This window comes from Burkholderia sp. BCC0405, from assembly GCF_902833075.1.
Lineage (GTDB): Bacteria > Pseudomonadota > Gammaproteobacteria > Burkholderiales > Burkholderiaceae > Burkholderia.
Genome location: NZ_CADFEO010000027.1, coordinates 1 through 109,800, shown reverse-complemented (window position 1 = coordinate 109,800; position 109,800 = coordinate 1). Strand labels below are relative to the sequence as shown.

Here is a 109,800-nt window from a genome sequence, read left to right as displayed (position 1 = left end):
CCGTCAAGACGGCTCGCTGATCAAGTTCGACGGCAACGCCGCTGTGCTTTTGAATAACAAGCTCGAGCCGATCGGCACCCGTATCTTCGGGCCGGTCACGCGTGAGCTGCGTAGCGAACGATTCATGAAGATCGTTTCGCTGGCGCCGGAAGTGCTGTAAGGAGTCGCGATGAACAAGATTCGCAAAGGTGACGAGGTCATCGTCGTCACTGGCAAGGACAAGGGCAAGCGCGGCGTCGTGCTGGCTGTCGGTGCAGAGCATGTGACGGTTGAAGGTATCAACCTCGTCAAGAAGCATGTGAAGCCGAACCCGATGAAGGGTACGACGGGTGGCGTGGAAGCGAAGACGATGCCCCTGCATATTTCGAACGTCGCACTGGTCGACGCGAATGGCAAGGCGTCGCGTGTTGGCATCAAGGTCGAGGAAGGCAAGAAGGTTCGCTTCCTGAAGACGACCGGTGCCGTACTGAGCGCCTGACGCAGCGGAGTAAAAAATGGCTCGTTTTCAAGAGTTTTACAAAGAAAAGGTTGTGCCCGGCCTGATCGAGAAGTTCGGTTACAAGTCGGTCATGGAAGTGCCGCGCATCACCAAGATCACGCTGAACATGGGTCTTGGCGAAGCGATCGCTGACAAGAAGATCATCGAGAACGCCGTTGGCGACCTCACGAAGATCGCTGGTCAGAAGCCGGTCGTGACGAAGGCGCGCAAGGCAATCGCAGGCTTCAAGATCCGCCAGGGTTACCCGATCGGCGCGATGGTGACGCTGCGTGGCCGTGCAATGTACGAATTCCTCGACCGTTTCGTGACGGTTGCCCTGCCCCGCGTGCGTGACTTCCGCGGCGTGTCGGGTCGTGCTTTCGATGGCCGTGGCAACTACAACATCGGTGTGAAAGAGCAGATCATTTTCCCCGAAATCGACTACGACAAGATCGACGCACTGCGTGGGCTGAACATCAGCATCACGACGACTGCGAAGACCGACGACGAAGCAAAGGCTCTGCTCGCCAGCTTCAAGTTCCCGTTCAGAAACTGAGGTTACCGTGGCTAAACTGGCACTGATCGAACGTGAAAAGAAGCGCGCCCGCCTGGTCGCGAAGTTCGCAGCAAAGCGCGATGCGCTGAAGGCGATCGTCGAAGACCAAAGCAAGTCGGAAGAAGAGCGCTACGAAGCACGCCTTGAGCTGCAGCAACTGCCCCGCAACGCAAACCCGACCCGCCAGCGTAACCGCTGCGCGATCACGGGCCGTCCGCGTGGCACGTTCCGTAAATTCGGCCTCGCGCGTAACAAGATTCGTGAAATCGCATTCCGTGGCGAGATTCCTGGCCTGACCAAGGCGAGCTGGTAATAGGAGAAACGTAAATGAGCATGAGTGATCCTATCGCCGATATGCTGACTCGCATCCGCAACGCGCAGATGGTCGAGAAGGTATCGGTTGCGATGCCCTCGTCGAAGGTCAAGGTTGCAATCGCGCAAGTCCTGAAGGACGAAGGCTACATCGACGATTTCGCTGTCAAGGCGGAAGGTGCGAAGTCCGAACTGAATATCGCGCTGAAGTACTACGCGGGCCGCCCGGTCATCGAACGCCTCGAGCGCGTGTCGAAGCCTGGTCTGCGCGTGTACCGTGGCCGTAACGACATTCCGCAGGTCATGAACGGCCTCGGTGTGGCAATCGTGTCGACGCCGAAGGGCGTGATGACCGACCGCAAGGCGCGCGCTACCGGCGTCGGCGGCGAAGTCATCTGCTACGTCGCTTAAAGCCGAGGAGAGAGAAACATGTCTCGAGTAGGTAAGAGCCCGATCGCGCTGCAAGGCGCGGAAGTCAAGCTGGCCGACGGTGCAATCACCGTCAAGGGCCCGCTGGGCACCATCACGCAAGCGATCAATCCGCTCGTGAACGTGGCGAACAACGACGGCACGCTGAATCTGTCGCCGGTCGACGAAAGCCGCGAAGCAAATGCACTGTCGGGCACGATGCGCGCGATCATCGCGAATGCCGTGCACGGCGTGACCAAGGGTTTCGAGCGCAAGCTGACGCTGGTTGGCGTCGGTTACCGTGCGCAAGCGCAAGGCGACAAGCTGAACCTGTCGCTGGGTTTCTCGCACCCGGTGGTGCACCAGATGCCGGAAGGCGTCAAGGCCGAAACCCCGACGCAAACCGAAATCGTGATCAAGGGGATCAACAAGCAACAAGTCGGTCAAGTAGCTGCGGAAGTGCGCGGTTACCGTCCGCCGGAGCCCTACAAGGGCAAGGGCGTGCGTTATTCCGACGAGGTTGTGATCCTCAAAGAAACGAAGAAGAAGTAAGGGTGCGCAATCATGGATAAGACTCAATCTCGCCTGCGCCGCGCTCGCCAGACGCGTATCAAGATCGCTGAGCTGCAGGTCGCGCGTCTCGCCGTGCATCGCACGAACACGCACATCTACGCTCAAGTGTTCTCGCCGTGCGGCACCAAGGTGCTCGCCAGCGCGTCGACGCTCGAGGCAGAAGTGCGTGCCGAGCTCGCCGACAAGTCGGGCAAGGGTGGCAACGTTAACGCCGCGACGCTGATCGGCAAGCGTATTGCCGAGAAGGCCAAGGCCGCCGGCATCGAATCCGTCGCCTTCGACCGCTCGGGCTTCCGCTACCACGGCCGCGTGAAAGCGCTGGCTGAGGCAGCTCGCGAAGCTGGGCTCAAGTTCTAAGGAAGGAATTCGTCATGGCAAAGATGCAAGCGAAAGTTCAGGCTGACGAGCGCGACGACGGCCTTCGTGAAAAGATGATTTCGGTCAACCGCGTGACCAAGGTCGTGAAGGGTGGCCGTATTCTCGGCTTCGCCGCACTGACCGTGGTTGGCGACGGCGATGGCCGCATCGGTATGGGCAAGGGCAAGGCGAAGGAAGTGCCGGTCGCTGTCCAGAAGGCAATGGAACAAGCTCGCCGCAACATGTTCAAGGTGCCGCTCAAGAACGGCACGCTGCAGCACGAAGTGCACGGCAAGCACGGCGCGTCCGCCGTCCTCCTCGCTCCGGCGAAGGCAGGTACGGGCGTGATCGCCGGCGGCCCGATGCGCGCAGTGTTCGACGTGATGGGCGTTCAGAACGTTGTGGCGAAGAGCCACGGTTCGACGAACCCGTACAACCTCGTTCGCGCCACGCTGGACGGCCTGCGCAAGCAGTCCACCCCGGCAGACATCGCGGCGAAGCGCGGCAAGTCCGTCGAAGAAATTTTGGGCTAAGCCCGGGTGGTCACCATGTCTGAAAAAACTGTCAAGGTTCAGCTCGTTAAGAGCCTGATCGGGACCCGCGAATCGCACCGCGCGACCGTGCGTGGCCTGGGCCTGCGCCGACTCAACTCGGTCAGCGAGCTTCAGGACACGCCGGCGGTCCGCGGCATGATCAACAAGGTCTCGTACCTCGTTAAGGTCATCGCGTAAGCGGCCCTACGGATCAAGGAGTTGATATGGAATTGAATAACCTGAAGCCGGCAGCTGGCGCCAAGCACGCCAAGCGTCGCGTCGGCCGTGGCATCGGTTCGGGCCTCGGCAAGACGGCTGGCCGTGGTCACAAGGGTCAGAAATCGCGTTCGGGCGGCTTCCACAAAGTCGGTTTCGAAGGCGGTCAGATGCCGCTGCAACGTCGTCTGCCGAAGCGCGGCTTCACGTCGCTGACGAAGGAATTCGTCGGTGAAGTGCGCCTGGGCGACCTCGAGAAGCTGCCGGTCGACGAGATCGATCTGCTCGCACTGAAGCAAGCCGGCCTGGTCGGCGAGCTGACGAAGAGCGCAAAGATCATCGCGACGGGCGAACTGAAGCGCAAGATCGTCGTGAAGGGTCTCGGTGCCACCAAGGGTGCGCGCGCTGCGATCGAAGCGGCTGGCGGTTCGTTCGCCGAGTGACACGCGTAGCGCGTCGTCACTTGCATTCATCGGAGAAGGTACTTGGCTAACAGCCCGAGTCTTGCAAAACCCGGTCGAAGCACGGCGAAATTCGGCGATCTGCGCCGGCGAGCAATGTTCTTGCTCCTGGCGCTGATCGTCTATCGCATCGGCGCGCACATCCCCGTGCCGGGCATCGATCCGGATCAACTGGCTAAGCTGTTCCAGAGCCAGGCGGGCGGCATCCTGGGCATGTTCAACATGTTCTCGGGTGGCGCGCTTTCCCGCTTCACGATCTTTGCGCTGGGGATCATGCCGTACATCTCGGCGTCGATCATCATGCAGTTGCTGGCGATCGTATCGCCGCAGCTCGAGGCGCTGAAGAAGGAAGGGCAGGCAGGGCAACGGAAGATCACGCAGTACACGCGGTATTTCACCGTGGTGCTCGCGACCTTCCAGGCGTTCGGTATCGCGGCTGCGCTGGAAAACCAGCCGGGCCTCGTCACCGATCCCGGCATGCTGTTCCGTCTGACGACGGTCGTGACGCTGGTTACCGGCACGATGTTCCTGATGTGGCTCGGCGAGCAGATTACCGAGCGTGGTCTGGGCAACGGCATCTCGATCATCATCTTCGGCGGGATCGCAGCAGGGTTCCCGAATGCCGTCGGTGGGTTGTTCGAGCTGGTGCGTACGGGTTCGATGAGCATCATTTCGGCGATCATCATCGTCGTCCTGATTGCCGCGGTGACTTACCTGGTCGTGTTCATCGAACGCGGTCAGCGCAAGATCCTCGTGAACTACGCGAAGCGCCAGGTCGGCAACAAGATCTACGGTGGGCAGTCGTCGCATCTGCCGCTGAAGCTGAACATGTCGGGTGTGATTCCGCCGATCTTCGCATCGTCGATCATTCTGTTCCCGGCAACGATTCTCGGCTGGTTCAGTACCGGTCAGCCGACGGGAAGCTGGATTTCCAATACGTTGCATAACGTTGCGGAAGCGCTGAAGCCGGGCCAGCCGGTCTATGTGCTGCTGTACACGCTGGCGATCGTGTTTTTCTGCTTCTTCTACACCGCACTGGTGTTCAACAGCAGGGAGACCGCAGATAACCTGAAGAAGAGCGGCGCGTTCGTTCCGGGTATCCGTCCGGGCGATCAGACCGCGCGATATATCGACCGCATCCTCACGCGTCTGACGCTGGCCGGTGCGATCTACATCGTCTTCGTGTGTCTGCTGCCGGAGTTTCTGGTGCTGCGCTGGAACGTGCCGTTTTATTTTGGTGGAACGTCGCTGCTGATCATTGTCGTCGTCACGATGGACTTTATGGCGCAGGTGCAGTCGTACGTTATGTCGCAACAGTATGAGTCGCTGCTCAAGAAGGCCAACTTCAAGGGCGGCAACATCCCAACGCGTTAATAAGGACTATGGCCAAAGACGATGTAATCCAGATGCAAGGTGAGGTGATCGAAAACCTCCCGAATGCGACCTTCCGTGTGAAGCTGGAAAACGGCCATGTCGTGTTGGGGCATATCTCCGGAAAGATGCGGATGCACTACATCCGCATTCTCCCGGGCGACAAGGTGACGGTTGAATTGACGCCTTACGATCTGTCTCGTGCGCGGATCGTGTTCCGGGCGAAGTGATTTGAAAAAAGGGTATTATCATGAAAGTGATGGCATCGGTTAAGCGCATTTGCCGCAATTGCAAGATCATCAAGCGCAAAGGCGTCGTTCGCGTGATCTGCAGCTCGGATCCGCGCCACAAGCAGCGCCAAGGCTGACCGCGCGTTTGTTTGCGCTTTTTGTTTGAGGAAAAACAATGGCTCGTATCGCAGGGGTTAACATCCCGAATCACCAGCATACCGAGATTGGCCTGACGGCTATCTTCGGTATCGGCCGCACCCGTTCGCGCAGCATCTGCGTGGCAGCTGGCGTCGATTTTTCGAAGAAGGTCAAGGACTTGACCGACGCAGACTTGGAAAAGCTGCGTGAAGAAGTGGGCAAGTTTGTCGTCGAAGGCGATCTGCGCCGTGAAGTGACGATGAACATCAAGCGCCTGATGGACCTCGGTTGCTACCGTGGTGTTCGTCATCGCAAGGGCCTGCCGATGCGCGGTCAGCGTACGCGTACGAACGCACGTACTCGCAAGGGTCCGCGTCGTGCAGCGCAAGCGCTGAAGAAGTAAGCGGAACTGACAGTTACAGGAAAACGTAATGGCTAAGGCTTCGAACACCGCGGCGCAACGCGTTCGCAAGAAGGTTAAGAAGAACGTCGCTGAAGGCGTGGTTCACGTTCACGCGTCGTTCAACAATACGATCATCACGATCACCGATCGCCAAGGCAACGCTCTGGCATGGGCGACGTCGGGCGGTCAGGGCTTCAAGGGCTCGCGCAAATCGACGCCGTTCGCTGCCCAGGTCGCAGCCGAGTCGGCTGGCCGCGTCGCGATGGAATACGGCGTGAAGAATCTGGAAGTGCGGATCAAGGGCCCGGGCCCGGGTCGTGAGTCGGCAGTGCGCGCACTGCACGGCCTCGGCATCAAGATCACCGCGATTTCGGACGTCACCCCGATTCCGCACAACGGCTGCCGTCCGCCGAAGCGCCGTCGTATCTAAAGATGTGCTGGCACGTTCGTGCTAGCACATTGCCTGTCGCCGCTCAGCGTCGACGGGCGTTGCTTTTTTGATTGACTAAGCCCACCGTTCGCCCCAAAGGGAGCGGACTAGCGCGGATTTCGATCCGCGTGACTGATTGATAAAGGAATGCAAAGTGGCACGTTATATCGGCCCCAAAGCCAAGCTGTCCCGCCGTGAAGGCACCGACCTGTTCCTGAAGAGCGCACGCCGCTCGCTCGCCGACAAGTGCAAGCTCGACAGCAAGCCGGGTCAGCACGGCCGTACCTCGGGCGCACGTACGTCCGACTACGGTACGCAGCTGCGCGAAAAGCAGAAGGTCAAGCGTATCTACGGCGTGCTGGAGCGTCAGTTCCGCCGCTACTTCGCTGAAGCCGATCGCCGCAAGGGCAACACGGGTGAAAACCTGCTGCAACTGCTCGAGTCGCGCCTCGACAACGTCGTGTATCGCATGGGCTTCGGCTCGACCCGCGCTGAAGCGCGTCAGCTGGTGAGCCACAAGTCGATCACCGTGAACGGCGTCGTCGCGAACGTCCCGTCGCAGCAAGTGAAGGCAGGTGACGTCGTCGCGATCCGCGAAAAGGCGAAGAAGCAGGCGCGTATCGTCGAAGCGCTGTCGCTGGCCGAGCAAGGCGGCATGCCGAGCTGGGTTGCAGTCGATGCGAAGAAGTTTGAAGGCACGTTCAAGCAAATGCCGGAACGCGCTGAAATCGCAGGCGACATCAACGAAAGCCTGATCGTCGAATTGTATTCGCGTTAATCCGATTGACGGCCGAGGTACCCCGATTGCGTTGCGCAAGGAGGGGCCTCGGCTGTTTATTTTCTGGTTGTTACCGGTCAGCCTTATCGGTGTAACGAGCCGAGGGTATTGAAGAGGAAAGCCCATGCAAACCAGTTTGCTGAAACCCAAGATCATCGCCGTGGAATCGCTTGGCGAGAACCACGCGAGGGTGGTCATGGAACCGTTCGAACGCGGTTACGGCCACACCTTGGGCAATGCGCTTCGCCGCGTGCTGCTGTCGTCGATGGTTGGCTATGCGCCGACCGAAGTGACGATCGCGGGCGTGGTGCACGAGTACTCGACGCTGGATGGCGTGCAGGAAGATGTCGTCAACCTGCTGCTGAACCTGAAGGGCGTGGTGTTCAAGCTGCATAACCGTGACGAAGTGACGGTTACGCTGCGCAAGGAAGGTGAAGGCGTTGTCACGGCCGGCGATATCGAGCTGGCTCACGACTGCGAAGTCATCAACCCGAATCACGTGATTGCGCACCTGTCGAAGGGCGGCAAGCTCGACGTTCAGATCAAGATCGAAAAGGGTCGCGGCTACGTGCCCGGCAACGTCCGTCGCTACGGCGAAGACACGGCCAAGATCATCGGCCGCATCGTCCTCGACGCATCGTTCTCGCCGGTTCGCCGCGTGAGCTACGCTGTCGAAAGCGCACGTGTCGAGCAGCGTACCGACCTCGACAAGCTCGTGATGAACATCGAGACGAGCGGTGTGATCACGCCGGAAGAAGCGATCCGTCAATCGGCTCGCATCCTGGTCGACCAGCTGTCCGTGTTCGCGGCGCTGGAAGGCACGGAAACGGCAGCCGAAGCGCCGTCGCGTGCACCGCAGATCGATCCGATCCTGCTGCGTCCGGTGGACGATCTCGAGCTGACGGTTCGTTCGGCGAACTGCCTGAAGGCCGAGAACATCTACTACATCGGCGATCTGATCCAGCGCACGGAAAACGAGCTGCTGAAGACGCCGAACCTCGGTCGCAAGTCGCTCAACGAGATCAAGGAAGTGCTCGCTTCGCGCGGTCTCACGCTGGGCATGAAGCTCGAGAACTGGCCGCCGGCTGGTCTCGACAAGTAAGCCCGGTTGTTGCTGTAGTTGGCAAAGATGCGGATTTTCCTTTAAAATCCGCATCTTGCTTTTTTCGTTACCGGCCCGTGCACCCTTCGAGGTGCGATAGAAGAGCTGGATCAAAACTTTGAATCAAGGAAACTGAAATGCGCCATCGTCATGGTTTGCGGAAACTGAACCGCACGAGCAGCCACCGTCTGGCTATGCTCCGTAACATGTCCAACTCGCTGATCGAGCACGAAGTCATCAAGACGACGCTGCCGAAGGCGAAGGAACTCCGTAAAGTCGTCGAGCCGCTGATCACGCTCGGCAAGAAGCCGTCGCTGGCAAACCGTCGCCTGGCGTTCAACCGCCTGCGCGATCGTGACTCGGTGGCGAAGCTGTTCGACGTACTCGGTCCGCGTTTCGCGAACCGTCCGGGCGGCTACCTGCGCGTGCTGAAGTTCGGCTTCCGCGTGGGCGACAACGCACCGATGGCACTGGTCGAACTGCTCGATCGTCCGGAAGTCGACGAAACGGAAAACGTGCAAGAAGCTGAGTAAGCTTCCGGTATGCAGCAGTATCTGAAAGGGGCCGAGCAATTGCTTGGCCCTTTTTGTTTTTTCGGCGCCGGCTGCGATCGATTGCCGCAGGGCGGTGCCGGCAGCGTTGCGCGGGCTGCGCTACGATACGGGCAGCCGGCGCGCTCCCCAGGTGGGCAATCCGCGTCGGCAGGAGCCGATAGACCAGCCAGGAGGGCGCGGATGATAGTGGTGCTGATGCTGACGACGGTGCCCGATGCCGAGACCGCCAAGGTGCTCTCAGACGGTGCGCTCGATGCGCGGCTTGCCGCGTGCGTGTCGGAGCTCGGTGCGATCAAGTCGCGCTATCACTGGCAGGGCAAGGTCGAAACGGCCGACGAGATCCAGTTGCTGTTCAAGACGAGCCCCGTGCGGGCACTCGAACTGGAGCGATTTATTCTCGCGCATCATCCTTACGAAACGCCCGAAATCGTCTCGTGGCAGACGACGGCATCGGCCGCGTACGGTCAGTGGGTGACGAGCGAAACTCAACGTCTATTTCATGTTTAACGGTATGGCGCTTCCCGTGCGCGTGCGCGCGCTGCGGTTCCTTGCAGTCCTGTTGTCGTTCATGCTTGTGCTGGGCGGTATGTCGTTCGCGCGCGCGGCCGACGATTTCCTCGATCCGTCGGTTGCGTTCAAGTTCAGTGCGAGCGAATCGCCGGGGCAGGTGGACGTCCGCTTCAAGGTCGCCAACGGCTATTACCTGTACCGCGAGCGGTTTGCGTTCGCGGTGAAGAACGGCCAGGCGACGCTCGGCGATCCGCAATTCCCGGCCGGCCACGTGAAGTTCGACCAGACGTTCCAGAAAAACGTCGAGACCTACCGTGACGAAGTCGTCGTGCACGTGCCCGTCAAGCAGGCGTCGGGCCCGTTCGAGCTCGCGGTGACGTCGCAGGGGTGCGCGGACGAAGGCATCTGCTATCCGCCGGCCGAGCACGTCGTGAAGGTCGATGGTGCCGCGCTGGGCGCCGCTTCGTCGTCCGGCGATACGGCTGCCGCGGGCAGCTGGTTCGACAAGGTCACGAGCGCCGATTTCGCACAGTCGCTGCTTGAAGGGCATGGTTTCTTCACGATCGTCGCACTGTACTTCGTCGCGGGCGTCGTGCTGAGCCTCCTGCCGTGTTCGTACCCGATGATCCCGATCGTGTCGGCGATCATCATCGGCCAAGGGACGCGCGCGACGCATGCCCGCGGCTTCGCACTGTCGCTGACCTATGTGGTCGGCATGGCGCTGGTCTACACGGTGCTCGGCATCGCCGCGGCGCTGGTCGGCCAGAGCCTTGGTGCTTGGCTACAGAACCCGTGGGTGCTCGGCGCGTTCGGCGTGCTGCTGACAGCGTTCGCCGTCTCGCTGATTTCAGGCAAGGACATCGCGCTGCCCGCGCGCTGGCAGAACGGTGCGGCCGAAGCATCGAGCGCGCGCCAGGGCGGCCATTTCGTTGCGGTCGCGGCAATGGGCGCGCTGTCCGCGCTGGTCGTCGGCGCATGCATGACGGCGCCGCTGTTCGCGGTGCTCGCCTTCATCGCGCACACGGGCAATGCGCTGCTCGGCGGTGCCGCGCTGTTTGCGATGGGGTTGGGGCTGGGCGTGCCACTGCTGGTCGTCGGCGTCGGTGCCGGGACGGTGCTGCCGCGCGCCGGTGCGTGGATGGATGGCGTGAAGGTGTTCTTCGGCATCGTGCTGCTCGCGGCCGCGCTGTGGATCGTGTGGCCGGTGCTTGCCGGTGGCCTGAAGATGGTGCTCGCCGCGTTGTGGCTGCTGATCGCGGCTGCTGCGCTCGGGCTGTTCACGCCGAATGCCGGCGCCACGTCCATCTGGCGTCGCCTCGGCCGTGGCGTGGGCGCCGCGCTCGCGATCTGGGCGGCCACGCTGCTCGTCGGCCTGGCTGCGGGGTCGACCGATCCGGTGAAGCCGCTGGCGGTGCTGGCGGCACGCACGGTTGCGTCGGGCGGCGCTGCGACGGCAGGCGCGGCCGCAGCCGGGCCTGCATTCGCATCGGTGCGCTCGAGTGGCGAACTCGACGCGCTGCTGAAGACGTCGGGCCAGCCCGTGATGCTCGACTTCTATGCCGACTGGTGCGTGAGCTGCAAGGAGATGGAGCATCTGACGTTTACCGACGCGCGCGTGCAGGCGCGGCTCGCGCAGCTTCACCTCGTGCGCGCGGACGTCACCGCGAACAACCCGGACGACCAGGCGCTGCTGAAGCGTTTCAACCTGTTCGGGCCGCCGGGCATCATCTTCTTCGATCGCAACGGCAACGAGATCGGGCGCGTGGTCGGCTATCAGGCCGCTGAGACGTTCCTGCGCAGCCTCGACCGGGCTGCGGTCCCGACGGTATGACCTGCCTCTGTAGGGTGTGGGCCGGTGGCGAACCGGTGGTAAGCGACTCGGCCCGACCGTTTCCCGATGCTGATTTTGCTGGCGCATGATAGTCGCGTTTAGATTGACGGAGACGGTCAGCTATGCCGAATGCAGCGCGCCCGGCCCATCGCACGTATGCGCGGGAATTCAAACAGCAAGTGATCAGGGAAACGTTGGAACCAGGCATGTCGGTGTCGATCGTCGCGCGGCGGCACGACATCAACGCCAACGTCGTGTTCGGGTGGCGCAAGCAATATCGGGAAGGCAAGCTGGAACTGCCGGGACTCGAAGCTGCGCCGTCGGCCATGACAGGCACGGAGTTGCTGAGCGTTGACGTGATCGATTCGGTGTTGATGCTGCCAGCGCCGCAGCCTACGGGAAACGCGACGTCGAAGGTGACAAGCGGCGTACCGATGCCGACGCCCGTGTGCGAGATCGAGGTGGAGATCGGCAAGCGGCGCGTGAAGATTCGCGGCCTGTCTGCTGAGCGGGCCGAAGCGTTCCTGCAGGAATGCCTGAAGTGATCACATTGCCGGCCGGCACCCGCATCTGGCTTGCTGCGGGCGTCACGGACATGCGCTGCGGCTTCCAGGGGCTTGCCACGAAGGTACAGGCGACGCTCGAGGAGAATCCGTTGTGCGGCCATGTGTTCATCTTCCGCGGACGTCGAGGCGATCTCGTGAAGCTGCTTTGGGCCACCGACGACGGGCTCTGGCTGCTGTCGAAGCGATTGGAACGCGGCCGCTTCATCTGGCCGCAAGCCGATGGCGGCAAGATCTCGCTCACGGTCGCGCAGTTGTCGATGCTTCTCGAAGGCATCGATTGGCGGCAGCCCCGCCGTACGGCACCTCTGTCGATGCTGTAGGTGTTGTAAACCGCTCGGGAGGCTCGTAAACTCCGGCACATGCCGAATCTCGACGATCTGCCCGACGATGTCGCTGCACTGAAGGCCATGCTGGCTGAGGCTCGCGCGTCGGCCATCGAACGGGAACTCGAGATCGAACAGCTGCGCCGCGACATCGCCGCAAGCGATCTCGAGATCACACGGTTGAAGCTCCTGATCGACAAGCTCAAGCGAATGCACTTCGGCCGCAAGTCGGAACAACTTGCCCGAGAGATCGAGAAGCTTGAGCTCCGGCTTGAGGATCTGGCCGCAGGCAGCGGTGTCGCCGACGTTCAGCACACAAAGGTCCGACGAGAAAGGTCCACGACTAGCAGCGATCCGGCCGTACGTGAGCCGCTGCCACCGCACCTTACGCGAGAAGATCGCGTGCTCAAACCGGATTCGATCTGCCCCAAGTGTGAAGGTGCTATGCAGTGCCTCGGCGAGGACGTCTCGGAACAGCTCGCCCGTGTTGCGGCGATGTTCAAGGTGATCCGCACGATCCGGCACAAGACGGTCTGTCCGGCCTGCGGCCACATCGCGCAGCCACCGATGCCGGGACTGCCGATCGAGCGCAGTATCGCGCATCCGAGCTTGCTTGCCGACATTCTGGTGTCGAAGTACGCAGATCATGCGCCGCTGTACCGACAATCGGAAATTGCGGCGCGCGACGGGGTGACGCTTGACCGCGCCAGCATGGGGCGCTGGGTAGGTCAGTGTGAAGCGCTCTGCCGCCCGCTGACCGACGCGCTGTGCCGGTACACGATGGCGGGCACGAAGCTGCACGCGGACGACACGCCGATCCCCGTGCTCGCGCCAGGCAACAAGAAGACGAAGACCGGGCGACTCTGGGTGTACGTGCGCGACGACAGCCGTTCGGGTTCGACGGAGCCGGCTGCGGTGTGGTTCGCGTACTCGTGCGATCGCAAAGGCATCCATCCTCAGACGCATCTCGCCGGATTCGAAGGCATCCTGCAAGCCGATGCCTACGGCGGCTTCGACGAGTTGTACGTAAGTGGCAAGATCCGCGAGGCTGCTTGTTGGGACCACGCGCGGAGAAAGTACTACGAGATCCACGCGAGCACACCGACGGACGAGACCCAGAAACTGCTCGAGATGATCGGCGAGTTCTACGGCATTGAAACCGACATCCGCGGCAAGCCGCCCGATGAACGGCAGCGCGTGCGGCGTGAGAAAAGCAAGCCGCTGCTGGACGCCTTCGAAACGAGAATCCGGGCCAAGCTCGCGACGCTGTCGCGCAAGTCGGAGCTGGCCGGCGCGATCCAGTACTCGCTGAATCACTGGACTGCGTTGACGCTGTTCTGCGAGGATGGGCAAGCCGAGATCAGCAACGCGTTGGCAGAAAACGCCCTGCGTTGCGTGAGCCTCGGGAGAAAGAACTTCCTGTTCGCTGGTTCCGACAGCGGGGGTGAGCGGGCCGCCGCGATGTACAGCTTGATTGGGACGTGCAAACTCAATGGCATCAACCCGCGCGCCTATCTGGAATACGTCTTGACCCACATCGCTGATCACGTCATCACCCGCGTCGACGAACTGCTGCCTTGGAATGTGGTCGACAAGCTGACGTCGGTCAGCTCGCATGGCACTGCCTGACTGCTTCATAGATCCAGATAGATCGTGCCCATGATCCACGATCGTGGGCACGATCTCACGTGATCCTCACGGAACTCCCCAAGCTCTCACATCACGCCCCATGCGCGCGCGAATATGGAACTGGTCGCGCCGAGCCGCTTACAACCGGTGTGCTTGCGTGGCATGAGCTGACGGTCGACAAGGGCAGGCGGCCCCGACCGACGGCAAAAAAAACGGCGGGACACCGAAGTGTCCCGCCGTTTTTCTTTCCGCCTGCCGGCGGGCAATCAGCGTTGCGCTTTCAGCAGACGCGCAGCGTCGAGCGCGAAGTACGTGAGCACGCCGTCGGCGCCCGCCCGCTTGAACGCGAGCAGCGATTCCAGCACGACCTTGTCGTGGTCGAGCCAGCCATTCATCGCGGCGGCCTTCAGCATCGCGTATTCGCCGCTCACCTGGTACACGTAGGTCGGGAAGCGGAACTCGTCCTTCACGCGGCGCACGATGTCGAGGTAGGGCATGCCGGGCTTGACCATCACCATGTCGGCGCCTTCGTCTATGTCCAGGCGCACTTCTCGCAGCGCTTCGTCGCTGTTCGCCGGATCCATCTGGTAGGTCATCTTGTTGCCCTTGCCCAGGTTGGATGCCGAGCCGACCGCGTCACGGAACGGGCCGTAGAACGCCGACGCGAACTTGGCCGAATAGGCCATGATTCGCGTGTGGATATGGCCGTCGCTCTCCAGCATTTCGCGGATCGCGCCGATGCGGCCGTCCATCATGTCCGACGGCGCGACGATGTCGACGCCGGCTTCCGCCTGCGCGCGCGCCTGGTCGATCAGGATCTCGATCGTGTCGTCGTTGATCACGTAGCCTTGCTCGTCGAGCACGCCGTCCTGGCCGTGGCTCGTGTACGGATCGAGTGCGACGTCGGTCAGCACGCCGAGTTCGGGGAAGCGCTTCTTCAGCTCGCGCACCGCGCGCGGGATCAAGCCTTCCGGATTGGCCGCCTCGCGGCCGTCGGGTGTTTTCACCGACGGCTCGATGGCCGGGAACAGCGACAGCACGGGCACACCCAGTTCGACGCACTGCTCGGCGACCTGCATCAGCAGATCCACGGACACGCGTTCGACGCCGGGCATCGACGGCACCGGCTGCCGTTCGTTGGTGCCTTCGACGACGAACACCGGATAGATCAGGTCGTCGGTGGTCAGGCGGTTTTCGCGCATCAGGCGGCGGGAGAAGTCGTCGCGGCGCATCCGGCGCGGACGATGAAGCGGATGGAAGCTCATGGCGATTGGGTAGAAATCAGGGCAGTAAGACCTTACGGAACCCTTAGGTCATTTTCGGGAGCGTTGGTATATGATAGCGATCGAGCGGCACGCGTCGCGTGCAGCTCCCCGCTTCTCCTCCCTGAGCGGGTGCCTGTCGTTTTTCGATTAGGCTGTTTGACCCGCCGTTCAACGGCGGGTTTTTTTATGAGCCGGCCGAAACCGCAGGCGCCGTCAGGTGCGCGCCGCCGATCTTGGCCGCGCGTTGCCCGATCATTGTGCTACAGGCTCGCTTTTTTCGTCGGCGGCGGACGGCCGCACCCAGCTCTCGATCAGCTCGTGCGCCTCGTCGAGCCCCGTGCGCTTCATTGCCGAGAACAGCTGAACCGTCAGCTTGCCCTGGACACCCTGGTCGCGATACGCATCGAGCCCCTTTTGCGTGGCCCGCAGTGCGTTGATGCTTTCCTGGCGCGTCAATTTGTCGCACTTCGTCAGCAGCGTGTGGATCGGCTTGCCGGTCGGCACGAACCACTCGATCATGCGGCGATCGAGGTCGGTCAACGGACGGCGCGAATCCATCATCAGGATCAGGCCGCAAAGCTGCGAGCGGGTCGCAAGGTAGGACGACAGCAGCATTTCCCAGTGCGCCTTGGCGGCACCGGGCACCTCCGCATAGCCGTAGCCGGGCAGGTCGACGAGATTCGCGACGGGCTCGGCGGCCGGGCCGACGGAGAAGTAGTTGATATGCTGCGTGCGGCCGGGCGTCTTCGACGCGAAGGCGAGCCGCTTCTGGTTGCACAGCACGTTGATCGCCGTCGACTTGCCGGCATTCGAGCGGCCCGCGAACGCGATTTCCGGCTGGACCGTCGGCGGCAGGTCGCGCAGATGGTTGACGGTCGTGTAGAAGCGGGCTTGATGGAGCAGAAAGGCCATGGGAACCGGAAGGACGGGCGGCGCGAGCCGCTTGGTGGAGGCGGGGTAGCCCCGATAGGCGCGGGAGCTTTCAACACGATATTGTACAATACGGCGGTTTTACCGAAGGCTACCGGGCGCCTGCCTCGCGCTTTTATGTAGCTTCTGCGGTAGACTGAACGCCGTCGTTTTTTGCAGAACCTCAAATTCCCACAAGACGAAACAGGGTGTGCGAATGAATCGACTGTGCAAGTCTCTGATGGTGCTTCAGGTTGCAGCAGGGTTCGTAGGTTTCGTAGCGGAGGCAAACGCGGCGGATGCGGCAAAGCCGGATCTCGACCGTGGCAAGGCAATTGCCGGGCAGGTTTGTGCGTCGTGTCACGGCGCCGACGGCAATAGCGCGTCGGGCAGTTTCCCGAAGCTTGCCGGCCAGCATCCCGAATATCTGGTCAAGCAGTTGAACGACTTCAAGACGCAGCCGGGCGCGAAGGGGCCGATGCGGTCCAACGCGGTCATGGTCGGATTCGCGAGCGCGCTGAGCGCGGACGACATGCGTAATGTCGCCGCGTACTACGGGTCACAGACGACGAAGCTCGGCACCGCACGCGATGCGGCAACCGTGCCGATCGGCCAGAAGATCTATCGCGGCGGCATCGCGGAGAAGGGCGTACCCGCCTGCGCGAGCTGCCACGGGCCGACAGGGCAGGGGATTCCGGTCCAGTACCCGCGCCTGTCGGGGCAATGGGCCGATTACACGGTCGCGCAGTTGACCGCGTTCCAGCAGGGTGCCGGCGCGCGCAACAACAACGAGGCGATGCATCAGATCGCATCGCGGCTGTCGGACAACGAGATCAAGGCCGTCGCGGACTACATCGCGGGCCTGCGTTGAGCGGTCAGCCGCGAATGGAATGACCGGGCGCCCGAAGGGCGGCCGGAGTCAGAACAAGAAAAGGGTGGGGCGCCGCACTGTTGCGGTCGCCTTACCCTTTTTTGTTGTCAGCACTCGCCGGGCCGAACCAAGCCGAGCCAGGATGAAGCGGCATGCTGGAAATGGGGGGGCTGCGCCCCCCAAAGCGAACATAGAGAGCGTCGGGGGCTGTTTCCCCTTAGTCGGAGTTTGAATGAGCGTTACCACGTCGGGGTTGCAGTCGAAGTCGGGTCAGGGTGTGTCGAAGCGTGCGGTCGAGCTGCTGAGCTCGATGCGCTTCGCGATTGCACTGCTGGTGGTGCTGTCGATTGCGAGCGTCATCGGCACGGTCCTGACCCAGGACGATCCGTATCCAAACTACGTGAACCAGTTCGGGCCGTTCTGGGCGGACATCTTCCGCTCGCTCGGCCTGTACAGCGTGTACAGCGCGTGGTGGTTCATGCTGATCCTGATCTTCCTCGTCGTGTCGATCTCGCTGTGCGTGATCCGCAACGCGCCGAAGATGCTCGCCGATGCGAAGAGCTGGAAGGACAAGGTTCGGGAAGGCAGCCTGCGCGCGTTTCACCACAAGGCCGAATACACGACTTCCGGCACCCGCGCGAGCGTCGCGGCGACGCTCGCCACGTTCGTCACCAAGGCCGGCTACAAGCACATCGTGCGCGAGAACGACGGCGCGACGCTGATCTCCGCGAAGCGCGGTGCGATGACCAAGTGGGGCTACATCTCCGCGCACCTGGCGATCGTCGTGATCTGTCTCGGCGGCCTGCTCGACAGCAACCTGCCGATCAAATTCCAGATGTGGATGTTCGGCAAGAGCCCGGTCAACACGAGCGCGACGATCAGCGAGATCTCGCCCGACCATCGCCTGTCCGCGTCGAACCCGACGTTCCGCGGCTACGCGTGGGTGCCCGAGGGCCAGTTCGTGTCGACCGCGATCCTGAACCAGCCGAGCGGCTCGCTGATCCAGGACCTGCCGTTCTCGATCCAGCTCAACAAGTTCATCGTCGACTACTACACGACGGGCATGCCGAAGCTGTTCGCGAGCGACATCGTCGTGATCGATCGCGAGACCGGCCGGAAGATCCCGGCGCGCGTCGAGGTCAACAAGCCGTTCACGTACAAGGGCGTGTCGATCTACCAGTCGAGCTTCCAGGACGGCGGCTCGCAGATGCAGATGACGGCCTATCCGATGACGGGCAGCAACGCGAAGACCTTCCCCGTGAAGGGGACGATTGGGAGTTCGGCGCCGCTGCAGATGCCGGGCAACGACGGCGACACGATCGAGTTCTCCGATTTCCGGGCGATCAACGTCGAGAACATGGCTGACGCGAACGGCAAGCCGGACGTGCGCGGTGTCGCGACGACGAGCTCGCTGAAGGAAGTGTTCGACGAACGCCTCGGCTCCGGCGCGAAGACGTCGAAGCCGACGCAGCTCCACAACATCGGTCCGTCCGTGCAATACAAGATCCGCGGCAAGGACGGCCAGGCGCGCGAATTCAACAACTACATGCTGCCCGTCGACATGAACGGCGAGCGCGTGTTCCTCGCCGGCGTGCGTGCGAGCCCGAACGACCCGTTCCGCTACATGCGGATTCCGGCCGACAGCCAGGATTCGATCGGCGAATGGATGCACCTGCGCGCCGCGCTCGAGGATCCGTCCGTGCGCGCCGAAGCCGCCGCGCGCTTCGCGCAGCGTTCGCTGCCGGGCACGGACGCATCACTGCGCAGCCGCCTGCAGGACAGCGCATTGAAGGTGCTGACCCTTTTTGCTGCGAGCGACGACAGCGTCGGCCGTGGCGCCGACGGCCAGCCGATCGGCGGCTTCCAGGCCGTGGCGACGTTCATCGACCGCTCGGTGCCCAAGGCAGAGCAGGAGAAGGCAGCGAGCCTGCTGCTGCGCATGCTCGAAGGCTCGATGTGGGAGGTCTGGCAGATCGCGCGCGAGCGTACGGGCGAGCCGGCCGCGCAGCAGGGCGCCGACACGATCCGCTTCGTGCAGAACGCGATCAATGCGCTATCCGACAGCTTTTTGTATGGATCGCCGGTCTATTTGCAGCTTGACTCATTCAAGCAGGTGCAAGCTTCGGTATTTCAGTTGACGCGCGCACCCGGCAAGAATCTGGTGTATCTTGGCAGCCTGCTGCTGGTCGCCGGCATCTTCTCGATGTTCTACGTGCGCGAGCGGCGCCTCTGGTTCTGGCTGAAGGACGCCGGCTCGGGCGTCGATGTGGTGATGGCAATGTCCACGGCCCGCAAGACCTTCGATTTCGAGAAAGAATTCGTGCAGACGCGCGACGCGGCCGGTGCCGCCTTGCACGCCGCACCTCGCGACGCCGCGCCGGCCGGTGCGGCATCGACGGCCCGCCCGCCTGCCGGCGGCGGTTCCGGTTCCGATTCCGAGAATTCCACCCGGTAACATCATGGATCTCACGCAAGTTTCCTCTTCCCATCGGGCGTCGGCCCAGGCGCCGGTGACGGCGCCGCTGTTCGACGACCGTCCGTTCCTCGCGCGCCTGTCGTTGCTCGACTGGCTGTTCGCACTGGCGCTCGTGGTGGGCGCGGGCTATGCGCTCGTGCACTACAACGCGCACATGGATTACTACGACAAGGCGGTGATGATCGGCACCGTTCCGGCGCTCATCGCGCTCGGCTGGCGCTGGAAGCCCGCGCGGCTGATGATGGCGTCGATCACCGTGCTGGCGTTGCTGTCGATCCAGATCTACCAGGGCGATCTCGCGCGCGCCGATTCGGCGTTCTTCCTCAAGTACTTCCTGTCGAGCCAGTCCGCGATCCTGTGGATGAGCGCGCTGTTCGTGCTCGCGACGATCTTCTACTGGATCGGCTTGCTCGCGCGCTCGGAGTCCGGCGCCGCGATCGGCCAGAAGCTCACGTGGGTCGCCGTGCTGATGGGCTTCACCGGCCTGATGGTGCGCTGGTACGAGTCCTACCTGATCGGGGCGGACGTCGGGCACATTCCGGTGTCGAACCTGTATGAAGTGTTCGTGCTGTTCAGCCTGATCACTGCGCTGCTCTATCTCTATTACGAAGGCCACTACGGCACGCGCGCGCTCGGCGCGTTCGTGCTGCTGGTGATCAGTGCGGCCGTCGGCTTCCTGATGTGGTACTCGGTCGCGCGCGATGCGCAGCAGATCCAGCCGCTCGTGCCGGCGCTGCAGAGCTGGTGGATGAAGATCCACGTGCCGGCGAACTTCATCGGCTACGGCAGCTTCGCGCTGTCGGCGATGGTGTCGGTCGCGTACCTGATGAAGGAACGCGGCGTGCTCGCCGATCGCCTGCCGACGCTCGAAGTGCTCGACGACGTGATGTACAAGTCGATCGCGGTCGGTTTCGCGTTCTTCACGATCGCGACGATCCTCGGCGCGCTGTGGGCCGCCGAAGCATGGGGCGGCTACTGGAGCTGGGACCCGAAGGAAACGTGGGCGCTGATCGTGTGGCTCAATTACGCGGCGTGGCTGCACATGCGCCTGATGAAGGGCCTGCGCGGCACGGTGGCCGCATGGTGGGCGCTCACGGGCCTGCTCGTGACGACCTTCGCGTTCCTCGGCGTCAACATGTTCCTTTCCGGGCTGCACAGCTACGGCAAGCTGTAAGATTTCCGCTGTTCGTCCGACCATGAGACCGCCGGCGCACTGCGTGCCCGGCGGTTTTCTTTTGTAACGGGCGGGCGGTCCGGGCGTCGAACGGCGCAAGGCGGGTCGGGTCGAACGCTCATGAAGCTGCGCGCGGCGCATGCAGGAGGAGCAGCACGATGTGGATCAAACGCCCTTTGCGGAACGTACTGACCGGCGGCGATATTGCGCCCGGCGAAATCACGCCGCGTGCGGTGTTCGAGAACCGGCGGCGCGTATTGCAGGCGGCCGGCCTCGCGGCGGCCGGCGGGCTGCTCGGCGGCAGCGGCGCGGCGCTTGCCGCCTATGCGTCGCCCGACGCGCGGGCCGCGAAGCTCGCGGCGAAGACGAATCCGAAGTTCGTCGCGACCGACACGGTGACCCCGTTCAAGGACATTACCTCCTACAACAACTTCTACGAATTCGGCACCGACAAGCGTGACCCCGCGCAGAACGCCGGCACGCTGAGGCCGCGCCCGTGGCGCGTGAGCGTCGAGGGCGAGGTACTGCATCCGAAGGTGTTCGATCTCGACGAACTGCTGAAGCTCGCGCCGCTCGAGGAGCGCGTGTACCGGCTGCGCTGCGTCGAAGGATGGTCGATGGTGATCCCGTGGATCGGCGTGCCGCTGTCAGAGCTGATCAAGCGCGTGCAGCCGACCGGTAACGCGAAGTACGTGCAGTTCATCACGCTGGCCGATCCGTCGCAGATGCCCGGCCTCTCGACGCCGGTGCTCGACTGGCCGTACTCGGAAGGGCTGCGGATGGACGAGGCGATGAATCCGCTGACGCTGCTGACGATGGGCGTCTACGGGCAGGTGCTGCCGAACCAGAACGGCGCGCCGGTGCGGATCGTCGTGCCGTGGAAGTACGGCTTCAAGAGCGCGAAGTCGCTCGTGAAGATCCGCTTCGTCGACAAGCAGCCGAAGACGAGCTGGAACACGTATGCGTCGAACGAATACGGCTTTTATTCGAACGTGAACCCGAACGTCGATCATCCGCGCTGGAGCCAGGCAACCGAGCGGCGCATCGGCGAGGACGGCTTTTTCACGCCGAAGCGCAAGACGCTGATGTTCAATGGCTACGGCGACCTGGTCGCGTCGATGTATCAGGGCATGGACCTGAAGAAGAATTTTTGAGGGCGGCGGTGAGAAACGACATGCCCCCTTCGACGCTGACTTCGGCGCCCACCGCCGGCGCGGGCCCGGCAGCACGTGCCGCACGGCGCGGCGCGGTCCGTCCCGCCGCGCAGCGCTGGCTCGCACCGGCCAAGGTGCTGGTTTTCGCGGCCGGCCTTTATCCGCTCGCGCGTCTCGTGCTGTTCGGGCTGACCGACCGGCTCGGCGCGAATCCGATCGAGTTCATCACGCGCTCGACGGGCCTCTGGACGCTCGTGATGCTCTGCGTCACGCTCGCCGTCACGCCGCTTCGGCACATGACGGGGTTCACCGCGCTGCTGCGCTTTCGCCGGATGATCGGACTGTTCGCGTTCTTTTACGCGACGCTGCATTTCACGACCTACCTGTGGTTCGACAAGTGGTTCGACGTGGTCGCGATCCTGAAGGATGTCGGCAAGCGCCCGTTCATCACGGTCGGGTTCGCCGCATTCGTGCTGCTGATTCCGCTCGCGGCAACCTCGCCGCGTGCCATGGCGCGCCGGCTCGGCCGCCACTGGGCGACGTTGCACAGCGCGATCTATGCGATCGTGCTGTTCGGCCTGCTGCACTTCTGGTGGATGAGAGCCGGCAAGCACAATCTCGCGCAGCCGAGGCTTTATGCGGCAATCGTGGCCGCGCTGCTCGGCTGGCGGCTCATTGCATGGGGATGGCGGCGCGTGCGCGCATGATGGCGCAGCCTGAAAGAACAAAAGGCGATGACCGGGAAGTCATCGCCTTGTTTCGTGGTCCGTGCAGGCGGCGCGTCGTTACTTCGCGACGGCCGGGCTCGACGCCGGTGCGGGCAGGGTCGATGCCCCGCTCGACAATTCGGGTGACAGCGTGAGCGGCGTGCCGGACGAATCGGGCACACTGTCGGACGACGCGTTTTCATCGGTCGGCTTCACGTCCGACGGCGGCGTGTCCTGCTGCTGGAGTGGCTTGGGCATCGGAGGCACGGTGGGCAGATAGAGCGCGCCGCTTTGACCGCAGCCGGCAAGAATCGCCAAAGCCGCTACAATCGCGCTCATCCGGAAAACGACTCGCATGATCGTCCCTGAACAATTGAACCGATAGAGTTTAGCATGTCCGATACCGAATACCTGACCCGTGCCGAGGCCGTGCTGGCGGCCGTCGAGCGTACCGTCGACGACGCCAACGACGGCGATCACGACATCGATCTGGAGCGCAACGGCAGCGTCCTGACGCTGACGTTCGAGAACGGCTCGAAGATCATCGTCAACCTGCAGCCGCCGATGAAGGAAGTGTGGATTGCCGCGAAGGCGGGCGGTTTCCATTACCGTTTCATCGACGGCGAATGGCGCGATACACGCACGGGCACCGAGTTTTTCTCGGCCCTCACTGAATACGCGACGCAGCAGGCCGGCCTGCCGATCACGTTCAGCGCGCCGTAACAGCCCAGCCCGAAGCCGGGGCCGTGCCCCGATGCGTCTTGCCAAAGAAAAAGCGCCCCGCAGGGCGCTTTTTTCATGTCCGGGCCGGCGGTCAGTGCGCGAACAGGTTCATGATGTCCTGCTTTTCCTGCTCGTCGACGTGCGGCACGGTGGCGTCGACGTTCTGCGCGGCCGGGGCCTGCGGCACGCCGACCGTCGACACGAAGCCGTGACCGGGCGTGAACTCGGTGAAGTACAACTCGCCGCCAAGCGACTCGACGCCGTCAGGCACCGCCGGCTTGAACTCGGGCACGCCCTTCAGCGCGGCGCCCATGTAGTCGATCCAGACCGGCAGCGACAGGCCGCCACCCGTTTCGCGATCGCCGAGGCTGCGCGGATTGTCGTAGCCGATCCACGCGATCGCGGCGAGCGTGTGCTGGTAGCCGGCGAACCACGCGTCGTGCGAGTCGTTCGTCGTGCCGGTCTTGCCCGCGAGGTCGGTGCGCTTCAGCACGTTGGTCCGAGCGCCCGTGCCGCGCTGCGCGACGCTTTGCAGCAGGCTGTTCATCACATATGCGTTGCGCGCGTCGATCGCGCGCGGCGCATTCTGCTCGGCGACGAGCGGCTGCGCGCGCACGACGATCGCGCCGTTCGGATCGGTGACTTCGGCGATCAGGTATGGATTGACGCGGTAGCCGCCGTTCGCGAAGACCGAGTACGCCCCCGCCATCTGCAGCGGCGTGACCTGGCCCGCGCCGAGTGCCATCGGCAGGTAGGCCGGATGGCGTTCGGCGTCGAAGCCGAAGCGCGTGATGTACTGCTGCGCGTACTTCGTGCCGATGTGGTTCAGGATCCGGATCGACACGAGGTTGCGCGAGCGCTGCAGCGCGGTGCGCATCGACATCGGGCCTTCGAAGCCGCCACCGTAGTTCTTCGGTTCCCACGGCTGGCCGCCCGTTTCGGCCGCGCTGAAATACAGCGGGCCGTCGTTGATCACGGTTGCCGGCCCGAGGCCCTTGTCGAGCGACGCCGAATAGATGAACGGCTTGAACGACGAACCCGGCTGCCGCCATGCCTGCGTGACGTGGTTGAACTTGTTCTTGTTGTAGTCGAAGCCGCCGACGAGCGAGCGGATCGCGCCGTCCTGCGGGACGATCGACAGGAACGCTCCCTCGACCTGCGGCAACTGCGTGATCGACCATGTGCCGGTGTCGTTCTTCACGACGCGGACGATCGCACCCGGGCGGATGCGGCGATTCGGCTGCGCGTTGGCCGACAGCGCGCCCGACGCGAAGCGCAGGTTGTCGCCTTCGATGGTCGCATTGCTGCCGTCGATGAACGCAACCGTGATCTGGCGCGGACTGGCGGCCGTGACAACCGCGGCAATCAGCTCACCGTTGTCGGGGTGTTCCAGCAGCGCGTCGTCGATCGCCTGTTCGCGGTCGTCGGCACCGGCCGGCAGATCGATGAAGCCTTCCGGCCCCCGATAGCCGTGCCGGCGTTCGTAATCCATGATGCCCTTGCGCAGCGCGGTGTACGCGACCTGCTGGTCCGCGGAGTCGATCGTCGTGACGACGTTGAAGCCGCGTGTGTAGGTTTCCTCACGGTACTGCGCGTACATCATTTGTCGGACCATTTCCGCGACGTACTCTGCGTGCACGCTGAAATCGCGGCCCGGACCCTTGACGACGAGCGGCTGTGCGACGGCCTCGTCGTACTGCTCGCGCGAGATGAAGTTCAGCTCGAGCATCCGTTGCAGGATGTATTCCTGGCGCACCTTCGCGCGCTTCGGGTTCACGACCGGGTTGTACGCGGACGGCGCCTTCGGCAGCCCCGCGAGCATCGCCGCTTCGGCGAGCGTGATGTCCTTCAGGTCCTTGCCGAAGTAGACCCGCGCGGCGCTCGCGAAGCCGTACGCGCGCTGGCCGAGATAGATCTGATTCATGTAGACCTCGAGAATCTGATCCTTCGTCAGCGCACGCTCGATCCGGTACGCGAGCAGCATCTCGTAGATCTTGCGCGTGTAGGTCTTCTCGCTCGACAGGAAGAAGTTGCGCGCGACCTGCATCGTGATCGTGCTCGCCCCCTGCGATGCATGGCCGTTCGTCAGCGCGACGAAGCCGGCGCGGACGATGCCGGTGAGGTCCACGCCGCCGTGATCGTAGAAGCGCGCGTCTTCGATCGCCAGGATCGCTTTCTTCAGCGAGTCGGGCACGTCCTTGAAATGGACGACGTCGCGGCGTTCCTCACCGAATTCGCCGATCAGGACGTGATCGGACGTATAGATGCGCAGCGGCACCTTCGGCCGATAGTCGGTCAGCGCGTCGAGCGACGGCATGTTCGGCCACGCAACGACGAGCGCGTAGCCGAGCACGAGGCCGCCGGCCACGACGAGCGCCACGCACATCGTGGCGAATCCGAGCAGGACTTTTTGCCACCAGGGACGCTTCTTCGGCTCCGGGGCGGGAGGCGGGGACGTAGGAGTCGTGGATTGCATAGGCATACCGGAAAACAGTCCCGCGATTATAGCCGCCCGGTAAGACCGGTCCTGACGCGGGGGCCGCCCACCGCGAAGACGCGGCTTGGCGCACTTCCAGCATAGCCCGCGCGAGGCCGTCGCGAGCGGATGCTGGCCGTTAGGCCGACTGTCGGCCGCCCGCGCCGCTTTGCAGAATCAGGTCTCGGAAACGCGGCATGGGCCGCGACGATTTCGGGAGGCTGGGATGGCGGGACGATGGGGTGCGCGGTTTGCGCGGGGCGGGCACCGGTCGACGGGAGTCGACGTCGGTGCGGACGAGGTGAGGGTGGTCGTGCTGAGCCGGCGCGGCCGGGGCGCTCAGGTGTACGTCGAGGGGCTCGAACGGGAGCCGGTCGGGTTGGCGGGCGGGCCTGAGGATGCGCGCTGGGCTGCGGTCGCGCGTGCGCTGGCCGCAGCCGTGTCGAGACTGTCGGCGGCCGGCGTGCGGTGCGACGCGCGTGGCGTGATGGCGTTGCACGATGACGAGATGCGCACCGCGACGCTTGATCTGGCCGGGCGGGACGACATCGAGGACGCCGCGCGGCAGGCGGCCGAACGCATCTCGGGGCTGGCGCCGGACAGTCTCGCGTTCGACTGGCGGCAGGATGGCGGAGCGGGGTCGCGCGAGATCGAGATTGCCGTGGCCCCGCTGGCGCTGCTCGAACGGCGGATCGACGTAGCCGCGCAGGCCGGTATCGACCTGACGGTGGTCGACGGCGAGTCGGCCGCGGCGCTGCGTGCGTTGCGCTATGCCGCGCAATTCGAACCCGACGCGCAGGCGGGGCCGTGCGCGGCACTCTGGTTTCATGACTCGGGCGTGCACGGCTGGCGCATCGACGGCCCGTTGGCCGTGCCGGTGCTGACGCAGTCCGGCGCCGTGCCGGGGGCGATTTCCGATGCATTGCGCGGGCGGGCGCTCGGGGCCTTGTGCGGCGTACTCGTGGCCGGAGACGAGCGGTGTATCGCCCGTTTCGATACGTCCATCGCCGAGATCGGCGACCTACTCGGCGCGGCTGCGGTGCCGTTCGACTGTTCGGGCTGGAACGGGCAACCGTGCCCGCCCGCCGGCATGCCGGGCGGCCCGGCATGGGCGGTCGCATTCGGGCTGGCATTGCGCGGGGTGTGGGAATGACGGTCTGTCATGCAGGGCCGCGGGGCTTCAACCTGCTGCCATACCGCGAGCGGCTGGCGCAGGTGTTGCGACGTCGTCGCGCCATGCAGTGCGGTGCGGCGATCCTGTTCGGCGTGCTCGGCGCCTGCCTGTGGACGGGCGCCGCCGCCGGGGCGCGGTGGCGTGTGGATACCGAGCGCGCAAGCGTGGAGGCGCGGCTGCGGCAGTTGCAGCCGCAGGTGGGCGCCGCGACGCGCTCAGCCAAGGCAGCGGCCGTCGCCGCGCAGCGCGACGCGCAGGCGGCCGCGCTCGCCGCGCCTTACCGGCACGTCGCAGGGCTGCTGGCCACGCTGGCGCGGATGCGTGACGGCACCGTCCGGCTCGACGCGCTGCGCACGACGTCGGCCGGTGCCGTGCTGGATGTACGCGCCGCGAGCTACCGGGCGGCCGCGCGATGGCTCGCGGGGATGGCGCGCGAGCAGCGTGGCTGGCGGATCGACATCGATGCGTTGAAGCCTGCCTCGGATGCGCCTGTCGCGACGGGCGGGATGCCCTTCCGGTTCTCGGTTCAACTGCGCTGGCACGACGCGATGTCGCCTCGGAAAGCCCCGGGAGGTGGCGCATGACGGCGGCGCTCGTGCATCGGCCCGCACGGCGTGGCGATGAATGGCTGGGGGGCATGCGGCGCGTGTCGCCGGCGGCTGTACACATCGCGGGCTGCATGCTCGCGTTCGCGGCCGTGCTGGCGGGCGGCATTCATCTGGCGAATGCCGCCGACTGGAGCGGGCTTGCGCACAGCCGCGCGTTGCTGGCGGCGGCGCAGATGCGTGAGGCCGACGCGCAGCGTGTTCTGACGGCCGCCGCCCGGCAACGCGACGGGCATCCGGCGGCGGCACGCGGCGATCGCTCGTCGCGTGCGCCGGAATGGGCCGCGTTGATGCTGGAACTGGCGGATCGCGCCGCGTCGAGCGGGCTGCTCGACGTATCGATCGAGCCGTTGCGCGCCGACGGTGCGGGTCCGGACGGCCGGCGCACGGTGCGCATCGTCGCGGATGGCGGCTTTCGCGCATTGCTGCAGATGGTCGGCGGGTTGGCGCGTTTCCCGGTGCTGGCGGTGCCGACCGCGCTGCGTGTGGAACGGGGAAAGGAGGCCGCGCGCGTGGAAATGTCTGTCGACGTGTTTCCGGAGTTGCCGGCGGTAATGTCCACGGGCGGGGAGACGCCGGTTCTGGCCGATGCGTCCGGTGCCGATCCGTTCGGCGAGGCTGATTCGTCTGAAGCGGCGGGGGCGGCTGTTCGCCTGGCCGGCACGATTCGCGATGGGCGCGCCGGTCTCGCGTTGTTCGACGACGGTGACGGCGCATTCACCGCCGTGGTGCCCGGCGAAACCCTCGGGGCAGCGCGAGTGGTACGAGTCGATCCCGTCGCCGTGACGCTCGCGACGGCGGACGGCGCATACCGCGTCACCCTGAACGAAGGGAGGCGGCCATGATCAAGCACGGATGTCGGGCACTTGCCGTCTGGGCCGGATTGAGCGCGGCCGGTGCAAGCGCCGCGTTGCCGCCGCTGCCGGCCGTCTGGCCAGCGGCATCGACGGATATGCCGGTGCCGGGCCTGCCGCTGCCGCAAGGTGCGGTGGACGGTGCGGGCAACACCGTATCGACGGAGGCCGGCCAGCCGCCGTTCGACCAGGCGGCTCGCGCGGCGCTTCAGGCGGAGGCCGCTACCCCGGCACCCGGGCTGGAGGGGCCGCCGATCCCGTTGGCGCCGCCGGCCCGGATGGCCGACGCTGCTGCCCGACACCCGGGCGATGCGGACGACGCACGGCGGATCTCGCTGAATCTGCAGGGTGCGGGGCTCGCGGCCGCATTCGACGCGTTCGCCCGGTTCACCGGACTCAATATCGTCGTCGGCGAGCAGGTGCGTGGCACCGTCACGTTGCGTCTGAACAAGGTGCCTTGGCGCGATGCCTTTGACACGCTGCTCGATACGCACGGGCTCGCGATGTCCCGGCGGGGCAACGTGATATGGGTCACGCCGGCGGCCGAGCTGGCCGCGCGCGAACGCGAGCGCTTCGAAATGCACGCGCGGGCCGCCGATCTGGAGCCACTTGCGAGCCGTACGTTCGCGCTGCACTACCCGCGCGCGCAGGACGTGCAACGGCTGCTGGCCGGCGCGACCGGCCAGCGCCTGCTGTCGAAGCGCGGCGCCGCGGCGGCCGATCCGCGTACGAACCTGCTGTTCGTCACCGATCTTGCACCGCGTCTCGGCCAGATCGCGAGCCTGATCGATGCGATCGACCGGCCGTCGCGGCAGGTCCGGATCGAGGCCCGCATCGTCGAGGGCGAGCAGGGCTTTTCGCGCAATTTAGGCGCACGCGTCGCGCTGCGGGCGCAGGAGCGGCCGCCGTCGGGCGAGAGCGGCACGTTCACGACCGGCGCGCGCAACGCGCTCGACCTTGCCGCGCGGCCGCTCGGCGGCTTCGAAGCGGCAACCGCCGGCTTCACGCTGTTCGCCGCGCCGCTCAGCCGCGTGCTCGATGTCGAACTGAGCGCGCTCGAGGCGCAGGGGCGGGGCCAGATCGTTTCGAGCCCGCGCGTGGTGACCGCCGATCGCGTCAAGGCCATCGTGGAACAGGGTTCGGAGCTGCCGTACCAGGCGAAGGTCGGCAACGGCGTGAGCGGCGTGCAGTTCCGCCGGGCGACGCTCAAGCTCGAGGTCGAGCCGCAGATCACGCCGGACGGGCGCGTGGTGCTCGACCTGGACGTGACGAAGGACAGCATCGGCGAGCCGACGGCGGCCGGCCCGGCAATTCATACAAAGCACGTCCAGACGCGCGTCGAGGTCGAGAACGGCGGGACGGTCGCGATCGGCGGGATCTATGAGCAGCTGAACCGGAACGATGTGACGCGCGTGCCGCTCTTGGGCAAAATACCGTTTTTGGGCGCGCTTTTCCGGCACCGCGCGCAGCGCGACCAGCGCAGCGAACTGGTCGTCTTCATCACGCCGACCGTCGTCGATGCGCGCTGCAGTGCGCGCGGCGCGGGCGGCGCGGATGTCGAAAAAACGGGGCCGGAAGCCGCCGGCGCAGGCTCGACAAGGCAGCCGCTTTGCCAGTAAGCTGCGCCACACACCAGCAAGATTGAAGCAGAGGAAGCCGTTGCAAGCGCGGGACCCACATGCAAACGTATTTTTCGTCGGCCTTATGGGAGCGGGTAAGACCACCGTGGGCCGTGCGGTCGCGCGTCGTCTCGACAGGACGTTCTTCGACTCCGACCACGAAATCGAGGCCCGCACGGGCGCACGCATTCCGGTGATCTTCGAGCTGGAGGGCGAGGCCGGGTTTCGCGATCGCGAAACGCAGGTGATCGCCGATCTCACGCAGCGCGAGAACATCGTGCTCGCGACGGGCGGCGGCGCGGTGCTGCGCCCGGAAAACCGCGACTGCCTGAAAAGCCACGGCATTGTCGTCTACCTGCGCGCCAATCCGCACGATCTGTGGCTGCGCACGCGCAAGGACAAGAACCGCCCGTTGCTGCAGACCGAAGATCCGAAAGGGCGTCTCGAAGCGCTCTATGAAGTGCGCGACCCGCTGTACCGCGAATGCGCGGATTTCGTCATCGAGACCGGCCGTCCGTCGGTCAACGGTCTCGTCAACATGGTGTTGATGCAACTCGAACTGGCGGGCGTCATCGCCAAGCCGCTACAAGCATGATTACTGTCAACGTCGATCTGGGCGACCGCGCCTATCCGATTCGCATTGGCGCCGGCCTGATCGGCCGCGCCGAACTGTTCGCGCCTCATATCAAGGGCTCGTCCGTCACGATCGTCACGAACACGACGGTCGATCCGCTCTACGGCGACGCGCTGCGCGCGGCGCTCGCGCCGCTCGGCAAGCGTGTGTCGACGGTCGTGCTGCCGGACGGCGAGGCGTACAAGAACTGGGAAACGCTGAACCTGATCTTCGACGGCCTGCTGACCGACCGCGCCGACCGCAAGACGACCCTCGTCGCGCTTGGCGGCGGCGTGATCGGCGACATGACGGGCTTTGCGGCCGCGTGCTACATGCGCGGCGTGCCGTTCATCCAGGTGCCGACGACGCTGCTGTCGCAGGTCGACTCGTCGGTCGGCGGCAAGACGGGCATCAACCACCCGCTCGGCAAGAACATGATCGGCGCGTTCTACCAGCCGCAGGCCGTGATCGCGGACATTGGCGCGCTGACGACCCTGCCCGATCGCGAACTGGCGGCCGGCGTCGCCGAGATCATCAAGACCGGCGCGATCGCCGATGCTGAATTCTTCGACTGGATCGAGGCGAACGTCGACGCGCTCAACCGTCGCGACCCGGCTGCGCTCGCACACGCGGTGAAGCGCTCGTGCGAGATCAAGGCGAGCGTGGTGGCGGCCGACGAACGCGAAGGCGGCCTGCGCGCGATCCTGAACTTCGGCCACACGTTCGGCCATGCGATCGAGGCCGGGCTCGGCTACGGCGAATGGCTGCACGGCGAGGCGGTCGGCTGTGGGATGGTGATGGCGGGTGACCTGTCGGTGCGGCTCGGCCTGCTCGACGAAGCGTCGCGGCAGCGCCTCGATGCGGTGATCGCGGCCGCGCACCTGCCGACCCGCGGGCCCGCGCTCGGCGACGCGCGCTACATGGACCTGATGCGCGTCGACAAGAAGGCCGAGGCCGGTGCGATCAAGTTCATCCTGCTGAAGCGATTCGGCGATACGGTGATCACGCAGGCGCCGGACGAAGCGGTGTCCGCTACACTGGCACAGACGACCCGCTAACGGCCGCCCGGATGCCCCGGCGCCCCTGACCTGGAGGAGACGTGAGCGAGACATCCAGCAGCACACTGCCCGAAGCCGGCCGCGCATCCGCTGCGCCGGTGGCCGAGCCGCCGACGCTGGCGGCGCTGGAAGCCCATCTCGCTCCGTATGCCGCGCACGCATCGCAGTCGCGCGGCCGCCGCCATCCGGAAACACCGCCGGCGGCACGCACCGAATTCCAGCGCGACCGCGACCGCATCGTTCATTCGACCGCGTTTCGCCGTCTCGAATACAAGACGCAGGTCTTCGTCAATCACGAAGGCGACCTGTTCCGCACCCGCCTCACACACAGTCTCGAAGTCGCGCAGATCGCGCGCTCGGTCGCGCGCAACCTGCGCCTGAACGAGGATCTCGTCGAGGCGATCTCGCTCGCGCACGATCTCGGCCATACGCCGTTCGGCCATGCCGGGCAGGACGCACTGAATGCCTGCATGCGCGAGCATGGCGGCTTCGAGCACAACCTGCAGAGCCTGGCAGTCGTCGACGAGCTCGAGGAGCACTACGGCGCGTTCAACGGGCTGAACCTGTGCTTCGAAACGCGCGAAGGCATCCTGAAGCACTGTTCGCGCGAGAATGCGCGCAAGCTCGGCGCGCTCGGCGAGCGCTTCCTGCAGGGCCGCCAGCCGTCGCTCGAAGCGCAGCTCGCCAACATCGCTGACGAGATCGCGTACAACAACCACGATGTCGACGACGGCCTGCGTTCCGGCCTGATCACGATCGAGCAACTCGCGGAAGTCGAACTGTGGCAGCGCCACTACGAGGCGGCGCTCGCCGAATTCCCGCACCTCGAAGGCCGCCGTCTCGTGCACGAGACGGTGCGCCGCATCATCAACACGCTGATCGTCGACCTGATCGACGAGACCACGCGCAATCTCGTGCGCGTCGCGCCCGCGTCGCTCGATGACGTGCGCGCCGCGCCGCCGCTCGTGTCGCACAGCGAGACGGTTGCTGCGCAGGCGGCCGCCCTCAAGCGTTTCCTCTTCAAGAACCTCTATCGCCACTACAAGGTCATGCGCATGGCGAGCAAGGCGCAGCGCGTCGTCACCGGGCTGTTCGATGCATTCATCGACGATCCGCGCCTGCTGCCGCCGCCCTACCAGTCCGACGACACCGGGCAGCAGCCGCGCCTCGTCGCGCACTACATCGCCGGCATGACCGACCGCTTCGCGCTGAAGGAGTATCAGCGCCTGTTCGTCATCAACGACAACTGACTGTCACAAACGATCACTAGACTTCGCCGGTTCAATGGCGGCGGGAATGTTGCACACGCTGTTGGTAACGTTTTCATAGGAGAGAGGTCGATGAAGAAGAAGCCTGCGGGGACACTGGTTCGTTCTATCGCGCTCGGCGGCGCGCTGATGTTCGGGGTGCAGCACGTGGCGCTCGCCGCGACGGAAATCCAGTTCTGGCACGCGATGGAAGCCGTGCTCGGCGAGCGGGTCAACGCGATTGCCGACCAGTTCAATGCGTCGCAGAGCGACTACAAGATCGTGCCGGTCTTCAAGGGCACCTACGACCAGGCGCTCGCGGCCGGCATCGCCGCCTATCGGAGCGGCAACGCGCCGGCGATCCTCCAGGTCTATGAAGTCGGCACGGCCACGATGATGCAGGCGAAGAAGGCCGTCGTCCCTGTCTACGACGTGTTCAAGCAGGCCGGCGTGCCGCTCGACGAAAAGGGGTTCGTGCCGACCATCGCGAGCTACTACAGCGACGCGAAGACGGGCCACCTCGTATCGATGCCGTTCAACAGCTCGACGCCGGTGCTGTACTACAACAAGGACGCGTTCAGGAAGGCTGGGCTCGACCCGAACCAGCCGCCGAAGACGTGGGCCGACGTGAAGGCCGATGCCGAGAAGCTGCGCAAGTCGGGGATGGCATGCGGCTTCACGACCGGCTGGCAGGGCTGGATCCAGCTCGAAAACTACAGTGCCTGGCACGGGCTGCCGTTCGCGAGCCGCAACAACGGCTTCGACGGCACCGACGCGGTGCTCGAATTCAACAAGCCGCAGCAGATCGCGCACATCTCGTTCCTGCAGCAGATGGCGAAGGACGGCACGTTCACTTACGCGGGCCGCAAGGATGAAGCGTCGGCGAAGTTCTACAGCGGCGACTGCGGGATCATGACGACGTCGTCGGGCGCGCTCGCGAACGTGCAGAAGTTCGCGAAGTTCAGCTACGGCACGGGCATGATGCCGTACGACGCGAACGTCAAGGGCGCGCCGCAGAATGCGATCATCGGCGGCGCGAGCCTGTGGGTGCTGGCCGGCAAGGATCCGGCGACCTACAAGGGCGTCGCGAAATTCCTCGCGTACCTGGCCTCGCCGGCGGTCGCCGCGAAGTGGCACCAGGACACGGGCTACCTGCCCGTGACGACCGCGGCGTACGACCTCACGCGCCAGCAGGGCTTCTACGCGAAGAACCCGAGCGCCGAAACCGCGATCAGGCAGATGCTGAACAAGCCGCCGCTGCCGTACACGAAGGGGCTGCGCCTGGGCAACATGCCGCAGATCCGCACGGTGGTCGACGAGGAGTTCGAACAGGTCTGGGCGCAGAAGAAGTCGCCGAAGGACGCGCTCGATTCGGCCGCGTCGCGCGGCGACGAACTGCTGCGCCGCTTCGAGAAGTCGGGCGGCTGAGCCCGCATCGCACCGTGCCGCCGGCCGCGTCGCATCCTGTACGGATGCGCGCGCCGGCCGGCGGCACAGCCCCTTTCCGTTGCGCCTGACCGGATATCCGCGATGCAATCCCGTTCCCGTTTCGGTACGAGCCTGTTGCCGTACCTGCTGATCGCGCCGCAGCTCGCGATCACCGCCGTGTTCTTCCTGTGGCCGGCTGGCGTCGCGCTGTGGCAGTCGACGCAGATGCAGGATGCGTTCGGCACGTCGAGCGAATTCGTCGGCCTCGCGAACTTCACGCACCTGTTCGCCGATCCGCTGTATCTCGATTCGTTCCGCACGACGCTCGTGTTCAGTTCGCTCGTCACGGTGAGCGGGCTCGTCGTGTCGCTGATCCTCGCCGCGTGCGCCGATCGCGTGATCCGCGGCGCGCGCGTGTATCGCACGCTGCTGATCTGGCCGTACGCGGTCGCCCCGACGATCGCCGCCGTGCTGTGGGCGTTCCTGTTCAACCCGAGCATCGGCCTGATCACCTATGCCCTCGCGAAGAGCGGCATCGTGTGGAACCACGCGCTGAACGGCGGCCAGGCGATGTTCCTGGTCGTGCTCGCGTCGGTGTGGAAACAGGTGAGCTACAACTTCCTGTTCTTCTACGCGGGCCTGCAGGCGATCCCGCGCTCGCTGATCGAGGCGGCGTCGATCGACGGCGCCGGGCCGGTGCGGCGCTTCTTCAACATCGTGCTGCCGCTGCTGTCGCCCACCAGCTTCTTCCTGCTGGTCGTGAACCTCGTCTACGCGTTCTTCGACACCTTCCCGGTGATCGACGCCGCCACCGGCGGCGGCCCGGCGCAGAGCACGAAGACGCTGATCTACAAGATCTTCGCGGAAGGCTTCCAGGGGCTCGATATCGGCAGCTCGGGCGCGCAGTCGGTCGTGCTGATGATCATCGTCGTCGGGCTTACGGTGATCCAGTTCCGCTTCGTCGAACGCAGGGTGCAATACGCATGATCGAAAATCGCAAGGGCTTCGACCTGTTCTGCCACGCGGTGCTGATCGCGGGCGTCGTGCTGATCGTGTTTCCCGTGTACGTCGCATTCTGCGCGGCGACGATGAACGCGCAGGAAGTGTTCACGGTGCCGCTGTCGCTCGTGCCGAGCACGCACCTGTTCGAGAACGTCGCGTACATCTGGGGGCACGGCAGCGGCGGCACGACGGCGCCGTTCGGCCGCCTGCTCGTGAACAGCTTCGCGATGGCACTCGGCATCGCGGTGGGCAAGATCGCGGTGTCGATCCTGTCCGCGTACGCGATCGTCTATTTCCGCTTCCCGTTCCGCAACACGGCGTTCTGGCTGATCTTCATCACGCTGATGCTGCCGGTGGAAGTGCGGATCTTCCCGACCGTGCAGGTCGTGTCGACGCTGCACCTGACGAACACCTACGCAGGGCTCACGCTGCCGCTGATCGCATCGGCGACCGCGACGTTTCTGTTCCGCCAGTTCTTCATGACGCTGCCCGACGAGCTGATGGACGCCGCGCGCATCGACGGCGCGGGGCCGCTGCGGTTCTTCTGGGACGTCGTGCTGCCGCTGTCGAAGACGAGCATCGCGGCACTGTTCGTGATCACGTTCATCTACGGCTGGAACCAGTATCTGTGGCCGATCCTGATCACGACGGAGGCCTCGCTGTCGACGGCGGTGGTGGGCATCAAGACGATGATCGCGAGCGGCGACGCCGCGACCGAATGGCAATACGTGATGGCGGCGACGCTGCTCGGGATGATCCCGCCGCTCGTCGTCGTGCTGGCGATGCAGCGCTGGTTCGTGCGCGGCCTCGTCGATTCCGAGAAATAAATGACGGACGGCAACCGGGAGAAAGACCAAGAATGGCTGCGCTGAGCTTGAAGGGCGTCAGGAAATCCTACGACGGCAAGCAGCACGTGCTGCATGGCATCGACGTGGAGATCGCCGACGGTGAATTCATCGTGCTGGTCGGCCCGTCGGGCTGCGGCAAGTCGACGTTGCTGCGGATGATCGCGGGGCTCGAGAGCGTGACGGACGGCGAGATCGCGATCGGCGAGCGCGTCGTCAACGCGCTGGAGCCGAAGGATCGCGACATCGCGATGGTGTTCCAGAACTATGCGCTGTACCCGCACATGACGGTCGCGCAGAACATGGGCTACGGGCTGAAGATCCGCGGGATCGAGCGAGCGACGATCGATTCGCGGGTGGCGGCGGCCGCGAAGATCCTCGAACTCGAGCCGCTGCTCGCGCGGCGGCCGCGCGAGTTGTCGGGCGGCCAGCGGCAGCGCGTCGCGATGGGTCGCGCGATCGTGCGCGAGCCGTCGGTGTTCCTGTTCGACGAGCCGTTGTCGAACCTCGACGCGAAGTTGCGCGTACAAATGCGGCTCGAGATCCAGCGGTTGCATGCGCGGCTCGCGACGACGAGCGTCTACGTGACGCACGACCAGATCGAGGCGATGACGCTCGCGCAGCGCGTGATCGTGATGAATCGCGGCTACGCGGAACAGATCGGTGCGCCGGTCGACGTGTACGAGAAGCCGGCGACGGTGTTCGTCGCCGGCTTCATCGGCTCGCCCGCGATGAACCTGATGCACGGCCGGCTGTCGGACGACGGCGCGACGTTTGCGGTCGCGGGGGGCGGCCCCGCGCTGCCGGTCGCCGGCGCCCCCGGCATCGGCACGACGATCGCCACCGGGCGCGACTGGGTGCTCGGCGTGCGTCCCGAACACATGACGCCGCAGCCGGGCGTCGCGCAGGCGACGCTGCCGGTCGACTCGTGCGAGCTGCTCGGCGCGGACAATCTCGCGCACGGCCGCTGGGGCAATCACGACGTCGCCGTGCGCCTGCCGCACGCGGACCGTCCCGCGCGCGGCTCGGCGCTGGCGGCGGCGCTGCCCGCGCACCGGCTGCATTTCTTCGATCCCGAGACCGGCAAGCGTGCCGGATGAACCTGCTGACCTTGCCAAGAGACCGACGATGACGACCCGTACCGACTGGTGGCCCTATCCGCGCGTCGTCGCCCATCGTGGCGGCGGCACGCTCGCACCGGAGAACACGCTCGCCGCGCTCGACGAGGGCGCGCGCCGCGGCCATCGGATGGTCGAGTTCGACGCGAAGCTGTCGGCCGACGACGTGACGTTCCTGCTGCACGACGACACGGTCGACCGCACGTCGAACGGTCACGGCGCGGCGGCGGGCATGCGTTATGCGGCGCTGGCCGCGCTCGACGCGGGTGCGTGGCGCGACGCGCGCTTCGCCGGCGAGCGGATGCCGACGCTCGAGGCGGCGGCGGCGCGCTGCATCGCCCACGGGCTCGCCGCGAATGTTGAGATCAAGCCGTGCCCGGGGCGCGAGCGCGAGACCGGGCAGCGCGTGGCGGCCGACGCGGCCGCGTACTGGCGGGATGCCGCGGTCCCGCCGCTCCTGTCGTCGTTCTCGTTCGAGGCGCTGCAACAGGCGCGCGCGACGGCGCCTGCGCTGCCGCGCGGGATGCTCTACGAGGCGGTGCCGGACGACTGGCATGCGCAAGTCGTCGGCGCGCTCGGCTGCGTTTCGTTGCATGCAGACCACAAACAGCTCGACGAAGCGCTCGTGCGCGCGATCAAGGCGGCCGGGCTGCGCATCCTGGTTTACACGGTGAACGACCTCGAACGGGCGCGCGAACTCGCGCGCTGGGGCGTCGATGCGGTCTGCACGGACCGGATCGACCTGATCGGGCCCGCCGCGCTGGACGACATCGACATCGTCTGACGATTGCGACGGCGGCCGGCGAAGCCGGCGTCCGAACGTGCCTGATGCGAAAAAGCAACGCCCCGACGGGATTTCCGCCGGGGCGTTGTGCATCGTGGAGACGTTACGTCACGAAAAATCCGCTACAAATTGCAGCAGGATTAACCATTCCCCAAATATTCGACTACGCTTAGAAGCGGTAGCCGACGTTCAGGTACGTCACGATCGGGTTCAGCGAGATGTGCGCCTTCGACGTTTCCGTCAGCGTACCGACCTGCGTGCGGCGGGCCGTCGTGAAGGTTGCGGTCACGCTGACCGGGATGTACGACATCGACAGGCCCGCGAACCAGTGTTTCGTGAAGTTGTACGTGAAGCCGGCGTTGAAGACGGGCGCCCACTGGTTGCTGGTCGTTGCGCTGGTCGGGCCGCCGAGCACGCCGTTCTCGAATGCGCCGTTGGTGATCTTCGCGCCGGTGAACCAGATATACGTCGCGCCGACGCCGACATACGGACGGAACTTCGCGTTGGCGTCGTTGAAGTGGTAGCGAAGCAGTACGGCGGGGCTCCACTGATACGCACGGCCGAGTACGCCGAACTGTTCGAACTGACCCTTGCCGGTAATGTCGAACTTCGGCGGTATCCCCATGACGAGCTCGGTGGAGATGTGGTCGGTAATGAAGTATCCGGTCGCGAGGCCGAGGGTGTCAGCATCGCTGATTCCCGCGCCGGTATTGGGAATCGACTGATTGATGGGCGTGCCGCCGACGCTGTACACGTAAAGCGGGTCGCTGCTGTCCTGCGGGGCCAGGTGGAACCAGCCGGTGCTGACGTAGAAATCACCTGCGGATTGTGCATGTGCCGTACCGCCCGCGAAAGCGAATGCGAGCGCTGCGGCCCCCGTAATGGCCAGTTTTCGTTTCATTGTGTCTCCTCCGATCAAAGGCGTGCTCATTATGACGACTGCGTTTAAAACCAAACAAGCTCGTAAGTTAGAGTTTTCTCCCTAGGTTTCGTACGACCGTACGCTTTCGCGCCCGGCGGGGAGCGGCATTCAGCGCAGGTGCGCAATTTCGGACCCCCGGGTATTTCCTAACGCGTTCAAACGGACATTCAGCATGGCACGGTTAGCACGACTCTACGTTCCCGACCAGCCGCAGCACGTGATACTGCGCGGCCTGGATCAGCAACCCGCGTTCGTCGACGACCAGGACTACGAACTCTTCATCGATTGCCTGAAGGCCGCCGCACGCGATCATCACCTGTCGGTGCACGCCTACGTGCTGCTGCCGCGCCAGGTGCAACTGCTCGTGACGCCGAGCGACGAAGCGAGCCTGCCAAAGGCGATGCAGGCCGTCGGTCGCCGCTACGTCGCGCATTTCAACCGGCGCTATTCGCGGCGCGGCACCCTGTGGGAAGGCCGCTATCGCGCGACCGTGATCGAAGGCGAGCGCTATTTCCTGCTCGCGAGCCGCGTGGTCGAGATGAGCCCGGTGCGCGCGCAGCTCGTCGCGACGCCCGAGGCCTATCGCTGGTCGAGCTACCGGCACCACGTCGGGCTCACCGTCGACAGCCTGATCACCGACCATCCGCTCTACTGGGCGCTCGGCAATACGCCGTTCGACCGTCAGCGCGCGTACAAGGAGCTGTGCGAGCAGCCGCTCGACGAGCGGCAGGCCGACCAGCTGCAGCAGGCGACGTTGAAGGGCTGGGTGCTCGGCGGAGAGAATTATCGCGAGTGGGCGGCGCGTACGGCGAACCGGCGCGTGTCGCCGCTGCCGCGCGGACGCCCCAGAAAGGTGCGTGAAAACACGCCGCCGATCCAGCAGTAACGCAGGAACGGCGGTTCAGGAGGCGGCGCTGCGGGCGCCGCTTCTTTTTGCACCAAAATGATACGACCCCAATAAAACGGCACCAGATCGAAGCATCTATTTAATTGGGGTTCGATCAAGCGGTTTTTGTTGCTATTCCTTTGATTCGTCGCGTATATTCCGAATTCCGGTGGCCCGGGCGAAGCATGCCCATCCACTGTCGGCCGCGCCGTCTCCTGTCGGGAGCGGGATCGACGGCAACAAGAAAATGGTTCAACGGCCTCCAGGCCCCCTTTACGACGGTGTCCCCATGAACGACCACCAGCAGCCGCTCGCCGCGGTGCCCGCCGCACAAGGTCTGTATGACCCGCAAAACGAACACGACGCCTGTGGCGTCGGCTTCGTCGCTCACATCAAGGGCAAGAAGAGCCACGAGATCATTCAGCAGGGTCTGAAGATCCTCGAGAACCTCGATCACCGTGGCGCGGTCGGCGCCGATCCGCTGATGGGCGACGGCGCGGGCATCCTGATCCAGATTCCGGACGCGTTCTATCGCGAGGAAATGGCGAAGCAGGGCGTGATGCTGCCGCCGGCCGGCGAATATGGGGTCGGCATGATCTTCCTGCCGAAGGAAAACGCGTCGCGTCTCGCGTGCGAGCAGGAGCTCGAGCGCACGGTGAAGGCCGAAGGCCAGGTCGTGCTCGGCTGGCGCGACGTGCCGGTCGACCATGCGATGCCGATTTCGCCGACCGTGAAGGCGAGCGAGCCGCTGATCCGCCAGATCTTCATCGGCCGCGGCAGGGACATCATGGTGACGGACGCGCTCGAGCGGAAGCTGTACGTGATCCGCAAGACGGCGAGCCACCGCATCCAGGCGCTGAAGCTCAAGCACGGCAAGGAATACTTCGTGCCGTCGATGTCGGCGCGCACGATCGTCTACAAGGGGCTGCTGCTCGCGGGCCAGGTCGGCGTGTATTACCGCGACCTGCAGGACACGCGTGTCGTGTCGGCGCTCGCGCTCGTGCACCAGCGCTTCTCGACCAATACGTTCCCGGCGTGGGAACTGGCTCACCCGTACCGGATGATCGCGCACAACGGCGAGATCAACACCGTGAAGGGCAACGTGAACTGGCTGAACGCGCGTACCGGCGCGATCGCGTCGCACGTGCTCGCCGACGATCTGCCGAAGTTGTGGCCGCTGATCTACCCGGGCCAGTCGGACACCGCGTCGTTCGACAACTGTCTCGAGCTGCTGGTGATGGCCGGCTATCCGCTCGTGCACGCGGTGATGATGATGATTCCGGAAGCGTGGGAACAGCACACGCTGATGGACGAGAACCGCCGCGCGTTCTACGAATACCACGCTGCGATGATGGAGCCGTGGGACGGTCCGGCCGCGATCGCGTTCACCGACGGCCGCCAGATCGGCGCGACGCTCGACCGTAACGGCCTGCGCCCGGCGCGCTACATCGTCACCGATGACGACCTCGTCATCATGGCGTCGGAAGCCGGCACGCTGCCGATCCCCGAATCGAAGATCGTCAAGAAGTGGCGCCTGCAGCCGGGCAAGATGTTCCTGATCGACATGGAACACGGCCGCATCATCGACGACAAGGAACTGAAGGACAACCTCGCGAACGCGAAGCCGTACAAGAGCTGGATCGACGCCGTGCGCATCAAGCTCGACGAGATCGAGCCGAAGGCCGAGGACGTCGCGGCCGGCCGCACGCAGGGCGCCGCGCTGCTCGATCGCCAGCAGGCGTTCGGCTATACGCAGGAAGACCTGAAGTTCCTGATGGCGCCGATGGCGCAGCAGGGTGAAGAGGCCGTCGGTTCGATGGGCAACGACTCGCCGCTCGCGGTGATGTCGAACAAGAACAAGACGCTCTATCACTACTTCAAGCAGCTGTTCGCGCAGGTCACGAACCCGCCGATCGACCCGATCCGCGAGAACATGGTCATGTCGCTCGTGTCGTTCATCGGCCCGAAGCCGAACCTGCTCGACACGAACAACATCAACCCGCCGATGCGTCTCGAAGTGTCGCAGCCGGTGCTCGACTTCAAGGACATCGCGAAGATCCGCGCGATCGACCAGTACACGGGCGGCAAGTTCAGCGCCTACGAGCTGAACATCTGTTATCCGGTGGCCTGGGGCAAGGAAGGCATCGAGGCGCGTCTCGCGTCGCTGTGCGCGGAAGCCGTCGACGCGGTGAAGTCGGGCTACAACATGCTGATCGTGTCGGACCGCAAGACGGACGCCGAGCATGTCGCGATTCCGGCGCTGCTCGCCACGTCGGCGATCCACACGCACCTCGTCCAGCAAGGGCTGCGCACGAGCACGGGCCTCGTCGTCGAGACGGGCTCCGCGCGTGAAACGCACCACTTCGCGCTGCTCGCGGGCTACGGCGCGGAAGCCGTGCACCCGTATCTCGCGATGGAAACGCTCGCGAAGATGGCCGAAGGCCTGCCGGGCGACCTGTCGCCTGAGAAGGCCGTCTACAACTTCACGAAGGCGGTCGGCAAGGGCCTGCAGAAGGTGATGTCGAAGATGGGCATCTCGACGTACATGTCGTACACGGGCGCGCAGATCTTCGAAGCGCTCGGCCTGTCGAGCGACCTCGTCGAGAAGTACTTCAAGGGCACCGCGTCGAAGGTCGGCGGCATCGGCCTGTTCGAAGTGGCGGAAGAGGCGATCCGCCTGCACCGCGACGCGTTCGGCGACAGCCCGGTCCTGCGCGACATGCTCGACGCGGGCGGCGAGTACGCGTACCGCGTGCGCGGCGAAGACCACATGTGGACGCCGGATTCGATCGCGAAGCTGCAGCACGCGACGCGCAGCAATTCGTACCAGACGTACAAGGAATACGCGCACCTGATCAACGACCAGACCAAGCGTCACATGACGTTCCGCGGCCTGTTCGAGTTCAAGGTCGAGCCGACCAAGGCGATCCCGATCGACGACGTCGAGCCGGCGAAGGACATCGTCAAGCGTTTCGCGACGGGCGCGATGTCGCTCGGTTCGATCAGCACCGAAGCGCACGCGACGCTTGCGATCGCGATGAACCGGATCGGCGGCAAGTCGAACACCGGCGAGGGCGGCGAGGACGAGAAGCGCTACCGCAACGAACTGCGCGGCATTCCGATCAAGTCGGGCGAGACGCTGAAGTCGGTGATCGGCGACGAGATCGTCAGCGACATTGCGCTGAAGGACGGCGATTCGCTGCGCTCGAAGATCAAGCAGGTCGCATCGGGCCGCTTCGGCGTCACCGCCGAGTACCTCGCGTCGGCCGACCAGATCCAGATCAAGATGGCGCAGGGCGCGAAGCCGGGCGAAGGCGGCCAGCTGCCGGGCCACAAGGTGTCCGAATACATCGGCAAGCTGCGTTACTCGGTGCCGGGCGTCGGCCTGATCTCGCCGCCGCCGCACCACGACATCTACTCGATCGAGGATCTGGCGCAACTGATCCACGACCTGAAGAACGTGAACCCGAGCGCGAGCATCTCCGTGAAGCTCGTGTCGGAAGTGGGCGTCGGCACGGTCGCGGCCGGTGTCGCGAAGGCGAAGGCCGATCACGTGGTGATCGCCGGCCATGACGGCGGCACGGGTGCGTCGCCGCTGTCGTCGGTCAAGCACGCGGGCACGCCGTGGGAACTCGGCCTCGCCGAAACGCAGCAGACGCTGGTGCTGAACCGCCTGCGCGGCCGCATCCGCGTGCAGGCCGACGGCCAGATGAAGACGGGCCGCGACGTCGTGATCGGCGCGCTGCTCGGCGCGGACGAATTCGGCTTCGCGACGGCGCCGCTCGTCGTCGAAGGCTGCATCATGATGCGCAAATGCCACCTGAACACGTGCCCGGTCGGCGTCGCGACGCAGGATCCGGTGCTGCGTGCGAAGTTCAAGGGCCAGCCCGAGCACGTCGTGAACTACTTCTTCTTCGTCGCCGAGGAAGTGCGCGAGATCATGGCGCAGCTCGGCATCGCGAAGTTCGACGACCTGATCGGCCGCGCCGATCTGCTCGATACGCGCAAGGGCATCGAGCACTGGAAGGCGAAGGGCCTCGACTTCTCGCGCGTGTTCTACCAGCCGGAAGAGTGCGAGGACGTCGCGCCGCGTCACGTCGACGTGCAGGATCACGGCCTCGAGCGCGCGCTCGACCACGTGCTGATCGAGAAGGCGAAGGCCGCGATCGAGAACGGCGAGCATGTGTCGTTCATCCAGCCGGTGCGCAACGTGAACCGGACGGTCGGCGCGATGCTGTCGGGCGTGATCGCGAAGAAGCACGGCCATGAAGGCCTGGCGGACGACGCGGTGCACATCCAGCTGAAGGGCACGGCTGGCCAGAGCTTCGGCGCGTTCCTCGCGAAGGGCGTGACGCTCGACCTCGTCGGCGACGGCAACGACTACGTCGGCAAGGGCCTGTCGGGCGGCCGGATCATCATCCGACCGACCAACGACTTCCGCGGCAAGTCCGAGGAAAACATCATCTGCGGCAACACGGTGATGTACGGCGCGATCGAAGGTGAAGCCTTCTTCCGCGGCGTCGCGGGCGAGCGCTTCTGCGTGCGCAACTCGGGCGCGACGGCGGTCGTCGAAGGCACGGGCGACCACGGCTGCGAATACATGACGGGCGGCACGGTCGTCGTGCTCGGCGAGACCGGGCGCAACTTCGCGGCCGGCATGTCGGGCGGTCTCGCGTATATCTACGATCCGGAAGGCACGTTCGCGGCGAAGTGCAACAAGTCGATGGTCGCGCTCGAGCCGGTGCTGCAGCAGGCCGAGCAGGAGCGCACGGTCGACCGCGCACTCTGGCATGCGGGCACGACGGACGAAGCGCTGCTCAAGGGGCTCGTCGAGCGTCATTTCCAGTTCACGGGTTCGCCGCGCGCGAAGTCGCTGCTGGAAAACTGGGACGCGGCGCGCCGCCAGTTCGTGAAGGTGTTCCCGCACGAATACAAGCGCGCGCTCGGCGAGATCGGCGCGAAGAAGGCGGCGAAGGAAGAACTGGCCGCCTGAGCGACGAACGACATAGCGACTGCCGCGCGCGCATGACTGCCGCGCGCGGCTCCCCCACTCGATATACCGAACAGAAGAGCACCTTATGGGCAAGGCAACCGGTTTTCTGGAGTTCGAACGCCGCCACGAGGCGTACGAAGCACCGCTCACGCGCGTGAAGCACTACAAGGAATTCGTCGCGGCACTGACCGACGCGGACGCGAAGGTCCAGGGCGCGCGCTGCATGGATTGCGGCATCCCGTTCTGCAACAACGGCTGCCCGGTCAACAACATCATTCCGGATTTCAACGATCTCGTTTACCGCCAGGACTGGCAGCAGGCGATCGAAGTCCTGCACTCGACCAACAACTTCCCGGAATTCACGGGCCGCATCTGCCCGGCGCCGTGCGAAGCGGCGTGCACGCTCGGGATCAACGACGACCCGGTCGGCATCAAGTCGATCGAGCACGCGATCATCGACAAGGCCTGGGCGGAAGGCTGGGTGAAGCCTGAGCCGGCCGCACACAAGACGGGCAAGAAGGTTGCCGTCGTCGGCTCCGGCCCCGCGGGCCTCGCCGCCGCGCAGCAGCTCGCGCGTGCGGGCCACGACGTGACGGTGTTCGAGAAGAACGATCGTGTCGGCGGCCTGCTGCGCTACGGCATTCCCGACTTCAAGCTCGAGAAGTGGCTGATCGACCGCCGCATGCGCCAGATGGAAGCGGAAGGCGTGACGTTCCGCACCAGCGTGTTCATCGGCAAGGATCCGCTGCCCGAGTCGATCGGCAGTCTCGCGAAGGAAACCATCTCGCCGGACACGCTGAAGGAAGAATTCGACGCGGTCGTGATCGCCGGCGGTTCGGAAACGCCGCGCGACCTGCCGGTGCCGGGCCGCGAGCTCGCGGGCGTCCATTTCGCGATGGATTTCCTGCCGCAGCAGAACCGCGTGAACGCGGGCGACAAGCTCGTCGACCAGTTGCTCGCGAAGGGCAAGCACGTGATCGTGATCGGCGGTGGCGACACGGGTTCGGACTGCGTCGGCACGTCGAACCGTCACGGCGCGAAGCAGGTCACGCAGTTCGAGCTGTTGCCGCAGCCGCCGGAAGAGGAAAACAAGCCGCTCGTGTGGCCGTACTGGCCGATCAAGCTGCGCACGTCGTCATCGCACGAGGAAGGTTGCGAGCGCGACTGGGCAGTCGCGACGAAGCGTCTCGAAGGCAAGAACGGCAAGGTCGAGAAGCTGATCGCGGTGCGCGTCGAGTGGAAGGACGGCAAGATGCAGGAAGTGCCGGGCTCCGAATTCGAAATGAAGGCCGACCTCGTCCTGCTCGCGATGGGCTTCACGCAGCCGGCCGCACCCGTGCTCGAGGCATTCGGTGTCGCGAAGGATGCGCGCGGCAACGCGCGTGCGGCGACCGAAGGCGATCGTTCGTACTACACGTCGGTCGACAAGGTGTTCGCGGCGGGCGACATGCGCCGCGGCCAGTCGCTCGTGGTGTGGGCGATCCGCGAAGGCCGCCAGTGCGCGCGCTCGGTCGATGCGTACCTGATGGGGCATTCGGAACTGCCGCGCTGAGCTGAATAGCGCGAGCGGGTTTCGATGAAAGCCGGGCGTCCGAAAGGGCGCCCGGTTTTTTTGAAGTTATCGGCGATCGTGAGCTTGTCCGGTTTTGTCGACTGGCTGATCTTTGACTTGCCAATAGCTTGAAAGCTGTTCGTTGCAGTCGATCATCGCGATGTATCTAGTTTCGTCAATGAGCAGCGGGAATTCCCACATGCCCAGTTTCCATGCGTGATACTGCGGCGCACCGTCGAACCGGATGCTGTCCAGCGGTACTCCTTGTTCCTCGAGACGTAGCAGGACCTTGTTTCGTAGCGTATCGAGAGACATGTCAGGGCAAGTGCCTTCGGTCCGCTCATATCGGGAAGTCGCAACGACGACGAACAGTAGCGCATAGGTGCCAATCGCTGCGATAACTAGCCAGAGAACTAGCCGGAGGATTCCGCGTATGACTCTGGAAATCATGAGGCGCTCACTGTGGGTATGAACAAAATACGGGGTTGACCCGGGCAGTCGAATTTTCGGAGCCGCCCGGGGGCCTGCTAGCGAGTCGGTCGCATCAGTCCGCCGAACGACGGCCTATGGACTGCCTGCGGGGGGCGTGCGCCTGCATTCTTGACAGGTCGTTGGCCGGAGAACGTGAGACTTTTTTCACCGAAAAAGTTGATTTGATAGTCCTTATGTCCCAAGGTGGCGCCGAGCTTGGACAGGAACGTCGTCGCAGCCTCCTGCAGAAACGGTCGGTTTGAAGGATCTGCATCGAACTTGTCGGGATTGAGTGAGTAGTAACCGACGAATCGATATGTATCGTCCTCCAGCATTTCAAGCGTGCCACGTACCCTGCCGGATACTCGCCCAAAGACTGCGGCGCTCCAGAGATCCTTTCTCCCGTGATTGAAGATGTTGGTGCTGAAACCGGTGTCGAACGAGTAGATGCCGGGGCCATACCCGGGATTTTCAATGGCTCTCGATATTTCCGAGAAATCGAGGACGCTCATCTTCAAATTGAGTGATTCGATATGAACGGTTCGTTGAGTTCCGTCTCCGTGTATCCAATGATTGAGTGCTTCGACGAACATCAGCGGATTGCCATATGACGCGAATGTGCTCGTTGGCGGGATGCCGCTTGATTGTCCGATATAGATGCCAAATAGCGCAGTGATGTTGGCATATGTTCCTGGTTCAAAATTGAATCCGTATTGATTGGCGCCGGGCAAATGTTTGTAGCCACCGATGGCCAACCAAGGAGTGAAACCACCCACCAGCATTAATTGATTACGCCAGAATTTTGTGTCGTTGCCTCCGAAGACTTGGAGATGTTTGAGAAACATCTCGGTGGCGCGGATCATGTTGCCCGTGTTTGCGAAAAGCAACATGAAATTTGATGTGCAATACTGATTGAAGCAAATTGAAGGTGCCGGCATTCCGGCGCCGGGGTTGGCACCCGGGATTTCGTTTGCCTTGATGCCGAAATCACCAAAATTAAAGTCGGGCGGCCTCGGTGCCGTGATCTCGATGGGCGGGAGGACGTTGTTCTGAGCCATGGCCGTCGCGTGCTTCAGCAGCGTGCCAAACGGAAGCATGGTTGACGCGACCAGAAGACGTCGTCGCATCAAAGGCTGTTGTTTTTCTTCAGAGGCGTGGCTCGTATTTTTCAAAAGGTTATGCTTCGTCATTTCATATCCCGTGCAGTGGTGATTTCGATGATTGATTCGCATGCCTGAGAATGAGACGGTTATGTTTTTTTATGCTATCTGCAAGGAGTTCGTTCGGCACGTATTCACGGGGGAATCATCCGGAACGCTTCAACGAAGCGAAGTCAAAACAGATTCCCGAGAGCATGCGATCGCGCCCCCTTGTCTCGAAATTAGCCGCGCGCCGGCGGGGGACGCGGGGATGCGGAGGACACGTGGTCGGTCGACCGATCGGCTACCGCTGTATATCGTTCGGTAAGCGCCGAGAAAAGTCGAAATACGGAAACACTTTTCTCTGCGTGTCCTGTTGACTCAGCAATGTGTCAAACAGTCACGGGGGATTGTCCAAGGTGACGGGGGCGTGTCGACGCATCTGATCAGGAGAGATCGGCCCCTTGATTTGTCACGGCACCGAATTCTTTCATTTTGTAATGATCCTTGAGAACTGTCATATCATGTCGCCTTTCAGGCCGCGTCCGCGGCGGCCGCACATGACTGACCCCATTTACAAGGACTCTGGATGGAAGCATTCGTGCAAGGGCTGATCGACGCCGTCAACGGCGTGCTGTGGAACTACGTGCTGATCGCGCTGCTGCTCGGCGTGGGCGCGTGGTTCACGCTGCGGTTCCGGATGATCCAGCTGAAGGCGCTGTTGCTCAGCATCAAGCTGGTCGGCAGCAAGGGCGAGCCGGGCAGCATCTCGTCGTTCCAGGCGTTCGCGACCGGGCTCGCAAGCCGCGTCGGTACCGGCAACATCGCCGGCGTCGCGGTCGCGCTGACCGTCGGCGGGCCAGGCGCGATCTTCTGGATGTGGATGACGGCGCTCGTCGGGATGTCGTCCGCGTTTGTCGAGGCGACGCTCGCGCAGATCTTCAAGGTGTCGCATCCAGACGGCAGCTATCGCGGCGGCCCCGCGTACTACATCCAGACGGGCCTGCGCTCGCGCGGCTTCGGCGTGCTGTTCTCGCTGTCGCTGATCCTCGCGTTCGGCTTCGTGTTCAATGCGGTGCAGGCCAACGCGATCGCCGATGCGTTCGACACGTCGTTCGGCTGGAGCCGCGCGACGGTAGGTCTCGGGCTCGTGCTGCTGACCGCGCCGATCATCTTCGGCGGGATTCGCCGGATCGCGGCAGTTGCGCAGGTGATCGTGCCGCTGATGGCGATCGGCTATCTCGCGCTCGCGGTCTACGCGGTCGCGACGCATATCGCGCTGGTGCCGGGCGTGATCGCGCTGATCGTGAAGAGCGCGTTTGGTCTCGAGCAGGCGGCGGGGGGCCTGACGGGCTATGCGGTCAGCCAGGCAGTCGCGATGGGCGTGAAGCGCGGGCTGTTCTCGAACGAGGCCGGCATGGGCAGCGCGCCGAATGCGGCGGCAACCGCCAGCACGCGGCATCCGGTCGTGCAGGGGCTGATCCAGATGCTCGGCGTGTTCGTCGACACGATCGTGATCTGCAGCGCCACCGCCTTCGTGATCCTGCTGTCGGGCCAGTACGAACTGGGCGCCGGCATGGAAGGCGCGGCGCTCACCCAGCGCTCGATCGCGAGCCACGTCGGCGACTGGGGCGGCATCTACATGGCCTTCGCGATCTTCTTCTTCGCGTACTCGTCGGTGATCGGCAACTACGCGTATGCGGAAGGCAACGTCGAGTTCATCACGAGGCGGCGCGGCGTGCTGCCGCTGTTCCGCGTCGCGGTGCTCGCGATGGTGATGTTCGGCAGCGTCGGGCAACTGCCGCTCGTGTGGGCGATGGCCGATACGAGCATGGGGCTGATGGCGATCATCAACCTGATCGCGATCCTCGCGCTTGGCAAGTACGCACACGCGGCATGGCGCGACTATCGCCGTCAGCGCGCGGCAGGGGTTGCCGATCCGGTGTTCACGCGCAACACGATTCCGGCACTCGCGAACGTGCTGCCGGCCGACGTGTGGGGCGAGCATGGCCCGCTGCCGCAGCGTCCGGCCGCGCCCGATGCCGCGAGCGTGCCTCGCGCGGTGGTGCGCGAGTCATGAACGGCGACCGGCTGCGCGTGTTCGTCGCGCTGATGCCCGATGCGGCATCGCGCGACGCGCTACACGCGTTGCCGGTTGCCCGTGGCGCACGGCGTTCGCTGCCCGCGCAACTGCATGTGACGCTCGCGTTCGTTGGCGCGATCGAGCGGGTGTGCTGCGATGAGCTGGCCGCATGCCTGCCGGCGCTCGCGGCCGCGCATGCACTGCCGTTGATGCCGGTCGAACGGATCGCGTGGTGGCCGAGCCTGCCGCGCGCGCGGCTGATCGTCGCGGAACTGGCCGCCGAGCCGGCGTGTGCGGCGTTGAATGTCGCGCTGTCGGCGAAGCTGCGCGAGCTCGGCGTGCCGGCTGACCGGCGGCCGTTCCGCCCGCACGTGACACTCGCGCGGCTGCCGCACGATGCGGTCGGGCAGCCGGCGCACGGCGGTGCGGTGAAGCGGCCGGTCGCGCTGCGGTTCGATGCGCTTACGCTGTTTGAAAGCCGGTTGTCGCACGAAGGCGTGTCGCATCGGCCGATCGTGTCGGCGCCGATTGCGCGGGCGGGCGGCGAAGCGGCGGATTGAGCCGTTCCGGGGAGGCCTGGCAAAGGCCGGCCGCCGTCGTTGCCATGCCGCGTGCGGGCTGCCGCTGCATCGCTGCGGCGATATCGCGCAACCTCCAGCCTGCTATCCGTAGCGCGCGAGCGTCAATCCCGACAGATCGATTTCCGGTTCTCGCCCTGTAACGAGATCCGCCACCACCTTCCCCGATCCCATCGACATCGCCCAGCCGGTCGAGCCGTGGCCGACGTTGAGCCAGAGCCCGTCGATCCCGCTCGCGCCGAGCAGCGGCGGCCCGTCAGGCGTCATCGGCCGGCGGCCGACCCAGAAGCGCGCCGACGTGCGATCGGCCGCGTGCGGGAACCAGTCGTCGAGCACCTTCATCAGCGTATCGAGCGCCTGCTGTCGCAGCGCTGCGTGCCGGTTGCCGAGTTCCGCGGTACCCGCGACACGCAACGTCGGGCCGAAACGCGTGATCGCCGTCTTCAGCGATTCGTCCATCAGCGCGGCACGCGGTGCTTTCTCGTCGTCGACGACGGTGAGCGTCGCCGAGTAGCCCTTCACCGGATACAGCGGCACATCGATGCCGTGCGGCCGCAGCAGGCCGGCGCTGTCGACGCCGAGCGCGACGACGATTGCATCGGCGGCGAGCCGCGCGCCGCGGTGCTTGGCGCCGGGGTTCGATGCGCGCGGACTCGGCCCGTCATCCCCGTCGCCGTGACCAACGATCCGCACGCCGCGCACCCGGCCGGCTTCAACGTCGAGCGCCTGCACCTGCGTGCGAAAGCTGAACGCCACGCCGTTTGCTTCGCACAGCGCCCGCAATTCGCGCGTGAAGCGTGCGCAATCGCCGGCTTCGTCGTCGGGCAGGTAGATGCCGCCGACGGGCGCCTGCCGCGCCCAGCGCAGGCCCGGTTCGATTGCCGTGCAGCCGGCCGCGTCGAGTTCGCGAAACGCGATGCCCGCGTCGCGCAGCACCTTCAGCGCGGGCTGCACCATCTCGACGTCGAATGCGCCGCGCAGCAGTTGCAGGTAGCCGCGGCTCGCGCCGTAGTCGAACGGATGGCGGTCGCGAAACGCGTGCAGGCATGCGCGGCTGTAGTACGCGATGCGCTGCATCCGCTGCTTGTTCACGCGGAACCGCTCGAATTCGCATTCGCGCAGCCAGCGCGCGATCCAGCGCCACTGCGCGGTGTCGAGCGTGGGCCTGAAGATCAGCGGCGACGCGGGCTTGAACAGGTACTTGAGGATCTTGCCGGGCATGCCGGGCGCGGCCCAGGGTGTCACGTAGCCGGGGGCGATCACGCCCGCGTTGCCGAGGCTCGTCGCCCGGGCGACATCGTCCTCGCGCTCGATCACGGTGACGTTGCAGCCTGCTTCGCGCAGGTGCCAGGCGGTGGTGACGCCGATCACGCCGGCGCCGAGAACGATCACGTGCATGCGGTTTTCCGGGCGAAGGGGGTTCAGGACGCGACGGCCGGATCGTCGGCGAGCGACCTGCCGCGCGTTTCCGGGAGCACGAGCGCGGCGACGATCACGAGCAAGTAGCCGCCGCCCGCGACGAGGCCGATCGCCTTCACGAGCGACATCGACTGCGACAGCGAGCCGACGAGGATCGGGAAGAACGAGCCGAGTCCGCGCCCGAGGTTGTAGCAGAAGCCCTGGCCGGAACCGCGGATCGCACCGGGATACAGCTCCGACAGGTACGCGCCGATGCCCGCGAAGATCCCCTGCACGACGATGCCGAGCGGGAAGCCGAGCAGCAGCATCGCGGTGTCGGTGATCGGCAGCATCGTGTACGCCATGCCGAGCGAGAACGAGCCGATCGCGAACAGGATGAACGACGCGCGGCGGCCGAGCCGGTCGGACAGGATCGCGCCGACCACGTAACCGACGAACGAGCCGACGATCAGCACGACGAGATAGCTGCTCGTGTTGAACACCGACAGGTGGCGGACGGTTTTCAGGTAGGTGGGCAGCCACGTCGTGATCGCGTAGTAGCCGCCGAGCATCCCGGTGCACAGCGCGCTGCCGAACAGCGTCGCGCGCAGGTGCGCTGGCGAGAAGATCTCGAGGAAGTGGCCCGACACGCGGCCTTCGTCGCGCGCACGGCGGGTGGCCGCGTAGATGTCGGGATCGCTGACGTTGCGGCGGATGTACAGGATCCACAGCGCGGGCGCGATGCCGATCCAGAAGCACGCGCGCCACGCGACCTGCTCGGGCAGCAGCGCGAAGAACGCCCAGTAGAGGATCGCGGCCGCGCCCCAGCCGAACGACCAGCTGCTCTGCACGGTGCCGACCGCTTTCCCGCGATGCTCGGGCGAGCGGATCGTCTCGGCCATCATGATCGTCACGACCGACCATTCGCCGCCGAAGCCGAAGCCCTGCAGCGTGCGCGTCGCGAGCAGTTGCCAGAACGAGTGGGTAAAGCCGGACAGGCACGTGAACAGCGCGAACGTCGCGATCGTCCACTGCAGCACGCGCACGCGGCCGTAGCGATCGGCAAGGATGCCGGCGGCCCAGCCGCCGAGCGCCGACGAGATCAGCGAACTCGTCGCGATCATCCCGGCCTCGCTCTTCGTCATGCCCCAGGTGGCGATCAGCGTCGGAATCAGGAACGAATAGATCATGAAGTCGAACGCGTCGACCGCGTAGCCGCCGAAGCCGGCGTATAGCGTCCTGCGCTCGCGCGTCGACAGTTCGTTGAACCACTGGAATGCCTGCATGCTTGCCGCCTCCTCGTTTGTCTCGTCTCGCGCTGCCGTACGGCGGCTATTTTACGGGCGGGATGCGGGGTGCCAAAAAGGTGAGTGCAGGTGCGTGGCGGTGCGGCGAACGGTGAGGGCGGCGTTCGTTCGGGGAAGGCGTGACGGCCGATCGCGCTCGGGCGCCATGCCGGCACTTGCTTCAGAGCGTCAGGCCACCGTCGACATGAATGACCTGACCGGTAATTTGCCGCGCGGCGTCCGACAACAGGAACGCGATCAGTGCGGCCACATCGCCGGGTTCGGCGATCCGGCCGAGCGGTGTCGCCTGTTCGGCGTGCGCCCACGCAGCCGCATTGCCGGCGCTCGGCCCGTGGTCCTTGCGCGTGAAGCCCGGCGCGACGACATTGACGGTGATGCCGCGCGCGGCGAATTCGGCGGCGGCGGTGCGCACGAGCGATTCGAGCGCGGCCTTGGCGGCGGCGGTGGCCGCGAACGGTGCGTCGGCGCGGTAGCGGTGCGCGACGAACGAGCTGACCGCGACGATCCGTGGCGCGGCCGACGCTTCGAGCAGCGGCCGCGCGCGGCCCGCGAGCGAGGAGAACGCGCCGGGCATCGCCGCGAAGGCGGACGCGAGCGCGTCCGCGGAAAGATCGGAGAAGGATTGCCGTGCGGCGAAGCCCGCGTTGGCGACGAGCTGATCGAGCCCGCCGAAGCGCGTGGCGGCTGCATCGACGAGCGAAGCGGCGACGCCCGGCTCACCGAGATCGCCGGTGAGCGTGATGCACGCCGCGCCGGCCCCCGTGCACGCATGCGCGACTTCGGCGAGCCGGGCCCGCGCGGCGTCGTCGGCGCCGCGCGCGTGCAGCGCCAGCGCGATGCCGGGCGCCGCGAGCCGCCGCGCGAGCGCCGCGCCGATCCCCGAGCCTGCCCCGGTGATCAGCGTGATCCGGACGATGTGCGCGGCCCGTTCGTTCACGCCGCGACCTTGTCGCTCTCGTTTACGCGCTCGACGTTGATCGTGCCGACGTGGAACGCGGCCAGCGACTCGCGGTGCGCGATGCTGACGATCGCGGCCTTCGGCAGCCGCTCGGCGAACAGGTGGTACAGGCGTGCTTCGTTGTCGGCGTCGAGCGCGCTGGTCGCTTCGTCGAGGAACAGGAAGTCGGGCTTGTGCAGCAGCACGCGCGCGCCGGCCAGGCGCTGCTGTTCGCCCGGCGACAGCACACGGGTCCAGTGCGCGTTCTCGTCGAGGCGGTCGACGTAATCCTCGAGGCGGCATGCGCGCAGCGCGTCGCGGCAGGCTTCGTCGCTGAACGCGTCGGGTGTCGCCGGATAGGTGAGTGCTGCCTTCAGCGTGCCGATCGGCAAGTAGCTCGTCTGCGGCACGAACATCATCCGCGCGCCGACCGGCGCATCGATCGCGCCGTCGCCGAACGGCCACAGGCCCGCGAGCGCGCGCATGAACGTGCTCTTGCCGGAACCCGACTTGCCGATCACGAGCCAGCGCGAGCCGGGCTCGATCGTGACGCTGCCGATGTTCGCGAGCGCGTTGCCGTTCGGCAGCGCGAGCTTGAGCGACGACGTCGACAGTTTCGCGCCGTCGACGTAGTGCAGGTTGATGCCGCCGTGCTCGGTCGCGGGCGACAGGCTTTCCTTCAGGTGGGACGTGCCCATCACGCGCTTGAATTCGCGCAGACGGTTGACGGTGGCGCGCCATTCGACGAGGGTCGAGTAGCTGTTGATGAACCACGAGAACGAATCGCTGACGGTGCCGAACGCGGACGAGATCTGCATCAGCACGCCGAACGAGAACGCGCCCGCGAAATAGCGCGGCGCGGCGACGACCAGCGGGAAGATGATCGCGATCTGCCCGTAGAAGCTCAGCACGAACGTGAGCCGCTTCGTGTACTTCATCACGCGCCACCAGTTGTCGCGGATGCGCATGAAGAGGGTCTGCGCGTTGCCGGTCTCGGTCTTCTCGCCGTCGTAGAACGCGATCTGCTCGGCATTCTCGCGCACGCGGATCAGCCCGAAGCGGAAGTCGGCCTCGACACGCTGCTGCTGGTAGTTGATCGACACGAGCGGATGGCCGACCTTCTGGATGATCAGCGAGCCGACCACCGCGTACAGCGCGGCCGCCCACACCATGTAGCCGGGGATCGCGATCGGCGTCGCGCCGAGCGAAATCGTCAGCGCGCCGGCGAGCGACCACAGGATCGTGATGAACGACACGAGCGTGACGACCGTCGACAGCAGGTCGAGCGACAGCGCGAGCGTGGTCGTCGCGAACGACTGGAGATCGTCGGTGATCCGCTGGTCGGGGTTGTCGGCGAGGCGGTCACGCTCGATCCGGTAGAACGCGCGATCGCCGAGCCACTGGCCGAGAAAGCGGTCGGTGAGCCACTGGCGCCAGCGGAAACCGAGCATCTGCCGCAGGTAGCGGCCGTACACGGCGAGGATGATGAACGCGAACGCGAGCGCGGAGAACTGCATCAGCAGGTTCGGGAAGTCGTGGACGTCTTTCGACTGCAGCGCGTTGTAGAACTCCGCGTTCCACTTGTTCAGCCGGACGTTGATCCAGACCACGCAGAGGTTGATCGCGATGATCGCGACCAGCAGGCCCCACGCGATTTTCCATTCGGACGATACCCAGTAGGGCTTGATGAGGCGCCATGCGGATACCGGGCGCTCGTCCTGCGGCGCGTCGGAGGCGGCGGAGCGGACGGGATCGATCGATTGGGTCATGTGCTTCCTGATGAGTAGCCGGCGCGCGGGCCGGGCGAAGCCGGGCGCGCGCCGCGATACGGCATGCCGGGACGCGGCGCCGACTGACGGCGGGCGTCCGGATGGTCGCCCGCGTGTCTTAAACGGCGCTTAAGGCCGGCGGTGACGCGGCAACCGGCCGCTCACGCGGCCGGCCTGCGGGCATTGTGCCAGAGCGGCGCGGCACGACGGCGAATTTGCCGCAAGGGGGACAGTTTGCGGCGCTTTCCGCTTTTATGGTCTAATGGCCGACGACGAAACAGGGGTGCTTCGTGGCGCGGCCGGCAGATGTTCCGGGCAGCGCGATGAGGCTGAGAAAGACCCTTCGCACCCGATCCGGGTAATACCGGCGAGGGAAGTTTCCGATCCCGCCGGGTCGCGCTGGCTGCCATCCCACATGGTCAGCGCCCTTGTCCCGCCCGGCCGGCCTTTGCTGCCGGTTTCGTCCTTTTGGGTACGCGCTTTGCGCGTTACGGAAGGAATGATGACCGCACAATCTTCAGTTTTTTGCATGGTTCCCGGCCCGATGTCGCGTGCGTTCGCACGGGGCGGCGCGTGCACGTCGACGCTCGTCGTGCGCGCTTGCGCGGCTCGCGAGGAGCGTGTGCGATGAACGTCCAGGATTCCCGACCCGATTTCGCGGTGCTCGGCGGCGGCCTCGTCGGCCGCCTGATCGCATGGCGGCTCGCGGGCGACGGGCATCGCGTCGCACTCTACGAGCGCGGCGGCCCGGACGGCGAGCAGTCGGCCGCGTGGGTCGCGGCTGCGATGCTCGCGCCGCTCGCGGAAGCGGCGAGCGCGGAACTGCTGATCACCGAGCTCGGCGCAGCTTCCCTCGCGCGTTGGCCGCAGTGGCTCGCGGAACTGCCCGAACCCGTGTTCTTCCAGCATCACGGCACGCTCGTCGTCTGGCATCACGCGGATCGCGCGGAGGCGCCGCTGTTCGAGCGGCGCGTGCGCGCGAACGCGCCGGCCGACCTGTTCGACAACGGTTTCGTGACGCTCGCCGGCGCGCAGGTCGATGCGGCCGAGCCGGTGCTCGCGGGCCGCTTCGCGCGCGGCCTGCTGTTGCCGAACGAAGGCCAGCTCGACAATCGCCAGGCGCTGCGCGCGCTCGCGGCGGGCCTCGTCGAGCGCGGCGTCGACCTGCACTGGCACGTCACGATCGACGATGCGAACCTGCCCGCCGCGCATGTCACGATCGATTGCCGCGGGCTCGGCGCGAAACCCGCGCTGCCCGTGTTGCGCGGCATCCGCGGCGAAGTCGCGCGCGTGCGCGCGCCCGGCATCGGGCTTACCCGGCCCGTGCGGCTGCTGCATCCGCGCTACCCGCTGTACATCGCGCCGAAGCAGGACGATCTCTACGTGATCGGCGCGACCGAGGTGGAGGGCGAGGACATGTCGCCCGTCAGCGTACGCTCCGCGCTCGAATTGCTGAGCGCGGCGTTCTCCGTGCATCCGGCGTTCGGCGAGGCGCGCATCCTCGAACTCAACGCGCAGTGCCGGCCGACGCTGCCCGATCATCGCCCGGCGGTGATCTGGGACGGCGCATCGACGCTCGCCGTCAACGGCCTGTACCGGCACGGCTTCATGATCGCGCCGGAAGTCGCGCACGCGGCGGTTGCGGTCGCCGAAGCCGCGCTCGGCGGCGCGTTCGGCGATGCCGATGCGTTCGCCGCGTGGCGCGACGCCGAGCGCTGGCCGACGCTCCTTCATCACCGCAACGACGCGCGCCAGCCGGCCTGACGCGCGCTGCCGACCGAATTCGACGAAGTCTCATGGATATCCAGATCAACCAACAGAACCTGACGTTGCCCGACGGCGCAACGGTGGCCGACGCGCTCGCCGCGTACGGCGCGCGTCCGCCGTATGCGGTCGCGCTGAACGGCAACTTCGTCGCGCGCACGCAGCACGCGGCGCGCGCACTCGCGGCGGGCGACAAGCTCGACGTCGTGCACCCGGTCGCGGGCGGCTGAGCGCCGCCGGTTCGTCCCCGCTCTTCCAGGAAAACGACATGACGTCCCCCACCTCCGCCGACGCGCTGACGCTGTACGGCGAAACCTTTGCAAGCCGCGTGCTGCTCGGCACGTCGCGCTACCCGTCGCTGCAGTCGCTGTCCGATTCGATCGCCGCGTCGCGCCCCGGGATGGTGACGGTCGCGCTGCGCCGCCAGATGACGGGCGGCACGGCCGAAGCCGGCTTCTTCGAGCTGCTCAAGCGCCACGCGGTGCCGCTGCTGCCGAACACGGCCGGCTGCCAGACCGTCGCCGAAGCCGTGACGACCGCTCATATGGCGCGCGAGGTCTTCGGCACCGACTGGATCAAGCTCGAACTGATCGGCGACGACTACACGCTGCAGCCCGATCCGGTCGGGCTGATCGAGGCCGCCGCGCAACTGGTGAAGGACGGTTTCAAGGTGCTGCCGTACTGCACCGAGGATCTGGTGATCGGCCGGCGCCTGCTCGATGTCGGCTGCGAGGCACTGATGCCGTGGGGCGCGCCGATCGGCACGGGCAAGGGCGTCGTGAACCCGTACGGCTTGCGCGTGCTGCGCGAGCGGCTGCCCGACGTGCCGCTGATCGTCGACGCGGGGCTCGGCGTGCCGTCGCACGCGTGCCAGGTGATGGAGTGGGGTTTCGACGGTGTGTTGCTGAACACCGCCGTGTCGCAGGCCACGCACCCGGAGATCATGGCGCGCGCGTTTGCGCAGGGCGTCGAGGCCGGCCGCGCCGCGTATCTCGCCGGGCCGATGGATGCGCGCGAGACCGCGCATGCGAGCACCCCGGTCGTCGGGATGCCGTTCTGGCACCAGGACGGAGGCGGCGCATGAGCGCGCGCTTCGCCGATGCGTTCTGGCCGCCGGCCGACGAACTGGCCGAAGCGGCCGAACGGATTCGCGCGCGGCTCGGCGACTGGCCGGGCGGTGCGGCGCCGTGGCGGCTCTGCGTTGCGGTGCCCGATGTGCCGGCCGACGGCGACGTGCTGATCGTCTCGGCTGGCGACCGCGCCGCGCAGGCGCGCGCGTCGGCTGCGTCGTGGCCCGCGGCGCCGGGCGCGGTCGCGATCGAATTCGACGAGCAGGGCGCGGTACTGCACGCGGCGGGTGCACGCTACGCGCTCGACGCCGCGCATCCGCTCGGGGACGACTGGATCGCCGCGCTCGCCGCGTTCCTCGATTGCGGCTTTGCGCCGGTCGACGCGCTGGTGCTGGCGCTGGCCTGGCGCGACGGCGACGAGACGCGCGCGGCAGACGCGTGGCCGGTCGACGCCGCACGGTTCCCGCGCGTCGCCGGGCTGCCGGCCGCGCCCGAGCCCGCGTTCGCGCCATGCCCCGCGCAACTCGGCCTCTATCCGGTCGTGCCGGATGCCGAATGGGTCGAGCGCGTGCTCGATTGCGGCGTGCGGACCGTGCAATTGCGCGTGAAAGGCTCGACGCCGGACGCGTTGCGCCGGGAAATCGCTCGTGCGGTCGCGGCGGGGCGTCGCTATCCCGATGCGCGCGTGTTCATCAACGATCACTGGAAGATCGCAGCAGATGAAGGCGCGTACGGGGTTCATCTAGGTCAGGAAGACCTCGAAACGGCCGATCTGGCGGCAATCGCGCGCGCGGGCCTGCGGCTCGGACTTTCGAGCCACGGTTATTACGAAATGTTGCGGGCGCTGCACGAGCGCCCGAGCTACCTCGCGCTCGGTCCCGTGTACGCGACCGCGACCAAGGCCGTTGCGGCACCGCCGCAGGGTCTTGCGCGGATCGCCCGCTATGCGCGCTTCGCGGGCACGCAGGCGCCGCTCGTCGCGATCGGCGGGGTGGGCCTCGACACGCTGCCGGCCGTGCTGGCAACCGGCGTCGGCAGTGTCGCGGTGGTCAGTGCGGTGACGGGCGCGGCCGACTATCGGGCTGCCATTGTTGCGCTGCGGCAATGTTTTCCCGGACAATTTGACAATCATTGACCGCAGGACACGGAACGGCGTCACGACATCATTCCAAGGCAGGCCCTATAATTCGGCGTTCTGCGTAAAAGGACTGTCCGCTCCGTGAGCCCCACTCCTACCGAGACCCTGCTGGAACTTCGCGACGTCGACTTTGGCTACGGCGACCGCCTCGTCCTGTCCAACCTGAACCTGCGCTTCGGGCGCGGGCAGGTCGTCGCGGTCATGGGCGGCTCGGGTTGCGGCAAGACGACCGTGCTGCGCCTGATCGGCGGCCTCGTGCGTGCGCGCCGCGGCCAGGTGCTGTTCGACGGCGCCGATGTCGGCGCGCAAACGCGCGACGGCCTGTACGCGCTGCGCCGCAAGATGGGCATGCTGTTCCAGTTCGGCGCGCTGTTCACCGACATGTCGGTGTTCGAGAACGTCGCGTTCGCGCTGCGCGAGCACACCGACTTGCCCGACGACCTGATCCGCGACCTCGTGCTGATGAAACTCAACGCCGTCGGGCTGCGCGGTGCGCGCGACCTGATGCCGTCCGAGGTGTCGGGCGGGATGGCGCGCCGCATCGCGCTGGCACGCGCGATCGCGCTCGATCCGCAGCTCATCATGTACGACGAGCCGTTCGCGGGCCTCGATCCGATCTCGCTCGGCATCACCGCGAACCTGATCCGCACGCTGAACCAGGCGCTGGGCGCCACGTCGATCCTCGTCACGCACGACGTGCCGGAATCGTTCGCGATCGCCGACTACGTGTATTTTCTGGCCAACGGCGGCGTGCTTGCGCAGGGTACGCCCGACGAACTGCGCGCGTCGACCGATCCGAGCGTGCGGCAGTTCATCGACGGCGCGCCGGACGGCCCGTTCAAATTTCATTACACGAGCCCGCCGCTTGCCGCGGATTTCGGGCTCGGCGGAGGGCGCGCATGATCAGCGCGATCGGACGTTACGTCATCGGCGGCCTCGAGCGCGCGGGCTACGGCACGCGCCTGTTCGTGCGCCTCGTGCTGGAATTCTTCCCGCTGCTGCGCCGGCCGCGGCTGGTCACGAAGCAGATCCACTTCCTCGGCAACTATTCGTTCGTGATCATTGCCGTGTCGGGCCTGTTCGTCGGCTTCGTGCTCGGCCTGCAGGGGTATTACACGCTGAACCGCTACGGTTCCGAGCAGGCGCTCGGCCTGCTGGTCGCGCTGTCGCTCGTGCGTGAGCTCGGGCCGGTCGTCACCGCGCTGCTGTTCGCGGGCCGCGCGGGCACGTCGCTCACGGCCGAGATCGGTCTGATGAAAGCCGGCGAACAGCTCACCGCGCTCGAGATGATGGCGGTGGACCCGATCAAGAACGTGATCGCGCCGCGCATGTGGGCGGGCATCATCGCGATGCCGCTCCTCGCCGCGATCTTCAACGCGGTCGGCGTGCTCGGCGGCTACTTCGTCGGCGTCGTGCTGATCGGCGTCGATCCGGGCGCGTTCTGGTCGCAGATGCAGGGCGGCGTGCAGGTCTGGGCCGACGTCGGCAACGGCGTGCTGAAGAGCATCGTGTTCGGGTTCGCCGTGACCTTCATTGCGCTGTATCAAGGGTATGAAGCGAAGCCCACGCCCGAAGGCGTGTCGCGCGCGACGACCAAGACGGTCGTGTTCGCGTCGCTCGCCGTACTCGGCCTCGATTTCCTGCTGACCGCGCTGATGTTCAGCTAAGCCTCAGCCAAGCCAAATTTTGGGATGACGATGAAAAAGACTGCTCTCGACTTCTGGGTCGGCCTGTTCGTGGTGGTGGGCTTCCTTGCGGTGCTGTTCCTGGCGCTGAAGGTCGGCAACATGAGCTCGCTGTCATTTCAGCCGACCTATTCGGTGAAGATGAAATTCGACAATATCGGCGGGCTGAAGCCGCGCGCGGCCGTGAAGAGCGCGGGCGTCGTGGTCGGCCGCGTGAAGACGATCGGCTTCGACACGAACACGTACCAGGCGCTTGTCACGATCGATATCGATGGCCAGTACCCGTTCCCGAAGGATTCGTCGGCGAAGATCCTGACGTCGGGCCTGCTCGGCGAGCAATATATCGGCCTCGATCCGGGCGGCGACACCGAAATGCTGAAGTCGGGCGATACGATCACGATGACGCAATCGGCGATCGTGCTCGAGAACCTGATCGGCCAGTTCCTGTACAGCAAGGCTGCCGATGCGGGCGGGGCGAAGCCTGCAGCCGGTGCGCCGGCCGCGCCTGCACCGGTGGCGGTGCCGGCGTCGGCGGTGTCCGCCGCGTCCGGTTCGGCGGCCCAATAACCACACGAGAGAAAACAAGAGGGTAATGACCATGCAGACGATCCGCATTAGGCAGGCCGCGCTGGCGGTGGCGGCAGTCGCCGCGTTGAGCGGCTGCGCGACCGTGCAGACGCCGACCAAGGGCGATCCGCTCGAAGGCTTCAACCGGACGATGTACAAGTTCAACGACACGGTCGACACGTATGCGCTGAAGCCGGTCGCGCAGGGCTACCAGTACGTGGTGCCGCAGCCGGTGCGTGACAGCGTGACGAACTTCTTCTCGAACATCGGCGACGTCTACATCGCGGCGAACAACATCGTGCAGCTGCGGATCGCGGACGGCGTCGGCGACATCATGCGGGTCGTGATCAACACGGTGTTCGGCGTCGGCGGCCTGTTCGACGTCGCGACGATCGCGAAGCTGCCGAAGCACACGGCCGACTTCGGGATCACGATGGGCCGCTACGGCATGCCGTCGGGCCCGTATCTCGTGCTGCCGCTGCTCGGCCCGAGCACGCTGCGCGACACGGCCGGCCTGGGCGTCGACTACGTCGGCAACCCGCTCACCTACGTGAAGCCGGATAGCGTGAGCTGGGGCCTGTTCGGCGTCAACCTCGTCAACACGCGTTCGAACCTGCTCGGCGCAGGCGACGTGCTGGATGCCGCGGCCCTCGACAAGTATTCGTTCGTGCGTAACGCGTACCTGCAGCGCCGCCAGATGCTGATCAGCAACGCCCGCGGCGAGGCGGCCGCGACGTCGGGCAGCGACGCGCTGCCGAAGTACGACCTGCCGGAAGACGGCGCGGCGCCGGCGGCAGCCGGTACGGCGGGCGCGGCGGTGGCCGCACCGGCTTCGGGCACGGCCGAATCGCCGAACCCGGCCAGCGAAACGAACGTGCCGGCGATGCAGGTGGCGCCGCCGTCGCCGGGCGGGCTGCGCTTCCCGAGCATCCGGCTGCACTGACGCATTTACATTCGTTACAGCCCGAAACGATTCAGTCGGTAGCGTGCGCGAACTTGCGCGTAAGCTACCGGCTCCAACCTCCGCATCGACTCATTCATGCAGGTCACTATGATGAAAAAACTGTTCCTGATCCCCGTTTTCGCGGCGCTGTTCTCGTTCGGCAGCGCAGCCCACGCGCAAGTCGACCAGTCGAACCCGCAAGCGCTGATCAAGACGGCGACGCAGCAGGTGCTCGACGAAGTCAAGCAGCAGACGATCAAGCAGGGCGACACCAACCGCATCATTACGATCGTCAACAAGGACATCCTGCCGTACACCGATTTCCGCCGCACCACGCAGCTCGCGATGGGGCGCAACTGGCGCACGGCCACGGCCGAGCAGCAGCAGCAGGTCCAGGAGCAGTTCAAGCTGCTGCTGATCCGCACGTATTCGGGTGCGCTGGCGCAGCTGAAGCCGGACCAGCAGATCCAGTACCCGCCGTTCCGTGCCGATCCGGCCGATACCGATGTCGTGGTCAAGACGGTCGCGATGAACAACGGCCAGCCGGTCCAGATCGATTACCGCCTGTACAAGACGACGAACGGCTGGAAGGTGTATGACCTGAACGTGCTCGGCGCGTGGCTGATCCAGACGTACCAGCAGCAGTTCAACGAGAAGATCCAGCAGAGCGGCGTGGACGGCCTGATCCAGTTCCTCACGCAACGCAACCAGCAACTTGCCGCCGGCAAGCAAGCGTCGTGAGCGGCTTCGAGGCCGGCTCCTCGCTGACCGTCGCGAGCGCGAAGTCCGCGCTCGCGGACGGTCTTGCGCGCATCGGCGCGGGCGCGACCGCCGTCGATTGCGCGGCGCTGGCGCAGTTCGACTCGTCCGCGCTCGCCGTGCTGCTCGCATGGCAACGTGCCGCCAAAGCGCGCGGCGCGACCCTCGACATCCTCAATCTCCCCCCGAAGCTCGCCAGCCTCGCGCGCGCCTACGGCGTCGACGCGCTCATCGAGGGCACCGGGCGACATTGACCCTGTCCGACCGGAGCCTGCCGCGCCGCCCGGCGCGCGCACGCTCCAGGCCGCGTGCCTCCGGCACCGGCTCCACCAGCCGGTTTGCCCTATAATCAAGCGTTTTGCGGGGCAGCCAATCGGCGTCCGGCCCCCATTTTCTTTCGCAGCAAGCACAGAATAGGCGTCGCGGCCATTGCGTCGCGCACAGTCATGTCAGCCATAGAAATCCGTCACGTCAAGAAGCGCTACAAGTCGCTTCAGGCGCTCAAGGGCGTCAGCCTGTCGGTCGAGGAAGGCGAGTTTTTCGGTCTGCTCGGCCCCAACGGCGCAGGCAAGACCACGCTCATCAGTATCCTCGCCGGGCTGGCCCGGGCCGACGAAGGCAGCATCTCGGTGCGCGGCCACGACGTCGTCAAGGACTTCCGCGGCGCGCGCCGTGCACTCGGCGTCGTACCGCAGGAGCTCGTTTTCGATCCGTTCTTCACCGTCCGCGAGACGCTGCGGATCCAGTCCGGTTATTTCGGGCTGCGCCGCAACGACGACTGGATCGACGAAGTGATGGCCAATCTCGACCTCACCGAGAAAGCCGACGCGAACATGCGCGCGCTGTCGGGCGGGATGAAGCGCCGCGTGCTGGTCGCGCAGGCGCTCGTGCACCGGCCGCCCGTGATCGTGCTCGACGAACCGACCGCCGGCGTCGACGTCGAATTGCGCCAGACGCTGTGGAAATTCATCTCGCGCCTGAACCGCGAAGGCCACACGATCGTGCTGACCACGCACTACCTCGAGGAAGCCGAGTCGCTGTGCGACCGCATCGCGATGCTGCGTCGCGGCGAAGTGGTCGCGCTCGACCGCACCGACGCGCTGCTGCGCCGCTTCGCCGGGCTGCAGCTCTACCTGCGCCTCGCGGCCGGCGCCCTGCCGTCCGAGTTGCGCGGGCTGGAGTCCGACCCGGCCGCCCGCGCGCCGGGCGAGCACCTGCTGCGCCTCACGAGCTATGACGATGTCGAGCGGATCCTCGCGCAATGCCGCGCGGCGGGCTGTACGTTCGACGAGATCGAGGTCCGCAAGGCCGACCTCGAGGATGTGTTCGTCCAGGTGATGAACGGGGCCGAGGTGATCGAGGGTCTGGCATGAGCGGGTTTCAAACGCTGTTCTACAAGGAATTGCTGCGCTTCTGGAAGGTGTCGTTCCAGACGGTGCTCGCGCCCATCGTGACGGCGCTGCTGTACCTGACGATCTTCGGCCACGCGCTGTCGGGCCGCGTCGAGGTCTATCCGGGTGTCGAGTACGTGAGCTTTCTCGTACCGGGCCTCGTGATGATGAGCGTGCTGCAGAACGCGTTCGCGAACAGCTCGTCGTCGCTGATCCAGTCGAAGATCACCGGCAACCTCGTGTTCGTGCTGCTGCCGCCGCTGTCGTACCGCGACATGTTCGGCGCGTACGTGCTCGCGTCCGTGGTGCGCGGCCTCGCGGTCGGCACCGGCGTGTTCGTCGTGACGATCTGGTTTGTCCCGATGCATTTCGCGGCGCCGCTGTTCATCATGGCGTTCGCGCTGCTCGGCTCGGCGATCCTCGGCACGCTCGGCCTGATCGCCGGGATCTGGGCCGAGAAGTTCGACCAGCTCGCCGCGTTCCAGAACTTCCTGATCATGCCGCTGACGTTCCTGTCCGGCGTGTTCTATTCGACGCACTCGCTGCCGCCCGTGTGGCGCGAGATCTCGCGTCTCAACCCGTTTTTCTACATGATCGACGGCTTCCGATTCGGGTTCTTCGGCGCGTCCGACATCAACCCGTTCGCGAGCCTCGCGATCGTCACCGGTTTCTTCGTGCTGCTCGCGCTGATCGCGATGCGGCTGCTCGCGACCGGCTACAAACTGCGTCATTGATATCGACAGGCAGCGGCCGCCATCCGGGCGGCGCGCGCCGACAGGAGCCTTACACCATGTTGCCGACTCCCGAACAGGTCAAGCAATACATCGCCGGCGGTCTCGCCTGCACGCATCTGGAAGTCGAAGGCGACGGCCAGCATTTCTTCGCGACGATCGTGTCGGCGGCCTTCGAAGGCAAGCGGCCGATCCAGCGGCACCAGCTCGTCTACGCGGCGCTCGGCGATCGCATGAAGCAGGAAATTCACGCGCTCAGCATGAAGACGCTGACGCCCGCCGAATGGCAGAACGCATAAACGGAAATCACTGAGTGCAAGTCACCGTCAACGAGCGCGACGCCGTCCAGAGCGTCGCCACGGCACACCCGGCCGCCAACGGGGAATCGCATGGCCATGGGATGGACAAGCTCGTGATCGAAGGCGGCCACCGCCTGTCGGGCGAGATCGTCGTGTCGGGCGCGAAGAATGCCGCGCTGCCGATCCTGTGCGCGGGGCTGCTTACCGGTGATCCGGTCGATCTCCACAACGTGCCGAACCTCAAGGACGTGCGCACCACGCTGAAGGTGCTGAACCAGATGGGCGTGAAGAGCGAGACCGACGGCTGCCGCGTGCAGCTCGACGCGTCGCGCGTCGACAACCTCGTCGCGCCGTACGAGCTCGTGAAGACGATGCGCGCGTCGATCCTCGTGCTCGGGCCGCTGCTCGCGCGTTTCGGCGAGGCGAAGGTGTCGCTGCCGGGCGGATGCGCGATCGGTGCGCGTCCGGTCGACCAGCACATCAAGGGCCTGCAGGCGATGGGCGCCGAGATCAGCATCGAGCACGGCTTCATCGAAGCCCGCGCGAAGCGCCTGAAGGGCGCGCGCATCGTGACCGACATGATCACGGTGACGGGCACGGAAAACCTGTTGATGGCCGCGACGCTCGCCGACGGCGAGACGGTGATCGAAAACGCCGCGCGCGAGCCGGAAGTGAGCGATCTCGCACATTTGCTGGTCGCGATGGGCGCGAAAATCGACGGCATCGGCACCGATCGCCTCGTGATCCAGGGCGTCGAGCGGCTGCACGGTGCGCGCCATTCGGTGATCCCCGACCGCATCGAGGCCGGCACGTTCCTGTGCGCGGTCGCGGCGGCCGGCGGCGACGTGATGCTGACGGGCGTGCGCCCGCACATCCTCGACGCGGTGATCGACAAGCTGCGCGAAGCCGGCGTGTCGATCGAGGAAGGTGACAGCTGGCTGCGCGTGAAGATGGACCGCCGGCCGTCGGCGGTGACGATCCGCACGTCGGAATACCCGGCGTTCCCGACCGACATGCAGGCGCAGTTCATGGCCCTCAATACGGTCGCGACGGGCACCGCGCAGGTCGTCGAAACCATTTTCGAGAACCGTTTCATGCACGTGCAGGAGCTGAACCGGCTCGGCGCGAACATCACGATCGACGGCAACACCGCGCTCGTGACGGGGGTCGAGAAGCTGTCGGGCGCGAACGTGATGGCGACCGACCTGCGCGCGTCGGCGAGCCTCGTGATCGCCGGGCTGCGTGCCGACGGCGAAACGCTGGTCGACCGCATCTATCATCTGGACCGCGGCTACGACCGCATGGAAGCCAAACTGACCGCCGTCGGCGCGAACGTGCGCCGCCTTTCCGGGAGCCAAGCATGAGCGCGCCGCTGACCCTTGCCCTGTCGAAGGGCCGGATTTTCGAGGAAACCCTGCCGCTGCTGGCCGCGGCGGGCGTACAGGTCACCGAGGATCCGGAAACGTCGCGCAAGCTGATCCTGCCGACGACGAATCCCGACCTGCGCGTGATCATCGTGCGCGCAAGCGACGTGCCGACCTACGTCGAATACGGCGCGGCCGACTTCGGCGTGGCCGGCAAGGACGTGCTGGTCGAGCACGGCGGTTCGGGCCTGTACCAGCCGATCGACCTGAACATTGCGCGCTGCCGGATGTCGGTGGCCGTGTCGGCCGGTTTCGACTATGCGAGCGCCGTGCGCCAGGGCGCGCGGCTGCGCGTCGCGACGAAGTACGTCGAAACGGCGCGCGAACACTTTGCCGCGAAGGGCGTGCACGTCGACCTGATCAAGCTGTACGGCTCGATGGAACTTGCGCCGCTGGTCGGGCTGGCCGACGCGATCGTCGACCTCGTCAGCTCGGGCGGCACGCTGAAGGCGAACAATCTGGTCGAGGTCGAGGAGATCATGGCGATCTCGTCGCGCCTTGTCGTGAACCAGGCTGCGCTGAAATTGAAGCGCACGGCGCTCAAGCCGATCCTCGACGCGTTCGAACGCGCGTCGCAGAATGGCGGTTGAGCGCATCACCGTAACGGAACTCCCATGTCCATCACCATCCGCAAGCTCGATTCGACGAGCGAAGGCTTCGGCGCCGAGCTGCGCGCGCTGCTCGCATTCGAGGCGAGCGAAGACGCGGCGATCGAGCAATCGGTCGCGCAGATCCTTGCCGACGTGAAGTCGCGCGGCGACGCCGCGGTGCTCGAGTACACGAACCGCTTCGACCGGCTGAGCGCGACCAGCGTCGCCGCGCTGGAGCTGCCGCAGGACGCGCTGCAGACGGCGCTCGACGGCCTCGCGCCGAAGGCGCGCGCGGCGCTGGAAGCGGCTGCCGCGCGAGTGCGCGCGTACCACGAGAAGCAGAAGATCGAGTGCGGCACGCACAGCTGGCAGTACACGGAAAGCGATGGCACGGTGCTCGGTCAGAAGATCACGCCGCTCGACCGCGTCGGCCTGTACGTGCCGGGCGGCAAGGCCGCGTATCCGTCGTCGGTGCTGATGAACGCGATTCCCGCGCGCGTCGCGGGCGTCGGCGAGATCGTGATGGTCGTGCCGACGCCGGATGGCGTGAAGAACGACCTCGTGCTCGCCGCGGCGCTGCTCGGCGGCGTCGATCGCGTGTTCACGATCGGCGGTGCGCAGGCGGTCGGCGCGCTCGCATACGGTACGGCGACGGTGCCGGCCGTCGACAAGATCTGCGGCCCCGGCAACGCTTACGTCGCATCGGCGAAGCGCCGCGTGTTCGGCACGGTCGGCATCGACATGATCGCCGGGCCGTCGGAAATCCTCGTGCTGTGCGACGGTACGACCGATCCGAACTGGGTCGCGATGGACCTGTTCTCGCAGGCCGAGCACGACGAACTCGCGCAATCGATCCTGCTGTGCCCGGACGGTGCGTTCCTCGAGCGGGTCGAAAAGGCGATCGACGAGCTGCTGCCGTCGTTGCCGCGCCAGGACGTGATCCGCGCGTCGCTCGAAGGCCGCGGCGCGCTGATCAAGGTGCGCGACATGGCCGAAGCCTGCCGGATCGCGAACGACATTGCGCCCGAGCACCTGGAAATTTCCGCGCTGGAGCCGCAGCAATGGGGCCAGCAGATCCGCCATGCGGGCGCGATCTTCCTCGGCCGCTATACGAGCGAGAGCCTGGGTGACTACTGCGCGGGGCCGAACCACGTGCTGCCGACGTCGCGCACCGCACGTTTCTCGTCGCCGCTCGGCGTGTACGACTTCATCAAGCGCTCGAGCCTGATCGAGGTCAGCGCGGAAGGCGCGCAGACGCTCGGCGAGATCGCATCCGAGCTCGCGTACGGCGAAGGGCTGCAGGCGCACGCGAAGAGCGCCGAGTTCCGGATGAAGAACTGACCACACGTTGTGCGGGGCCGCGGCTGGCGCCGATGCGCTGCCCGGCCTGCCCCGGAACCGGGGCTGGAGACACCTGTGCAGGGCGGCAGCCGCCGCTCTGCCGACCCATTGACGCCGGCGCGACGCACGCCGGCTTGAGACCATGACGACGCCACAAGACATCATCCGCCGCGACGTGCTCGCGATGACGAGCTACCCGGTGCCGGACGCGAGCGGGTTCGTGAAACTCGACGCGATGGAGAACCCGTACCCGCTGCCCGAGACGCTCGCCGCGGCGCTCGGCGAGCGTCTCGCGCAAGTCGCGCTGAACCGCTACCCGGCGCCGCGCCCGGCCGCGCTGCTCGACAAGCTGCGTCACGCGATGGGCGTGCCGGCCGGCTGCGACGTGCTGCTCGGCAACGGCTCGGACGAAATCATCAGCATGATGTCGGTGGCCTGCGCGAAGCCGGGCGCGAAGGTGCTCGCGCCGGTGCCTGGCTTCGTGATGTACGAGCTGTCCGCGAAGCTCGCGCAGCTCGAATTCGTCGGCGTGCCGCTGAAGGCCGACCTGACGCTCGACGTCGACGCGATGCTCGCGGCGATCGCCGAGCATCGTCCGGCGATCGTCTATCTCGCGTACCCGAACAATCCGACCGGCACGCTGTACGACGATGCCGACATCGAACGGATCGTCGCGGCCGCGCGGCACAGCCTGATCGTGATCGACGAGGCGTACCAGCCGTTCGCCGTTCGCTCGTGGCTGCAGCGCGCCGCCGAATTCGACAATGTCGTCGTGATGCGCACGGTATCGAAGCTCGGCCTTGCGGGCATCCGCCTCGGCTATCTGGTCGGTTCGCCCGCGTGGCTGACCGAATTCGACAAGGTGCGCCCGCCGTACAACATCAACGTGCTGACCCAGGCGACCGCCGATTTCCTGCTCGACCACCTCGACGTGCTCGATGCGCAGGCGGCCGATCTGCGTGCGGAGCGCACGCGTCTCGCACAGGAAGTGGCCGCGCTGCCGGGCGCGACGGTGTTCCCGAGCGCGGGAAATTTCCTGCTGGTGCGCGTGCCGGACGCGGCTGCCGTGTTCGACGCGCTGCTCACCGAGCGGGTTTTGATCAAAAACGTGAGTAAAATGCATCCGTTGCTGGCTGAATGCGTGCGGCTGACTGTCGGTTCTCCCGACGAAAACGCGCGCCTGCTGGCCGCTTTGAAACTCGCGCTGCCCGGTTGAGCCTCTGGGTGCCGCAGCGCGAACGATCAATCCCCATTTACATCGACTCAGTCAAGGAATTGCCATGCGTGTGGCGGAAGTCGTTCGCAATACCAGCGAAACGCAGATCCGTGTGAAGCTCGATCTCGACGGCACGGGCCAGCAGAAGCTGGCCACCGGCGTGCCGTTCCTCGACCATATGCTCGACCAGATCGCTCGACACGGTCTGGTCGATCTCGAGGTTGAAGCGCATGGCGATACGCATATCGACGACCACCACACGGTCGAGGATGTCGGCATCACGCTCGGGCAGGCCGTCGCGAAGGCGATCGGCGACCGCAAGGGCATCCGCCGCTACGGCCATTCGTACGTGCCGCTCGACGAGGCGCTGTCGCGCGTCGTGATCGACTTCTCGGGCCGGCCGGGCCTGGAATTCCACGTGCCGTTCACGCGGGCGCGGATCGGCACGTTCGACGTCGACCTGTCGATCGAGTTCTTCCGCGGTTTCGTGAACCACGCGGGCGTCACGCTGCACATCGACAACCTGCGCGGGATCAACGCGCACCATCAGCTTGAAACGGTGTTCAAGGCCTTCGGCCGTGCGCTGCGCGCGGCGGTGGAACTGGACGAGCGTGCGGCGGGGCAGATCCCGTCGACGAAGGGCAGTCTCTGAACCTGAACTGACCGGACGGAGCGTCAAGGACAACCTCACGGCTTCGGCGCGCGGCGCCGGCTTGCGATGGATCTGCTCAAATCGTTCATTTCGCTGCTCGCGCTGATCAACCCGGTCGGTGCCGTGCCGTTCTTCCTGAGCCTGACGGCGCAGCAGACGGATGTCGAGCGGCGGCGTACGATCCGGATCGCGTCGGTGTCGGTGTTCTGCGTGATCACGGTGACGACGCTGCTCGGGCAGCAGATCATCAGCTTCTTCGGCATTTCGGTCGGGTCGCTCGAAGTGGGCGGCGGGATCATCATGCTGCTGATGGCGATCAACATGCTGAACGCGCAGATCGGCAACACGCGATCGACGCCGGAGGAGCGCCACGAGGCCGAGCTGAAGGACAACATCGCGGTCGTGCCGCTGGCGATTCCGCTGCTCACGGGCCCCGGCTCGATCAGCACGGTGATCATCTATGCGGCGAACTCGCATCACTGGTATGAGCGGGCCGGGCTGGTCGCGATCGGCGCGGCCCTGGCTGTTCTGTGTTTCGTCGCGATGCGGCTCGCCGAGCCGATCGCGGCCTGGATTGGCCGCACGGGCATCAACATCGCCACGCGGCTGATGGGTCTGATGCTGTCGGCGCTGGCGGTGGAATTCATCGTCAATGGACTGAGGGCGCTACTGCCTGCACTGAGATGAAAACTTCGATTGCGATTGTGGATTATGGGATGGGCAACCTGCGCTCGGTCGCGCAGGCGCTCAAGAAGGCCGAACCGGCCGCCGACGTGGCGATCGTCGATACGCCGGCCGCGATCCGCGCGGCCGACCGGGTCGTGCTGCCCGGCCAGGGCGCGATGCCCGACTGCATGCGCTGCCTCGGCGAATCGGGCCTACAGGAGGCCGTGATCGAGGCCTCGCGCACGAAGCCGCTGCTCGGCGTGTGCGTCGGCGAGCAGATGCTGTTCGACTGGAGCGCGGAAGGCGACACGAAAGGCCTCGGCCTGTTGCCCGGCAAGGTCGTGCGTTTCGAGCTCGACGGCCGCCTGCAGGACGACGGCTCGCGCTTCAAGGTGCCGCAGATGGGCTGGAACCGCGTGCGCCAGTCGCAGCCGCACCCGCTGTGGGACGGCGTGCCCGACGACGCGTATTTCTACTTCGTTCACAGCTATTACGTGACGCCGGACAACCCGGCGCATACGGTTGGCGAAACGGCCTACGGTGCGCCGTTTACGTCCGCGGTCGCGCGGGACAACCTCTTCGCGACCCAGTTCCACCCCGAGAAAAGCGCGGAGGTCGGGTTGCGTCTGTATCGCAACTTCGTACACTGGAAGCCGTGAACGTCGCGTGCGTGCCACAGTCGGCGGGCCGGAGAGGCCCGTCTTGCGCGGCTGGCGCGCCTAGGCGCCGAAAGAGTTGTACTAAACTAGCGAGACGGCGCGGTACCGGGTTGGCCGGTACGCGCCGGATTCTTTTCTTCTTCCACGACGATACCCGATTGCTATGTTGCTGATTCCGGCCATCGATCTCAAAGACGGTCAGTGTGTGCGCCTCAAACAGGGCGACATGGACCAGGCCACGATTTTCTCCGAGGACCCCGCGGCGATGGCTCGCAAGTGGGTCGATCTCGGCGCCCGGCGGCTCCATCTGGTCGACCTGAACGGCGCGTTCGCCGGCAAGCCGAAGAATCTCGAGGCGATCGAAGCGATCCTCGACGAAGTCGGCGATGAAATCCCCGTACAGCTCGGCGGCGGCATCCGCAGCCTCGAGACGATCGAGAAGTATCTCGACGCGGGCCTGTCCTACGTGATCATCGGCACGGCGGCGGTGAAGAACCCGGGCTTCCTGCAGGACGCGTGCACCGCGTTCGCCGGCAACATCATCGTCGGGCTGGACGCGAAGGACGGCAAGGTCGCGACCGACGGCTGGAGCAAGCTGACCGGCCACGAAGTGATCGATCTCGCGCGCAAGTTCGAGGACTACGGCGTCGAATCGATCGTCTACACGGACATCGGCCGCGACGGGATGCTGCAGGGCATCAACATCGAGGCGACCGTGAAGCTCGCGCAGGCGGTCGGGATCCCGGTGATCGCGAGCGGCGGCCTGTCGAACCTCACGGACATCGAGAATCTGTGCGAAGTGGAAGAGCACGGCGTCGAGGGCGTGATCTGCGGCCGTGCGATCTACTCCGGCGATCTCGATTTCGCGGCCGCGCAAAAACTCGCGGACGAACTGAACGGCGAACTCGACAACGCGTAAGCGCGGTTGTCCCGTTCGCCGGGGCTGCCTGCGGGCGGCCCCGACCGGAAGCCTCGCGCGAGGTTTCCGCAACCGGCCGTCCCAGCGCGGCATTTGGCGCAACATCATGGCTCTAGCTAAACGCATCATCCCCTGCCTGGACGTGACCGCCGGGCGTGTCGTCAAGGGCGTCAATTTCGTCGAGCTGCGCGACGCGGGCGACCCCGTCGAGATCGCCCGCCGTTACGACGAGCAGGGCGCCGACGAACTGACGTTCCTCGACATCACCGCGACGTCCGACCAGCGCGACCTGATCCTGCCGATCATCGAAGCCGTCGCGTCGCAGGTCTTCATTCCGCTCACCGTCGGCGGCGGCGTGCGCGCCGTCGAGGACGTGCGGCGCCTGCTGAACGCGGGCGCGGACAAGGTCAGCATGAATTCGTCGGCGGTCGCGAACCCGCAACTCGTGCGCGACGCGGCCGACAAGTACGGCTCGCAGTGCATCGTCGTCGCGATCGACGCGAAGCGCGTGTCGGCCGACGGCGAGACGCCGCGCTGGGAAGTCTTCACGCACGGCGGCCGCAAGAACACGGGCCTCGACGCGATCGAATGGGCGCGCAAGATGGCCGAGCTCGGCGCGGGCGAGATCCTGCTCACGAGCATGGACCGCGACGGCACCAAGTCGGGCTTCGACCTCGCGCTCACGCGCGGCGTGTCGGACGCGGTGCCGGTGCCGGTGATCGCATCGGGCGGTGTCGGCTCGCTGCAGCACCTGGCCGACGGCATCAAGGACGGCCGCGCCGATGCGGTGCTGGCCGCGAGTATCTTCCACTACGGCGAACACACGGTTGGCGAGGCGAAGCGCTTCATGGCCGACCAAGGCATCCCGGTGAGGCTGTGATGAATACGGAAAAGAATGCATTGCCCGCGTGGCTCGACAAGGTCCGCTGGGACGACAGCGGCCTCGTGCCGGTGATCGCGCAGGAAGCGTCGACGAACGACGTGCTGATGTTCGCGTGGATGAACCGCGAGGCGCTGGCGAAGACGATCGAGACGCAGCGTGCGGTCTACTATTCGCGCTCGCGCAAGCGCCTGTGGTTCAAGGGCGAGGAGTCGGGCCACGTGCAGCACGTGCACGAGGTGCGGCTCGACTGCGACGAGGACGTCGTGCTGCTGAAGGTCGAGCAGGTGTCGGGCATCGCGTGCCACACCGGCCGGCATTCGTGCTTCTTCCAGAAATTCGAAGGCACCGTGGAGAGCGGCGACTGGGTCACGGTCGAACCGGTGCTGAAAGATCCCGAACACATCTACAAATGACGCAATCGACCGAAGACACGCTGCTGCGCCTCGCGGCCGTGATCGACAGCCGCAAGGGCGGCGATCCCGATCAATCGTACGTATCGCGCCTGTTCCACAAGGGCGACGACGCGGTGCTGAAGAAGATCGGCGAAGAGGCGACGGAAGTCGTGCTGGCCGCGAAGGACGTGCGCCAGGGCGGCGCGCCGACCGCGCTCGTCGGCGAGGTGGCCGATCTGTGGTTCCACTGCCTCGTGATGCTGTCGCATTTCGACTTGAGCCCGGCCGACGTGATCGCCGAGCTCGAGCGCCGCGAAGGGCTGTCGGGCATCGAAGAGAAGGCTCTGCGCAAGCGTCGCGAGCGCGAGGAAAACGGCGGGTGACAGACCCTTGTCGCGGGATGGCCACAGTGCGGTAAGCTGTAAGAATTGTCATCTAACGGGGGTAGCATCATGACCGATACGCCAAGCCAGTTTCCGCCGCCGTCGGTGCCGGGGGCCGCGGACGCCGAGCGCCTGAACGGGCTGCGCACGCTGACTCACGTGCTCTACGGCCTCTATGCGTTTCATTGGCTCACGGGCGGCGTCACGGGCATCATCGCGATCATCATCAACTACGTGAAGCGCGACGATGTGGCCGGCACGCCGTATGCGGCCCACTTCGAGTGGCAGATCCGCACGTTCTGGCGCGCGCTGATCGCGTACGTGATCGGGTTCGCGCTGCTGTTCGTGGTGATCGGATTCGCAGTGATGTTTGTCACATGGATCTGGACGCTGTACCGTATCATCAAGGGTTGGCTGTACCTGAACGACAACAAGCCGCTCGATTCGCAAGCCTGGTTCTGACCGGCCGCGGGCGGGCGTGTGCAGGAGCAACATGAGTCACGATCCGAATTGCCTGTTCTGCAAGATCGCGGCAGGCGAGATCCCGAGCACGAAGGTGCACGAGGACGACGAATTCGTCGCGTTCCGCGACATCCGCCCGGCGGCCGAGACGCACGTGCTCGTGATTCCGCGCCAGCATCTGCCGACGCTGTCGTCGGCGAGCGACGCCGATGCACCGATGCTCGGCCGGCTGATGCTGCTCGTCTCGCGTCTCGCCAACCAGCTCGGCGTCGCGTATACGGGGGGCGAAACCGGTTTCCGTACGGTGATCAACACGGGCCCGGGCGGCGGGCAGGAGGTCTACCACTTGCACGCACATATCCTGGCCGGCCCGCGCCCGTGGCAGCGGATGGGTTGACGGCGCGGGGCGTTTCCCCGCATCGATAGTCGAAGCCGGCGCGTTGCCGGCGATTTGCGCCGCGTAGCGGCGTGGTTGAGGAGAGGTTTCATCATGGGTGGATTGAGCATTTGGCACTGGCTGATCGTGCTGCTGATCGTCGCGCTGGTTTTCGGTACGAAGAAGCTGCGCAACATCGGCAACGATCTCGGCAGCGCCGTGAAGGGTTTCAAGGACGGCATGAAGGAAGGCGAAGCACCGGCGGACGCGCAGCAACTGCCGCGCTCGGGCTCGGTCGACGTCAACGCGAAGGAAACGACGCGTTCCGACTCGAACAAGGCGTAACGCCGGCACGCTGACAGGCATTCGCGATGCTGGATCTCGGTCTTTCGAAGATGGCGCTGATCGGCGTCGTCGCGCTCGTGGTGCTCGGCCCCGAGCGCTTGCCGCGCGTTGCGCGCACGGCAGGCGCGCTGTTCGGCCGTGCGCAGCGGTACATCAACGACGTGAAGGCCGAGGTCTCGCGCGAAATCGAACTCGACGCGCTGCGGACGATGAAGACCGATTTCGAGGCGGCCGCGCGCAATGTCGAGACGACGATTCACGACAACCTGCGTGAGCACGAGAAGGAACTGAACGACACGTGGCATTCCGCGGTTGGCGGTCTTGACGAAACGGCGGGCGGCGCCGGTTCGTACGGTTCCGACACGCCCGGCGCGCCGTCGTGGCGCGGCAGTACGGCCGCGCTCGCGCCGAAGCGCCGCAACTGGCGCGTCAAGCAGGCGGCTGCGCCTGTCTGGTACAAGCGCGCGACCACCCGCCGTACGCACGTGCAGTCGGGCGCCGCGCGTGTCGCGCGCCACCAGCCGGCCAGCCTGCGCCGGCCGACGCGCTTCTTCTGAGCCGAGCGCATGCTCGCTCGTCAATCCTACCGAGGGCCGGTGTGAGCGACCCCCAGCAGAACCCGGGCGACGCCCCGGAAGAAACCTTCATTTCCCATCTCGTCGAGCTTCGCGATCGCATCATTCGCGCGGGGGCGGCCGTGATCGTCGTGTTCCTCGGGCTCGTCTACTGGGCGCCCGACATCTTCCGGCTGCTCGCGCGGCCGCTGATGCAGAACCTGCCGAAGGACGGCAAGATGATCGTCACCGACGTCACCGGCTCGTTCTTCGTGCCGATGAAGGTCACGATGCTCGTCGCGCTCGTGATCGCGCTGCCGATCGTGCTGTACCAGATCTGGGCGTTCGTCGCGCCGGGGCTGTACCAGCACGAGAAGAAGCTCGTCGCACCGCTCGTCGGCAGCAGCTACGTGCTGTTCCTGTGCGGGATGGCGTTCGCGTATTTCCTCGTATTCCCGACGATCTTCCGCGTGATGGCGCACTACAACGCGCCGCTCGGGGCGGAAATGACAACCGACATCGATAATTACCTGAGCTTTGTGCTCGGGATGTTCATCGCGTTCGGGGTCACGTTCGAAGTGCCGATCGTCGTCGTGCTGCTCGTCCGGATGGGCGTGCTGTCGCTGAAGAAGCTGAAGGAGATGCGGCCGTACGTGATCGTCGGCGCGTTCGTCGTCGCGGCGGTCGTCACGCCGCCGGACGTGTTCTCGCAACTGATGCTCGCATTGCCGCTGGTCGTGCTGTTCGAGATCGGGCTGCTGGCTGCGCGGTTCTTCGTGCCGAAGAAGCCGGCCGAGGAAGGCGAGGCGGAGAACGGCGAAGCCGCCAGTTGATGGCGCAATGCGCCGGGCGGTGTGCGGCCGCTTCCGGCCGGACCTGAGCGGTGGCGTAATCGGTCGGAAAGCGGATGGCGAGGCCATCTTCCCGGCAACGAGGGTCTTTCGATACAAAGCAAAAGGGTAGCCAGCCGGCTGCCCTTTTGCTTTTCCGACGGTTCCGGCACGCGGCTGTGCGCCGCATGCCCGACGTCATTCGGTATCGCTGTCCTGTTCGTCGAGCGTCTGCTTCGGCGGCGGCGGGCGCTTGCCGATCACGACGGTCACGTCGAACTCCTTGCCCTTGCGCACGACGTGCACCTTGGTCGGTGTGCCCGGCTTGATCTGCGCGACGGTGTTCAGCAGCTTCGTGGTGTCGGTGATCTCGTCGCCGTTGACCGACACGAGGATGTCGCCCGGCTTGATGCCGGCCTTGTCGGCCGGGCCGCCCTGCAGCACGCCGGCGACGATCGCGCCCGATTTCTGCGAGAGCCCGAACGACTCGGCGATCTCCGGCGTGACGTCCTGCGGCTCGACGCCGATCCAGCCGCGCGTGACGGAGCCCGTCGTGATGATGCTTTCCAGCACGGTGCGCGCGGTCGACACGGGGATCGCGAAGCCGATGCCGAGCGAGCCGCCCGAACGCGAGTAGATCGCCGTATTGATGCCGAGCAGGTTGCCGTTGACGTCGACCAGCGCGCCGCCCGAGTTGCCGGGGTTGATCGGCGCGTCGGTCTGGATGAAGTTCTCGAACGTGTTGATGCCGAGGTGGTTGCGGCCCAGCGCGCTGATGATCCCCATCGTGACCGTCTGGCCGACGCCGAACGGGTTGCCGATCGCGAGCACGACGTCGCCGACCCGCGATTGGTCGGAGCGGCCGAGCGTAATCGTCGGCAGGTTCGTCATGTTGATTTTCAGCACGGCGAGATCGGTTTCGGGATCGCTGCCGATCACCTTCGCGGTGGCCGTGCGGCCGTCGGCGAGCGCGACTTCGATCTGGTCGGCGCCGTCCACGACGTGCTGGTTCGTTAGAATGTAACCTTCAGGGCTCACGATAACGCCCGAGCCAAGGTTGGCGGCCGGTTCGTCCTGCTGCTTGCGGGCGTTGCGGTCGCCGAAGAAGTAGCGGAACAGCGGATCTTTCGCGCGCGGGTCGGGGGGCAGCGAGCCGTCCTTGCTGGAGAAGACGTTGACGACGGCCGGCATCGCCTTTTGCGCGGCTTCGGCGTACGACGTGGTCGCAGGCGCGCCGCCGATGCCAGGCGCGACTTCCCGCAGCGCAACGATCGGCGTGGCGAGCTGCTTGCCGAGCTGTCCTTGCCGTTGCAGCCATTGCGGCTTGAGCGTCACGACGATGAACATCAGCGCGAGCAGCACGGTAACCGCCTGCGCGAAGAACAGCCAGAAGCGTCTAAGCATCTGAATGGATTAGAGGTTTATATGGATCGGATCGAACTTGAATTGTACTTGAACAATACCCTTGAAACCGCGCGCTTCAAGGACTATTGCCCGAATGGCCTCCAGGTCGAGGGGCGCCGCAAGATCGAGAAGATCGCCACCGGCGTAACGGCGTCGGTCGCGTTTCTCGAAGCCGCGCTCGAATGGGGGGCCGATGCCGTGCTCGTCCATCACGGCTATTTCTGGCGCAACGAGGCGCCGCAGATCACGGGCCGCAAGTACCGGCGCCTGAAGCTGCTGCTCGCGAACGACCTGAACCTGTTCGCGTTCCACCTGCCGCTCGACGCGCATCCCGAATTCGGCAACAACGCGCAGCTCGGCGAGCGGCTCGGCCTGATCGGCGAGCAGCGTTTCGGCGAAGGCGACCTCGGGTGGATGGCGACGTTGCCGATGCCCGTCACGCTCGAGCACTTCGTTGCGAAGGTCGAGCGCACGCTCGGCCGCACGCCGCTCGTGCTCGGCGATCCGGACATGCAGCTGCGCCGCATCGCGTGGTGCACCGGCGCCGCGCAAAGCTATTTCGATGCGGCGATCGAGGCCGGGGCGGACGTGTTCCTGACCGGAGAGGTGTCCGAATACGTGACGCACACGGCCGCCGAGAGCGGCGTCGCGTTCGTTGCGGCAGGGCACCATGCAACCGAGCGCTACGGAATCCAGGCACTTGGCGCCCACTTGTCCGAAGAATTCGATATCGAACACCTTTTTATCGATATCCATAATCCCGTCTGAATGCCGGATTTGCGGCAGCGCATCGAAATTTCGCAATGTAGCGAATGCTTAAAAGTGAAATGATTCAATCGCTCCGATAGTGGGGGAAAACCCTTAACTATCAAACACTTCGAAGGGATTTTCATCTCCGGGCCTTGTAAATGACGACTCCATTCGAGCAAACTAGCGGCGGAATGGAAAGTCGTGACGGAAAATCCAACTCAGAAGTGGGGCGTGTGATGCGAGACAAGGAAGAGAAACGCGTCGACAGCGGCCGCCGTACCTGGCTGATTGCGACATCCGTAGCAGGTGGCGTGGGAGGCGTAGCCACCGTCATACCTTTCGCGGCGTCGCTTGCGCCGTCCGCGAAAGCGAAAGCGGCCGGTGCACCGGTCGAAGTCGACATCAGCGGGCTGAAGCCTGGGGAAATGGTGACCGTGCCGTGGCGCGGCAAGCCGGTGTGGATCCTGAACCGCACCGACGCGATGCTCGCCGACGTGGTCAAGGCCGACAAGGAAGTGGCCGATCCGACCACCGAAAAGCCCTACACGATGCCGTTGCCCGCGTATTGCGCGAACGAATATCGCTCGCGAGCCGATCGCAAGAATATTCTCGTCGTGATGGCCGTGTGTACGCACCTCGGCTGCACGCCAAGCCAACGCTTCACGCCGGGTCCGCAGCCGAACCTGCCGGACGACTGGCCGGGCGGTTTCCTGTGCCCGTGCCATGGTTCGACCTACGACCTCGCCGGCCGTGTGTTCAAGAACAAGCCGGCGCCTCAGAATCTCGACATCCCGCCCTACATGTTCACGTCGGCAACGACCCTCGTGATCGGCAAGGACGAGAAAGGAGAAGCGTGATGGCCGACAACAAGGATGTCTCCACGACAGGTCTCACCGGCTGGATCGATCAGCGCTTCCCGCTCACGTCCACCTGGAAGAAGCACGTTTCCGAGTACTACGCGCCGAAGAACTTCAACTTCTGGTACTTCTTCGGCTCCCTCGCGCTGCTGGTGCTCGTCAACCAGATCGTCACGGGCATCTTCCTGACGATGAACTACAAGCCCGACTCGACGCTCGCGTTCGCGTCGGTCGAGTACATCATGCGCGAGGTGCCGTGGGGCTGGCTGATCCGCTACATGCACTCCACGGGCGCGTCGATGTTCTTCGTGGTCGTCTACCTGCACATGTTCCGCGGGCTGCTCTACGGCTCGTACCGAAAGCCGCGCGAACTCGTGTGGATCTTCGGCTGCGCGATCTTCCTGTGCCTGATGGCCGAGGCGTTCTTCGGCTACCTGCTGCCGTGGGGCCAGATGTCGTTCTGGGGCGCGCAGGTGATCGTGAACCTGTTCTCGGCAATCCCGTTCGTCGGCCCCGACCTGTCGCTGTGGATTCGCGGCGACTACGTCGTGTCGGACGTCACGCTGAACCGCTTCTTCGCGTTCCACGTGATCGCGATTCCGCTCGTGCTGGTCGGCCTCGTGATCGCGCACCTCGTCGCGCTGCACGAAGTGGGCTCGAACAACCCGGACGGCATCGAGATCAAGGCGAAGAAGGACGAGAACGGCATTCCGCTCGACGGCATTCCGTTCCACCCGTACTACTCGGTGCACGATTTCCTCGGCGTGTGCGGTTTCCTGATGGTGTTCGCGCTGATCGTGTTCTTCTCGCCGGAGATGGGCGGCTACTTCCTCGAGGCGAACAACTTCGTCCCGGCGAACCCGCTGCAGACGCCGCCCGAGATCGCGCCGGTCTGGTACTTCACCGCGTTCTACGCGATGCTGCGTGCGACCACCGACCCGTTCAAGATCGTGCTGATGATCGTGATCGCGCTGCTCGGCGTGCTCGCGCTGATCCGCGCGCGCGGCAAGTGGAAAGCAGGCCTGCCGGTGCTGGCCGCGGCGATCGTCGTGTTCATGTACCTGACGGAGTCGAAGTTCTGGGGCGTCGTCGTGATGGGGTCGGCGGTGATCACGCTGTTCTTCCTGCCGTGGCTCGACCGCAGCCCGGTGAAGTCGATCCGCTACCGGCCGTTGTTCCACAAGGTGTTCCTCGGGATCTTCGTCGTGGCGTTCCTGACCCTCGGGTTCCTCGGCACGCGGCCGCCCTCCCCGGCCTCGACACTGATCGCGCAGGCCTGCGCGCTGATCTACTTCGCGTTCTTCCTCGGCATGCCCGTCTGGACGCCGCTTGGCACGTTCAAGCAGCCGCCGGAGCGGGTGCGCTTCAAGCCCCATTAACGTGAGCGAGGAGAGAACGACATGAAGAAACTGCTTTCGACACTCGCGCTGATCGGGGCGACCGCGTGTGCGCTGCTGGTGGCGCCGGCGGTTCGGGCGGAAGGTAATTTTCCGCTCGACCGGGCGCCCGATAACACGGAAAATCTCGTTTCGCTTCAGCACGGCGCGCAATTGTTTGTAAACTATTGCCTGAACTGCCACAGCGCGAACCTGATGCGCTACAACCGCCTGACGGATCTGGGCATATCCCAGAAGGAGATCGAAAAGAATCTCCTGTTCACGACCGACAAGGTCGGCAACACGATGTCCGTCGCGATGCGGCCCGAAGACGCGAAGAACTGGCTCGGCACCTCGCCGCCCGACCTGTCGGTCGAGGAGCGTGCACGCGGCCGAGACTGGCTGTATACGTATTTGCGGAGCTTCTACCGCGACGATACGCGGCCAACCGGCTGGAACAACGCGGTTTTCGAGAACGTCGGCATGCCCCATGTACTGTGGCAGCTGCAGGGGCAGCGCACCGCCAAATTCGAAGACAAGACGGACGAGGAGACGGGCGAGAAGGTTCATACGCTCGTCGGCTTCCAGCAGGTCACGCCGGGGACATTGTCCGCGGTGGATTATGATTCTGCGGTTGCCGACTTGGTGGCGTACATGACCTGGATGTCCGAGCCGGCTCAGCAGACTCGCAAACGCCTCGGCGTATGGGTGCTGATCTTTCTCGGTGTCCTGACTTTCCTGGCCTGGCGGCTCAATGCTGCGTACTGGAAAGATATCAAGTAATCACGCCTGACCGGCGTGGGGCCGGCGCAAGGTGGAACCCCGGAAGGGGTTCGCCGCGTGCCGGCCCTCGGCTTTTTTGAGGAAACGCAAACATGATGGTTCTGTATTCCGGCACAACTTGCCCGTTCTCCCAGCGTTGCCGGCTGGTGCTGTTCGAGAAGGGCATGGACTTCGAAATCCGTGACGTCGACCTGTTCAACAAGCCGGAAGACATTTCGGTGATGAACCCGTACGGTCAGGTGCCGATCCTGGTCGAGCGCGACCTGATCCTGTACGAATCGAACATCATCAACGAGTACATCGACGAGCGCTTCCCGCATCCGCAACTGATGCCGGCCGACCCCGTGCAGCGCGCACGTGCACGCCTGTTCCTGCTCAACTTCGAGAAGGAACTGTTCGTCCACGTCAGCACGCTCGAGAACGAGAAGGGCAAGGCAGCGGAGAAGAACCACGAGAAGGCACGCCTCGCGATCCGCGATCGCCTGACGCAGCTCGCGCCGATCTTCGTGAAGAACAAGTACATGCTCGGCGAGGAATTCTCGATGCTCGACGTCGCGATCGCGCCGCTGCTGTGGCGTCTGGATCACTACGGCATCGAACTGTCGAAGAACGCGGCGCCGCTGATGAAGTACGCCGAGCGGATCTTCAGCCGTCCGGCCTATATCGAAGCACTGACGCCGTCCGAAAAGGTCATGCGTCGTTGATGGTGCAATGAGTGCATGACGGAGAGGGCGGCGCGGCATGCCGCGTCCCCGCTCCGGGTTCGAGGATTGTGATGCAAGAGATTTCAACGAAGCCTTATCTGCTGCGCGCGTTGTACGAGTGGTGCACCGATAACGGTTACACGCCGCATATCGCGGTGAGGGTCGACAACTCGACGCGCGTGCCGCGTCAGTTCGTGCGTGACGGCGAGATCGTGCTCAACATCAGCTTCGAGGCGACGAGCCAGTTGCAGATGGGCAACGAGTGGATCGAGTTCACGGCCCGGTTCTCCGGGAAAGCGCACAAGATCGAGATTCCGGTTGCCAACGTGCTCGCGATCTATGCGCGCGAGAACGGGCAGGGCATGGCGTTCCAGGTCGATGCGGTCGCGGGTGAAGGCGCGGATTCGGGCGCGTTCGACGAAGATGCGGCGCAGACGGATGAGGCGCAGCGCGACGAGTCGCCTGCTGCGTTGACGCCGGTGGCCGACAGCGGTGCGAACGAGGAGCCTTCCGAAGGCGCCGACGAACCGCCGAAAACCGACGGCGATGGCGACGGTTCAAAAGGTGGCAGCAGACCTCGCCTCAAGATCGTGAAATGAGGTAGAATCTCGCGCTACGCCGGCTTAGCTCATCTGGTAGAGCAGTTGATTTGTAATCATCAGGTGGCGGGTTCGAGTCCTGCAGCCGGCACCAAATACCCTTCCGAGGCCGTCCTTGGAAATCCAGAAACCCGTGATAGCATAAGGCTTCACGGGTTTTTTTATTCCTGATTTGTCCAGTTTGACCCGTGTGAATCCGGGGGCATGCGGGGGCACTTTCGGGGGAATTTGGATTGATGGTTGATGCCCCTGACAAAAAGTGCCCCCTTGGGGTTGTAAGGTGCACCATGCCGCTTACCGACGTCACTATCCGAAAGGCCTCTCCCCGTGAAAAGCCGTACCGCCTCGCTGATGGCGGCGGCATGTATCTTGAAGTGTCTCCAGCAGGGGGCAAATACTGGCGGTTCAAGTATCGCTTTGCTGGTAAAGAGAAGCGTCTTGCTCTCGGCGTCTATCCCGATGTTCCGCTTGCCACGGCACGAGAGAAGCGAGACGAAGCCAGGAAGAAGCTTGCTGTAGGCGTCGATCCCGGCGAGGCGAAGAAAGCCGATAAAAGAGCGGCGCTGCTTGCCGCAACCAACTCGTTCGAGGCTGTTGCGCTGGGCTGGATGGAGGAGCGCAAGCCCTACGTCACGCCGGGTTCGTGGGAAAAGACTAAGGCGCGTTTCGTCAAGGATGTATTCCCCTGGCTGGGCAAGCGTCCGATTGCAGAAATCGACGCCCCTGACGTTCTGACGGTTCTCAAGCGCATCGACAGCCGAGGTGCCCGGTTTACCGCTCACAAGGTGCGCAGCGAGATCAGCCGAGTGTTCCGCTTTGGAATCAAGGAGGGGTACTGCAAGGTCGACGCAGCTCGTGACCTGACGGACGCGATCCCGCCCGCCCAGACCACACACTTTGCCTCGATCACCGACCCGGAACAGGTTGGCGCCATGCTGCGCGCGTTTGACGGCTTTTCCGGCACATTCCCTGTGTTGTGCGCTCTCAAGCTAGCGCCAATGCTTTTCACGCGCCCCGGCGAACTCCGCAAGGCAGAGTGGGCGCACATCGATCTAGACAAAGGCGAGTGGCGATACCTTGTCACGAAGACCAATACAGAGCACTTGGTTCCGCTCGCATATCAAGCAGTACAGATCTTGCGGGAACTTCATGCGTTAACCGGTAGCGGGCGGTACGTATTTCCGGGAGCGCGCTCGTCGCTGCGACCGATGAGTGACGCTGCGGTCAATGCTGCTCTGCGGCGATTGGGCTATGACACCCGTACCGAAATCACGGGGCACGGGTTTCGAGCGATGGCGCGCACGATTCTTCACGAAGAGTTGGAGCAAAAGCCCGAAGTGATCGAGCACCAGCTTGCTCATGCTGTCCCGGACAATTTGGGCAAAGCGTACAACCGGACGAAGTTCATCAAAGAACGGCGTGCCATGATGCAGAAGTGGGCAGACTACCTCGAAAAGCTCAAAGCGGGCACTGGCCGAGCGCGTCGTTAATTCGCCGCTGAAATTTTCAAACCTGACAGTCAGCAGACTGTATTCGCGAAGAGTATCGACAAACGTCGACGAGATGGACTGGAGTTTTCGTGAAAATTAAGACCCCGGATTTTTTGCTCGAAGCAGAGAAGAAGATGAAGGTGATGTGGGATCTTCTCAAAAATACAACCGCAGCTAGGTTTAGGATAACAGTTACAGCGTATCCCGACGACGGGGGCGAACCAGTCGTGGTTACGTTGGAAGGTACGCGGGCTGACAACGGGGAATGGAAGCTCCATCACCCACCGCGAGAACTGTCAGGTCCTGTTGGCTCGAGTAGCGAGTTGCGTGACAAGCTGAATACTATTGAAGCCTCAGTCCAGAGCTACATTTCGAGCAATTCGCTCGATGAAGAGTGGCAGGACTGGATGCGCGGACTCGAAGAAGTGATGAAGTCGGGCCGTACAACTGATGATCTCGAATATCACGGCCAAATTTCCACGCGGGCAATCGCGGGTTACGGATATGACGCACATTTCTTTGCGCCTGTCTTGGCGATGGCCTATGTCATCGAGGGATCTGAGGCATTGGCGAAGAGCAATCTGGAGCAGGCCGCGCGCAGCGCCGAGCGAGGGGCGTTTTGGTCGCGTGAGGAGATGTTAATTGCAGACCCCAGAAATCGCTTTGTCGGGCGCGCGCGTACGGGCGGCGGCGGCAAGGCGGCTCGATATGCCGAGGTAAAGAAGAAGGTGGCTGAACTGCTACAGGAGTTGCAACCCGAAGGCTGGGACTCTAGCAGCCAGGCTGTCGACGCAGTGGCGGATGAATTGACGGCGAAGCATGCCGAGCTCGTCGAAGAGCGCGGCTTACAAACTGGCAACCTCTCGCGAACGATCAAGGACTGGTTGAAGCGGGCGCCGAAGAGATTCCCGCACACCATCAAACCTAGAGAGTAGACGGCTCGGGCCTCCAGGCGGGGCCGAGTTTCCGACGCACGTCATAAAACCCCTCCCCAGCGAGGGTTTTTTTTTGCCCGAAATTTTATTTTTAGCAGACGTCTGTCGGCGCTGACGTGGCCTCCCTACCATTGCCTCATCGTTCAGTGCAGTGAAGGACAGCACAGGCCGATGCAAGCAGGTCAGGTGCGGTTCATGGATGGTAGCTGGGCCACACCTTCGCTCTTTAACAATCGACGCGGCACTACTGACGCGCTCAAGCGCGGCCTGCTGTCGTCCATATAAACGAAAGGTGTCAAATGACGTTGGATGAGATTCCACCGGTTCTGAGTGTCAAGCAATTTTGCACAATAATCGCCAAATCCAAGTCGTGGATCTACGAAGAGTGGAAACGCGAGGGAAGCGATCTTCCGAAGCCGTTCAAGATTGGTAGTGCAACCCGTATCTTGGGTGAAGCGACGGCCAATTATCTCAAGAAAAAATCGAACACTGAGCAGGGGTAAGAGATGAGCGGGGACACGAAGCCAATCGCAGATGCATTCTCTGATCGAGCGAGGCTTACTCGGCCAGCGAGCGCAACTTCGGGGAATGGTAGTTCGGAAAGCCAACCCGTCGAGGCTGATGGGGGATGGAACGAACTCGGCTCGGGAGATAAGGCTCAAAAAGAGGCGATTCTGAAAGAGCATTTCTTGAAAGCCTTGGAGCGATTCAATGCAGGCGTGAGCTTGTCCAAGATACGCCAGCATTACGAAAAGCTCGGAGCGAAATACTCTCCAGTTACGTTCAGGAAGAAATGGGGTGAGCTAGTGAGAGCACACGCAGAACACGGTTGACTAATTCAGGGGCGCTTCGGCGCCCATTTATTTTGAGGATTCGAGACGAGTGAAGCAATAAATCATGCCCCGTTAGCGTCGTCTATCCATAGATGGCAACTGGGTTCGTCAATATGTTCGCGTTGATTTCGTGCGCGCTGTTGTATTTTTGCAAGTGCAGAAAAAGACTGGAGCGAATCAGGCTGGATTAGTATGGACGAGTCTGGACGCAATAGATTCGGAGTCGGAGCTTAAATCGGACTTGACCACCTGTAACCTGTTTCTATAGCGTTCGGAGTCGGTGCCATGGAAAGGAGGTTCCATATTTGTTTTTTTAAGTGAATCATAAATTTAAAAGGAGGGTTTGTTGGTGTGGTTCCGAAGCTAGAGGCACGATCTCTGACGAGGTCAGTGTCTCTGGATTGATAAATACGACTGATAACGTGAGGTTCTATCGCGTAGGAATAAACGACGAAGGGATAAGGTGGATGTGGTCGGGATGATCACACATGCAGACATGGGAGCATATCGTTCAGTGGCTGATGCCCGCCTAGCGGGAGAGGCGCAACGCGATTGAGCAATGGAGGAAGCAATTTTAGATTAGGGCACTAATACAAGCTGCGACCGACTTACACAATCTACGACGTAATCCAAACAATTTGTGACCACGGCAGCGTTATGCGCCCTTGCGGGCGGTAGCGGGCAGAGGGTATTAAATGCTGAACGGGCCGAAGTTGCACGGCCGTCGGCAGGATACTTATCGACCATTTTAAATGGTCGCAAGTATGTATATGTGCGGAGGAGCAAATCATTGGCTGCTTCGGGAGATGAAGGCATTGAATTGCGGGAAATCGTTCGGGTTATTTGGTGTTCGATTTATGGGTCTTATGTAATAGGACTGTCAGGAGGTAGTGACTAGTAGGGCTGTCATGAGGCTAACGTTGAGCTGAAGATTGAAATGAAAGTGATGAATGAGGGGGCATTTATTTGAAGTAACCGTTGATGGTGAGAGATGCATGTGATGGTTCCGGTTGTTAACTTTAAGGGTGAATAGACGTGGCATTCGATGAAGACGGATTCAAGAAGATTTACGAATATGGTGATTGGATAAAGAACACCGAACGAGCAGAGATCGAGGGTGAGGAAAAGATGGTGCTGTTGCCGAGCTTCGATTTGCTTCCTCCGTTGCTTACCGACATGGAAGCGTTTGTGCGTGACGTCGAGTTTTCGAAGGGCGTAGCGGGTTTCGAGATCAAGAGCAACAAGCTGGGTAAGCCGATTGTCGTACCCAAACCGTTAGGGCAGCGCTACTTCTACGCGCTGAAGGCTTTTTTCCAGAACTACGCGTTTGCAGAGCGTCACGTGTATAGCGTGCATGTGACGGCCTTGTGCGAAGCGTTCGAGGCGTTGGATCTGCATCCGCTTACGTTCACGTTCTATTACCCTAGCTCGATCGATCACAGCAGGGGTAAGACGCATGCTGAGATCTTCAACGATGTCATGAAGCAAGTCGCCGAGATCACCGACTCGAAACAGTTCCGTGAACGTCTGCGTGTGCGTAGGCGCAATGCGGAGCGCAACGAGGCGAAGGCGCTTGCTATCGAGCAGCAGGTGTTCGAAAACAAGGCGCGTCAGCTCGTGTTGGTGCTGCACTTTGGCTATCAGGCGCAGTATCGCTCGAAGATCACGCTTGATGAGATCCAGGCGCATCGCAAGAAGTATTTCAACAATTGCCGCACCAACACGCTGTTGCGCGGCATCGTCGACTACCTCTGGAAGCTGGAAGAGGGCGACGAGTCGGGTCTGCACTTGCACGTGCTGATCTTCTACACGGCCGAATCGTGCCGCGACGTGTACATCGCGAAACAGTTGGGTGAATACTGGGTGAAGGTGACGGAAGGCAAGGGCCAGTATTGGAACAGCAACGCCAACAAGGCATTTCATGAGAAGCACGGTCACGGTGTGGGTACAGGCGAGATCAATTGGAACGATGACGAGAAGCGTGAGGCATTGCGCACCAACATCCGCTATATGACGAAAGCCGACCAGTTTCTGAAGATGAAGTACGGCGAACGTTGCCGTGTGTTCGGCACGAGCCAGGTGAAGGAAAAGGAGAAGTCAGGGCGCCCGCGTGTGATCAAACCGAAGTGCGACGGAGATGAGCGCGAGAACGAGTAAGGTTGACCGCAACGTCGTCGTGAGTGTCGGACAGGAAAATGTCCTGTGATGATCGTCAACGAGCCACAACCGGTTCCTGGCGATCATTCGATTGCATTGATTCGTGTCCGAAAGCAGTCTATGAATAATGCTGATACAGATCAGATTGAAAGATGCTTTTAGGTTATTTTGAGCTCAATAAAATCACCATATTTCATGCTCTCCGTGAACAGATAGGTAAGCGGGCCTTTCGCTTCGAGTTTGTCTAGAGAGTGGGAGTGGAGCGTTACTCTGGCTCGCTCCGGGTGCGTAAAATCCCAGAGTATCGACAACGCGAAGCCGTGATCGCCGGCGAACGTTTCGCCGACAAAGGACTCGCCGGAAGACGATTTCAGATCCAGAGTAAATTTCTCGCGAACCTCCGGTATGGCGCGTAGCTTCTGGAACATCTCCGCCGTTGGAGTGAATTCGGTTTGCACAACGGGGGGGCTCGTCGGGGTAGAGTTCATCGATGGTCTTGCCGGCGTGGGATGATTGACCATCCTGATAAAATTGCACACGGATTCGCTGACCGGCTTGTAGTGGTGTGTCAGCGATCCATGTGAGGTACGTTGATGATCCGCTTTGTGAGTAGTTGCCACCGGAGACGTTTAAAGACGCGATGGCCTCATCAATGGGCATTCCGCCAACTCTTGCTGCAAGCATGGTGAGTTCGCCGGTGCTAACCATAGCGACCGTTACGCCGTCGAGCATGATTTCAAGTGCTGGCATGTTTCTGTCGGAACCGTTAGTGGGTTAGCGGTCAGTTGACAGAATCGTATCGCCGGAGCCGTCTCGTTCGAGATTGATACTCGATCCAATCGGCGGAATCGCTTCTTGGTTGGCGACGGAGGCAACCGCAAGCGTGCCGTCGTCAAGTTGGATCGCAATGTGTTCTTCAGCGCTCATCAGGAGGGTCGCATGGACTTGCTCCCCCTCGGGCGGTTTGAACCACTGTGCGCCGGTGCTGCGCTCCTCCATCCAGTCCCAAATGCGTTTCCAGCCGGCCGCAGATCGCCGTTCGGCTGCTGCTCGGTTCCTTTCTCTTTCTATCGCATCATCAATGACATCGCGAGCAGGAAGAAACGGCATTGAGATCATGCGCTGACCTTCTCTGTTTTTGAAGGCGAGTTTGAGCGTTTCCCCTTTAACTTGTGCGAAACCTGCAACACTTGGGAGATCGATTCGCGGCCCTGCCGGGGTGAATGGACGAAGGTTCCGGATTCGTAGCGCGTCCACCTCGGTCACGACGATTGTAGTTGTCCAGGATTCGTCTTCATCGCGTAGTGCAATTACTATACTGAGATCTTCCATTCATAGACTCCGGTGATGATAGGGGCGCAGATTCTTGGGAATGGTTAGTGTGAGTTCATGCAGTCAACGCGTCACGCTCCTGACACACCAGAAATGTTCTGAATTCAATCGAAAAATCCCGGTAGAATTGTAGCATCGACACTTTCGGAATTTAAGTATGAGCGAACCGAGCATTGTGCCAATATCTTCTGACAACGAAAAAAAGAACGGTGAACCATTAAGCAAACTCGACTTGATAAATGCCTTGCAGGTTTTCGCTCCGGCGGCTGAGCGTCTCGCTGAGGCAACGACCGAGAAGGCAAAGATTGAGGCTGACAACAAGGTCGAGTTGGCGAAGGTTGCTGCCGAGGAATCGGGCTCCAAGCGCAAGGACGAAAGCCGAGAGCTTTTCGTTAGTGCGCTTTTCGGTGCTGTCCTGGTCGGCGCGTTCTTGTACTTTCCGGAAACGCGCAGTAGCGCATTGCCGTTGGCGACGGCCGTGATTGGATTCATTAGCGGTCGGCTGACTCGTGCTCGTGCTTGATCGAGCACTGCCTCTACCGGATCAGCCGCCTAGGCTGCTGATCGGTTTCAGATTTTACTCGATCGGTTTTTACTATTCCAGCACCAGATCGACTTCTGGACGTTCGTGATCCTTGCTCGAAGTTCGGGTGGTTCCACTACGTCAGGATTTAGTGCGATTGCTCCACCAGCGATGATCACGCCGGCCATGAGCACCCCATCGAATAAATTAGAAAGTGGGTTTTGGCGGCAGACGCCCACGACCCTAATATCCTCTGCTACTCTGCTTGCTCCCCGTCTGAGGATGTGGCAGGTGTGTCCCGTTTATCCGATACTGCTTTTTCAACTCTTTCAATCAATGATGGGACGAGTCGCTCGCTCGCACCGGCTGCGATGCAACAAGCGAGCAGGAGTGCCAGCGGGTTCCCGGAAAAATGAATGCCTCCCAGAACGAGGCCACTCTTAATTGCTAGTGCAACGAGGAGCGCTCCGCCTAATCCGGTTCCTATTCTGGACAGTCCTTCCAGTCGGTGTAGTGCTTTTCCTGCATTTGCATCCATGATAAGGCGATCGCCGCGAGTAGTGACGGAAAGCAGTGCGCCAATAGCGCCGCAGAATACCGCAAGTACGACATCCGAGGCGTCGTGTCCGATAGCGGCTCGCACAGGCGTACGAAGTAGCCAGAGCGCGGTAAGCGCAATAGCGCAGACCGCTGTCACGCCATAGGCCGCGCTGAAATACCACGACCACGACAATTCTTTGTTACGCGCCGCGATCTCCTTAGATACTTCACGATATTTTGAGCGAGGATACTCCAATGGATAATCATCAAGGCCGCGAGCTAAGATCTCGGCAATATTTCTGCGAATATTTAAAAATTGGGGAGTGCCTTTTAGGAAATGGGCACGTGCCTCCAATGATGACACCCAGTTGAGTACTTGTCCCAAATGAGAGGCTGCTTGATGGGAGTCGGTCGTGCGCCATTGAATTGAATCGTCCTCTGCAAGATAGACGATGAATTTTTCAGTGCAGAGAACGATTTCCTTGATGACCAGATTGAGTTCTGGATCTAGGTCGCCAGCTTTTAATGCGTAGTGTGGTGGCACGGTATTGTTGTTCAGTTCCGCTGACGGTACAACGCTGATGGTATTCATATGCCAACGGCGACGTGCACCCCTAGATGTTCATCGACAGAATCAGTTGTTGCTGCGGCAGGCATTTCGGCAGATATGCTTCCGGTGTTTGCTGCGCACCACTGAGGAGTAGTTGTGAGCGAACTTCGTCGTGAGCGATGCCGACCGTCTTATACGTAGCACCATGCTCAATCTTCCCCGCTGCGCGTAACAACTTACTCAGATAAATTGCTCCGTCCGGAGTATCGATTGAGTATTGACCAACGGAACAGGCATACAAGCGTATATGCTGCGGGATCGCGGCCATGATTCGCTGCTCGTACAGGCGGCGAATGGAACCAGCGGCACTTGCCGAGAAGTCAACCGAGTCCATCACGGATGCCTTTACGACCCGTTCAAGTTCGACGCGACAACAGTCGAAGATGCTGAGCTGGCGGGGTGCGATGTTCCAGAGTAACGATTCCGTAATGGTTTCCTCGCGTGGATTGATCGCGAGAAGGGTCTCATGACAATGGCCGCCGTGTCCTGAGTATAAAACGACGCAGTAATCTAGGTAGTCACGCTTAAGTTGCTCGACTTGCGCGAGTAACGTATTCTTTGCTGGATTCTGTAGCGTAATAATTTCATTCTGATACCACGCGCCTCCTTTGTAACTTTTAAGGAATGTGCTCATGCGCTCGAGATCGATGGCAACTCCTGGGAGGCCGCCGGTGTTGCCAATTAACAGTGCTTTTCGTTTCATTTGATTTATGACGTATTGGTTCATCCCCATGCTATCGAGCGGACTCGATGCGCCGTAGTTGTCCTAGTGTATCAAAATGTAACGAGATGCGGCGGGCGCGTGTATCCTGTCGGCCTAGGGAAAGCCACGATCACTGCCGGGAGCGAGTTGTTCGATGCAGGTCGCTGGTACGGACGTGTGGCAGCTCTATTTGCCAGAGCTCGACATCGTTGCATGGGCGCATCAAGCCAAATGGGAGTGTTAGGTATCGTGGTGCCCTCGGTGGACAGCTTGCTCAGTAAGCGCCACCGGAGACGTCCAGAGACGCGATGGCCTCATCGATCAGCGTCCCGCCAACCCTTGCCGTTAGCATGCTGAGTTCGTTCATATTGACCACTACGGCCGTCTTGCCGTCGACCGCGATTTCGAGTGCCGGCATATTCACGACCTAGTTTCAGATGGGGCAAACTATAAGACCAAAGCGTACCTGAAATTGCGAAGCCGAAAGAACACTGCGGGGCGTTGGTGGAGTCTCATGTTCGAGGTACTGTTATGCCGGCAGTCCTAGGTGCGTGTAGCAGAGATCACTTGGGTGTTAAGATGAAGTGATTAGGTTTCGTTTTTTCAATAATTGTTCTCCCGTTCGTTGATTCGCATTATTTAAAGGTGTAGTCATGTCGGAAGTCGCCTCCCTTGCTCGGTCCAGGGAATACCATTCGGCGTGGTTTTATCGAGAGTTGTACCTTCACGACGAGACGCGCTACGAAAAATTCTTGTGTCCGTTCTGCGGAATCAAGGTGTTCCCGGTTCTGATCTACGAGCCGGCGGGTGAAGAGTTGTCTCGTAGTCCGCATTTCCGCAAAAGCGAAGAGCATCGTCACGGATGTGATGGGAATCCTGCAAAAGGGGCAAAGGACCTCGCTTCGACAGGGCCGGTGCGCAAGATCGAGAAGCAACTCTTCACGTTGCCCACGCGATTGATCGACTATGTCGAACCCCCGGCACGAGCGGATCGCGACAAGGGGGCCGGGGAGGTCACCAAGCCGTCACCTGAAGAGGTGAAGAAGCGGCGTATCGAGGCAAGCGAAACGCATCATCGTGCCCGGTTCAGTGTCGCACTCGTGCAATCGCTTGCTGAAGCTCATCTCGGGACAATCCGTCAGTCGTATCAGTTACAAGAAAAGAAGAATTGGACCGATAAGCAGCGGCAAGAATGGCTGAAAGCCGTGTTCAGTGCTGAAATTGATCTACGTGGCGCGACCATGCGATTCAGTAGCGCATTCCATAACTTGTATTTCCCAATTCGTTCGGCCCCACGTGTCTATTATGGAAGCGGCCGCGTGAGAGAAGTTGATGAGGGGTATCTGATCGAGGCTGGGGCGCGAGGGCGTGCGAACGAGCAGGACAATCATGGCCTCCCTTTCAAGATATGGGTGCGGGGGGAGAAAGCAGAGGTGATTCTGCGTGGTGCTCGACGTGAATTAATGGCACAGCTTTCGCGAGCGGCGAAACAAGACTTCTTGGTGAACTGGTATGGGCTCGGATGTCCGGCACGGGGCGAGAGCAGCTTCGATCTTCGTTTCGATACTGCGAATTTGACGGATTTGTTTATTCGTAGACAGCCGGGAAAGAATGCTCAAAGCACGCCGAAGGCCGTATCTCAACCCGCAGGCAATAGGTCGTCAGATCACCGGTCTCAATCCGATTTCTCTGAGCAGTCCGGGATCGGTCAAAGCGCGGTAGCCGAGAAGAATCCGAGCGACGGTTATATGGCTTATCCGGTTCACACCGAGAATTCAACAGTCGACACACAGGTACCGTTGGCAAATTCTGGATCGGAATCTGCTGGTGCGGCAGGTCGAACGATAACAATCCGTTCGGCGACCGCTTCCCCTCACAGGGCACCAGTCAAGATTGAGCCTGTTCAACGTCCTCATAACGGGATGCGGAGAGTGATCGAACTCAGCGATGTCGGCTCAAAGGCGCGGACGCCATTAGTGCAAGCGGAACTCGAGACGGTTCCGTCGCAACCGGTACGTTCTATTGAGCGTGCGGAATCTGTTGTGGATGGTAGCGCAGTGAATCGACCTTCGCGCGAGACGGATAGCCAGATTCGTCGGAGTGTTTGGCTTGCGGCAGTGCAGAAGGAGTTCGATGCAGTATGCGCCGAACAGACGGAGGCGGCGGCTAGAGTCGTAACGACATTTCGAGCAAATGTCCTGATTCCGCATCAGGAGCGTAAGCCGCTGCTGTTCGGACGTTCCACATGGAAGGTGAAGCTTGCCGGATTTGAGGCGGACGATCGCCGGAACGTTGCTCATTGGAAGCGGTTGCAACAGCGGCAATTGACTTCTCAGGAAGCTGATGCGGCAATGAAAGAGGCAGAACGTCGTGTGAACCTGCGCAGCGGTGATAATGATTCGGATCGCTGAATAATTTGTTTAAAGCCCACATTCAGAAAAGCGCGGATTTTCTGGAACGAAAGCAAAAAAATATGCGACATAGCAGGCGTGCCGATCGGCACGCCTTTTACTCCGTTGTCAGATCAATTGCAGTTGCGTAACTCCTGGAAATCGAAGTCGGCCAGCTTCGCCCACCCGATTACCTTGCCAGCGACGCTATCGGGATTCGGCAGATCGTAGTTCGGCACGGTGACGAGCTGTACGAAGCCACCGGGGGCATCGGCTTTGACGGTGAACGCAGATAGCGAGGTCAACGCGTGTTTGGATGCCGACGTGTTCGGGTCATCGAACACATAGATCGGGTGCGTCATGACAAGCCTGCCGACGGCACCGACTTTGGTTTTCGGGAAGACGCATTGGCCGGCGTGGCTGGCTGCGTGAGCGGACAGTGACAGAAACAATCCAGCGGAAAGGGCGACGATCAGTTTTTTCATGGTGAGGTTTCGTGGTCGGTCGACCGGCCCGCCACGACGACGGGCCAATCGGATTGCGCGCTCTGTGCGAGCGCAGGAAAGGCATTGAAGTCGACGATGCTCTTGACGAGGGAGAAGCCGATTAGGCTGCTTCGATGAGCGAGATCACAAAGAGGACGATCCACGTCCAGAAGTAGGCCGGCGATTGATGGAGCGATTTCGCTCGCTTCCAGAGGTAGACGGGCACAACGCATACCAGCTTGCCGAACTGCGACGTGTCGATGCCTGCGCGTTTCAAGCGGCGCTCGTCGAGCCAGCTCAAGCCGATGTTCAGCACGAGCGTGATCCACCAATACTGCCCGGATTTGACGGCGATCTCGCCCGCCAGTCCGGCCATGTCGTCGGTCGGCGCAAGCGCACCGCCGACCATCGCTTGCAACATCAGACCGATGATCGGTGCGATGGCAAGAATCCAGACGATGGCATTGCTGATCTTCGCAGTCGGCAGCGCGGGCGGTGTGGAGGATGTTTCGAGGTGGGACGCGAGTTCGGTATCGCCGAGCGTGCGCCAATCGGCGAAGCCTTGTTTCCAGACCAGCGTGCCGAGGGTGATGACGCGCTCTTGAATAAGGCGGCGCATCTCGTCATTCGAGACTGGACCCAAGCGTTGACCATCTTTTTCGTAATGCCAGGTATTCATAGGTGACGCTCCTTGTAGAGAATGAAGGGGGGGCGCTGGCCGCACTATCGATCGCCGCTGGGACGAGCACTGATGCGACATGGTGAGCGGATTAAAAAAAAGCCGACTGGCGAACCAGTCGGCAAAGAGGGTTCTGGCGATCCGAGGGGGTACATGCCAGAACCCAGGCCAAACCGGCGAGAAACCGAGATCGGTTATCGCGAGGAGATAACGGCGTTGAGCGCCGCCGTGAGCGACGCGGGCAGGCCGTTCGTGAACTGAAGCGATTTTTCAGTGTATGTAGACGGGTACAGCCAGCCGACCTGCAAGCGTCCGGCGCGCAGCGCAAGGATCAGCTTGGCGCCACGGACGAGCGGCTGGAGCCTGCCGTTGCTTGTCGCCAGTGCGGAAATGTCGGTCGGCGTGAAGTCGAACACCAACACGTTCGAATTGTTGGCGTAGACCGACCAGGTGCTCGGTTTGCCATCGACCGTTGCGGTATGGTCCGCAGCCAACTGAATGGAGCTCAATCCGACATTCAGCGCGGCAAGCTCCATGCCGATCGCTTGCTGAATCGACGTGTACGTCGTGTTCTGATTACCGGCCGTCATGACGATCGTGCTGCCGTCCACATACGCAGGAAACCCGCCGCAGACCAATCCGCTCTGTACGACCGCGTTGTCGCACATCGGCACGGATACCGGCAGCACGAGGCGATCGGCGGAATAGGTCTGGATGCCGAGGTAGGCGTTGGTGCGGCTTGGGAATGCGGCGCCGGTCAATTGCGGGGCGTGAGCAAAGTCGATGAAACCCGGTACTGTGGGCGCGGCCAGCGACAGAGTCTTACCAGACAGATCAACCGAACGCGCCTCGTATGTGAAGCCGATGCCCGATGCAGGATCGGTGCCGGAGAGCGTCGTGCCGATACGCGCGAGCGGCAGCGGTGCGAAGCGCTGCGTTTCGGCGATCAGGTCGGACCACGTTCCATCTGCTTTGAGCACATACTCACCGGCCAACCCGTCGTACTTGCCGCCGTTGTAGGCACCCAGCCCGACGTTGGACCACGTGTCGCTACCGACCGGCAGGTTTTCCTGCTCGGTGGTGCTCAGCGTGGCGTCGACGATCTGCCGAGCGTCGCGGACCAGCGCCTGATTGGTCGAGCCCGGCGTTGGGTTGTAGCCGCCGAAGAACGAGACCAGGTAGTCCACGAAGCTGTACGTCGGTTGAGCCAGGATTTGCGATGCATCGGCAATCTGATAGACCGGTTGTGCAGCCTGCGTCGCGAGATCGTTCTGCGTGATTGCCGTTACGCTGCCCTTGGCAACCATCGCATTGAGCGCGTTGCGAAGCGTCGCGGCATCGACCGCGCCGCTTGTCGCAAACGTCGCGAGCGTGTCGACGGCTTGTGCCGCGAGTGTCTGCGTTGCCGTGTCGTGATTGGCAAGGTAGTCGGCGTCGGGATCGACCTGGCGACCGATCAACCCCTGTACAGCCGCGATGGCCTGCGAACGGCTCAAGCCGGTTTGCATTTGTGTGGAAACGAGCGTCGTGAGCGGGCTGACGACCTGGGACGGCGCAGACTGCACGACTTGCGACAGCGTGAATGACGCCGGGAACTGGAACCCGGCCGGACGGGAAAGATCCTTGGTGGTCGGCGTGACCTGAACCAGCAGCGTCTTGCCGATGGCGTCGCCGTTGTACGGAATTACGAACTGGCCGCTGCCGTCGGTGACCGTTGCCGGTTCCCCGGAATCACACACTCCGTTGTTGTTCAGGTCCAGGCAGACCGTGGCGCCGGTCAGATAGCCGTCGATGGCTTTACCGGTGACCGCCGGCGTGGGGGGCGACGGGGTGGTGCCACCGCCCGTCGATGGTTGAGCTGGACCTGAGTCTCCGCCGCCGCCGCAAGCAGCAAGCGCTGCTGCGATGGACAGGCCGAGAACGTGTTTACCGAACCCCGTGTTCTTGTTGGCTTTCATTGTTTTCTCCGTTTGACGTGCTGGTCCCGCACGGATGGGTGCAACTAGATATGTAGTGTTTACTCGACAGATGGGTGCGCTATAACGCGATTGGAGCGATATTGGATCGAATCGACACCACGCCGATGGTACTGGGGTAACTCTGAAATGTAGAGTATACTCTACTGTTGGTGTCGAGTTTACAGCGTCGTTAATCAGTCGACGGGCGGGCATCCTGCACGCCATGACTGCCAAGCGCTCAACCTCTCCTGCAACACGGCCGGCTCCGATCTCAATTGCCCTGGGCAAACGGATCAAGGAGTGTCGGCATGCGGTCGAGAAATCTCAGGAGACCCTTGCCTTCGAGGCACTCGTCGATCGCACCTATATCTCGGCGATCGAACGCGGGATCGCGAATCCGTCGATCGAAACGCTGGCGAACATCTGCTACTCGCTGAACGTGACGCTGGCGGAGCTGTTCGTGCCGCTGGATGGGGTATCGCTGAAGCCGACGGGCGAGCGCCGCGCGAATGCGGCGACGCCGCCAGAGATCAAGCGTCAGCGGTTGAGATGATCGTCGGGATTTGCGGGTGATGTAGTGATTGATTTTCCGCATTGCGCGCATCGATGAATGCGCAGATTGTGGCGCCATCCGTTGAGGCATTGCCGAGGGTCGATCTTGCGCCGATCATGGCCGCATGTCGGCCACAACCAGCCATTCGACTTTGCGACCCGAATCGTCGACAATCCGCCGAGGATGGTGCTAGCAGTATTTTTGGATTGATTGAATATCGCGCTATGACTGTGACAGAAGGCGGCATCTGTGTCCGCGCCATTGCTTACCTGAAGCCCATGGTGCAAGACTTAACGCCAGCAATATCACTGTCACGCGGAGACTCGCCAGTCCTCCGTCCACTCACCGACGACCTATTGGTTTCGTACGTCGCGGATGCAACTGATCATTTGGCTTTTGTGCAGTACCGACATCTGGAACAGGAAGGTGTCTCGGGTGACCAGCTTCATTTGATGGCCGTTTCAAATTTGCGGGCTCTTGCAGAAGAAAAGCTGGCTGTTCGCGAATACGGTTCCATATATGTCGCCCTCATGGGAGGCAACTTCGAGGCGAGTCTTCTCACGCTTGATGCCATGTGGGATTACTGGTACGCCCATGTTGCCCCGCAGGGCTTTGTCGCAGTCGCTCCAGCGCGTGACCTCCTTGCATTCTGCGACTCATCTTCCGCACAAGGGCTAGTGGAGCTTCGGCATGTCGTCGAGCGGTCCGTGGATTGCGACCATCGACTGTCCGCTCACTTGTACCGACGCATAGGCGCCGAATGGAAGCAATTGCCTGTCACGCCGTGATCAGAGACGACGATTCTGGTGCTCCGCGAATTTGGGCACGATGGGTGCCAAGCTCAACAGGACAGATTCGTTTCCAATGACGATGTGGACGTTTGCTTTTTGCAACTGTCTCTTCAAATTGGGAGTTGTGCCTCACCGACGTTGGCAACCCGCCAATAGAGAACAACTGGTTCCGAAGGCAGAATGACCGCAACCCGGCCATAGGGGGCCCTCGGGTGCTATAGATCGGAAACGCTTTTAGGACACTTTCCGCGTTTCCGCTTATGATCCAGCACCCCAGTCCCTCACAGGTCACTCATATGCCTCGCGATCGAACAGTTCTTTGCATTCCTGGTCCTTGGGAAACACGGGCTGATTTAATTTCATCTCTGATCGACGCACAAACGGGATACCTATTTGCTGGCGGGATACTCATGGAGATGAAATCACAGATCGCCTTCCGGGCTCACCTTGAGGATGCTGACAATCGCATGGCATCTGCATTTCGTGCGGTAGGACCGCATTGGCGTGATAGCCGCGAGATGACAGCAATAGAACAGCACAAATCGGTTGTGTACCTGATCGACGAAGGCGGCAGTAGAGCCAGAATCGAAGCGTTGATGGCAGCCGGCGCAGCACTGATTGACGCGGGCGGGCTTGGAGTCAAGGTCGAAAGTTCAGGCCTCGCACACTCCCCGGATCAATGGCGTGATTTTGCGGCCAACGTCCATCTGTTAAGCGCCTATCGCGCATTCGTAGTTACTATTGATGGCGATGCGCCGTATACGTGCGGCATGCACAATTTTGGAATGAAAGACGTTCGGCTCTCTCCGGGGATTCCCAACGCGGCGAATCTGGCCTCGCTGTTCACGTGGTACCTGTTTTCGGAGGAGCCTGACATCCATCCCGGACATACATTTTCTGCGGCACCCGAAGCGCCAAAGTTCAGAGTCGAAGAAGCCGCCCCAGTCGAATACCCCGCCGATTCCTTATTTTCGAATGAGTTTGGAACCTGGCAACTCATCCCCGTCGAGAAGCATCACTAGCCATAGTCGCGCATCGAGCGACTTGTCGTGGCTGTCGACTTTTGATGGAGCTTGAGACCCGCGCAAGCCTTCATCGAAAGATGGAAACAAGTCGATTTCAGCCGTTATGGTCGGGCATCGCCGTGCGAGCGCGACGATGCCCGTCCAAGATCAAGCATCAACCGTTGAGTCGATGATGGAGCGGATCGATACGCCGCCTAGCAATTTCACTCCCCGCGCAGTGGCGGGAGACTGGTAGCGGAACAGATCGTCGCCGCGTCGATCGAGACGCGCGTTGAATCCGGCAAGTCCCGGCTCGTCGCCTGCTGGATCGATCAGCAACAATGCTTGCGGGTCGAACGCCCGACCGTGTCGACATCCCTCGACGCCGACAACCAGCGCGGCATGCCGCTTGACCGTATGTCGTTGTCGCCAGCCGACGATCACCGGCCAACCGGCTTCCAGCTCGCGGCGAGCAAAGTGCAGGATGGTTGGGCCGGAGGCCATGCAGGTAGCTGGGCGCACACCAAGATTCAGTTCGGCGATGAAGCTTGCGAGTTCGGACAATGCCAGCCCATGCAGGTAGTGTGGCCAGGCGTCATCCCACACGACCTGCTCAGGGCCAACGGTGTGATACGGCAGGTGGACTGGATCGGACAGCTTGCCGAGCAACGCCAGTCCCATTGCAACGCAGTGCAACGTACTGCCGCCGTCCCAGTGTCCTTGTCGGCTGAAGAGCGGATTATCCGACGTGGCAAGCGTCGGCTGCTGGCCGAGCCGCATGCCGGGATGGAATTGCTGGATCAGCATGTCAATAATCTCTTGGCAGCAGGAATGTCGTCGACGAGCGATCCCATTCCGTGATGACCCAGACAGTTTGACCACCGGGGAGTACGTAGCTGGATAGCAGGCGCAGTCCGGCCTCGACAGACAGTTCGTTTTGCTGGCGGTCGGATTCGGACAGATCACCCCAATCACCGCGTATGTGGCGGATCAGCAGGTCGATGATCGAGACGCGTGCTTCGGCGATGACTTCCAGCGCGGTAGGCGTGGCGAAGATTCGGCCGAGCTTGAAGCGTGGGCCGGCGTGTTGTGCGGAAGGTAGATTCACGAAGAACTCCAAGTAACGGGCGAGCACGGGCCTCCGGATGAACCGGATACCGATGTCGCTGAATGGATCGGGGAAGACGAGACGCAGGACGCGTCCTGGAACTACCGCGCTTCAGACGCGATCGCGTTGGGGTAGTGTTTCGCGAGGATCTTGTTCATTTGGTCGACCAGATCAGGGCGCAGAAACGTCAGGTGCCCGTTGCCGTTTTTGAACCAGCGCAGGTGGAAATAGTCGTTCTCGGCTTCGGTTCGTCGGGTTTGCCGCGCTTCGGAGACGAGGCAGTACGCGCCGTTACGGTGATCCGGCTCAGGCTTGCCGTCGAGCACGCTCAACACGCGAATCAGGTCGTCCAGTTCGTTGGTGACCCGGAAATTCGGAGAACCCGAACTGAGCAGGTAACGCACGATGATGCGCCGGCCAAACTTGAAGGGCTGATTCGTTTTGTAGTCCCACGACAGCCGCTTGAAGCACTGGAGCACGCCGCGCTCGAACATGTTGCCGCGCGCGCTGTAGAGTTGCGCGAAGGTGGCCTCGATGTTGCCGGCGGTCAATTCGGGCACGTCGCCTTCGGCAATCTGATTGCTCCATTGTTCGCGGGCTTTCGCGTCCATGAAGGTGCGCAAACCCGATTCCGACAGCAGGTAGTCCCAGCCGCGTACGTCGATGATGCGCACCATGGCAGCTTCGGCCTCGTCGCGCTTCGCATATTCTCCGGTAATGGTCGGTCGGCCACGACAGCCGTAGCTTTCATCGAGAACGAGACGGGGAAAGCCGAGATGCGCCGCCTTGGCAAGCTGCTGAGCTTCGTCGAGCAGATCGAGGGCGGCGCGCACGCGCTCGACGACGGCGACGCGCTGGTTGGCGAGATTCACGATGCTGATGCTTTTGACGAGATCGGTAGAGTCCATGTTTCATGACGATGTGAAAGTGATGGTGAAAGAGACAGCAAAAGGCCGGGCACGAAGCCCGGCCTCCTATGCCGTCGATGCGTGTTCGACAAGCTGACGACGTAGCTCCGCCGCACGTGCCTGGGAACATCCCAAGTGCCGACGGATGTCGGCGACAGTCGGTCGGACTATTCCGGCAGTCACGTCTCGAACGAGCTGCGACAGGTGATTGTCGATGGGAGCAACTTTGGGTAACGGCGCGCTCGGGTCGTCGCGCGGTGCGTGACTTCCGGTCGTACCGTCGTGATGGGGAGTCACACGTTTGCGACTAACAGTCTCGTCGGCGGGACTCGCGACGACTGGCGTGACTCCCGCCTGGCCGGATTCAGTCAGGCCCGTGACTGTCGCGACGACCGGTTGAGTCACGTCGGCCATCCTCGTGACTGCGGGGACTGCCAGTGACGTGACTCCGGTTTCGGTAGATTCAGTCACCGTCGCCGGCGACCGGAGCGCGACGGTCCAGAGCAGGCACGCCACACCTTCGAGCACGGCGGCGAACATCAACCCTGACAGCAGGTCGACACGCGAAATCGTGACTCCGAGTAACGCGGCAAGTCGCGACGTGACTGGATCGACGCGTAACGCGTCACGCTGCGCCGTGACTCGATCCGTTGCGGCTTGCTGACGCCGAATGTCGTCCACCTCCGCGTTCAATGCGTCGAGTCGCGCCGCGAGTGTCGCGCGACGGGCTTCGAGCGTCGGGCAATTCCCGGCGCAGTAACGAGCGTTGGCCGATGCAAGCTGTGCGGCGACGACCGCGCGTTGGCCCATGATGACCGTCAGGCTCCGCCCGGCCGGTCGATTCGGCGACACGGCAGACGCCCGCACTTCACCCGCGTGCTGCTGCGCGGTCACGAAGAAGACAGCGTGGCCGTAGCACGCAGTCGCAAGACACGCGCCCCATAGCAGGCTACCTACGCCGCGCACCCCGAGCGGCGCATCGCGAATCAGCGCCGGCAACAGGTGAGCGCTGACGACCAGCACAATGCCGATCGCGACCCAGACGACTCGCTCGGCCAACGCACCGCCGCGCTGCCAGCCCGCCAGAATCGACAGGCTGAGCGCGGTGCCGGTTGCGGCGGTCGCCAGCACGAATGCCCAGTGCCGCGCGCTCATGCCGCTTTGCCGCCGAGCAGGACGGCTTTGCGTTCGAGCTTGTCGCGCAGGGTCGGTGGCGTCTCGGCGGCGACGCTGTTCGCCGCATCCGATCGTTCCGGCGCCGTCTCCGGATAGAACTCTTCGGCGACTGCGGCCCGCTCGTCCGGACTATCCTCGAACGCCCCGTTGGCGAACCCCTGATCGGCGGCGGCGTCGAGTGCGGTCTGATCGAACCCGGCAGCGCGGCGACGCGTATCCAGCTCCTTCGCCTCGATCAACGCCTGTTCGAGCGTACTGCCCGAACGCACGCCGAGATCGACGTAGTAGATCGCAGACCGGTAGCTCTGCGTCGTCGACTTGCCGCGCAGCTTCAGTTCCAGTGGCAGGCAGGCAAGCAGATTGCCGGACACCGCGCGGAAGTAGTGCAACCGCGCAGCGAGCGTACGGATACTGTTATAGGACGTGGTACGGAAGATGAACGACCCAAGTTCGTCATCGTCGCCGATGAGCACGTTCATTCGCCCGTAGGGCTTGCAGTTACCCTGACGACCAAACGTGCAGCCGTCCGGCGATGGACAGGGCTGGGCTTCGATGCCAGCATCCGTCACGCGTCGACACGTCTCACCATTGCCGACACAGACGGGCCGGCCGGTATCACGGTCGAACATGGAATATTCCGCCCGCAGGTTCAGGTCCGGATCGTTGAACAGCATGCGCACCGGAATCGCGCGCAGTTTGCCAGCCGTGGCCTTGCGTAGTGTTTCGTTGAGTGGATGCAGCATCCATTCGCCGCGCTGCTGCACCTGGGTGGTCAGTGTGAATTGGTCGTCCTTCTCCGGCAGCCGCTTGCCGTTCTTCTCGACAATTTTCCCGATCGCGATGCGACCGACAATCGGTGGGGTAATAGCCAAACCTTTGAGCATGATGGTCCTCCAAATAGAAAAGAGAAAAGAGAGCAGCGATCGCCAGCAAGCTGTGCGGGCTACCGAGCGAAATGCACTTCGAGCTTCGTGTGGATTTCCTGGGCGACGCCGTGCCAGGCACGCGCGCTGACGAGCGGGTGACCGCCGAGCTGTGTTTGCAGCTCATCGAGCGGCAGCTTGGCGACGCGTTCGGCGTGCTTGCTGAGCGCATCCATCACGAACGCCTGGGCCAGTGCGCCGTACCGCGAGAACTCCATGATGTCGGTGAGGCATTCGAGATTGGTCATGTGTCGACTCACGGTCTGACCTCCGTTAGGTGGAAACGAGAAACCGGCGAGAGCCGGGCTTCGAGATGGCGTACTGCTGTTGGAGAGCGGGGTGATCGGCCAGCAACCGCTCCAGGTCGACCGAGGACGAGTCCTTGCTGCGCTTGAACGACACGGTGCCGGTCTGGAATACGGCCCGGATTGCGTCACCCATCGCTTGCTGAATCGTTTGCTTGAACTGTGCTTCGAGCTGCTGACGCGTCTCGATCTCGGCCCGCACCGCGACCAGATCGGCAAAGACGGACGACAGGCGATGGTCGTCGCTGAAGTCGATCGTTTCGCCGTTGCCCGGATACAGGTGCCGCAGCGCACGGTCGGCCGATTCCGAACCGTCGGCCGGTGGAGGCGTATCGGTTTCCACGAATCGCCAGAACCGGGCTTCGAGTTCGACCAGGCGGCCGATCAACGCATCGTCACGGTCGATCCGATGGACTTCGAGCGCCTGTCCACACAGCAGTACGGCGACGTGCGCCGCCGTCTTGCCCGTCACGGCCAGCTGGTGCTGAACCTGGATTTGCACGTATTCGGGTACGCCTTCGCGCCAGAGCCGCGCGCCGAACTCGCCTGCCGTCTTGCATTCGAGAATTTGAACGTCCGGCACACCAACAACCTCCCGGTCGATGTTGGCGAGCATCCATGGGATCGAGGGATGGCGCAGCACCGCATTGACCTTGCGGACCTTGTTGCCTGTCTGCTGGGTATAGACGGCCGCGACGATGGGTTCGAGCAAGGTGCCCCAGTACGTCGGCGACGTCGTATCGTTCGGATCGGGACGTGGCAGGCCGTCCGCGCGGCCGGTTTTGTCGAGCCACAATTCCAGCGCGCTCATGTACGGATTCAGGCCGACAGCGGCGGCGGCGTCGGAGCCGCCAATACCAGTACGACGAACGGCGAGCCAATCGTCGCGGCTCAAATCCTGCGTCTTGACGAGTTTCAGCGCGGGTTTGCGTGCGCGGGGTGGTTCGGGGTGAGGCGTAGTCATGATGGATTCCAGAAATAAAAAGCCCGGCAGAGCGAATCTGGCCGGGCGAGAGGTGAGGGAATGCGGGGGCTAGACGGAACCGATTCGGCGAATCGCGTCTTGCAGCGCGTCGTAGGCGAAGGTCACGAGCTTGCCGTTTCCGAGGTGGACCGTCGTACCTTGTGGTGTGATTCGAAGGATCGTCGCGTAACGACCGCCGAACCGTAAGCCTGCTCCGCGCGGAATCTGAATGCGCATGTCGACTGCCAGAGGCGGGACGGGCTGGATCATGCGACAAGCTTCATCGCCTCGTCCCAGGCTTTCTGTTTCAGCGTCGCGCCCGCTCCGAACCAGGCGGCGTCGAGCCGGTGATCGTCACTGCGTGCACGGCGATGGTGATCGACATACTCTGTCACTGCGTTCAGAAGGCCCCATGCGCTTCCGGACGCCGAAGCCAGATCCGAGCCTTTTCCATGTCCGGCATAGAGCTGGCCGACCGCCTTGATGGCACGTTCGTTGACGGCCACCGTTTCGCGATCCGGGAGATTGGTCGTCGAGTAGGTGAGCACGCGGCGAAGGAAGGCTTCAGTCGCCGAGTCGGTTACCTTGCGTTCGGACAACGCCTTGGCCCGGACCATGAACGCGTCCCACGTGGAGACGGCGATGCCGAGCTGGCGTTTGACGGCAGCCGCATCGAATTGCGAGCGGTGTGAGACTTTGATTGCGCCGGCACTGTTTCCCAAGGCGATTTGCAACGTATTGTTGCAAACCACCCGCACGGACGTGAATTGCGCGGTCGTTGCCAGCGTCCCGTCGCAGGCCGTGGCCAACAGCAGATAGCCGTTGATCTGATCCTTGCCCTTGAGCGTGCCGGATTGCCCGGTGCGCGCGAGCGCCCACAGCTTGCGCCCTTCCTTCAGTACGCCGGCCGTCTCGAGCTGGAAGCCGCCGATCTCCGTCAGATCGCGGTAGAACTCCAGGATCTCTTCGGGTTGAACGACCTGATAGCGTGCGCTCACAACGGACAGCGGTGCCTTGTTGTCCGAGCGGTACAGTACCTTCTGTTCGGGAAACGCATGGATCGAGCCGAGGCTGCGGTTGCCAGTCGCGACGAAGCGTACTTCGGCCTCTTCGATGCGCCAGTCCATGCCGGCGGCTTGCGCCCAGACTTCGAGCGGTTGTTTGGGGGCGAGTTTGTTGCCGAGACCATGCCAGGGTTCGGCACCCACGTAGGCCATCGATTGAACGAGATGCATGACAAAACTCCTATTGAAAAATCACAGTGCATAAAGCTCGGCCGGGGCCGAGCGGAACGAAACCAATGAAGGAAATGAGACGGGAAGCGGGCTAGCGTGGTTGAACGCTGAAGGTGCGTCCGCAGGCGAGGCATCGCCAGTTGTCGAGAATTTTTTGGTCGACGGCTTCGCCAAAGGCGGCACCGGTTGCACAACCAGCGGCGCCAGCGATCAGACCAGCGAGGATCGCACCCGCCACGCCACCGCACGCGGAGCCGATCGGACCGGCGATCAATCCGGCCGTTGCGCCGGCCTCCGCGCCAGACAATGCAAGCGCGACAGCACTGGTCGCGCCGGCCGCTGCACCAACGGTTCCGCCGATACGGCGTGCGACATGGCGGGGTTCCGTACGGGGCGATTGGCATTGCGGACACGGATAAACTGGCCCCGTGCCAGGGCGATAATGGGCGGATTCAGTGGTATCCGATCGTGACGGACCGGTGGCCCAGGATTCCTCGTCGTCATCGAACGGGCGGGGATCATGCACGGGCAGTAACCTCCCTGCGAACCTTGCCGACGTACTTGCAGTGGCATGCGGCCACCAGTACCCCGCCGACGAACGCGAGCGCGAACGCGGCGAGGTAATCGAGGGGAGAGGGATAGAGCATGGCTGGTTTCCTGAGAATGGACCAAAGCGATTTGATGTGACGGTTGGCCGATGCTGATGGGGCGTCCGGCAATTGAGCGCTTTCGACCTTTCGCGCGAATCAGACGACACGGACCGGGCTCAGTGAAATGCCGAGCCGAAGCTGTGGCCGCACGTCAGACACCGATGGTTGTCGAAGACGTTGTCGTCGAGCACGGCGCCGACAGCGGAGCCGGCGACAGAACCGGCCGCGCTGCCGAGCAGGCCGGCTACGACCGCACCCGCCAGTCCGCCGAATACAGCGCCGACCGGTCCGCCGATCGCGCCAACGGCTGCGCCGGCTTCGGCACCGGACAACGCCATCGCAAAACCACCGGTCGCGCCGGCGACGCTTCCGATCGTGCTGCCGGTTCTGCGACCGACATTGAGCGTTTCAATACGAGCCGAGCCGCAATGCGGACAGCCGTGTGTGTCCGCTGGGAACGCGGCAGCTTCCGTTAGCGGCTGCGGCGCGTAGGAGAAGTAGTCAGGAGGCGGCGCATGGCGTGCCTCGGAAGTGGGCGACGCAGTTTCGAAAAGCGGTTCGTCAAACTCGGGCAGTGCGAACGACGATTGACGGGATGTTGTGTGACTTGACGATGCTGAAACGGGGTTGCGTAGTGCGTCCATCGCATGATCGGGATACGGTGCCTGCGCTTCCCATTCATCGTGTTCGTCGATCGCGCAGGACGATGGAGAAGACGGAGCGGGGGTTTTAGGGGAAGTCGAACGATCTTTGGTCGCGAGCCAGTAGAACCCGAACGCGAACATCGCAACGAGCAACAGTGCCACGCCGACCAGCACGGCGGTATAGAGAGTGGAATTCACGAAGTCTCCTGAACGAAGTGCGTCGATGCGGAAGTGCATCGGCGGAGCGGCCGTAGCTGGCCGTGTTCGGGAAAGTGATATGTGTCTCAAAAATTCTGCATTCCGGAGGCGAGCAGGGCGTCTGGCGAAAGTCGTGTTGCAAACTGGAGACAGGCTGCATTGCACGGGTGTCTACTTTCGCTAGTCCATTGAACCGGATGAATTGCACCGGATGCGTCGAGTTGGATCGGAGTACTTCCACTTCAACGGGGCGGCCTGCTTGTTGTATTGGCGGATGTAGCGCATGAGCTTTTTGTCG

At 63.6% G+C, this 109,800-nt stretch carries 121 protein-coding genes, 1 tRNA gene, 1 pseudogene and 1 riboswitch (1 of these 124 only partly in view); of the genes and pseudogenes, 91 read left to right on the top strand and 32 right to left on the bottom strand.

Annotation, left to right across the window (positions count from 1 at the left end; translation table 11 throughout):
• The 23 genes from rplN to HWX36_RS32525 form a co-directional block, all read left to right on the top strand.
• Positions 1–160 carry the 3' end of a 50S ribosomal protein L14 gene (gene rplN / locus HWX36_RS32635; RefSeq protein ID WP_006482918.1) on the top strand. It extends 209 nt beyond the left edge of the window, so the window shows 160 of its 369 coding nt (coding positions 210–369); its start codon lies beyond the left edge, outside the window; its stop codon occupies positions 158–160.
• 9 nt (positions 161–169) lie between these two features.
• Positions 170–478: a 50S ribosomal protein L24 gene (gene rplX / locus HWX36_RS32630; RefSeq protein ID WP_006477187.1), complete on the top strand. Its 309-nt coding sequence runs from the start codon at positions 170–172 to the stop codon at positions 476–478.
• Positions 479–494: 16 nt separating this feature from the next.
• A complete protein-coding gene (rplE, locus tag HWX36_RS32625) occupies positions 495–1,034 on the top strand; it encodes a 50S ribosomal protein L5 (RefSeq protein WP_006482882.1) in 540 nt (179 codons plus the stop codon).
• 7 nt (positions 1,035–1,041) lie between these two features.
• Positions 1,042–1,347 (top strand): 30S ribosomal protein S14, encoded by a 306-nt coding sequence (rpsN, locus tag HWX36_RS32620; protein ID WP_011350676.1) that lies wholly within the window; start codon positions 1,042–1,044, stop codon positions 1,345–1,347.
• Positions 1,348–1,361: 14 nt separating this feature from the next.
• Positions 1,362–1,757, top strand: coding sequence for a 30S ribosomal protein S8 (rpsH, locus tag HWX36_RS32615; protein ID WP_006477185.1), 396 nt, complete (start codon positions 1,362–1,364; stop codon positions 1,755–1,757).
• A gap of 18 nt (positions 1,758–1,775) precedes the next feature.
• On the top strand, positions 1,776–2,306 hold the full coding sequence (gene rplF, locus HWX36_RS32610; RefSeq protein WP_006758786.1) for a 50S ribosomal protein L6: 531 nt from the start codon (positions 1,776–1,778) through the stop codon (positions 2,304–2,306).
• 12 nt (positions 2,307–2,318) lie between these two features.
• Positions 2,319–2,684 (top strand): 50S ribosomal protein L18, encoded by a 366-nt coding sequence (gene rplR, locus HWX36_RS32605; protein ID WP_006477183.1) that lies wholly within the window; start codon positions 2,319–2,321, stop codon positions 2,682–2,684.
• 14 nt (positions 2,685–2,698) lie between these two features.
• Complete coding sequence (gene rpsE, locus HWX36_RS32600; protein ID WP_006482895.1) at positions 2,699–3,217, top strand: 30S ribosomal protein S5; 519 nt, start codon at positions 2,699–2,701, stop codon at positions 3,215–3,217.
• Positions 3,218–3,232: 15 nt separating this feature from the next.
• Positions 3,233–3,415, top strand: a complete 183-nt coding sequence (rpmD, locus tag HWX36_RS32595; protein ID WP_006400644.1) for a 50S ribosomal protein L30 — start codon at positions 3,233–3,235, stop codon at positions 3,413–3,415.
• A 26-nt stretch (positions 3,416–3,441) separates the two neighbouring features.
• The gene (gene rplO, locus HWX36_RS32590) at positions 3,442–3,876 is read left to right on the top strand and encodes a 50S ribosomal protein L15 (RefSeq protein WP_006482880.1); all 435 of its coding nucleotides are present in this window, start codon (positions 3,442–3,444) and stop codon (positions 3,874–3,876) included.
• A gap of 42 nt (positions 3,877–3,918) precedes the next feature.
• Positions 3,919–5,268, top strand: a complete 1,350-nt coding sequence (gene secY, locus HWX36_RS32585; RefSeq protein ID WP_072443819.1) for a preprotein translocase subunit SecY — start codon at positions 3,919–3,921, stop codon at positions 5,266–5,268.
• An 8-nt stretch (positions 5,269–5,276) separates the two neighbouring features.
• Complete coding sequence (infA, locus tag HWX36_RS32580; protein ID WP_004521905.1) at positions 5,277–5,495, top strand: translation initiation factor IF-1; 219 nt, start codon at positions 5,277–5,279, stop codon at positions 5,493–5,495.
• A 20-nt stretch (positions 5,496–5,515) separates the two neighbouring features.
• Positions 5,516–5,632: a 50S ribosomal protein L36 gene (gene rpmJ, locus HWX36_RS32575; protein WP_004199844.1), complete on the top strand. Its 117-nt coding sequence runs from the start codon at positions 5,516–5,518 to the stop codon at positions 5,630–5,632.
• Positions 5,633–5,670: 38 nt separating this feature from the next.
• Positions 5,671–6,036: a 30S ribosomal protein S13 gene (gene rpsM / locus HWX36_RS32570; protein WP_006400641.1), complete on the top strand. Its 366-nt coding sequence runs from the start codon at positions 5,671–5,673 to the stop codon at positions 6,034–6,036.
• A gap of 28 nt (positions 6,037–6,064) precedes the next feature.
• Entirely contained in the window at positions 6,065–6,466 is a 402-nt protein-coding gene (gene rpsK, locus HWX36_RS32565; protein ID WP_004197937.1) for a 30S ribosomal protein S11, read from the top strand.
• A 154-nt stretch (positions 6,467–6,620) separates the two neighbouring features.
• Positions 6,621–7,244, top strand: coding sequence for a 30S ribosomal protein S4 (gene rpsD, locus HWX36_RS32560; protein ID WP_006477177.1), 624 nt, complete (start codon positions 6,621–6,623; stop codon positions 7,242–7,244).
• 124 nt (positions 7,245–7,368) lie between these two features.
• Positions 7,369–8,346, top strand: a complete 978-nt coding sequence (rpoA, locus tag HWX36_RS32555; RefSeq protein WP_006477176.1) for a DNA-directed RNA polymerase subunit alpha — start codon at positions 7,369–7,371, stop codon at positions 8,344–8,346.
• Between the two features lie 137 nt (positions 8,347–8,483).
• The gene (gene rplQ / locus HWX36_RS32550; protein ID WP_006477175.1) at positions 8,484–8,879 is read left to right on the top strand and encodes a 50S ribosomal protein L17; all 396 of its coding nucleotides are present in this window, start codon (positions 8,484–8,486) and stop codon (positions 8,877–8,879) included.
• Between the two features lie 201 nt (positions 8,880–9,080).
• Positions 9,081–9,407 (top strand): divalent-cation tolerance protein CutA, encoded by a 327-nt coding sequence (gene cutA, locus HWX36_RS32545; RefSeq protein ID WP_011350680.1) that lies wholly within the window; start codon positions 9,081–9,083, stop codon positions 9,405–9,407.
• Entirely contained in the window at positions 9,400–11,241 is a 1,842-nt protein-coding gene (dsbD, locus tag HWX36_RS32540; RefSeq protein WP_175957914.1) for a protein-disulfide reductase DsbD, read from the top strand. The genes cutA and dsbD overlap by 8 nt, the downstream gene beginning before the upstream one ends.
• A 122-nt stretch (positions 11,242–11,363) precedes the next feature.
• A complete protein-coding gene (locus HWX36_RS37715; RefSeq protein ID WP_279613409.1) occupies positions 11,364–11,786 on the top strand; it encodes a transposase in 423 nt (140 codons plus the stop codon).
• On the top strand, positions 11,774–12,127 hold the full coding sequence (gene tnpB / locus HWX36_RS32530) for an IS66 family insertion sequence element accessory protein TnpB (protein ID WP_205713959.1): 354 nt from the start codon (positions 11,774–11,776) through the stop codon (positions 12,125–12,127). Before HWX36_RS37715 ends, tnpB begins: the two co-directional genes overlap by 13 nt.
• Before the next feature lie 39 nt (positions 12,128–12,166).
• Positions 12,167–13,759 carry an IS66 family transposase gene (locus HWX36_RS32525; RefSeq protein ID WP_175957913.1) on the top strand — a complete coding sequence of 531 codons (1,593 nt, stop codon included), beginning with the start codon at positions 12,167–12,169 and terminating at the stop codon, positions 13,757–13,759.
• 266 nt (positions 13,760–14,025) lie between these two features.
• Here HWX36_RS32525 and hemB read toward each other — a convergent pair whose 3' ends face one another.
• Both hemB and yihA read right to left on the bottom strand, forming a co-directional pair.
• Entirely contained in the window at positions 14,026–15,024 is a 999-nt protein-coding gene (gene hemB / locus HWX36_RS32520) for a porphobilinogen synthase (protein WP_175957912.1), read from the bottom strand.
• Between the two features lie 252 nt (positions 15,025–15,276).
• The gene (gene yihA / locus HWX36_RS32515) at positions 15,277–15,936 is read right to left on the bottom strand and encodes a ribosome biogenesis GTP-binding protein YihA/YsxC (RefSeq protein WP_175957911.1); all 660 of its coding nucleotides are present in this window, start codon (positions 15,934–15,936) and stop codon (positions 15,277–15,279) included.
• 214 nt (positions 15,937–16,150) lie between these two features.
• On the opposite strand from yihA, the gene HWX36_RS32510 reads away from it, so the two are divergent.
• From HWX36_RS32510 to msrQ, 5 genes are all read left to right on the top strand, one after another.
• The gene (locus HWX36_RS32510) at positions 16,151–16,804 is read left to right on the top strand and encodes a c-type cytochrome (RefSeq protein ID WP_175957910.1); all 654 of its coding nucleotides are present in this window, start codon (positions 16,151–16,153) and stop codon (positions 16,802–16,804) included.
• Positions 16,805–17,036: 232 nt separating this feature from the next.
• The gene (locus HWX36_RS32505) at positions 17,037–19,259 is read left to right on the top strand and encodes a cytochrome c biogenesis protein ResB (protein ID WP_175957909.1); all 2,223 of its coding nucleotides are present in this window, start codon (positions 17,037–17,039) and stop codon (positions 19,257–19,259) included.
• 4 nt (positions 19,260–19,263) lie between these two features.
• Positions 19,264–20,454: a c-type cytochrome biogenesis protein CcsB gene (gene ccsB / locus HWX36_RS32500; protein ID WP_175957908.1), complete on the top strand. Its 1,191-nt coding sequence runs from the start codon at positions 19,264–19,266 to the stop codon at positions 20,452–20,454.
• A gap of 158 nt (positions 20,455–20,612) precedes the next feature.
• A complete protein-coding gene (gene msrP / locus HWX36_RS32495; protein WP_175957907.1) occupies positions 20,613–21,608 on the top strand; it encodes a protein-methionine-sulfoxide reductase catalytic subunit MsrP in 996 nt (331 codons plus the stop codon).
• 20 nt (positions 21,609–21,628) lie between these two features.
• A complete protein-coding gene (gene msrQ, locus HWX36_RS32490) occupies positions 21,629–22,315 on the top strand; it encodes a protein-methionine-sulfoxide reductase heme-binding subunit MsrQ (protein ID WP_175957906.1) in 687 nt (228 codons plus the stop codon).
• Positions 22,316–22,393: 78 nt separating this feature from the next.
• Here msrQ and HWX36_RS32485 read toward each other — a convergent pair whose 3' ends face one another.
• Positions 22,394–22,672 carry a lipoprotein gene (locus HWX36_RS32485; protein ID WP_175957905.1) on the bottom strand — a complete coding sequence of 93 codons (279 nt, stop codon included), beginning with the start codon at positions 22,670–22,672 and terminating at the stop codon, positions 22,394–22,396.
• Between the two features lie 36 nt (positions 22,673–22,708).
• Here HWX36_RS32485 and cyaY point away from each other — a divergent pair, with 36 nt between their 5' ends.
• Positions 22,709–23,038 carry an iron donor protein CyaY gene (gene cyaY, locus HWX36_RS32480; RefSeq protein WP_039366759.1) on the top strand — a complete coding sequence of 110 codons (330 nt, stop codon included), beginning with the start codon at positions 22,709–22,711 and terminating at the stop codon, positions 23,036–23,038.
• 91 nt (positions 23,039–23,129) lie between these two features.
• Here the strand turns inward: cyaY and HWX36_RS32475 are convergent, their stop codons facing one another.
• The gene (locus HWX36_RS32475; protein WP_175957904.1) at positions 23,130–25,520 is read right to left on the bottom strand and encodes a penicillin-binding protein 1A; all 2,391 of its coding nucleotides are present in this window, start codon (positions 25,518–25,520) and stop codon (positions 23,130–23,132) included.
• A gap of 220 nt (positions 25,521–25,740) precedes the next feature.
• On the opposite strand from HWX36_RS32475, the gene HWX36_RS32470 reads away from it, so the two are divergent.
• The 12 genes from HWX36_RS32470 to ugpQ all read left to right on the top strand — a co-directional run bounded on the left by HWX36_RS32470 (position 25,741) and on the right by ugpQ (position 37,861).
• Positions 25,741–26,667 (top strand): competence protein ComA, encoded by a 927-nt coding sequence (locus HWX36_RS32470; RefSeq protein WP_175957903.1) that lies wholly within the window; start codon positions 25,741–25,743, stop codon positions 26,665–26,667.
• Positions 26,664–27,272: a fimbrial protein gene (locus HWX36_RS32465; protein WP_175957902.1), complete on the top strand. Its 609-nt coding sequence runs from the start codon at positions 26,664–26,666 to the stop codon at positions 27,270–27,272. Before HWX36_RS32470 ends, HWX36_RS32465 begins: the two co-directional genes overlap by 4 nt.
• Entirely contained in the window at positions 27,269–28,138 is an 870-nt protein-coding gene (locus HWX36_RS32460) for a pilus assembly protein (RefSeq protein ID WP_175957901.1), read from the top strand. Before HWX36_RS32465 ends, HWX36_RS32460 begins: the two co-directional genes overlap by 4 nt.
• On the top strand, positions 28,135–29,766 hold the full coding sequence (gene pilQ, locus HWX36_RS32455; protein WP_175957900.1) for a type IV pilus secretin PilQ: 1,632 nt from the start codon (positions 28,135–28,137) through the stop codon (positions 29,764–29,766). The genes HWX36_RS32460 and pilQ overlap by 4 nt, the downstream gene beginning before the upstream one ends.
• Before the next feature lie 40 nt (positions 29,767–29,806).
• Positions 29,807–30,361 (top strand): shikimate kinase AroK, encoded by a 555-nt coding sequence (gene aroK, locus HWX36_RS32450; RefSeq protein WP_175957917.1) that lies wholly within the window; start codon positions 29,807–29,809, stop codon positions 30,359–30,361.
• On the top strand, positions 30,358–31,437 hold the full coding sequence (aroB, locus tag HWX36_RS32445; protein ID WP_175957899.1) for a 3-dehydroquinate synthase: 1,080 nt from the start codon (positions 30,358–30,360) through the stop codon (positions 31,435–31,437). The genes aroK and aroB overlap by 4 nt, the downstream gene beginning before the upstream one ends.
• Positions 31,438–31,502: 65 nt before the next feature.
• Complete coding sequence (locus HWX36_RS32440) at positions 31,503–32,687, top strand: deoxyguanosinetriphosphate triphosphohydrolase (protein ID WP_244136586.1); 1,185 nt, start codon at positions 31,503–31,505, stop codon at positions 32,685–32,687.
• Between the two features lie 90 nt (positions 32,688–32,777).
• The gene (ugpB, locus tag HWX36_RS32435; protein ID WP_175957897.1) at positions 32,778–34,112 is read left to right on the top strand and encodes a sn-glycerol-3-phosphate ABC transporter substrate-binding protein UgpB; all 1,335 of its coding nucleotides are present in this window, start codon (positions 32,778–32,780) and stop codon (positions 34,110–34,112) included.
• Between the two features lie 102 nt (positions 34,113–34,214).
• Positions 34,215–35,099: a sn-glycerol-3-phosphate ABC transporter permease UgpA gene (ugpA, locus tag HWX36_RS32430; RefSeq protein ID WP_175957896.1), complete on the top strand. Its 885-nt coding sequence runs from the start codon at positions 34,215–34,217 to the stop codon at positions 35,097–35,099.
• A complete protein-coding gene (gene ugpE, locus HWX36_RS32425) occupies positions 35,096–35,941 on the top strand; it encodes a sn-glycerol-3-phosphate ABC transporter permease UgpE (RefSeq protein ID WP_089444814.1) in 846 nt (281 codons plus the stop codon). The genes ugpA and ugpE overlap by 4 nt, the downstream gene beginning before the upstream one ends.
• A gap of 32 nt (positions 35,942–35,973) precedes the next feature.
• Positions 35,974–37,059 carry a sn-glycerol-3-phosphate import ATP-binding protein UgpC gene (locus tag HWX36_RS32420; RefSeq protein WP_175957895.1) on the top strand — a complete coding sequence of 362 codons (1,086 nt, stop codon included), beginning with the start codon at positions 35,974–35,976 and terminating at the stop codon, positions 37,057–37,059.
• Positions 37,060–37,087: 28 nt separating this feature from the next.
• Positions 37,088–37,861 (top strand): glycerophosphodiester phosphodiesterase, encoded by a 774-nt coding sequence (ugpQ, locus tag HWX36_RS32415; RefSeq protein ID WP_175957894.1) that lies wholly within the window; start codon positions 37,088–37,090, stop codon positions 37,859–37,861.
• A 169-nt stretch (positions 37,862–38,030) separates the two neighbouring features.
• Here the strand turns inward: ugpQ and HWX36_RS32410 are convergent, their stop codons facing one another.
• Complete coding sequence (locus tag HWX36_RS32410; RefSeq protein ID WP_175957893.1) at positions 38,031–38,762, bottom strand: OmpW family outer membrane protein; 732 nt, start codon at positions 38,760–38,762, stop codon at positions 38,031–38,033.
• 193 nt (positions 38,763–38,955) lie between these two features.
• Between HWX36_RS32410 and HWX36_RS32405 the strand changes: the two genes are divergently transcribed.
• From HWX36_RS32405 to HWX36_RS32395, 3 genes are all read left to right on the top strand, one after another.
• Positions 38,956–39,669 carry a transposase gene (locus HWX36_RS32405; RefSeq protein WP_006477151.1) on the top strand — a complete coding sequence of 238 codons (714 nt, stop codon included), beginning with the start codon at positions 38,956–38,958 and terminating at the stop codon, positions 39,667–39,669.
• Between the two features lie 289 nt (positions 39,670–39,958).
• A complete protein-coding gene (locus tag HWX36_RS32400) occupies positions 39,959–44,662 on the top strand; it encodes a glutamate synthase-related protein (protein WP_175957892.1) in 4,704 nt (1,567 codons plus the stop codon).
• A gap of 85 nt (positions 44,663–44,747) precedes the next feature.
• The gene (locus HWX36_RS32395) at positions 44,748–46,214 is read left to right on the top strand and encodes a glutamate synthase subunit beta (protein WP_175957891.1); all 1,467 of its coding nucleotides are present in this window, start codon (positions 44,748–44,750) and stop codon (positions 46,212–46,214) included.
• A gap of 66 nt (positions 46,215–46,280) precedes the next feature.
• Here the strand turns inward: HWX36_RS32395 and HWX36_RS37460 are convergent, their stop codons facing one another.
• Positions 46,281–46,529, bottom strand: a complete 249-nt coding sequence (locus HWX36_RS37460) for a hypothetical protein (protein ID WP_244136585.1) — start codon at positions 46,527–46,529, stop codon at positions 46,281–46,283.
• A 212-nt stretch (positions 46,530–46,741) separates the two neighbouring features.
• Positions 46,742–47,875 carry a lipid II-degrading bacteriocin gene (locus HWX36_RS32385; protein ID WP_175957889.1) on the bottom strand — a complete coding sequence of 378 codons (1,134 nt, stop codon included), beginning with the start codon at positions 47,873–47,875 and terminating at the stop codon, positions 46,742–46,744.
• A 538-nt stretch (positions 47,876–48,413) separates the two neighbouring features.
• On the opposite strand from HWX36_RS32385, the gene HWX36_RS32380 reads away from it, so the two are divergent.
• A complete protein-coding gene (locus HWX36_RS32380) occupies positions 48,414–49,904 on the top strand; it encodes a sodium:alanine symporter family protein (protein ID WP_175957888.1) in 1,491 nt (496 codons plus the stop codon).
• Entirely contained in the window at positions 49,901–50,467 is a 567-nt protein-coding gene (gene thpR / locus HWX36_RS32375; RefSeq protein WP_175957887.1) for an RNA 2',3'-cyclic phosphodiesterase, read from the top strand. Before HWX36_RS32380 ends, thpR begins: the two co-directional genes overlap by 4 nt.
• Positions 50,468–50,569: 102 nt before the next feature.
• Here the strand turns inward: thpR and HWX36_RS32370 are convergent, their stop codons facing one another.
• The 4 genes from HWX36_RS32370 to HWX36_RS32355 form a co-directional block, all read right to left on the bottom strand.
• Entirely contained in the window at positions 50,570–51,883 is a 1,314-nt protein-coding gene (locus tag HWX36_RS32370; protein ID WP_175957886.1) for a D-amino acid dehydrogenase, read from the bottom strand.
• A 23-nt stretch (positions 51,884–51,906) separates the two neighbouring features.
• Entirely contained in the window at positions 51,907–53,169 is a 1,263-nt protein-coding gene (locus tag HWX36_RS32365; protein WP_175957885.1) for an MFS transporter, read from the bottom strand.
• A gap of 181 nt (positions 53,170–53,350) precedes the next feature.
• Positions 53,351–54,127 (bottom strand): SDR family oxidoreductase, encoded by a 777-nt coding sequence (locus HWX36_RS32360; RefSeq protein ID WP_175957884.1) that lies wholly within the window; start codon positions 54,125–54,127, stop codon positions 53,351–53,353.
• Complete coding sequence (locus HWX36_RS32355) at positions 54,124–55,896, bottom strand: ABC transporter ATP-binding protein/permease (RefSeq protein WP_175957883.1); 1,773 nt, start codon at positions 55,894–55,896, stop codon at positions 54,124–54,126. Before HWX36_RS32355 ends, HWX36_RS32360 begins: the two co-directional genes overlap by 4 nt.
• Before the next feature lie 269 nt (positions 55,897–56,165).
• A riboswitch (TPP riboswitch) is annotated at positions 56,166–56,289 on the top strand.
• 234 nt (positions 56,290–56,523) lie between these two features.
• Between HWX36_RS32355 and HWX36_RS32350 the strand changes: the two genes are divergently transcribed.
• From HWX36_RS32350 to tatC, 29 genes are all read left to right on the top strand, one after another.
• Entirely contained in the window at positions 56,524–57,660 is a 1,137-nt protein-coding gene (locus HWX36_RS32350; protein ID WP_175957882.1) for an FAD-dependent oxidoreductase, read from the top strand.
• A gap of 32 nt (positions 57,661–57,692) precedes the next feature.
• Positions 57,693–57,890 (top strand): sulfur carrier protein ThiS, encoded by a 198-nt coding sequence (gene thiS, locus HWX36_RS32345; protein ID WP_011350713.1) that lies wholly within the window; start codon positions 57,693–57,695, stop codon positions 57,888–57,890.
• Between the two features lie 38 nt (positions 57,891–57,928).
• Positions 57,929–58,744: a thiazole synthase gene (locus HWX36_RS32340; protein WP_175957881.1), complete on the top strand. Its 816-nt coding sequence runs from the start codon at positions 57,929–57,931 to the stop codon at positions 58,742–58,744.
• Positions 58,741–59,865, top strand: coding sequence for a thiamine phosphate synthase (gene thiE, locus HWX36_RS32335; protein ID WP_175957880.1), 1,125 nt, complete (start codon positions 58,741–58,743; stop codon positions 59,863–59,865). The genes HWX36_RS32340 and thiE overlap by 4 nt, the downstream gene beginning before the upstream one ends.
• A gap of 84 nt (positions 59,866–59,949) precedes the next feature.
• Entirely contained in the window at positions 59,950–60,771 is an 822-nt protein-coding gene (locus HWX36_RS32330) for an ABC transporter ATP-binding protein (protein WP_175957879.1), read from the top strand.
• Entirely contained in the window at positions 60,768–61,535 is a 768-nt protein-coding gene (gene mlaE, locus HWX36_RS32325; protein WP_006477137.1) for a lipid asymmetry maintenance ABC transporter permease subunit MlaE, read from the top strand. The genes HWX36_RS32330 and mlaE overlap by 4 nt, the downstream gene beginning before the upstream one ends.
• 24 nt (positions 61,536–61,559) lie before the next feature.
• Positions 61,560–62,120 carry an outer membrane lipid asymmetry maintenance protein MlaD gene (gene mlaD / locus HWX36_RS32320; protein WP_175957878.1) on the top strand — a complete coding sequence of 187 codons (561 nt, stop codon included), beginning with the start codon at positions 61,560–61,562 and terminating at the stop codon, positions 62,118–62,120.
• Between the two features lie 31 nt (positions 62,121–62,151).
• Positions 62,152–63,063, top strand: a complete 912-nt coding sequence (locus HWX36_RS32315) for a VacJ family lipoprotein (protein ID WP_175957916.1) — start codon at positions 62,152–62,154, stop codon at positions 63,061–63,063.
• A 111-nt stretch (positions 63,064–63,174) separates the two neighbouring features.
• Entirely contained in the window at positions 63,175–63,804 is a 630-nt protein-coding gene (locus HWX36_RS32310; protein WP_175957877.1) for an ABC transporter substrate-binding protein, read from the top strand.
• On the top strand, positions 63,801–64,076 hold the full coding sequence (locus HWX36_RS32305) for an STAS domain-containing protein (protein ID WP_175957876.1): 276 nt from the start codon (positions 63,801–63,803) through the stop codon (positions 64,074–64,076). Before HWX36_RS32310 ends, HWX36_RS32305 begins: the two co-directional genes overlap by 4 nt.
• A 192-nt stretch (positions 64,077–64,268) precedes the next feature.
• Positions 64,269–65,195 (top strand): ABC transporter ATP-binding protein, encoded by a 927-nt coding sequence (locus tag HWX36_RS32300; RefSeq protein ID WP_175241006.1) that lies wholly within the window; start codon positions 64,269–64,271, stop codon positions 65,193–65,195.
• Positions 65,192–65,947: an ABC transporter permease gene (locus HWX36_RS32295; RefSeq protein ID WP_175957875.1), complete on the top strand. Its 756-nt coding sequence runs from the start codon at positions 65,192–65,194 to the stop codon at positions 65,945–65,947. The genes HWX36_RS32300 and HWX36_RS32295 overlap by 4 nt, the downstream gene beginning before the upstream one ends.
• A 56-nt stretch (positions 65,948–66,003) precedes the next feature.
• Positions 66,004–66,243, top strand: a complete 240-nt coding sequence (locus HWX36_RS32290) for a BolA family protein (RefSeq protein ID WP_006477131.1) — start codon at positions 66,004–66,006, stop codon at positions 66,241–66,243.
• Between the two features lie 14 nt (positions 66,244–66,257).
• Complete coding sequence (murA, locus tag HWX36_RS32285; protein ID WP_175957874.1) at positions 66,258–67,607, top strand: UDP-N-acetylglucosamine 1-carboxyvinyltransferase; 1,350 nt, start codon at positions 66,258–66,260, stop codon at positions 67,605–67,607.
• Positions 67,604–68,257: an ATP phosphoribosyltransferase gene (gene hisG / locus HWX36_RS32280; protein WP_175957873.1), complete on the top strand. Its 654-nt coding sequence runs from the start codon at positions 67,604–67,606 to the stop codon at positions 68,255–68,257. The genes murA and hisG overlap by 4 nt, the downstream gene beginning before the upstream one ends.
• 24 nt (positions 68,258–68,281) lie before the next feature.
• On the top strand, positions 68,282–69,598 hold the full coding sequence (hisD, locus tag HWX36_RS32275; RefSeq protein ID WP_175957872.1) for a histidinol dehydrogenase: 1,317 nt from the start codon (positions 68,282–68,284) through the stop codon (positions 69,596–69,598).
• A 142-nt stretch (positions 69,599–69,740) separates the two neighbouring features.
• A complete protein-coding gene (gene hisC / locus HWX36_RS32270) occupies positions 69,741–70,814 on the top strand; it encodes a histidinol-phosphate transaminase (protein ID WP_175957871.1) in 1,074 nt (357 codons plus the stop codon).
• A gap of 64 nt (positions 70,815–70,878) precedes the next feature.
• Positions 70,879–71,466, top strand: a complete 588-nt coding sequence (hisB, locus tag HWX36_RS32265) for an imidazoleglycerol-phosphate dehydratase HisB (RefSeq protein ID WP_006477126.1) — start codon at positions 70,879–70,881, stop codon at positions 71,464–71,466.
• A gap of 66 nt (positions 71,467–71,532) precedes the next feature.
• Positions 71,533–72,153, top strand: a complete 621-nt coding sequence (locus tag HWX36_RS32260; protein ID WP_175957870.1) for a MarC family protein — start codon at positions 71,533–71,535, stop codon at positions 72,151–72,153.
• Positions 72,150–72,791 carry an imidazole glycerol phosphate synthase subunit HisH gene (gene hisH / locus HWX36_RS32255; protein ID WP_014898304.1) on the top strand — a complete coding sequence of 214 codons (642 nt, stop codon included), beginning with the start codon at positions 72,150–72,152 and terminating at the stop codon, positions 72,789–72,791. The genes HWX36_RS32260 and hisH overlap by 4 nt, the downstream gene beginning before the upstream one ends.
• Before the next feature lie 163 nt (positions 72,792–72,954).
• Entirely contained in the window at positions 72,955–73,710 is a 756-nt protein-coding gene (gene hisA / locus HWX36_RS32250; protein ID WP_175957869.1) for a 1-(5-phosphoribosyl)-5-[(5-phosphoribosylamino)methylideneamino]imidazole-4-carboxamide isomerase, read from the top strand.
• Positions 73,711–73,816: 106 nt separating this feature from the next.
• Positions 73,817–74,590, top strand: coding sequence for an imidazole glycerol phosphate synthase subunit HisF (gene hisF / locus HWX36_RS32245; protein WP_175957868.1), 774 nt, complete (start codon positions 73,817–73,819; stop codon positions 74,588–74,590).
• Positions 74,590–75,006, top strand: coding sequence for a phosphoribosyl-AMP cyclohydrolase (hisI, locus tag HWX36_RS32240; protein ID WP_175957867.1), 417 nt, complete (start codon positions 74,590–74,592; stop codon positions 75,004–75,006). Before hisF ends, hisI begins: the two co-directional genes overlap by 1 nt.
• Entirely contained in the window at positions 75,003–75,368 is a 366-nt protein-coding gene (locus HWX36_RS32235) for a phosphoribosyl-ATP diphosphatase (protein ID WP_006485344.1), read from the top strand. Before hisI ends, HWX36_RS32235 begins: the two co-directional genes overlap by 4 nt.
• A 69-nt stretch (positions 75,369–75,437) precedes the next feature.
• The gene (locus HWX36_RS32230) at positions 75,438–75,830 is read left to right on the top strand and encodes a hypothetical protein (RefSeq protein WP_175957866.1); all 393 of its coding nucleotides are present in this window, start codon (positions 75,438–75,440) and stop codon (positions 75,828–75,830) included.
• Positions 75,831–75,861: 31 nt separating this feature from the next.
• Positions 75,862–76,227 carry a histidine triad nucleotide-binding protein gene (locus HWX36_RS32225; RefSeq protein WP_175957865.1) on the top strand — a complete coding sequence of 122 codons (366 nt, stop codon included), beginning with the start codon at positions 75,862–75,864 and terminating at the stop codon, positions 76,225–76,227.
• Between the two features lie 93 nt (positions 76,228–76,320).
• Positions 76,321–76,551: a Sec-independent protein translocase subunit TatA gene (tatA, locus tag HWX36_RS32220; RefSeq protein WP_011350736.1), complete on the top strand. Its 231-nt coding sequence runs from the start codon at positions 76,321–76,323 to the stop codon at positions 76,549–76,551.
• A 26-nt stretch (positions 76,552–76,577) separates the two neighbouring features.
• Positions 76,578–77,108: a Sec-independent protein translocase protein TatB gene (tatB, locus tag HWX36_RS32215; protein ID WP_175957864.1), complete on the top strand. Its 531-nt coding sequence runs from the start codon at positions 76,578–76,580 to the stop codon at positions 77,106–77,108.
• 41 nt (positions 77,109–77,149) lie between these two features.
• The gene (gene tatC / locus HWX36_RS32210) at positions 77,150–77,938 is read left to right on the top strand and encodes a twin-arginine translocase subunit TatC (protein ID WP_175957863.1); all 789 of its coding nucleotides are present in this window, start codon (positions 77,150–77,152) and stop codon (positions 77,936–77,938) included.
• Between the two features lie 195 nt (positions 77,939–78,133).
• Here tatC and HWX36_RS32205 read toward each other — a convergent pair whose 3' ends face one another.
• Positions 78,134–79,339 carry a Do family serine endopeptidase gene (locus HWX36_RS32205; RefSeq protein WP_175957862.1) on the bottom strand — a complete coding sequence of 402 codons (1,206 nt, stop codon included), beginning with the start codon at positions 79,337–79,339 and terminating at the stop codon, positions 78,134–78,136.
• 21 nt (positions 79,340–79,360) lie between these two features.
• Between HWX36_RS32205 and HWX36_RS32200 the strand changes: the two genes are divergently transcribed.
• The 11 genes from HWX36_RS32200 (at position 79,361) to HWX36_RS32150 (ending at position 89,823) form a co-directional block, all read left to right on the top strand.
• Positions 79,361–80,107, top strand: a complete 747-nt coding sequence (locus HWX36_RS32200; RefSeq protein WP_175957861.1) for a Nif3-like dinuclear metal center hexameric protein — start codon at positions 79,361–79,363, stop codon at positions 80,105–80,107.
• Between the two features lie 218 nt (positions 80,108–80,325).
• Positions 80,326–80,946 (top strand): ubiquinol-cytochrome c reductase iron-sulfur subunit, encoded by a 621-nt coding sequence (gene petA / locus HWX36_RS32195; RefSeq protein ID WP_011350741.1) that lies wholly within the window; start codon positions 80,326–80,328, stop codon positions 80,944–80,946.
• Complete coding sequence (locus tag HWX36_RS32190; RefSeq protein WP_175957860.1) at positions 80,943–82,325, top strand: cytochrome bc complex cytochrome b subunit; 1,383 nt, start codon at positions 80,943–80,945, stop codon at positions 82,323–82,325. Before petA ends, HWX36_RS32190 begins: the two co-directional genes overlap by 4 nt.
• A gap of 21 nt (positions 82,326–82,346) precedes the next feature.
• Positions 82,347–83,105: a cytochrome c1 gene (locus tag HWX36_RS32185; RefSeq protein ID WP_175957859.1), complete on the top strand. Its 759-nt coding sequence runs from the start codon at positions 82,347–82,349 to the stop codon at positions 83,103–83,105.
• A gap of 92 nt (positions 83,106–83,197) precedes the next feature.
• Positions 83,198–83,809 (top strand): glutathione S-transferase N-terminal domain-containing protein, encoded by a 612-nt coding sequence (locus HWX36_RS32180; protein ID WP_006400565.1) that lies wholly within the window; start codon positions 83,198–83,200, stop codon positions 83,807–83,809.
• Between the two features lie 71 nt (positions 83,810–83,880).
• Positions 83,881–84,408: a ClpXP protease specificity-enhancing factor gene (locus tag HWX36_RS32175; protein WP_175957858.1), complete on the top strand. Its 528-nt coding sequence runs from the start codon at positions 83,881–83,883 to the stop codon at positions 84,406–84,408.
• Positions 84,409–84,426: 18 nt separating this feature from the next.
• Positions 84,427–84,502 (top strand) — tRNA-Thr (locus HWX36_RS32170).
• A 193-nt stretch (positions 84,503–84,695) separates the two neighbouring features.
• Positions 84,696–85,898 carry an integrase arm-type DNA-binding domain-containing protein gene (locus HWX36_RS32165; RefSeq protein ID WP_175957857.1) on the top strand — a complete coding sequence of 401 codons (1,203 nt, stop codon included), beginning with the start codon at positions 84,696–84,698 and terminating at the stop codon, positions 85,896–85,898.
• A gap of 89 nt (positions 85,899–85,987) precedes the next feature.
• The gene (locus tag HWX36_RS32160; protein WP_175957856.1) at positions 85,988–86,833 is read left to right on the top strand and encodes a hypothetical protein; all 846 of its coding nucleotides are present in this window, start codon (positions 85,988–85,990) and stop codon (positions 86,831–86,833) included.
• 299 nt (positions 86,834–87,132) lie between these two features.
• Positions 87,133–87,336 carry a hypothetical protein gene (locus HWX36_RS32155; protein WP_175947845.1) on the top strand — a complete coding sequence of 68 codons (204 nt, stop codon included), beginning with the start codon at positions 87,133–87,135 and terminating at the stop codon, positions 87,334–87,336.
• A gap of 1,365 nt (positions 87,337–88,701) precedes the next feature.
• A complete protein-coding gene (locus HWX36_RS32150) occupies positions 88,702–89,823 on the top strand; it encodes an inovirus-type Gp2 protein (RefSeq protein WP_175957855.1) in 1,122 nt (373 codons plus the stop codon).
• A gap of 158 nt (positions 89,824–89,981) precedes the next feature.
• Here the strand turns inward: HWX36_RS32150 and HWX36_RS32145 are convergent, their stop codons facing one another.
• Together HWX36_RS32145 and HWX36_RS32140 are read right to left on the bottom strand one after the other, a co-directional pair.
• The gene (locus HWX36_RS32145) at positions 89,982–90,281 is read right to left on the bottom strand and encodes a hypothetical protein (protein ID WP_175957854.1); all 300 of its coding nucleotides are present in this window, start codon (positions 90,279–90,281) and stop codon (positions 89,982–89,984) included.
• Positions 90,282–90,597: 316 nt separating this feature from the next.
• Entirely contained in the window at positions 90,598–91,155 is a 558-nt protein-coding gene (locus HWX36_RS32140) for a hypothetical protein (RefSeq protein ID WP_175957853.1), read from the bottom strand.
• 157 nt (positions 91,156–91,312) lie between these two features.
• On the opposite strand from HWX36_RS32140, the gene HWX36_RS32135 reads away from it, so the two are divergent.
• On the top strand, positions 91,313–91,678 hold the full coding sequence (locus HWX36_RS32135) for a hypothetical protein (RefSeq protein WP_175957852.1): 366 nt from the start codon (positions 91,313–91,315) through the stop codon (positions 91,676–91,678).
• A 256-nt stretch (positions 91,679–91,934) separates the two neighbouring features.
• Here the strand turns inward: HWX36_RS32135 and HWX36_RS32130 are convergent, their stop codons facing one another.
• The 3 genes from HWX36_RS32130 to HWX36_RS32120 all read right to left on the bottom strand — a co-directional run bounded on the left by HWX36_RS32130 (position 91,935) and on the right by HWX36_RS32120 (position 93,949).
• On the bottom strand, positions 91,935–92,810 hold the full coding sequence (locus HWX36_RS32130; protein ID WP_175957851.1) for a hypothetical protein: 876 nt from the start codon (positions 92,808–92,810) through the stop codon (positions 91,935–91,937).
• A 22-nt stretch (positions 92,811–92,832) separates the two neighbouring features.
• On the bottom strand, positions 92,833–93,555 hold the full coding sequence (locus HWX36_RS32125; protein ID WP_175957850.1) for a caspase family protein: 723 nt from the start codon (positions 93,553–93,555) through the stop codon (positions 92,833–92,835).
• A gap of 250 nt (positions 93,556–93,805) precedes the next feature.
• Positions 93,806–93,949, bottom strand: a complete 144-nt coding sequence (locus tag HWX36_RS32120) for a hypothetical protein (protein WP_175957849.1) — start codon at positions 93,947–93,949, stop codon at positions 93,806–93,808.
• A gap of 235 nt (positions 93,950–94,184) precedes the next feature.
• On the opposite strand from HWX36_RS32120, the gene HWX36_RS32115 reads away from it, so the two are divergent.
• The gene (locus HWX36_RS32115; RefSeq protein WP_175957848.1) at positions 94,185–95,942 is read left to right on the top strand and encodes a hypothetical protein; all 1,758 of its coding nucleotides are present in this window, start codon (positions 94,185–94,187) and stop codon (positions 95,940–95,942) included.
• A 113-nt stretch (positions 95,943–96,055) separates the two neighbouring features.
• On the opposite strand, the gene HWX36_RS32110 is transcribed toward HWX36_RS32115, so the two are convergent.
• The 3 genes from HWX36_RS32110 to HWX36_RS32100 form a co-directional block, all read right to left on the bottom strand.
• Entirely contained in the window at positions 96,056–96,406 is a 351-nt protein-coding gene (locus tag HWX36_RS32110; protein ID WP_175957847.1) for a hypothetical protein, read from the bottom strand.
• Between the two features lie 121 nt (positions 96,407–96,527).
• The gene (locus tag HWX36_RS32105) at positions 96,528–97,085 is read right to left on the bottom strand and encodes a DUF4339 domain-containing protein (protein WP_175957846.1); all 558 of its coding nucleotides are present in this window, start codon (positions 97,083–97,085) and stop codon (positions 96,528–96,530) included.
• Positions 97,086–97,279: 194 nt separating this feature from the next.
• Positions 97,280–99,043 carry a hypothetical protein gene (locus HWX36_RS32100; RefSeq protein ID WP_175957845.1) on the bottom strand — a complete coding sequence of 588 codons (1,764 nt, stop codon included), beginning with the start codon at positions 99,041–99,043 and terminating at the stop codon, positions 97,280–97,282.
• 223 nt (positions 99,044–99,266) lie between these two features.
• On the opposite strand from HWX36_RS32100, the gene HWX36_RS32095 reads away from it, so the two are divergent.
• From HWX36_RS32095 to HWX36_RS32085, 3 genes are all read left to right on the top strand, one after another.
• Complete coding sequence (locus HWX36_RS32095; RefSeq protein WP_175957844.1) at positions 99,267–99,596, top strand: helix-turn-helix transcriptional regulator; 330 nt, start codon at positions 99,267–99,269, stop codon at positions 99,594–99,596.
• 53 nt (positions 99,597–99,649) lie between these two features.
• On the top strand, positions 99,650–100,384 hold the full coding sequence (locus HWX36_RS32090; protein ID WP_175957843.1) for a hypothetical protein: 735 nt from the start codon (positions 99,650–99,652) through the stop codon (positions 100,382–100,384).
• A gap of 419 nt (positions 100,385–100,803) precedes the next feature.
• Positions 100,804–101,409 carry a hypothetical protein gene (locus HWX36_RS32085; protein ID WP_208457837.1) on the top strand — a complete coding sequence of 202 codons (606 nt, stop codon included), beginning with the start codon at positions 100,804–100,806 and terminating at the stop codon, positions 101,407–101,409.
• A gap of 150 nt (positions 101,410–101,559) precedes the next feature.
• On the opposite strand, the gene HWX36_RS32080 is transcribed toward HWX36_RS32085, so the two are convergent.
• The 12 genes and pseudogenes from HWX36_RS32080 to HWX36_RS37455 all read right to left on the bottom strand — a co-directional run.
• The gene (locus HWX36_RS32080) at positions 101,560–102,198 is read right to left on the bottom strand and encodes a hypothetical protein (RefSeq protein ID WP_175957841.1); all 639 of its coding nucleotides are present in this window, start codon (positions 102,196–102,198) and stop codon (positions 101,560–101,562) included.
• A 1-nt stretch (position 102,199) separates the two neighbouring features.
• A complete protein-coding gene (locus HWX36_RS32075) occupies positions 102,200–102,499 on the bottom strand; it encodes a hypothetical protein (RefSeq protein WP_175957840.1) in 300 nt (99 codons plus the stop codon).
• 101 nt (positions 102,500–102,600) lie between these two features.
• Entirely contained in the window at positions 102,601–103,407 is an 807-nt protein-coding gene (locus tag HWX36_RS32070) for a DUF4942 domain-containing protein (protein ID WP_175957839.1), read from the bottom strand.
• 66 nt (positions 103,408–103,473) lie between these two features.
• Complete coding sequence (locus tag HWX36_RS32065) at positions 103,474–104,562, bottom strand: hypothetical protein (RefSeq protein ID WP_175957838.1); 1,089 nt, start codon at positions 104,560–104,562, stop codon at positions 103,474–103,476.
• Positions 104,559–105,467: a phage capsid protein gene (locus tag HWX36_RS32060; protein ID WP_175957837.1), complete on the bottom strand. Its 909-nt coding sequence runs from the start codon at positions 105,465–105,467 to the stop codon at positions 104,559–104,561. Before HWX36_RS32060 ends, HWX36_RS32065 begins: the two co-directional genes overlap by 4 nt.
• A 59-nt stretch (positions 105,468–105,526) precedes the next feature.
• A complete protein-coding gene (locus HWX36_RS32055) occupies positions 105,527–105,754 on the bottom strand; it encodes a hypothetical protein (protein WP_175957836.1) in 228 nt (75 codons plus the stop codon).
• Positions 105,755–105,779: 25 nt separating this feature from the next.
• Entirely contained in the window at positions 105,780–106,775 is a 996-nt protein-coding gene (locus HWX36_RS32050; protein ID WP_175957835.1) for a lambda-exonuclease family protein, read from the bottom strand.
• Between the two features lie 69 nt (positions 106,776–106,844).
• Positions 106,845–107,045, bottom strand: a complete 201-nt coding sequence (locus HWX36_RS32045; protein ID WP_175957834.1) for a hypothetical protein — start codon at positions 107,043–107,045, stop codon at positions 106,845–106,847.
• On the bottom strand, positions 107,042–108,010 hold the full coding sequence (locus HWX36_RS32040) for a DUF932 domain-containing protein (protein ID WP_175957833.1): 969 nt from the start codon (positions 108,008–108,010) through the stop codon (positions 107,042–107,044). The genes HWX36_RS32045 and HWX36_RS32040 overlap by 4 nt, the downstream gene beginning before the upstream one ends.
• Before the next feature lie 518 nt (positions 108,011–108,528).
• Complete coding sequence (locus HWX36_RS37710) at positions 108,529–108,657, bottom strand: hypothetical protein (RefSeq protein ID WP_279613408.1); 129 nt, start codon at positions 108,655–108,657, stop codon at positions 108,529–108,531.
• A gap of 119 nt (positions 108,658–108,776) precedes the next feature.
• The gene (locus HWX36_RS32035; RefSeq protein WP_244136584.1) at positions 108,777–109,502 is read right to left on the bottom strand and encodes a hypothetical protein; all 726 of its coding nucleotides are present in this window, start codon (positions 109,500–109,502) and stop codon (positions 108,777–108,779) included.
• Between the two features lie 180 nt (positions 109,503–109,682).
• Positions 109,683–109,800, bottom strand: a pseudogene (locus HWX36_RS37455) (IS630 family transposase); the annotation flags it as partial.

Excerpts from the sequence above, each read along its gene's own strand:
- infA (WP_004521905.1), top strand. The coding sequence starts at position 5,277 with ATGGCCAAAGACGATGTAATCCAGATGCAAGGTGAGGTGATCGAAAAC.
- rpsE (WP_006482895.1), top strand. The coding sequence starts at position 2,699 with ATGGCAAAGATGCAAGCGAAAGTTCAGGCTGACGAGCGCGACGACGGC.
- hisF (WP_175957868.1), top strand. The coding sequence starts at position 73,817 with ATGGCTCTAGCTAAACGCATCATCCCCTGCCTGGACGTGACCGCCGGG.
- rpsH (WP_006477185.1), top strand. The coding sequence starts at position 1,362 with ATGAGCATGAGTGATCCTATCGCCGATATGCTGACTCGCATCCGCAAC.
- HWX36_RS32350 (WP_175957882.1), top strand. The coding sequence starts at position 56,524 with ATGAACGTCCAGGATTCCCGACCCGATTTCGCGGTGCTCGGCGGCGGC.
- ugpE (WP_089444814.1), top strand. The coding sequence starts at position 35,096 with ATGATCGAAAATCGCAAGGGCTTCGACCTGTTCTGCCACGCGGTGCTG.
- HWX36_RS32180 (WP_006400565.1), top strand. The coding sequence starts at position 83,198 with ATGATGGTTCTGTATTCCGGCACAACTTGCCCGTTCTCCCAGCGTTGC.
- dsbD (WP_175957914.1), top strand. The coding sequence starts at position 9,400 with ATGTTTAACGGTATGGCGCTTCCCGTGCGCGTGCGCGCGCTGCGGTTC.
- HWX36_RS37460 (WP_244136585.1), bottom strand. The coding sequence starts at position 46,529 with ATGTCTCTCGATACGCTACGAAACAAGGTCCTGCTACGTCTCGAGGAA.
- HWX36_RS32050 (WP_175957835.1), bottom strand. The coding sequence starts at position 106,775 with ATGACTACGCCTCACCCCGAACCACCCCGCGCACGCAAACCCGCGCTG.
- rpmD (WP_006400644.1), top strand. The coding sequence starts at position 3,233 with ATGTCTGAAAAAACTGTCAAGGTTCAGCTCGTTAAGAGCCTGATCGGG.
- tatA (WP_011350736.1), top strand. The coding sequence starts at position 76,321 with ATGGGTGGATTGAGCATTTGGCACTGGCTGATCGTGCTGCTGATCGTC.
- HWX36_RS32460 (WP_175957901.1), top strand. The coding sequence starts at position 27,269 with ATGACGGCGGCGCTCGTGCATCGGCCCGCACGGCGTGGCGATGAATGG.
- rplF (WP_006758786.1), top strand. The coding sequence starts at position 1,776 with ATGTCTCGAGTAGGTAAGAGCCCGATCGCGCTGCAAGGCGCGGAAGTC.
- rpsM (WP_006400641.1), top strand. The coding sequence starts at position 5,671 with ATGGCTCGTATCGCAGGGGTTAACATCCCGAATCACCAGCATACCGAG.
- HWX36_RS32370 (WP_175957886.1), bottom strand. The coding sequence starts at position 51,883 with ATGCACGTGATCGTTCTCGGCGCCGGCGTGATCGGCGTCACCACCGCC.
- HWX36_RS32070 (WP_175957839.1), bottom strand. The coding sequence starts at position 103,407 with ATGGACTCTACCGATCTCGTCAAAAGCATCAGCATCGTGAATCTCGCC.
- HWX36_RS32060 (WP_175957837.1), bottom strand. The coding sequence starts at position 105,467 with ATGCTCAAAGGTTTGGCTATTACCCCACCGATTGTCGGTCGCATCGCG.
- thpR (WP_175957887.1), top strand. The coding sequence starts at position 49,901 with ATGAACGGCGACCGGCTGCGCGTGTTCGTCGCGCTGATGCCCGATGCG.
- tatB (WP_175957864.1), top strand. The coding sequence starts at position 76,578 with ATGCTGGATCTCGGTCTTTCGAAGATGGCGCTGATCGGCGTCGTCGCG.
- HWX36_RS32055 (WP_175957836.1), bottom strand. The coding sequence starts at position 105,754 with ATGACCAATCTCGAATGCCTCACCGACATCATGGAGTTCTCGCGGTAC.
- HWX36_RS32165 (WP_175957857.1), top strand. The coding sequence starts at position 84,696 with ATGCCGCTTACCGACGTCACTATCCGAAAGGCCTCTCCCCGTGAAAAG.
- HWX36_RS32095 (WP_175957844.1), top strand. The coding sequence starts at position 99,267 with ATGACTGCCAAGCGCTCAACCTCTCCTGCAACACGGCCGGCTCCGATC.
- hisG (WP_175957873.1), top strand. The coding sequence starts at position 67,604 with ATGAGCGCGCCGCTGACCCTTGCCCTGTCGAAGGGCCGGATTTTCGAG.
- HWX36_RS32310 (WP_175957877.1), top strand. The coding sequence starts at position 63,175 with ATGAAAAAACTGTTCCTGATCCCCGTTTTCGCGGCGCTGTTCTCGTTC.
- HWX36_RS32100 (WP_175957845.1), bottom strand. The coding sequence starts at position 99,043 with ATGAAAGCCAACAAGAACACGGGGTTCGGTAAACACGTTCTCGGCCTG.
- hisC (WP_175957871.1), top strand. The coding sequence starts at position 69,741 with ATGACGACGCCACAAGACATCATCCGCCGCGACGTGCTCGCGATGACG.
- hisH (WP_014898304.1), top strand. The coding sequence starts at position 72,150 with ATGAAAACTTCGATTGCGATTGTGGATTATGGGATGGGCAACCTGCGC.
- hisD (WP_175957872.1), top strand. The coding sequence starts at position 68,282 with ATGTCCATCACCATCCGCAAGCTCGATTCGACGAGCGAAGGCTTCGGC.
- HWX36_RS32185 (WP_175957859.1), top strand. The coding sequence starts at position 82,347 with ATGAAGAAACTGCTTTCGACACTCGCGCTGATCGGGGCGACCGCGTGT.
- HWX36_RS32065 (WP_175957838.1), bottom strand. The coding sequence starts at position 104,562 with ATGAGCGCGCGGCACTGGGCATTCGTGCTGGCGACCGCCGCAACCGGC.
- cyaY (WP_039366759.1), top strand. The coding sequence starts at position 22,709 with ATGTCCGATACCGAATACCTGACCCGTGCCGAGGCCGTGCTGGCGGCC.
- mlaE (WP_006477137.1), top strand. The coding sequence starts at position 60,768 with ATGATCAGCGCGATCGGACGTTACGTCATCGGCGGCCTCGAGCGCGCG.
- HWX36_RS32140 (WP_175957853.1), bottom strand. The coding sequence starts at position 91,155 with ATGGAAGATCTCAGTATAGTAATTGCACTACGCGATGAAGACGAATCC.
- HWX36_RS32385 (WP_175957889.1), bottom strand. The coding sequence starts at position 47,875 with ATGACGAAGCATAACCTTTTGAAAAATACGAGCCACGCCTCTGAAGAA.
- HWX36_RS32130 (WP_175957851.1), bottom strand. The coding sequence starts at position 92,810 with ATGAATACCATCAGCGTTGTACCGTCAGCGGAACTGAACAACAATACC.
- HWX36_RS32525 (WP_175957913.1), top strand. The coding sequence starts at position 12,167 with ATGCCGAATCTCGACGATCTGCCCGACGATGTCGCTGCACTGAAGGCC.
- hemB (WP_175957912.1), bottom strand. The coding sequence starts at position 15,024 with ATGAGCTTCCATCCGCTTCATCGTCCGCGCCGGATGCGCCGCGACGAC.
- HWX36_RS32510 (WP_175957910.1), top strand. The coding sequence starts at position 16,151 with ATGAATCGACTGTGCAAGTCTCTGATGGTGCTTCAGGTTGCAGCAGGG.
- HWX36_RS32040 (WP_175957833.1), bottom strand. The coding sequence starts at position 108,010 with ATGCATCTCGTTCAATCGATGGCCTACGTGGGTGCCGAACCCTGGCAT.
- HWX36_RS32300 (WP_175241006.1), top strand. The coding sequence starts at position 64,269 with ATGTCAGCCATAGAAATCCGTCACGTCAAGAAGCGCTACAAGTCGCTT.
- thiS (WP_011350713.1), top strand. The coding sequence starts at position 57,693 with ATGGATATCCAGATCAACCAACAGAACCTGACGTTGCCCGACGGCGCA.
- msrP (WP_175957907.1), top strand. The coding sequence starts at position 20,613 with ATGTGGATCAAACGCCCTTTGCGGAACGTACTGACCGGCGGCGATATT.
- HWX36_RS32235 (WP_006485344.1), top strand. The coding sequence starts at position 75,003 with ATGACGCAATCGACCGAAGACACGCTGCTGCGCCTCGCGGCCGTGATC.
- HWX36_RS32400 (WP_175957892.1), top strand. The coding sequence starts at position 39,959 with ATGAACGACCACCAGCAGCCGCTCGCCGCGGTGCCCGCCGCACAAGGT.
- HWX36_RS32085 (WP_208457837.1), top strand. The coding sequence starts at position 100,804 with ATGAAATCACAGATCGCCTTCCGGGCTCACCTTGAGGATGCTGACAAT.
- hisA (WP_175957869.1), top strand. The coding sequence starts at position 72,955 with ATGTTGCTGATTCCGGCCATCGATCTCAAAGACGGTCAGTGTGTGCGC.
- HWX36_RS32200 (WP_175957861.1), top strand. The coding sequence starts at position 79,361 with ATGGATCGGATCGAACTTGAATTGTACTTGAACAATACCCTTGAAACC.
- HWX36_RS32105 (WP_175957846.1), bottom strand. The coding sequence starts at position 97,085 with ATGAATACCTGGCATTACGAAAAAGATGGTCAACGCTTGGGTCCAGTC.
- rpsK (WP_004197937.1), top strand. The coding sequence starts at position 6,065 with ATGGCTAAGGCTTCGAACACCGCGGCGCAACGCGTTCGCAAGAAGGTT.
- cutA (WP_011350680.1), top strand. The coding sequence starts at position 9,081 with ATGATAGTGGTGCTGATGCTGACGACGGTGCCCGATGCCGAGACCGCC.
- thiE (WP_175957880.1), top strand. The coding sequence starts at position 58,741 with ATGAGCGCGCGCTTCGCCGATGCGTTCTGGCCGCCGGCCGACGAACTG.
- HWX36_RS32420 (WP_175957895.1), top strand. The coding sequence starts at position 35,974 with ATGGCTGCGCTGAGCTTGAAGGGCGTCAGGAAATCCTACGACGGCAAG.
- HWX36_RS32230 (WP_175957866.1), top strand. The coding sequence starts at position 75,438 with ATGACCGATACGCCAAGCCAGTTTCCGCCGCCGTCGGTGCCGGGGGCC.
- HWX36_RS32205 (WP_175957862.1), bottom strand. The coding sequence starts at position 79,339 with ATGCTTAGACGCTTCTGGCTGTTCTTCGCGCAGGCGGTTACCGTGCTG.
- tnpB (WP_205713959.1), top strand. The coding sequence starts at position 11,774 with ATGCCTGAAGTGATCACATTGCCGGCCGGCACCCGCATCTGGCTTGCT.
- rpmJ (WP_004199844.1), top strand. The coding sequence starts at position 5,516 with ATGAAAGTGATGGCATCGGTTAAGCGCATTTGCCGCAATTGCAAGATC.
- HWX36_RS32295 (WP_175957875.1), top strand. The coding sequence starts at position 65,192 with ATGAGCGGGTTTCAAACGCTGTTCTACAAGGAATTGCTGCGCTTCTGG.
- HWX36_RS32485 (WP_175957905.1), bottom strand. The coding sequence starts at position 22,672 with ATGCGAGTCGTTTTCCGGATGAGCGCGATTGTAGCGGCTTTGGCGATT.
- HWX36_RS32395 (WP_175957891.1), top strand. The coding sequence starts at position 44,748 with ATGGGCAAGGCAACCGGTTTTCTGGAGTTCGAACGCCGCCACGAGGCG.
- HWX36_RS32410 (WP_175957893.1), bottom strand. The coding sequence starts at position 38,762 with ATGAAACGAAAACTGGCCATTACGGGGGCCGCAGCGCTCGCATTCGCT.
- msrQ (WP_175957906.1), top strand. The coding sequence starts at position 21,629 with ATGCCCCCTTCGACGCTGACTTCGGCGCCCACCGCCGGCGCGGGCCCG.
- yihA (WP_175957911.1), bottom strand. The coding sequence starts at position 15,936 with ATGGCCTTTCTGCTCCATCAAGCCCGCTTCTACACGACCGTCAACCAT.
- HWX36_RS32365 (WP_175957885.1), bottom strand. The coding sequence starts at position 53,169 with ATGCAGGCATTCCAGTGGTTCAACGAACTGTCGACGCGCGAGCGCAGG.
- HWX36_RS32045 (WP_175957834.1), bottom strand. The coding sequence starts at position 107,045 with ATGATCCAGCCCGTCCCGCCTCTGGCAGTCGACATGCGCATTCAGATT.
- HWX36_RS32115 (WP_175957848.1), top strand. The coding sequence starts at position 94,185 with ATGTCGGAAGTCGCCTCCCTTGCTCGGTCCAGGGAATACCATTCGGCG.
- HWX36_RS32135 (WP_175957852.1), top strand. The coding sequence starts at position 91,313 with ATGAGCGAACCGAGCATTGTGCCAATATCTTCTGACAACGAAAAAAAG.
- HWX36_RS32340 (WP_175957881.1), top strand. The coding sequence starts at position 57,929 with ATGACGTCCCCCACCTCCGCCGACGCGCTGACGCTGTACGGCGAAACC.
- hisB (WP_006477126.1), top strand. The coding sequence starts at position 70,879 with ATGCGTGTGGCGGAAGTCGTTCGCAATACCAGCGAAACGCAGATCCGT.
- pilQ (WP_175957900.1), top strand. The coding sequence starts at position 28,135 with ATGATCAAGCACGGATGTCGGGCACTTGCCGTCTGGGCCGGATTGAGC.
- HWX36_RS37710 (WP_279613408.1), bottom strand. The coding sequence starts at position 108,657 with ATGCTCTATCCCTCTCCCCTCGATTACCTCGCCGCGTTCGCGCTCGCG.
- HWX36_RS32110 (WP_175957847.1), bottom strand. The coding sequence starts at position 96,406 with ATGAAAAAACTGATCGTCGCCCTTTCCGCTGGATTGTTTCTGTCACTG.
- hisI (WP_175957867.1), top strand. The coding sequence starts at position 74,590 with ATGAATACGGAAAAGAATGCATTGCCCGCGTGGCTCGACAAGGTCCGC.
- HWX36_RS32175 (WP_175957858.1), top strand. The coding sequence starts at position 83,881 with ATGCAAGAGATTTCAACGAAGCCTTATCTGCTGCGCGCGTTGTACGAG.
- rplX (WP_006477187.1), top strand. The coding sequence starts at position 170 with ATGAACAAGATTCGCAAAGGTGACGAGGTCATCGTCGTCACTGGCAAG.
- HWX36_RS32155 (WP_175947845.1), top strand. The coding sequence starts at position 87,133 with ATGACGTTGGATGAGATTCCACCGGTTCTGAGTGTCAAGCAATTTTGC.
- rplQ (WP_006477175.1), top strand. The coding sequence starts at position 8,484 with ATGCGCCATCGTCATGGTTTGCGGAAACTGAACCGCACGAGCAGCCAC.
- mlaD (WP_175957878.1), top strand. The coding sequence starts at position 61,560 with ATGACGATGAAAAAGACTGCTCTCGACTTCTGGGTCGGCCTGTTCGTG.
- HWX36_RS32475 (WP_175957904.1), bottom strand. The coding sequence starts at position 25,520 with ATGCCTATGCAATCCACGACTCCTACGTCCCCGCCTCCCGCCCCGGAG.
- rplE (WP_006482882.1), top strand. The coding sequence starts at position 495 with ATGGCTCGTTTTCAAGAGTTTTACAAAGAAAAGGTTGTGCCCGGCCTG.
- ugpB (WP_175957897.1), top strand. The coding sequence starts at position 32,778 with ATGAAGAAGAAGCCTGCGGGGACACTGGTTCGTTCTATCGCGCTCGGC.
- HWX36_RS37715 (WP_279613409.1), top strand. The coding sequence starts at position 11,364 with ATGCCGAATGCAGCGCGCCCGGCCCATCGCACGTATGCGCGGGAATTC.
- petA (WP_011350741.1), top strand. The coding sequence starts at position 80,326 with ATGCGAGACAAGGAAGAGAAACGCGTCGACAGCGGCCGCCGTACCTGG.
- HWX36_RS32405 (WP_006477151.1), top strand. The coding sequence starts at position 38,956 with ATGGCACGGTTAGCACGACTCTACGTTCCCGACCAGCCGCAGCACGTG.
- HWX36_RS32090 (WP_175957843.1), top strand. The coding sequence starts at position 99,650 with ATGAATGCGCAGATTGTGGCGCCATCCGTTGAGGCATTGCCGAGGGTC.
- rplR (WP_006477183.1), top strand. The coding sequence starts at position 2,319 with ATGGATAAGACTCAATCTCGCCTGCGCCGCGCTCGCCAGACGCGTATC.
- ugpQ (WP_175957894.1), top strand. The coding sequence starts at position 37,088 with ATGACGACCCGTACCGACTGGTGGCCCTATCCGCGCGTCGTCGCCCAT.
- HWX36_RS32290 (WP_006477131.1), top strand. The coding sequence starts at position 66,004 with ATGTTGCCGACTCCCGAACAGGTCAAGCAATACATCGCCGGCGGTCTC.
- HWX36_RS32225 (WP_175957865.1), top strand. The coding sequence starts at position 75,862 with ATGAGTCACGATCCGAATTGCCTGTTCTGCAAGATCGCGGCAGGCGAG.
- ugpA (WP_175957896.1), top strand. The coding sequence starts at position 34,215 with ATGCAATCCCGTTCCCGTTTCGGTACGAGCCTGTTGCCGTACCTGCTG.
- ccsB (WP_175957908.1), top strand. The coding sequence starts at position 19,264 with ATGGATCTCACGCAAGTTTCCTCTTCCCATCGGGCGTCGGCCCAGGCG.
- HWX36_RS32505 (WP_175957909.1), top strand. The coding sequence starts at position 17,037 with ATGAGCGTTACCACGTCGGGGTTGCAGTCGAAGTCGGGTCAGGGTGTG.
- HWX36_RS32260 (WP_175957870.1), top strand. The coding sequence starts at position 71,533 with ATGGATCTGCTCAAATCGTTCATTTCGCTGCTCGCGCTGATCAACCCG.
- HWX36_RS32470 (WP_175957903.1), top strand. The coding sequence starts at position 25,741 with ATGGCGGGACGATGGGGTGCGCGGTTTGCGCGGGGCGGGCACCGGTCG.
- aroB (WP_175957899.1), top strand. The coding sequence starts at position 30,358 with ATGATTACTGTCAACGTCGATCTGGGCGACCGCGCCTATCCGATTCGC.
- HWX36_RS32120 (WP_175957849.1), bottom strand. The coding sequence starts at position 93,949 with ATGCCGGCACTCGAAATCGCGGTCGACGGCAAGACGGCCGTAGTGGTC.
- HWX36_RS32380 (WP_175957888.1), top strand. The coding sequence starts at position 48,414 with ATGGAAGCATTCGTGCAAGGGCTGATCGACGCCGTCAACGGCGTGCTG.
- HWX36_RS32355 (WP_175957883.1), bottom strand. The coding sequence starts at position 55,896 with ATGACCCAATCGATCGATCCCGTCCGCTCCGCCGCCTCCGACGCGCCG.
- HWX36_RS32465 (WP_175957902.1), top strand. The coding sequence starts at position 26,664 with ATGACGGTCTGTCATGCAGGGCCGCGGGGCTTCAACCTGCTGCCATAC.
- HWX36_RS32080 (WP_175957841.1), bottom strand. The coding sequence starts at position 102,198 with ATGCTGATCCAGCAATTCCATCCCGGCATGCGGCTCGGCCAGCAGCCG.
- HWX36_RS32125 (WP_175957850.1), bottom strand. The coding sequence starts at position 93,555 with ATGAACCAATACGTCATAAATCAAATGAAACGAAAAGCACTGTTAATT.
- rpoA (WP_006477176.1), top strand. The coding sequence starts at position 7,369 with ATGCAAACCAGTTTGCTGAAACCCAAGATCATCGCCGTGGAATCGCTT.
- HWX36_RS32315 (WP_175957916.1), top strand. The coding sequence starts at position 62,152 with ATGCAGACGATCCGCATTAGGCAGGCCGCGCTGGCGGTGGCGGCAGTC.
- rplO (WP_006482880.1), top strand. The coding sequence starts at position 3,442 with ATGGAATTGAATAACCTGAAGCCGGCAGCTGGCGCCAAGCACGCCAAG.